A 115,343-nucleotide genomic window follows, 5' to 3' on the forward strand; every position below is an offset into this window, starting at 1 on the left:
CGTGTCGTGTCGTGTCGTGTCGTGTCGTGTCGTGTCGTGTCGTGTCGTGTCGTGTCGTGTCGTGTCGTGTCGTGTCGTGTCGTGTCGTGTCGTGTCGTGTCGTGTCGTCCAAGTCTAAGCATCGTCACCCCTCCTGTCAAGTCTTTTTAGAAATTAAATTAAAATTAATTTTAATAAACTAATTAAATTTTAATATAAAACTCATCAGAAAGCAACAAATATTAAGATGAAATCGGACGTGAATTTTGCATTCTGTCCGAGAAAGATTAGATTATCTGCAGCAATTCTAAGATATTTTGACGGTTTGCCCGTGCTTTCCGAGAAAGATTGGGTTATTCGCTTAAAAATAGCACCTTTCACGTGAATTTGGTATTGTTTCCCGGAAACAATACCGGTTTCGCAATAAATCAGCATCTAAATGGTGAATTTGGTATTGTTTCTCGGAAACAATACCGGTTTCGCAATAAATTAGCATCTAAATGGTGAATTTGGAATTGTTTCTCGGAAACAATACCGGTTTCACAATAAATCGACACCTAAATGGTGAATTTGGTATTGTTTCTCGGAAACAATACCGGTTTCACAATAAATCGACACCTAAATGGTGAATTTGGTATTGTTTCTCGGAAACAATACCGGTTTCACAATAAATCGACACCTAGATGGTGAATTTGGCATTGTTTCTCGGAAACAATACCGGTTTCGCAATAAATCAGCATCTAAATGGTGAATTTGGAATTGTTTCTCGGAAACAATACCGGTTTCACAATAAATCGACACCTAAATGGTGAATTTGGTATTGTTTCTCGGAAACAATACCGGTTTCGCAATAAATTAGCATCTAAATGGTGAATTTGGAATTGTTTCTCGGAAACAATACCAAATTCATAATAAAACTACAACATCCAAAGCAGTCTTGACCAACGCAAAAAATAGACAAAGTATACTTTTAGAGTATGCTTTGTCTACATTCTGAAACAATCAGGTAATTAAAATTACCTGATTGTTTTTTTAAAATGATTTATTGCAGCAGCCAGCCACCGTCAACGGCAATTAATTGACCTGTGATATAGCTCGCATCGTCACTCGCGAGAAAACAGACAAGCTTCGCAATGTCCTGACCTTTACCACGGCGCGACAACGGCAATCTCTCAACCAAGGCCTGATAAACGGCTGGATTACTATACTTTTCACGCGTCATATCTGTTTCAATACTACCAGGTAGAATTGCATTAACCCGAATACCGCTTTTTCCTAGATTTTTTGCTAAATTTTTAGTCAATTTATTGACGCCGGATTTACTAATGCCGTAAACTAAATTGGTCGCATCATCATAACGTGAAGCAATCGAACTGATATTAATGATACTGCCCAGCTCATTAGTCCGAGCTTGATACTGTTTAGCAAATGCCTGAGACAATAAGATTGGTGCTGTTAAATTCACTTGAAAGATGCGCTGAATTTCACTCAGTTCAATTTCTGCTAACGAGTGGTTCGCACCAATGCCTGCATTATTAATCAAAATATCAATAGATTGTCCAGCTAATATAACAGATGCAGTTTCAAATAGCGCTTCACCAGTCTTCAGCTCATTCAAATCTAATATTATGCCAAAGGCCTTTGGCAAGCCAGCCTCAGCTATGGCGCTTTCTGCTTTTGCCAAGCTATTTTCATTGGTCGCCGTAAAAACAACATTTGCACCAGATTTCAATAGCAACTTAGTAATTGCTAAGCCAATGCCTCTCGAACCACCTGTTACCAGTACATTTCTACCTTCAAATCGCTTATCTGCCATCCTTTAATTCCTCCTTTAGCTTATCATAAAGCAGCTCAACTCAAGCAATAGTCATAGTATGACATATTTATTGAAAACAATAAAAGATGAGCAGTCAGTATAACCTTTTTCCTGTTAAAAAAGTTACCTCAACTGCCCTTTAATCTAACTAAATTAAATAATTCGTGCCAAAAATTGCTGAGTTCGTTCTTCATTAGGCTGTTCAAAAATCTGCTCTGGCGTCCCTTTTTCGACCACTACACCACCATCCATAAAGACAACCTCACTGGCCACCTCCTTGGCAAAGCTCATTTCATGGGTTACAACAACCATCGTTTTTCCTTCTAAGGCAAGCTCCTTCATAATATTTAAAACATCACCAACCAATTCCGGATCTAAGGCCGAGGTTGGCTCATCAAATAACAAGACCTTTGGCTTGGCTGCAATTGCTCGAGCAATCCCAACACGCTGCTGCTGACCACCGGATAGCTGGCTCGGATAGTAGTCCTTAAACTGTGATAGACCAACCTTATCTAAAACCTCATCGGCAATTTGATTTGCTTCAGTTTTAGATAGCTTTTGACCATAAATTAAGCCTTCCGTAATATTTTCCCGTGCCGTTTTATTAGCAAAAAGATTGTAATTTTGAAAAACAAAGCCTGTCGCTTGGCGAATTTGATGAATTTGATTTTTAGTTGCCTTAGCCACATCAAGCTGTTGACCAGATAATTCAATTTCACCTTGATCGGCATGCTCCAGAAAATTAATGCTTCGGAGCAGGGTTGTCTTGCCAGAGCCACTAGGCCCTAAAATAACCACGACATCGCCCTGCTTAACTGATAAATCAACACCCTTTAAAACCTCTAAATCACCGAATTGCTTATGGAGTTTACGGATATTTAACATTTAGCCATCCCTTCCCTTTTCCTGAAACTGATTGAGCTGCAAGCTGACCCTCCTCGATTGAAGCCACTTTAATAGTCTGACGATTAATTGCTAAATGCTGCTCAATTTTCTTAAAGATAAATTGAATTAAACTGCAGATTATAATATAAATCACAAAAATAACAAGATAGCTTTCCGCATAATTATAACCATAGCTTGCTTGAATTTTAGCAATTGCCGTAATATCCTTTACAGTCATGACAAAAACTAAAGAAGTACCCTTAACCAAGGTAATCGCCAGATTACAAATATTAGGCAAAGCACTTACAAATACCTGTGGCAGAATAATCCGTCGATAGATATGAAAGCTAGATAGCCCTACGGCATAGCCTGCCTCAAACTGACCGCTATCAATTGCAGATAAGCCTGAGCGAAAAATTTCTGCCGCAGAAGCCGTGCTAACCAAAAGAAATACGATACAGGCGTAAAATAAAGGATTTACCTTAAAAATATCAATGCCGATACCATTTTCTTTGAAAAAGGCATTTAGAAAGCTTGGAAAAAAGCTGTAAAACATTAATATCAATAAGATTAACGGCGTTCCACGAATGATTAAGGTATATAGCCTCGCAAATTGACTTAATATCGGAATTTTTTTAAGACGAAATATTGCTAACAATAAACCAAGTGGCAAAGAAGCGAGTAATGCAAAAAAACTAATCAGTAGCGTGGTTGGCACGCCCTTTAATGCTTCAATAAAGGTTGCTAAAATATATTGAAAATTCACAAGATTACGCCCCCAATCTTCGAGCCTGATGCTTACTTAAAATGCGTTCAATTTGAAAACTGCCACCTTCAATTACCAAGGCAACTCCCCAATAAACGAGAGTCACGGCGACATAGGTTTCTAAGCCGTAATTACCTAAATTTCTTGAAATAATATTTTGTGCTTCACCCATAATATCAACATAACCAATCATGTATGCTAAGGTACCTTCTTTTAACAATACTAAAAGGTTATTCGCAATGTTTGGCAATGCGATCGTCGTTGCCTGTGGTAAAATAATTCTAATAAAAGTTCTGGTTTCTGTGAGCCCACTTGCTAGGCCTGCTTCTGTCTGCCCCTTTGGTACTGCTAGATAAGCGGCTTTGAAGGTGACCGCAATATTGGCAGAAAATAATAAGGTTAAAGCGGCAATCACAAAAATACCTTTATACCAGCCATTAATATTTACCAAAAGTAATATTTCTATCACTTTTGGCAACGTATAAAAAACTAAGAAAATCAGAACAATTGGCGGTGTGCACCGCATGATTTGAATATACTTATCAGCAATTAACTGGCGTAAAGTATCTTCCGCCAGACTCCAGCGGGCTAATAAAAAGCCAAGTGCAGAGCCCAATAAAAAAGTGAAAAAAACAATTTCGACCGTTTGAGGTAGTTTTGATATAATATTCGGCAAAGCTTCTATGACTTTTTGCGAATTGAATGGAATCATATTTATTCAACACCTCTTTTAATTATTATTCTTGAATATATGAGAAGACATCTTCACCAAAGTATTTAATTGAGAGCTTTTTCAAGGTGCCATCTTCAGCTAACTCTTTAACTGCCTGATCATATGCCTTAGCAAATTCCTCATTCGCTTCATCTTTATGAATAATCGGATAAGTTGGAATACCTTTGTAAGGTATATAACTCAAGTCATTAACATATTGATGATATGGACCAGCTTCAGCTAAAACTGAATTATCAAAGCTTAATTTAATATCGAAAAAGCCATCATAGCGATTCTCAAGTACCCAAGCATAAGCATCACTGATCGTAAATTGTTCTGAGGCCGCCAAATTAATTGGTGTTGCTGGATTTTTCTGATTAAATTCTTCAATGACCTGATATTGTGCATTTTGCGGGCTAATTGGCACTAAACGACCGCCTGCCTTAGCAAAAGCCTCTAAGCTGGTATATTTTGCCGCATCGGCCTTTCGGAAGGTTAAACCAATGACAGAAGCCGCTATTTTTTCTTCAGGAATAATGAATTTTTCTTCACGCTCCGCCGTTTTCCATGCGCCTTTCGTACCGATATCATACTTTCCTGACTCTAAACCAACCAATAAATCCTCATCGCTGGTTGGATTGTATTCAAATTTATAATTTTTCAGTTTTTTATCAACTGCCTTTAAAACTTGGACCTCAAAGCCATCAGATTCTCCAGCCTCATTCACATAATCATACGGTTTGTAATTTTGTGTATGGGCAACCTGCAAAATCGTTACCTTATTTGTTGTTTCTGCATCGGCCTTTTTATCCTGCTGCAAGCCACGAATCAAAACCACACCGCCAATGATTACGACAGCAGCGATAGCACCACCAATAATTTTATAATTTTTCCCCATTATAATTACTCCTTTTTTTTTAACATTTTTATTAATAATCTACTCTGAAATATATGAAAAAACATTTTCGCCAAAATATTTATTTGACAGCTTTTCTAAAGTACCATCATCTTCTAGTGCTTTAACTGCCTGATTATACGCCTTGGCAAATTTTTCATTCGTTTTATCTTTATGAATCAAAGGATACGTTGGAATCCCTTTATACGGTATATAGCTTAATTGATCAACATATTGATGGTATGGACCGTCTTTAGCTAAGACCGAATCGTCAAAGCTCAGTTTAATATCAAAAAAAGCATCATAGCGTTTTTCTAAAACCCAAGCATAAGCATCACTAATCGTAAATTGCTCTGCTGCTTCAAGTGCGATTGGTGTGTCAGGATGTGCCGTATTAAAATCCTCAATCACCTGATACTGTGCGCTTTGCGGACTAATTGGAATTAGCTTACCGCCTGCCTTGGCAAATGATGCCAAGCTACTATATTTGGTCTTATCCTCAGCTCTTATTGTAATACCAATCACTGAAGCTGAAATTTTTTCCTCTGGAATAATGAATTTTTCTTCACGTTCCGGCGTTTTCCATGCACCCTTTGTACCAATATCATACTTACCTGATTCTAAACCAACCAATAAATCCTCATCACTAGTTGGATGATATTCAAATTTATAATTTTTCAGTTTTTTATCTACTGCTTTTAAAACGTCTACCTCAAAGCCACTTGATTTACCATTCACGTCCACGTAATCATACGGCTTATAATTTTGCGTATGCGCAACCTGTAAAACAGTCACTTTTTCAGAGCTAGCTGCAGTGGCATTTTTTGAGGCTTGTAATGAACGAATCGCAATAATCCCACCAATTGCAATGATAGCAATCGTTCCCCCAATAATAATTCTTTTCTTTTGACTCATATAACGCTCCAGTTTCTAGCTTTTACTCAACAATAGCAGATTGATTAATTGCAGCTTGTCTTACCCACTCCAAATGCTCTAGCGGCGTTTCTCTAGGTACAGTACAATCCGCTCCAATTAATAACGAAGGACTAGCACTAAATGAATCGATTATTTTTTCCGTCTCATTTTGAATTGCCGCCTGAGTACCAGCAAAAATCAAATCTTCAGTCGTATTACCAAAGCCACCTAAAACAACCTTGTCGGGAAATAATTGATGTCCCTCAACCAGAGAAACCTTTTCAACAGCCGTCGCCCAATTGACAATCTGAGCTGGATAGGCAACAAAATCTGCCAAGCGATTCTTTGCACCTTCGTAGCCACAAATATGCAAGATATTAATACCACCTGCCTCATTAGCAGCATTTAAGACAATTAAATCATTAGGCTTAACAATATTTTCAAAAATCTCGGTTTCTATAATGCTTCTAATATTTTGGGTACTGAAATAAATACCATCAGCCCCTGCCTCTTGAATAACTCTAGCTGAAAGCACGGCAATATCATTCGCAACAATCGCTAGAACATGATTAATTGTTGCTGCTGAATATGAATTCACAAATTCAACAAACTGCGCATCACCACCTAAGAGAAATTTCAAATAGGTTACTGGTGAAAAAATATTATAAAATGAGTAAATATCCTCTTTAAATTGAGCCCTTTGACGTTTCACCAGCGTAATCTGTTCTTCAATCCAAGGGTGATTTGCTCCAATTGATTGAATCGCACCTAATTCATCTTCTGTTGCCGTTAATGAAATAATTGGATTGGGATAATTAAAATAGCCATCACTCATCAATTTAATAAAATCAGGATTGAAAGCCTCAATAAATGCCCGGTGTCCCTCAACATTCCTTGCAATCAAAGCTTCATTACTGGTAGCTTCTACTAACTCATCCTCAAAAAAATGAAACCAAAAACCAACTGGTACTCGCTCCGGTTTTTTCCCCTCTAAAACACTTCTAACAATTCTTCTTTTTTCTGACAAAATTGTACCCTCCTTACCCAATTTTTACTACGTATCTAACAAACTTATCTTTCGATGAACAATTGATTATGAAATTCAAAGTTAGCTGATAAAGGTGATTATATAAATGTTTGACTAGCACGTAAATTATAGAAAAACTATTGATTGATAAAGATAAACTATTTAAAGCTTAGATAATTATTAATGCTGTCAATTTTTGATAGCTAAAATTTTGATAATTAATCGTATTTTATCAGTATGATAGTTATTGCTTATCACCTCTGGATTGACCTAATTCAAACGAGAGATGCCCTTATCAGTTGTTATTTCAGATAAAAAATATTACACTAAGGGTGTAGTCAACAAAGAAAGAAGGGATTAAAATGACCACAATCAAAAATCAAGAGTATCAAAATATTTTAATCGCAATTGATGGTTCTGATGAAAGTGATGTCGCCTTTAACAAAGCAATGAATGTTGCAAAACGTAATAATACTGCTTTAATCATCGCTCATATCGTAGATACACGTGCCTTTCAATCTGTTAGCTCCTTTGACGGTACTTTAGCAGATGAAGCGACTCAAGCGGCTAATAAGATTCTTGACGAGCATATTGATCGTGCTAAAAGCTTTGGTGTGACCAATGTCAAAAAAATTATTGAATTTGGTTCACCAAAATCTTTAATTGCTACAAAAATTCCTGAAAAGGAAAATATTGGTTTGATTATGCTTGGCGCAACTGGTTTAAATACCATCGAACGCTTACTAATCGGCTCTGTTTCTGAATATGTCATCCGTCATGCACCTTGTGATGTCTTAATTGTTAGAAATAAGGACTAGTAGCTTATTTATCAGCAATGCCAAAAAGCACTTTTAGCCGTTAAGCTCAAAGTGCTTTTTATATGTCACTACTGTTTTAGAATTGTTAATTAATAACACGACTCAATATAATTTTTGAAATCAAGCTGATATCAATTCTTCAAGCCCCTATATTGAATCCACTTGGATGTTTCGTAAATGTCTACTTTAGCAAATCCGGCATTTCGAAGCAGCCTCTCCATTGCTTCACTTTCACTAAATTTTGTCAAATGATACTTAATCTTATCTTTTTCACAAATCAAATTAAGCTCGCCACCCTCAACCAGTGAAGGATAGACATTTAAAAGCACTTTTTCAATATTTTCCCAATAAATATGTGTTTGTATGGCAAAAATATGATTAAATTTATTTGACTCAAATTGCATACTTTCAGCAGAAATACACGACAGTTCAGCTATTTCTCTTGTTAAAAATTTTTCATTTAGCTTTTTTGTTTTTTCAATTGCACTTTCTGAAATATCAATACCATATACCTGATTCACTAGCCTTTCTTTAATGAGATAGTGGATAAATGCACCGCCACCACAGCCTATTTCTAAGATCGTATCACTTCGATTTAAGCTGGTGTTATTAAGCCCCCATCTAGCCATTGTCATAAAGGTACGATTCCAGATATCTAGCATTGAATTACCAATAAACCCGCTAGGATTTTTACATTGCTCTATTAAGTATTGCATTATTTTTGATTCAGCTTTTGCCGTCATTTTTTATACCTCAATTTATTTGACGTTAATATCTTAATCATACAATATTAGCTTATAATTATAATACGACTGAAGTATGAAATTATGATTTTTTAGCAGGCTAGCAGCACTAAATGCGTGATTTTGGTATTGTTTCCGAGAAACAATACCGTTTTAGCAATAAAACAGCACATAATGTGCGAATTCGGTATTGTTTCCGAGAAACAATACCGTTTTAGCAATAAAACAGCACATAATGTGCGAATTTGGAATTGTTTCCGAGAAACAATACCGTGTTAGCAATAAAACAGCACATAATGTGCGAATTTGGTATTGTTTCCGAGAAACAATACCGTTTTAGCAATAAAACAGCACATAATGTGCGAATTTGGTATTGTTTCCGAGAAACAATACCGTTTTAGCAATAAAACAGCACATAATGTGCGAATTCGGAATTGTTTCCGAGAAACAATACCGTTTTAGCAATAAAACAATACCTAATGTGCGAATTTGGAATTGTTTCCGAGAAACAACACCGTTTTAGCAATAAAACAATACCTAATGTGCGAATTTGGAATTGTTTCCGAGAAACAATACCAAAATCACAGCATAAATGCTGTCAGCATGACAAAAAAGCACTCTGAGCAATTAACCTCAAAGTGCTTTTTACATGTCACTACTGTTTTATAATTGTTAGTTGTTAATTAATAATTATTAATTGAAGGATTTCAATCCAATTTATTCTGCTTCCTCATCAATAAAGGCATTGAATACTTCTTCAATCATATCCCATTCAACAGTGCTTTCCTCTGGAATTGGCTGTAGGTCCCCTTCGGTGCCATCCTCATTTTCAGTATACGAATAGGCTTGAATTTCGACCTCTTCGTCATCACTGACATCAGTCGGTACTAATAAAACATACTTTTTACCATACTCCTCAATACCATCAATGGTTAATAAAATTTCAAATAACGATTCATTGCCCTCATCATCGACTAGAGTGATAAATTCACGTTCTTCATTTTCATGGTCATGATTGTGTTCAGTCATTATTGTCATCCTTTCACTTAAATACTTATTTTCATATTAACAACTAAAGGGTTGTCCGACCTTGTCTGTCCAAATAGTTCTGTAATATCATGACGGCTGCAAGCTTATCAATGACCTTTTTTCGCTTATCACGTCTAACATTACCCTCTTCAATCAGCATTCTTTCTGCTTCGACTGTTGTCAAGCGTTCATCTTGATACTCAACTGGAATCCCAAATTTTCGATTAATTCGCTCACCATAAGCTTTTGAAGCCTCTGCTCGAGGTCCAAGCGTATTATTCATATTTTTAGGCAGACCTAAGACAAAGCGTTCCACCTGATACTCTTCAACCAATTGAGTTAGACGCTTCATGCCAAAGTTCCCATTTTGTTCATCAATTTGAATGATTTCAATACCCTGTGCCGTATAGCCTAATAAATCACTAACTGCAACACCAACCGTCTTACTGCCGACATCTAAGCCCATGATACGCATCAGGCATCAATTCCATGGTTTTTTAAATAAAATTTAACCAGCTCTTCAACAATCTCATCTCGTTCATGACGGCGAATCAAGTTTCGGGCATCTTGATAACGAGGAATATATGCTGGATCACCAGAAAGAATATAACCAACAATTTGATTGATTGGGTTATAGCCTTTTTCATTTAGAGCAAAGTAAACTGTGGATAAGGTTTCACTAATTTGTTTTTTGTTATTATCGTCAAATTCAAATCTGACTGTTTCATCTGTAAATGACATCTTGTCGCCCCCTTTTCAGTCTTTCTTACTTATCCAGTATAATCAATTAAAACATAAAAGACAAATATTCCAACTACTATTTTGTGATATCTTAATCTATAATAATAAAATAATAAAAAATATAGTCATAAAATTCAGGAGAAGATAATTGAAATTAATACAGGCATTACCCAAGGATAGCGATAAAATCCTAGAGATTTTACAGGCTGCTTCAAAATTTTTAGCAGAACAAGGCATTAATCAATGGCAAAATAATTATCCGAATCAAATAATTGTTGAAAATGATATTAATGACGGTATTAGCTATATCTTAGTCAACGACCAGGACCAAATATTAAGTGTTGCTGTCCTTGATACCAAACCAGACCCAAATTATAATACAATTAAAGACGGGCACTGGCTGAGTGAACAGCCTTATGCAACAATTCACCGAATTGCAACCAATCCCGAGCATACAGGCAAGGGAGTTGCAAAGGCTACCTTTGCCAGTCTAATTGAGCAGGCGAAACAGCTCGGCTTTAAGGAAATACGAATCGATACGCATCCAAATAATCTCATCATGCAACATCTAATTAAAACAACTGGCTTTGTTTATTGTGGCATTGTTACCATAAGTGACCAATCAAAGAGATTTGCTTATCAATTATTCATTTGACCACTTAAAATAATCAATAAAAATAATTATATCATTATTTAAAATCAAACAATAAAACATTAATTACCAAATTGATTGATTAACTACCTATCATTTGATATAATCATTTCACTTTGGGGAGTAGCAACAGTCAATCGACTGGAATGAATCAACATTAACCCGTGAATTATCACTGGTTCATTCTTGAATTGCCAGACCAAGAAAATAAGTTTATTGCTAACTATTTTCTTGGTCTTTTTGTTAGCAATAATCATTTGGAGGAAAAAATGTCAAAAGAAACACTGCAATCAAAAGCAACGCTTGGCGGTATGCTTGTTGCAACTGGTATCGTTTATGGTGATATTGGTACAAGTCCACTTTATGTTATGAAATCCATTTTGGAAGGTCAAGGTGGCATCAATCATATTTCAGAAGCATTTTTAATTGGTGCTGTCTCCTTGGTGCTGTGGACCATGACTTTACTGACGACTTTTAAGTATGTTCTAATTGCTTTAAAAGCCGATAATCATGGTGAAGGTGGCATTTTTTCACTATTCACTTTAGTTAGAAAAAATGCAAAATGGTTAATTATTCCTGCAATGATAGGCGGTTCAGCTTTGCTGGCCGACGGGGTACTAACACCGGCAATGACTGTGACAACTGCAATGGAAGGGCTCAAGGATATACCAGCCTTTACCTCTGTTTTTGGGACAAGCCAAGACGTGATTATTGTATTGACGTTGATGATTATTACAGTTCTCTTTGTCATTCAACGCTTTGGAACCGAAAAAATTGGTAAGGCCTTTGGGCCGATTATGCTGGGCTGGTTCACCTTTATTGGTGTCATTGGCTTTTCAAATATGCTATCAGATTTAAGTGTTCTGCGCGCAATTAATCCATACTATGCAATTGAATTGCTATTTAGCCCAGAGAACAAAGCTGGTCTAATGATTTTAGGTAGCGTCTTTCTAGCGACAACTGGTGCAGAAGCATTATATTCTGATTTAGGTCATGTGGGAAAATATAATATTTACATGAGCTGGCCTTATATAAAAATAACATTACTATTAAGTTATTTTGGACAAGCTGCCTTTCTGCTGAGAGCAAAGGAGCTACCGCAGTATCAAGAAATTAATTCATTTAATCCATTTTTTAATATGATTCCAGATGCCTTAATGCTTTTTGGCGTTATCTTTGCTAGTGTCGCAGCCATTATTGCCTCTCAAGCGTTAATCACTGGTGCCTTTACACTGGTCTCAGAAGCGATGAAGCTTCGCTTATTACCAAGACTTAAAATTATGTATCCTGGTAACTCAAGAGGTCAAATGTACTTACCGATGGTTAACGGCTTACTCTGGATATTAACAATCGGGATTGTTATCGGCTTTAGAACAAGTCATAAAATGGAATCTGCCTATGGTTTAGCAATTACCGTAACAATGCTGATGACGACCATCCTCCTATATTATTTCTTAATAATGCGTGGCTGGTCTAAGCTGATCTCAATAATGACTATCCTGTTCTTTTTATCCATTGAAACGATATTCTTTATCTCGAGTCTTGCTAAATTTTTCCATGGCGGCTATGTAGCAGTCTTAATCGCAGTTGTCATTTTAGCAATTATGTCTATCTGGGAAAAAGGGAATCTAATTCAAGAAAATATGCTTAATACAGTCAATTTAAGGGATTATTTAGGACAAATCAATAGCTTAAGTAACGATCCAAGCTTTGATTTATATCAAACAAATTTAGTTTACTTAACCACGCATATGCAAGGTGATGAGGTTGAAGAGGGAATCGTTTATTCCATTTTAGATAAGCAGCCTAAAAAAGCTGTTGTCTATTGGTTTGTTAACATTGAGGTAACAGATGAGCCTTATACCAAAGCATATACGATTGATACAATGAATACAGACTATATTGTTAAGGTAAAGCTATTTCTCGGCTTTAGGGTTAAACAGGATATTAAAATTTGTTTATCAAGCGTCGTTAAAACCTTGATTGCTGATGGTCGTCTAAAGGCTCAGCATCAAAAATATTCAATCAAGCCTGGTCGAGAAATCGGTGATTTCCGCTATATTTTAATCCAAGAGGAGCTGGCTAATCATCAAAATATTTCTAAATTTAATCGTCAAATTATGCAGGCAAAGCTCTTTATCAAACGCTTTGCAACAACACCAGATAAATGGTTTGGTTTAGAATACAGCGATACAACTTACGAAACAATTCCTTTATTTATCAGTGATGAGCCGTCAATCAACTTAAGCTTAACTGAAATTAAGAAATAAAAAATGCCTAACTTGGATAGGGGTAGGACTTTTGTCTCAACCCCAGCCAAGTTAGGCGTTTTATTTTTTAATTAAACAATTGCATCAAAACAGCTGGGATTTCCATCAGTTGCTTTACTTCTCGTGTTGGCACAATTTCCGTATGATTTTCCAATTCTTCAGGATTATACCATATTGTTGGGATGCCGTATTGATTACCACCAAGAATATCACTTGTCAGTGTATCACCTATCATGATCACTTGCTCCTTTTGGTAATTTGGAATTTTACTCGCAATGTATTCAAAAAATTGTGGCTGTGGTTTCTGATAGCCCATGTCCTCTGATAAAAAAATACCATCAAAAAAATGACTTAGCTGTGCTTGATGTAGTCGACGGCGACCGGTTTTACCGTTGCTCACTCCATAAATTTTATAATCTGAAAAGAGTGCTTGAAGCAAGGCCTCTGCGTTTGGTAAAACACTATATGCATCAATATGGGTTTGTCGATAAAAATCATCAACCTCCCGAATATCATCAATTTCAAAGCCCAACTGTTCAAAAATTAAACCAAATCTTTGATTAAAAATTGCTTCTGAGTCTAGCTCTCCAAGCTCATAGGATTTCCAAAGCCTTTGATTTACCGCTTTAAAAACATCAATTGTTTCATTTGTCACAGGAATATGATATTGACGATAAACCTTGCCTAAGCCTTCAATTGAATCCTTTTTAAAATCTAAAATCGTGTCATCGATATCTATAAAAATTTTCTTCAATACATTTACTCCTCTATCGCTTTTTAATGAATAATATGCTCATCAAAAAGTTTCTGCCATTTTTAACATTATATAAGACTAAAAATAATATTGCGAATGTTTTATGTTAAATTTTAGCTCTAGGCTTAAAATACGGTTTTAGCTGGGCGCATTCCAACTGATTTAACTGTCTAAATTCGCCAGCACTTAGTGATGGATCCAAGGTTAATGGACCAAATTGAATGCGTTCTAGCTTAATCACCTGCTTACCAACTGACAAAAACATTTTCCGTATTTGTCGATATTTGCCTTCCGAAATCGTCACCTTTGCCAAGTGTGAGCCGAGCAATTCTAATCGTGCAGGCTGTGTTGGGGTATTGTGATCAATCAATACACCGCTGCGGAATCGGACGATATCTTCAAGCTCTAATTTTTCTCTAGTTGTGACTAAATAACTTTTTTTAACATGAAATTTAGGATGAAACATTGAAATCCCTAGCGGACCATTATCGGTAATTAATAATAGACCGCTCGTTAAAAAATCTAGCCGACCAATTGTGTAAAGCTTAGTCGTATCTAAATATTCTTTCAGCAAATCCATTACAACAGGGTATTGATTATCCCGATTCGCACAAAGGATTCTCAGAGGCTTATTCAGCATGATATAGCGATGTATTTCAGCCGTTAGCTGCTGATTGTCAAAAAAAATTTCTTGAATATTAGGATCCAAATTTTGACCAATGCTCATCAAGGCTTCACCATCAACCTGAATTCTCTTTTCTCGAATTAACGCTTTCAGCTCTTTTTTGTATTTTATGATATTTAATTGAAGCAATAATTGGTCTGCTCGCATTTTACTCTCACTTTTTGATCTATTATTTATATTAGCTAATGCCTAATATTTCCCGAATTTCTGCTTCGGTTAATGTCGATTTTTCAGCAGTACCACTTAAAACTTGATCAATCAAATCACGCTTTTGCGCCTGAAGCCGATAAATTTCCTCCTCAATGGTTCCTCTGGTAATTAAACGCAAAACCTCAACATTATTCTTCTGACCAAATCGATGCGCTCTGGCAGTTGCTTGATCTTCAACAGCAGGATTCCACCATAAATCAAGCAAAATAACCGTATCTGCACCAGTTAAATTTAGACCAGTCCCTCCAGCCTTCAGGGAAATCAAGAATACATCACGCGCGCCAGCATTAAAAGCATCAACCATTTCTAAGCGTTGTTTTGAAGGTACACTGCCATTAAGCTTAAACGAGCTGATATTTAGCTGCTTCAGCTCTGACTCCACCAAATCAAGCATTGTTGTAAATTGAGAGAAGATGAGTGGTCGGGAGCCATTCGCTTTAATTCTCAATAGTAGCTCCTTAAGCTGCTCTATTTTACCACTTTCGCCCGAAAAATCATCTAAATACAGTTTTGGTGAGTCACAAATTTGACGTAAACGGGTCAGACCGGTTAATATCTCAAGCTTATTTTTTACAAAGGTTGCTGAGGTCATTCCTTCTACCTTGATCTGCATCTGTTTAAGCTGTGCCAAATAAACAACCTTTTGTGCCTCAGAAAGCTCACTATATAGGTTTTTTTCAATTTTTTCAGGCAATTCAGCAAGCACCTTTGCCTTTTCTCGTCTTAAAATAAAAGGAGAGACCATCTGACTAACTGTCAACGCCGACAGCTTATTAAATTCACGCTTGGATGGAAATAAGCCGGGCATGACAATTGACATAATTGACCATAATTCATCCAAGCGATTTTCAATCGGTGTGCCGGATAACGCGAAAACATTATTGGGCTTTAAGGCCCTTAATGACTGGTTAATTTTTGTTTGACTATTTTTAACAAATTGAGCCTCATCTAATATTAAATAGTTTATTGTCTTTAAATGATAGCTTTCAATATCTAGCCGCATTGATTGATAGCTTGTAATATATACCTCTGCCGTATCTGAAATTGCTAAAAAGCGTTCATCTTTACTACCTTCAACGACAAGTACTTCAACACCTGGTGCAAAGCGCTTAAACTCCTCTAGCCAATTATAAACAAGACTAGCTGGACAAACAATGACTGTAGGCTGATCAAGACTGACCCTAGTCATCAGAAAGGCGATTGTTTGTAAGGTTTTTCCTAGTCCCATCTCATCTGCCAAAATACCACCAAAATGATAATAATCTAGCATACTTAAAAACTGAATACCCTTGATTTGATAGGGTCTGAGCTCAGCATTTAATTGGGGGGATAATTCCATTTTGAAGCTTTCAGGATGCGTTAAATCATAAGCCATTTCAGCAATTTGACGATCAAAACGAACAGCATCAAATTCATTTAGCAGCGCCTGAGCCAAGACAGTCTGGTGACGAGCTAATTCAAAAGAGCCATTTTTTAATTTCGCCTTTTGGCGTAAGCTCTTAAGTACACTTGCAACACGATTCATTTCATCGTCATCCAACGAAATAATTCTGCCATCTTGTGTTTCAAAATATTTTTCCTGAGCCTCTAGTTGATATAATAGACTATCTATCTCTGATTCATCAATACCATCAATTTCAAAATTAACCGAAAACAAGCCATCAGATTGTTTAATCAAAATATCATGCTTGAAATTTGAAATAGAGCTAAAGGCGGCCTCCAGTTCGTCTGATAGTATCACTTGACCTAATTGCCTAAGCTTAGGAATTTCTTTTTGAAAGAAGTCAAGTAATGCTTGGTTTTTTGGATATGACTTAAAGCCCTGAAAGCCAGTAATTTCGTAGTCAAGCTGGTGAAGCACCTTAATCACAAAATTTTCAGCCTTGAGTTGTCTTAAAAATTTCACCTTTTCTAGCGACTGATAGCTTTGAAATCGTTGCTCATCATAAATAAAAGCAAAATCAATTATGAGCCGCTGATTTGCTCTACTAATTTCAAAGTAAGGTTTAAAATCCGCCATTGTCAAAGAAGCTGGTAAAGTCAATTGACAAAGCGCTTTAAAGTTTTCAAAAATGGCCAATAGCTCTGCCCGCTCATCTTTGTAAAATTCAATTACGATAGAATTATCAATAGGAAATTCAACATTAAGCTGATAGCGTTTTTCGGATTTGTTTTTCTTCAATTGGTCAAGTCCCTTTTTTAGCTGTCGATAGCTAAAAGACTGTGCCTCAGATAACTGAAAAAAATGATGCCCTGAAATCAAAATATTGGAAGCCAATAATGTTTCTGTTACCTCATTTTCAATTGATAAAGAAAAGCTCTCTGGATTTTCAGTTAATACCATTTTAATCGGTGAGTTTTTAGTAGATAAATGCTCATAAGTTAAACGATGCTGGTCTGTTTTTCTGAAATCAAAAGCACTAGACTCCGAAAAATTATAGTGTCCTTGCTTTAGCAATAGCTTTAAAACAGCTCCAACATTCGCTGGGGGTACTAAAATATAACGCTCTAAGTTATTTTGAACATTTGAATGACTAGCTAACGATGAATAAGTATTAAAATTTAATAAAGTACGCAACACCTCTTGGGTAATTGAATCAAAGGAATCCCAACCCAAATTCAAACTGATTTTAGGTGTTACCCTATATGTTTGCCGCTGCTCGATTGCTATGAAAAGGTTTTGAAAATTCTTCACTAAATATCTTTTCTTTTCTGCAGCTTTTCCAATTTTCATAGAAATATACAGATTACTTTCGGAATTTTCCCATGATTGATAGGGGGCGCTTTGAATTACCAGCTCAAAGCTAGCAGCAACCTTCTCGCTTTCATAGAAAAATGATTCTAATTCAAAAAAACCAAGCTGCTGGTAAAACTGTTCCCCATCAGACGATGAGGCTGGTTTCGCTAGCTGAAAGACCGAGCTGCCCTTATGCTGACTGCTGCTATAATTTGCTGAGAGTAGCTTAATCGCTGGTGGATAAAGTGCTACAATTGCTCTTATCTCCTTTGACAATAAAGCAAAATCTAATTCTGTATCAGCACTATACTCTGAAACATCAAAAAGCTGATTGAGCGGTAGTTTTAATGTCCGAAAAAAGATTTCAACTGCGGCAATATGCTCACAATAGCCAAAACGATTAAATAAATCGCAACTACAATCATCATAAGAGGGATCAATTTCACTCAATTCAACTGTATATGGTGAAGCTGCTATAACCTTAGCAATCACTGACTTACTTCTTGGATTAATTGATTCAATTGTAATACTATCTTTTTGATCAACAATCTGCTGGCCTTTACTTCTAACAGAAGCTGGGATTTTTCTGACCAATTTTTCACCTTCGTTCTTACCTAATTAGTTAAATATCTTACGTTAACCTTACCATATTTCATCTGCTTTTTGTGCAAACTCAGTCGCCACAATCCAGCCCAAGGTTTCAGTCAGCGCGACAGCCGTACTAGCATTAACCACATTACCAATGCCCGGAATCCAGCCCACCAAAAATTGACTGGCCGTTCTACCCAGCAAGGTTGCCGTGGTTTCAGTCACGATAAGCTTAGCAACGCTCTCTTTTAAAGGAATTTGGTAAATTTTAGCGAGTGATAAAACCATAGCAACCTGAATTGGAACAATTACCGTAGCATCTGTCCCGGGAAGCTGAGCCAATCCTGCACCAACACTTCCTGTGGCAGCACTGGCTGTATGAATAATTTTTGCCGAACGCTTTCTTAATGCTTCAGGGATATTTTTAGTTTGTTTAAGGACTAATGAGCGTTTTGCAAAGCCCAACACCTCACCAGTCAAATTAAGCCGATTAAATAATTTCATCATTGCCTCCTTTTATTCTATTTTACATGATTCAACTAAAAAGAGATTGGGACAAAAGTCCTAATCCCTTTCATATTGTTCGCAATTTACAGGCTTCGCACGTTAGGAAATTTCGGCATAAGCTGAAAAAACAAACAGGCAACAATTAAACTAAGTTTTTATAGCTTCCTTTGGTCGCTTATAAAAACAAGTTCAAATGCATACCTTTGTCACTAACTGCCTCAATTTTTTGAAAATCGCAAAAATTTTCGTAGAGTAAGTGACAATGGCAAAGCAAACCTTTGTTATTTTTCAGACCTATGCTCATTTTCCTAAACAAGCGTGTTCAGCACCTTGTTTGTCTAGCACGTGTGATTTACCGAAACAATAAAATTTTTTTAACAACTCAACTAGAACACTAAAGCGTTAAGCTTCATATGTCTTAAAATTTATTGTTTACCGTTCGATTTTGGTAGGCAATCACACTAAGCTTTTATATTTACGAGGGACAATGCGACAATTTCAATACCACAGGAAAATAGACAAATTTCCTAATTTTCTTCATCGTTAAACGCTTTTGTCCCACCTCCTAGAAGGTTTGATCATGAATTAGCTTTTCAAAGCTTGTAAAATCTAATTTTGAGCCATCTAAATAACGGATTGCTTGATGATTTAGATAGCTTTTAAAAGAGCTATGGTCATGCTCCAAGTGACCTGCCATAGCATCTTTTATTGCATCGTTAATCATTTCTATAAGCTGATTAAATGACGGCTTATGAAATTTTGAAAATTCAAAATGAATCATAATCTGATCTAAGGGATTAATAATGTAAATATGCACACGATCCTGAATAATCTTATAAGTTATTTGGAAAAGCGTTTGAACAGGAATATCTCTAGGTAGGAGTGGCAGAGCCTCCTGCTGTTTAAAATAACGTAAGAGCTTACGCGAAAATACAAAATTAGTGACGTCTGTTCTAATATTTTCATGATGCTGTTTTAAAAATTTTTCTTTAAAGGATTTATGCAGACCGGTCAACCGTTGAATCGGATAATGATATTGATCTGGTATTTGAGATGAGGCTGGATAATTTTGTAGCTTAACAAATCTAAAATTTTCTGGACTCTTATCAAAAAACTTCATCAGTTCTTCAGACCAGCTCTGATTGAAGGCAATCCCGCCATTTTCATAAGCATCATATAGCAAATCCATTAATAAAGTTCCAAAATCCTGCTCACTCTGAATTTCACTAATTGAAATTGATTCAAATGGCAGCATCAGAAATTCACCTGTCCTTTCATTCATAATTGAAAAAACATAAAGTGAAAGTGCCTCGATAAATTCAAAATTGACTGCAAAAAATATTTGCTGCGTATCTAGAAGCTCACTTGATTCAGCTTTAGGCAGTGGGCTAATTTTCAGCTCTTTGCGTAATTTTTCAGTTATTGCAAATGTAACATTGATTGTCAAAGTGCTGCCTCCATTAAATTAAATTGTAGCTAGAATTATAAGCTAATATTTAGTCACTGCTTGAGCTTGTAGTGGTGCTACTCGAAGACGAGCTACCACCAATTATTTTAGTCCAAGCGCTTTGATAATCTGAATCCGAACCGCCGATGCCAAAACGGAAGGTCGTCATAGGTGCTCCACCAGAAACAGCATAGTAGGAAGTAGTTGTTTCACCGGAAAGCTTTACTGTACCCCGTCCAATTTTTGACAAATCAACGCCTTTATCATTATTTTTTTCTCCCGTTGATGTTAGAACTGTACTTTTTACGACGCTAGAATCATAATCCATTGGATCTGCAATATTAAAAATATCTGGATTTGCCTGATAAATTGCGTTGGTAAGATAAGACATATAAAGTGAATTATTTTCACCACTTGCACTTGACATCGCCGTGTTATCATCATAGCCTGACCAACCACCTAGCGTTACCCCTCTTGTTGATACAACCAGCCAGCTGTCCTTAAAATCATTGGAGGTTCCTGTTTTACCAGACCAATTTGCGTTTCCTAAGGTTGAATTAATAGACTGCAGATTAGATTTAAAATGTGTTGTAATATTAGAATTTAAAACACCCTTTAAAAGATTATTCATAATTGAAGCAGTAGCCTTTGAAAAAACCTGAACTGGATTTGACTGATGCTGATAAATAACATTACCAGACTTGTCAGTAATCTTTTCAATCATATAATTTTCATTATAAATACCATAGTTAGCAAAGGTCTGAAAACCATTCGTTTGCTGACGGACAGAAACTTCTACACCACCACCCATTGGTATGGACTCAATTGAATAGTCAGAAATTGAAAAATTCATTTTCTTCATGTAGCTTGAAGCATCCATACCTTTTTCCTGCATTATTTGGTAAGTCCAATAGGCAGGTATATTCCAAGACCAATTTAGAGCTGTTTGGAGTGTCATCATCTCATTGGTACCTTTATTACCGTCATGATAAATCGGTTCACCACTACTCTTAAAATTTGTAGGGTAATTGGATAGCAGTGATGCTGAGCCAATCAGACCCTGATCAATTGCTGGTCCATATACTAACAGTGGTTTAATTGAAGAGCCGGGATTTCTTTGTGTTTCTGAATGATTAACTTGACTCGTCTCAAAATTACGACCACCAACAAAGCCAAGAATCGCACCCGTTTGATTGTTGAGTAAAACATTCCCAACCTCAATCCCATCACCAACTAAATAACCATAATCAGAGACGGCATTTTGCATCGCTTCATAAATCCCTTGGTCAACTGTTGTCGTAATTTGATAGCCACTTTGACGAATTCGTTGTGAAGCAAGTGAATAATAATGTTCATAAAGCGTCTGATCTTCAAGCTGACTATCAGATACCTTTTCTTCAGTTGTAATTTGTTTCAAAACAATTTTTGTTGCTTCATCTAAAGCAGCATAATAGAGATAACCCTTAGTATCTGAGGATTGTGCCTCATGAGTTAAGAATTGAGACTTTAAATCAACAGACTTGGCCTCTTGGTATTCCGCCTCTGTAAGTAGCTTTTCTCGATACATATTAAAAAGGACTGCATCTTTTCTTTTTAAGCCTAAAGCCAAATCTTCATCGGATTTAAGGGCACCATTACCATCATAAGGCGAATAGGAAATAGGACTTTGTGGCAAACCAGCAATAAATGCAGCCTGCGCAACCGATAAATCCTTAGCAGAAACGCCAAAAATACCGATTGCGGCCTCTTGAACTCCTGCAATATTTTCACCCTTATTATTCCTGCCGAACGGTGAAACATTTAAATAAGTGGTTAATATTTCATCTTTTGTAAAATATTTTTCAATTTGCATTGCCAAAACAATCTCTTCTGCCTTACGCTTAAAGGTTGGCAAATCACCTATAATCTGCTGCTTAACTAATTGCTGGGTCAAGGTTGAACCCCCAGAAGAGCTGCCAACACCAAATGCTTCTGCCAAAACTGCACGAAGAACTGCCTTGGGCACATAGCCTTTATGGACTTTAAAATACTCGTCCTCGGTTGAAATCACCGCATTTTTAAGATTATCCGAAATCTGATCACTTGATACTTTGGTCCGAATTAAATCACTAGAAATCTTTGATACCGCTTGATTATTACTATAATTAAGCTGTGAAATTTCAGAAATATCATTAATTTTATCATATAGCTCGGTTTTTGAAAGTGAATCCGTCTTACTGACTAAAGAATTAAAGTAGCCAATACCAATGCCAGCTCCAAAAACAACGATAAAAAATAAGATAATAAAGCCAAAATAAATAACTGACTTCATAATACGAAAAATAATACTCTTAACTGAAACCTGATCCTTCCGCTGTCTTTTCAGTAGACTCAACTCCTTTAAGGATTTATCCCATAATTATAACGTATTTTTAAAAATCAAGCAAAATTATCAAAAAGTCAAAATTTTGATTAATAATCATCTTTTCGATATCCGAAATCTTGCAAATCAATTTTTTTATCACGCCAGTCTTTCTTGACCTTTACCCAAAGCTCGAGAAAAACCTTATCGCCCAGCATTAACTCGATATCCCGCCGTGCCATCGTTCCAATTTTTTTCATCATTGAGCCTTGCTTGCCAATAATTATCCCCTTTTGTGAAGGACGTTCAACGATTACCGTCGCCTGAATCAAAATCTTATCCGTATTTGAGTCACGGCTCATCTTATCAATCACAACAGCAACCGAATGCGGAATTTCCTCTCGTGTTAAAATCAAAATCTTTTCACGAATCATTTCCGAAACAATAAAACGCTCTGGATGGTCAGTTACCATATCCTCTGGAAAATATTGTGGACCCTCTGCAAGATATAGCGGTAAGAGTGACAATAGCTTCTCAGTATTATTACCCTGTAAAGAGGAAATTGGTATAACCTCCTTAAAATCAAAAACTGATTGATAATCTGAAATAATATCTAAGAGACGCTCTGGATGCACCTTATCTATTTTATTGATCACTAAAAAAATATTAGCCTCACTATTTTTAAGACGCTCTAAAATCATATCCTCGCCTTTGCCTCTTTTTTCATCAGCCGCAACCATAAATAAGACGATATCAACCTCATGTAAAGTCGAATAAGCCGCCTGTACCATGTAATCACCTAGTGCATTATGCGGTTTATGAATTCCAGGCGTATCAATAAAGACAATCTGTTCACTTTCTGTCGTATAAATACCTTGAATTTTATTACGAGTGGTTTGCGCCTTATCACTCATAATTGTAATCTTTTGTCCTAACACATGATTTAAAAAAGTTGATTTACCAACATTAGGACGTCCAATAATTGAAACAAAGCCTGATTTAAAGGTCATTTTTTCTCCATTCTTTTAAAAAAATTAATTAATCAACTGAACCAGCCAATGCCAAATATGTGGTACAAAAATAATCATACCAATTATTGCGGCAAGAATTGAAGCAAGTAACACGGCCCCCGCTGCCATATCTTTTGCACTTTTAGCCAAGGTATGAAAATGATAATTCGTAATCAAATCGACTGTATTTTCAATTGCTGTATTGACAACTTCTAAGATAATCACTAAAAAAACAGAAAACAGCACAAAGAGCCATTCTACTCGTGTAATTTGAAACACGAGCCCTCCAATAAAAACTAAAAGAGCGGAAATGGCGTGCTTTTTCATATTCCTTTCTTCCTTAAAAGCAGTAATTAAACCTGATTTAGCAAACTCAAAGGAAGATATAAAATTTCTATTTTTATATTTCTTATTCTCTTTTAAGCCCATAATGATTTAATATCTCTTTCTGTAGTCCAAACATTACCTCTTCATCCGATTGATTCATATGATCATAGCCATTAATATGTAAAAAGCCATGTAGCGCTAAAAAACCAAGCTCACGCTCATAGCTATGGCCATAGCTTTCCGCTTGCTCATGCGCCTTATCCACTGAAATGAAAAGCTCTCCTAAATAACTGTTTAGCTCGTCATCTAATGCTGAAAGCTCTGCTGCTTCAATTTCAAGGTCTGAAAAATCAAAAGCTTCTGGTTGGTATTCTAAACTAACGACATCCGTTGGCGCATCTTTTGCACGATATTCAAAATTAATTTTTTGAATTGTAGTGTTGTCGACAAAGGTGACACGCATTTCCTTGGATGGTGCTAGCTTCAAATAATTTGCTGCATACTGCAATAAATTATTAATCGATTTCTGATCCGTAGCCGAAACCTTACCCGTTTCGTCAATTAATTCAATTTCCATGAGCTTCTGACCTTTCATACGCATTAATTATTTTAGCAACAACTGGGTGGCGAACGACATCCTTAGAGCTGAAAGTCACAAAATTGATTTCATTAATATTTGTTAGTTTTTCTTTGGCATCAATTAAACCACTTTTGACATTTTTCCCAAGATCAATTTGCGAAATATCACCATTGACAATCATCTTAGAATTGAAGCCTAAACGAGTCAAAAACATTTTCATCTGTGGCACAGTCGTATTTTGCGCCTCATCTAAAATGACAAAGGCATCATCTAGTGTTCGCCCACGCATGTAAGCCAATGGTGCGATTTCAATCACACCACGATCCATCAACCGATTAGTATGCTCTGTGCCAAAAATTTGAAATAAAGCATCATAGACAGGTCTTAAATAAGGATCAACCTTTTCCTTTAAATCTCCGGGTAAAAAGCCCAAGCTTTCGCCTGCCTCGACCGCAGGCCTTGTCAAGATAATTCGTTTAACCCGACCAGTTCTTAGTGCCTCAACTGCGAGCACCACTGCTAAAAAGGTTTTTCCTGTCCCAGCTGGCCCAATCCCAAACGTGATTGCAGATTTGCTTACGGTTTCAATATATTTGGCCTGACCAAGATTTTTTGCTCGAATTGGCTTGCCTTGGTTATCACGAATTATTTCTTTTTCGTATAAGCCAATAAATTGACTTAGCTCATCATTAGCCGCCATTTCAATGGCAGTCACTATATCAGGAATATTAACCTTTTGCCCACGACGCACCAAAATTAAAAGTGCTTCGATGATTTGACGAGCTTCTTCAATCTTAGCTTGGTGTCCAATGATTTGGATTTTTTCGCCACGATTTAAAACACGAACCTTAAGCTCATTTTCAATTAGCTTTAAATTCTTATCTTGGCTGCCAAAAATCTCAATTAGTTCCTCTGGATTTTCAACCATAAAATCCAATTTTGCTTCTAAACTTTCTGTCAAAATAACTCCTATTCTTTTACATATTAGCAATGCTGTTTCTAGTCAACTCTTTCAGTCTAATAACGAGCCTATTTGTTTTGACACCTTATTATAAATTATAAACGAGAACAGCAAAAAAAGCACTTTTTAAATATAATTCGCTTCAAAAAGCCCAGATTATTGGCAATCGGCTCTTAAAAATAATATTTTTTAAATAAAAAAGCCAGAAATTGATTTTCAATTTCTAGCTATAATGATTTGGAGCGCCTAATTAATATTAGCTCCTCCATAAAATTCCCCCAATCAACTGGTCTAGGTGGACTAGCCCAAACAATAAAGGTACTCTTGATCGTTTCATCAAATAAAACATCAGTCAATATCATATCCATTTGATCATCAATTTTTGAATGATACTCAATATTTAATTCGCTGATTTTATCAATATTACGCCTAATCATTTCGTTATAATTTTTGCCTAAGGAGAAATCAACACATATTTTAATTGGCTTCAAAATGTCTTTTAGTGGCACAGTATTAACTAAAACTAAAACATATTCAAGAAATAAAAAGCTTTTAGCACGATTAATATATTTATTCTGTTTATTTAACTTAATATACTCTAAGCAAAAAGAAAAATACTCAGGATAATTTTCAGCAAAGTAAGTGATGTCAAAGTCCCTTTTATAATCCAAAGACTCAATTTCAACATAAATACTATTAAAATGAATTCGAGTTAATTCCGATCCTAGCGAATCAATTATTTCGGGACTTAAACTAAAGTTAGCAGCAGCAGCTTTTTGAAAATCCAAATTCATTTTTTGAACCGTTTCTGAATTTTTCTCAATCGTTTTGGGAGATAATCCTAATAAATTAATGCTGACAAAAAATATGACGATTCTTAAAATTTCATTTGGTAAATACTTAGCATTATAATGCTTTTCAAAAATTTTTTCAGTCGCTAACGGGGATAATATCGTTGTCAATTTTTCAATATGCTTTTCAATCTCAGGCGTTAATTTAAAATCCCTTAACGCCAAATCCTGCTTAATCATATTTCCCGAGGAAACCCTAATGATATTAACTGCGGTAAAATGAATAAAGCGGCTCCATTCATATTCAGTAAAGCTATTATCAGGGTAATTGTTCTCAATTACTGCTAATGATTTTTCAATTGTTTGCATAATTTCTATGGGATAAATAGTTGTATCTCGCTCATAAATTGATAAAAACAAAAAAGACATTAAATCTCGAATTGCAGTTTCATTACCAACTAATTGCAAATTCTTATTTACCTGAATCCCTATTTTTGACAATAGCTTTTTTAATTGACGAAACTCCTTATAGACAATTGTATGACTGATAAATTTCTGATCTGAAAACTCGGAAATGGAGACACAATTTCCCCAAAAAAAGCTTTCAATTAATAAAAACGAAATAGAATTCCGGATATAAATTGTTTCTATTACATTTGAAAAAAAGATTCGTTTTTCAATGAGCCAAACATTATTTTTATCACAAAAAACCTGAATATCATTTATTAATTCACTTTCAATAAAATCTTGATTCAATTCATCAATTGTTTTATTTAATAAAAAATCGGATAATTCCAAAGCTTCAACTAATTTTTCTTTACTTTCCAAAAATTGCGGTTGATTTTCTAAATATCTTAATAATGAAAGCTTTCTTTTACTTACCTTATCTAAGAATATCGTGAACATAAATTCTGTCCCCACTTCTTTCCTTTTTTCCAAATAAAATAACTCCGGATAATAAATAACAAACATCTGAGAGATAAAAAGATTTCGAGTTGGCTCCTCCGCCCGTAACGCCATTTTGAGAGGCTGAGTTAGCAATAGTTATTTTTTCATCTTCAAAAAGATGTTCATTTAAAGCATAGCGTTTGTTATATTTTATACTCCGTAGCCTAAACTTTTCATCTGGCTGAAAGGCATCTACTGGACTTTGTAAAATATAATTATCAAACTCTGCTTTTTGCTTAACGCTTACTTTTTTTTCAACTTTAGTTACTGGAAATTCAACAACTGCACTAGCTTCTTGATTAGTTGCCGTTGAATTTTCTGGAATTAAAGCAACGACCGACTCCTCAGGCTGAATTGGTTCAGCAGGATTCAAAGGATTATAAATTACTGTTTCCGCACTGGCTAAGTACTCTTTTATTAAAAAAAAACTTGATAAAAATGTAGCGTATAGTATTACATATTTATATCTTTTAGACATTGATTCTCCTCAATGAATTAAATTGTTTCTCAACTTTTTAATCAATGGAGAGACCTTAGGAATCACTTTGTTTAATAAAGCTTAAAATCAAAAAAAATTATAAATACGATAGACTATGTCCCAATGTTAAATCTATTGCAATAATTATTCAAATTTAAACTCTTAATTAATCAAAAAAGTTATTAATTATCGTTTATTTTATTAAACATAATCATTTAGAAATAAAGAATCTCATTATTGATTATTATAGCTGTCTAAAATTTAATTCAGTATTATTTTAGTTGTCTTCACCTCTGATTAATCATCGAAATTATGTCAAAAACAATTAATAAATCAGTTTCCAGTATTATTTTCTCTTTATTCATTTATTTCTGCCTTTGATTTTTTCTTTTTATTACGGAAAAATAAAAATATTATCACAATCACCAGTGCAATCAAAATAATAATTAAAAGATACAGCCAAGTAAAATCTCTCTCTATTGAAACATCGTTACTATTTAGTTCTTTTGCTTCGCTAGCTTCAATTTTAAAATCTTTCGTAAATTCCCATTTATATTGATATTTTTCAATATCGCCTTCGCTGTTTTTGACCTCGTATTGACCTGTGTCACTTTTACCACTATAGGCAACAGTATTTAATGTATAAACACCAGCCTCTAATTTTTCTCCATTCAACGAAATTGGGTAAGAAAAATTTGAGTTGGGGGCCATCTGTAGCTGCTCAGCCTCCGATGAAAATAATACTTTACGGCTGCCTTTTTTCGTAATCTTATTTTCTAATTTAAGCTGATTTAGATAGGCAGCCTTAGAATTTTGAAATTTGGCATTAATCACGTTTCTTGAATTAACCTGACCTGCTGAAGCATCGAGTAGCTTTAGCTCTGGAGCAAGCTGCTTTTCATTTTGACGCAATAAAACAGCGACAGCATAAGAATATTCATTTTTTATTGCTACACCCCGTCCATCCGAGGAGGCTGTAGTTGTTTCATCGGATGGTTTCTCCTTAAAAGTAATTCCTCCTGCGATAATACCATCAAACTTTTCATTTGGCATCATTAGCTTAATAGGTAATATAATGCTTGATTTCTTAGGAATTGTGACCTCTGATTCAACGGTTGCTAAATCCTTAAGATTATACTTTAAACTAGAATCGGTCTTAATATTATTATCACTATATTCGACAACACCATTTAAATTGGTGGTTGCACTATTTATTGAGTTTTCAATGACTAAATCATTTTCAGTATCATTCCGCAATTGAACTTCAACTGTTTGACTTTGCCCTGGCGACATCAATAAATCATAATAGGTTTTTGACTTATCAATTTGATTATCGGGAATGACAGGCGTAACAGAATAATTAAATTCGGAAGCTTTAACCTTAGTTAGTCCAATTAATAAACTGAAAAAGAGTACAAGACTCAATAAAATTGGTTTCCGGTACTTCATTTTAAAAATTTCTCCTTTTACTTAAAATCAAGCTATTAATAGCACTCAAGCTGAGACTGACTTACAAAATCATCAATAGTAAAATCTAATCGATTATTTTAATTCCCCGGTGCATCAGTTAATACCCATGTAAATGTGGTTGAATAACTTTTAGCAAATTTAGTTGTTGAGCCAGGTACCTCAAGCGCAATACTTTTTTTCGCTGTATCCACTGAATTGCCCCAATCCATTAAATAAGTACCTGCTCCTTCACTTACTCTAGCTGACATCACCAGTGCTTCAGCGCCGCTTGGATCTAAGGTTAATGTTTTAGAAAAATTTGATGGCTTAGCCGATTGTGAAGCTGTAACAATATTACCATTATAAAATGTTATTTTTGCCCCCGTTAATACTTGACCAACAGAGGTTTGAAATTGTCCATTTTGTTTTACCTTTAATGTCCAGCCAGATTCAGTTCCGCGATTATCAGATACTTGAACAAAATTTGGACCCTCTAGGATATTTGCAGCAGCATTCTTATACTTTTGTGCATTTGCATAGTAAGTCTCCGTTTTAGAAGAAATTTTTTGTTCACCAAAAGATAAGCTAGATGCATAATCAATTGATAATGGACCACTTGTACCAGGCTCAGGGCCATCTGGGTTCGTTGGATCAATTGGCGTAATTGGATTCGATGGCTCTAATGGATCAACTGGATCAATTGGATCTGTACTAGGGACAAAGGTGATTGCGCCATTTGAATCATAAGTTTTTACTTCTGCTGCTGAAGTTTGAGTACCAATAGCACTCAAAAATAATGTGGCTAAAAATATATAGCTTATCTTTTTCATTACTGTTCCTTCCCATTTATTCAGTCGGTACAAATTTCAAAGTTCAAGTCAAGGTTGTTGTATAGGCTTTAGCTTCTGATGGTTCAGTTGGTTTCACCGGTTTTTTCTGGCTTCGTTAGATCAACTGGTTCGTTTTTTGTATTATCTATTTCGAAAATAATCGAGCCTTTTAAAGTATTATTTTGAGAAATACTCTCGGCAGTCATTAGACTCACAAAAGCAAGAATGCGTAGTAGAAATAAATCTGTTGTTAATAAATAATATTTATTTTTAAGATAAGCAAGCTAGAAAGTTAGAGCCTTCAAAAATTTATCATTTTAAACAATCAGAGCTACTTTCGTTAAGCATTTTTTAATCAATCACTTGCTTGGACCGGTTAAACAAAAAATTAGAGCGTGTTTTTGATTTCATCAGAATATGCCAGCCTGATTTAATAATCAATGCCACTTGTAAAATCGAGCATTGATAACAAATCCATCGTAAAAACTTTTAGCAATCTTGCCATCTATTAACCTTTAATTGATTAAAAATCATGGATTATCTGGGGCTGATACCAACGTCCACGAAAGAGTACCTTGATAATTGCCTATCAACTGCTTCTCAACTGGAACAGTCAATTTAATACCCTTTTGATTAGCTGCGCCCCAATCTTTATTGACAATATATTCACCATTTTCAGTCAGCTCACGCTGGTCAATTACAACTGAGCTTTCTCCTAGAACGATTTCTGTTCCGTCTAAAACATAAGATAAACAACCATTTAGTACGCGTTTTCCAGCAGTTAATGGTTCGGCCTCTTTAACACTAAGTCTCCACGGGCTCCTTTCTGAGCCTCTTGTATCCTTTACTATTAAATTACCGCTAATTGTCGGCCAATAGGTCTGCGTCTTGCTGCTAATTTTTTGAGTCCCAAAATTAAAGCTATCTGGTACCTCTGAAAGCTTCAGTTCTCCAGAGATAGCAACATTTATTGTTTTGCTCAAGGAAATACCCTGATAGGAGTATGAATAGGTTGACGAAACGTTTTTTAATAGCTCGGATTCCTGTGCATTTTTAATACTATTAAAGGCTTCAGCCGACAAGGATGGGCTAGTCGACTGATCATCATTGGCAAAAACAGTCGTTGCCTGTGTGTACGCACTTAAATCTGAGGACTCGATCATCGCTTGAGCCTGTGCTAAAGTTAAGCGCACAGATTTGGCATAAATGGCAAAATCACGATTATCCGAAATAGCCGCGTCATCTTTAACGACAACAATATTGACCTTTAATTGTTTTTTATTAGCAGCTGTCGTGCCAGCTTGGTAAACAATAGAATACTTATGATAAAGCTCGTCAGTAGCAAGCGGCTGATTAATTGCTGTAATCAGCTCCGACGTAATTGCTGAATCATCAAAAAATGGACGTCCTTCACCAGCTGTTAAATCAATAATATCAGACTTATTTTTTAGCTTTGCAGCCTCAGCTTCATTAATAATGACATTTTTAGCTGATAATTCAACTTGATTTGAATATTTGACCTTTACTTGATAGCTGTAATTATTATCTGGAGAAGTCCAATCCACCTGATCAGAATTTGGTTTTTCCTCAATCACTGTTTTAGAAGCCCCAGCCTTTGTTGAGGAAATTTCACCACTATATAGCCACGAGCCAGTCTGCTCTGTTTCAGGCACAAAGCTAAGAGTGGGTGTAATACCTTTTGAAGCTGGAATCAATAGTCGCCCCTTCTTAACCTTTAAGCCGGCAGCATCAGTTCCCCACGCCTCTATTGTCAGTGGCAGATTATTAACCTTAATCTGTGATAAATTATGCGTAATATCTCCGGTGCCTGCTGCAACACCGGGTGTTTCCACTTCATAATCAATAATTGAACCTGGAATTGCTATACCGTAACCATTAGCACTGTGACTTTTAATATCATTATCGCCAATAAAGGTTTTTCCAGTGGCTTTTTCAATTCCTGAAAAATTAATCGGCGTAATATGAGTAGCATTACTAACGGTTGGATTAATGGTAAATACTTGATATGCCTTAACATTGCCAAACCAAGTTCCTTGACTATCAGCTTGAAGCTCCGTATCTTCAGCTGTATTTTTAATCCAAGTCAGGTGATCCTTTGAATCATCGGGTGCCTCATAATCTGAAATATTTATTTTTCCTGCTCCAGGTGGCGATTCTATCGTTGCTGCATCCTCAACGATTAATTTAGCACCTGAAATTAGATTAGCAGGAGACAAAATACCGATACCACTCCCCTTTGAAAGATGAATATTACCAAATTGATTATAGGCTGATGCATGAGTGACCGCAGTCGCTAAACGACCGTTATTGATATTGCCACCATTAGCCAGTAGCTTGATACCATTGGTGATATTGAGCTGAGTAAAATTTACAATACCTAAGCCAGTTGCACTTAAATCATCGGTTTGATAATTACCTGTACCATCAACATTCTGACCAAAATTAAAAATAACTTGATTACTACTGCTGCTTACAATAGCATTATTGAAATCATCCTTGGCTGAGCCACCTGAAAGACCATTAATACTTTGAGCGCCCTGGATATTCATCGTAACATTTCTTAAAATTTTATTATCAGACGAAATATTTGAATAATTTGTTGCATAAAGATTACCAATTTTAGAGCCAGTCGCTTGGATATTGACATTTATTGCACCGCTTTTAGTACTATTTGCAAAATAACCACCATCGCCATAAATATCTGCACCATTTAATACATCTGAACCGGGCTTGGTAAAAATATTTAGCGTAATCTTATTGGAGCTATTCGTACCAACTATATTAGCGCTACCATATGGATTCCCACCTGAAATATAAGTCCCAGCTGGTAATTTAAATTCACCGTCATAATTTCTTAAATCTATTGTCAGACTTGCATCACCCAGTAATGAGCCATTATTAGTAATGCCACCTGAAAAACCGTTAGAGCCAGTTCTTGGTGTCCCAGAAAAATTACCGCCGTAAATTCTATTGTCCGAATTTCCAGTCACAGTATGAGCGTCTGACACACCGTAAGAAGCGCCCAATGAGGCATTAATTACGCCATCATTGACAATAACGCCAACATCACCAATAATTTTAACGTCATCCCAGCCGCCGCCTGATAAAAACCAGTCGACCTGACCGTCGTTTACAGTGCTTTGACCGTTACCATAAACGCGTCTGCTTGTATAGCCTGTGCCCTCGAGTGTATCGACAATACCTGAATTTAGCGTATTGGCAGTATTACCCTCGACCACACCAGAGAAAGAGCCACCATAGGTCCAGCGAGCCACTGTATTATTTAGGATTGTTTTAGTATTGCCTTTAATATAGATATCCCATGCCGTTCCAGGAGAACCGCCACCGCCAACAATATCCCAATCACTATCTAAGCCTCGACTTTTACTGGTTGTAGAATAAGCAAGGTCAACTGGCTTACTTCCTCGAAAAGCCAAACCCGCTCCACCAGGACTACCATCAGTAGTTGACGTGCCCACCTCAATTGTTGTATTACCTTCAATATAGCCGCCACGTCCTGCCGCAGTCGTATAATTGGCACCATTCGAAAAGGAACCACTAATTAATTTAGAGGTAATATTGCCAAAAACTTTAAAAGCCGCCGAATTTCTCGCAATTTCACTACGCTGATCAGAGGTATAGGCATCATATACTGTTTGATTTGATGCGCCCATGCTGGATTGAGATAATTTACTGATATTATTGCCACCACCACCATTGAAATCGCCAATACCACCACTAGATGAGCTTGTGCCCGCTTTCACTGTGTTCACAATATTACCTGTAATTATTCCTGAGCTTCGGTTACCACCCTCAAAATCTGCATAGCCCCCTTTATATAGACTGGTATCCAAATTGGTTGTAATTGCATCCTTATTACGATCAGAACCGATATTACCCACCATTGAGCCACCAACAAATCGATTAGTATTAAAACGACCATAGCCTGAAATATTAGTCGTAATATGACCGCTAATATCACCGTAGTTGGTCCCACCATAAAAATTACCTAATTGAAATGCTGAGCTAGGATTTGTAATATTAATTACTGTCGTAACATCACCAGTAACACTAGCCCTGCTTGATGCATTAGAGCCAACACCACCACCATAAATATTATTAATCGATCCATTCGTATCAGAAATATTAATTTGAGTGCTGCCATTTACCGTTCCAATATTACAGCCGCCTACTAAGTTAGCAATTGCGCCTACGGTTTTGGTAATATTAATTGAAGTATTACCGGTTAATGTGCCACCATTTCGATTACCACCATAAATATTCCATGTCCCAGAGCCTGTTGCATTTACATTGATTGTTGGACTACCAGAGATATCCTCTGATTCAGCGCCACCATATATTGAAACACCATTCCCAACAGAGCCACCATTTAGATTTAAATCGTGCCCATACATATAAAAATTTGAAGCACTATAAGCCAGATTTCTAAGACTAATATTACTGCCAAAATAAGTATTAGTCCCAAAGTTTAATGCTTTGGCACCACCTGGTAAGACCGTACTATCAGAAATAGTGTCTGATGCTGCACCCGTAAATGTAATACTCCTAGCTTTTCCCTGTAGTGCATAAAGCGTAATATCTGTTGCGGAGGGCGCCATTGGAATTGACTTTGCTGTTGTCGCTGCTGAAAGTGAGATATTTGTCCCAATATAAATCACAAAATCCGCATTCTTACCATTTTGATATAAATCAAAAAGTGCCATTTTAAAGCCCGCTTCATTTGCATCATACTCTTGATAGGGCCCCCCATCCTCTGAAGGACTTGGTACAACAATGACTTTACTTTGATTTGCATTGCTAATCACATCTGCAATTGACCCTTTTGCGTTCATATTGATGCTGCTTATTATTTCAGAATTGCTAGAAATTTGCTTTTCATCAGTTACTGATGATTCTCCACCTACTTCTAGGGAGCCAGAAAAAATCATAGAAAACATGATTAGCGTGAAGACAATATTCAAAATCTTTTTCAATTAACTTTCAAGTCTCCTTCCGAAATAGAATATAATTCCCTGAGCTATTATATCAACTTATAAACAATTATTTTTAATTATTATTTCCTTATTTATAAAATAAAAATAAAAAAATACCAACTAAGCTATCACGCTCAATTATTATCAACATCAAAAAAAAACGACTCCTATTTAAAATCGTTTCAGAATATAGACAACGCATACTTTATCTTTTGGATTCTACAATAAATTGGACTGATAAATATTAAGGAGAATTTGGCATTGTTTTCCGGAAAAAATGCCAAATTCACAAAAAAACGACCATATTCACAGCAAACTTGAGCAACAAAAAAAGCAGCACAAGATGTGCTGCTACAAAACTAAAGCTGATTTTCTAATCAGCAAACCTGAAACTACAGTCAACCGCCTTACCAAAGTCCACGCCCGATAAAGCATATACTTACAGGAAGCAGGTTATTTTTTTATATTCTAGCTTTAAACAATTATCCTAATCAAATTAAAAAGCTGCTTTGGAGTTCAATAATCTTTACGTGCTCGTAAGGAAGAAAGTATTGAGACTAGGTCTATTACTTCCTGTAAAACTGCTCCTAATAAAGCCGGAATTAAGCCAGTACTCGCAATTAGCATTAGAATAACACAAATAAAAATACCTATTAAGACAGATTGTTTAGCAATACGCATCGTATCTTTAGAAATCGAAATCACTTGACTAACCTTCTGAAGATTATCCTTTAAAATAACTGCATCGGCCGACTCACTGGCAGCAGTCGCTCCATGTGCACCCATGGCGATACCAACCTCTGCACGAACTAATGATGGACTGTCATTTACACCATCACCAATCATAATAACTGGTCGTTTTGCCTTTGGAACATCTTCAATGATTTTCGTCTTATCCTGCGGTAAACAACCGGCATAGATTGTTTGAATACCAACTGCTTTACCAACCTCGTCAGCAACACTTTGATGATCACCCGTCAGCATCATAATCTCGTCAATTCCTAAGCGCTTAATTTGCGCAATCGTCATTTTTGCTTCGTCACGTATTTGGTCAGAAAAGGTAATATAGCCTATTAATTTTTGGTCTTCTGACACATAAATCGTTGTCTGCTGCATCGGTTTAACCTTCTCATCTGGACTTACATAAGAGGCCTTTCCTGCACTCACCCATTTTTGATTTATTCTACCAGTCACACCATGTCCAACAATTTCCTCAATATTGTCTGCCGGCTTCAAATCAATATATTTTTCCGCATAGCTAACTAAGGACTTCGCAAGAATATGAGTGGATTCCTGCTCGATGCTCGCCGCCAGCGCTAAAAGCTTTTCTCTGCTAATCCCACTAACTGGCACAACTGCCTCCACTGCGAGCATTCCCTTAGTAATCGTACCAGTCTTATCAAACGCAACAGTCTTAGCTACTGAAAGCTTTTCTAAGGTTGTTCCCGTCTTTACGATAATACCATTACGGCTCGAGCGACTCATACCAGAAATTAATGCAATTGGTGCCGCTAAAATTAAAGGACAGGGTGAAGCAACGACTAAAACCTCAGCAAATCGAATTGGTTCTTTTGAAATAAACCAAGCAAAAAAGGCAATTAAATAGGCTGTGATAGTAAAGGGGACAGCATAACGATCCGCCATTCTGACAAAATGTGCAGGTTGATTTTCAGATGCCCGAACCAAATTAATAATAGTTTGATACTGGCTGTCTGCTGCACTCTTATCAGCAACCATCGTAATCGATGACTCGCCATTTACCGACCCTGATAGCACCTCATCGCCTACCTGCTTTTCAATCGGCTTAGACTCTCCGGTTAGAGATGATTCGTCAACAGTTGACTGTCCCTTTATCAAATGACCATCGACTGGTATCACTTCACCTGGTCTAACAACCATCTGATCACCGACAGTCAGTTCTGTTACCTTGACAGTCACCATTTTACCAGCGATTAACTGGTTGGCATTCTGTGGTGAATTATCCAGCAGTGACTTTAACTCAGTGCTAGCCTTCCTAGTGGCATAATCCTCCAAAGAATCACCACCTGTTAGCATAATTAAAATCATTAAGCTTGCCCAATACTCTTTCAAGACGAGCGTTGCTATAATGGCTGTTACTGCTAGGATATCAACACCGTATCGACCGGCTCGAATTGTTTTAACCATTTCTATTAGCATCGAAATGGTTACTAATAAAGCAATTATTGCAATAATCAAAAATGCCAAGCGATTTTGTTTCATAATAAATTCTGTAATCAACGCTAACACACCTGCGATTAGTGTTATTTTAAATTTTAAAGAATGATTCATAAGGCCACCTTTTCTATTTTTTTAAGTATACTTTAATTTCTTGCACTAAACAACCACAAAAGCTTAAATGATAATGATTATCAAAATCAAAAGGAGCTGCCTAAATCATAATTTTCTAGAAAAAAAAACGACTATCTGGCAATAATCATTCTTCTTAAATATGTCTGTTATGTTATTTTATAAAATGAGATACAAGAATCAATAACCAAAATAGTAGTATAGCATTATAAAAAAATACCAATAAAATAAGTTAAAGCCTGAGCTACTGAACCAAGTGCTAAAATTTTGACTGCGCAGATAAAGGTTTCCCTTTTGACTTGTTTTTTTATAAATAGATTAATTTGTTTAATAATAATTGGTAAAATCAAAAAGGTCAGTAAAACAGTCAATGGCGCAAGCTCAAGCAGGGGGCTAGCTAAAATCGCTAAGAAGGCGAGGACATTGAAGGCAATAAATAATCTCAAACTATTTTTAAGCCCGATATAATGCACAAGGGTATAACGCTGATTCAGTTCATCCTCCTTTAAATCACAAATATTATTAGCTAACATTAAATTAGCAATCCAAACAGTATTTGGTAAAGAAATTAAAAAAATGCCTGAAATCGTCCCGAAATCCCAAGTAAAAGATGAATAAGTATTAATATAGACACAAATCAAGGAAATCATAAACCCCATCGTAATGCCTGAAAAAAACTCACCTAAAGGTAAACTCGACAATGGTTTAGGCCCACTCGAATAAAAAATACCGACTAAATAACAATAAATACCCATAAATAATAACGGCCAACCGACGATTGTAGCCAAACCAATTCCCAATAATGCTGAGATCGTAATCATGGCGATAATCAAGTTTTTTACTAATTTCAATGAGATATTTTCCCGACCAATAATATTCGTTTTCTCCCGATAATCATGTAAGTCAGTCGCATGATGATAATCATTATAATTATCCAGCATATCCACCGCCATATTAAAAATAAACATGGCGACAAAATAAATAAAAACATAACCCAAATGAACAGCTTGATAATGATACCAACTAAAGACAAGACCGATAAAGAATGGCAACACACTTGCCGTTTTTGCTTTAAATTCAACTAGTTCTAAAAACACTGAAAGACTCAATTAATCAACTCATTTCTTTATATTTATATTATATACAAATAATTAGTAAGATTTTTCAATAATAGGGTACAATAATAAATATGTACTTGAAAGGAATTTACAAATGGTTACTTATTGGGACAAATACCCTCAAATTCAAGAAAATTTAAGCGAAGTTAAACAATGTATCAATCAACAATTAAAAATCCAAAATCAACCCATTCGTGAGGCCTTAATTCGTTTTAGTGAATCCGGTGGCAAGCTTTTACGACCAGCATTCTTTTTATTATTTAGCTACCTTGGTACTCAAGAAAACCTTGAACACCAAAGACGAATAAAAATGGCTAGCTCTTTGGAAATCCTGCACATGGCTTCACTGATCCATGATGATATTATTGATGACTCCCCCTTAAGAAGAAATACAATTACAGTTCAAGCGCAGTTTGGCAAGGATATTGCCGTTTATACTGGTGATTTATTATTTACTGAATTTTTTAATTTATTAATTGAAACAATGACTGAAAAACGATTTTTAGAATTAAATGCTAAAACGATGAAAGCACTACTTTTAGGTGAACTGAATCAAATGCATTTTCGCTTTAACCAAAAAGCCGATATCAATGCCTATTTTAGAAGTATAAAAGGTAAAACAGCTGAGTTATTTTCGCTTGCCTGTCTTGAAGGCTGTGCATTTGCAAAAATGGATGCTGAAGCTCAATTTACAGCACAGCGTATCGGCAGAAATGTTGGCATGGCTTTTCAGATTTATGATGATATTCTCGACTATGTCGGTAATACAAAAATTATCAAAAAACCGATTCTAGAGGATTTAGCACAGGGAATCTACACGCTGCCCTTGCTCGTCGTTTTAAAAACACATCCCGAAGCTGTTAGTCCATTACTAAATAAGGGGCATCGACTAACAACTCAGGATGCTGAAAAAATTGCACAATCCGTCATTGAATTTGGGGGAATTGACAATGCAAAACAAATTGCCCGCGCACTGACCGATAATGCACTGAGACTGCTAGAGAAATTCCCAGAATCAAGTGCTAAATCAGACCTCAAGCAGCTAATTAATGATTTATTAATTAGGCCTTACTAACCTAACTTCCAATTAATTAATCTAATCCTAGATCAATTGCTCTAAGCTGTTGAAATTTAGGGTTAGATTTTTCTAATGCCTGAGGCGAATCATTCATTACTAAACGACCAGCCTCGATAAAAATGACACGATCCATCAATTCAATCCCTTGTAAGTGATGCGTAATCCAAATTATCGTTTTATCCCGCAGGACCTCAAAAAAAGTAGCCAATAGCGCTTGTTCAGTAATCGGATCAAGACCAACCGTCGGTTCATCTAAAATAATAATTGGAACATCCTTTAATAAAATCCGAGCTAAAGCCAAGCGATGACGTTCCCCACCTGAAAATCTCAAGCCCGCTTCATCAACCATGGTTTCAATCCCGTCTGGTAATGAATCAATTAATGAGCCTAGACCTACGCGTTGAAGTGCCGCAATAATTGCTTCATCCGAGGCCGTCTCTTGACCAATGCGGATATTATTCGCAATTGTTGTATGGAAAAGATATGGCTTTTGTTGGATAACACCAATATAATCAGCAATCGCTTCTCCAAACTGGGTTGTTGGCACGCCATTTAAACTAATTTGACCAGCAGTTGGTTGTAAATCGCCTCGTAAAAGAGTTGCTAATGTACTCTTACCTGCACCACTCTTGCCCAAAACACCGATTTTTTCACCTTGGTTAATCGTTAAGGAAAATTGATTAAGCACTAGCTTACTATTTACCGTATATTTAAAATTAACCTGATCAACAGCTAACTTAAACGGTGCTTTTAATTTAAATTGCTCCAATTTTCGAGCTGAAATCTCGGGCAAATCATTAAAACGTCGAATCGAATCAGAATAGCTATTGGTCTCCTGCGCTGCATTAGATAAGGGGGCAAAGGCATCAATCAAAGGAAATACAGTTAAAACAAACGCAGCAATCCAATTTGCTTTTCCACCTCGTACACCAATAAATTGACTACTCGTCCAATAAAGCAGCGAAATTGTAATCAAACCAAAAATCAATTGAATAATAAAATCACGAAAACGATTAAACGACTGAATTGCTTTATTTGTTTGACGAAGCTCAGTCTCTAAGCGCTCATGCATTTCTAGATAGCTTGCAGTACGTTGACTAAAAATCCAGTCCCCAATCCCTAAAACATTATCTGTTAATTGAGGATATAATTGATTTTTTAATTGCTTGAGTTGACTTTGTCGGGCGCCATTAATCAGCACGCTAACCATTGGTAATAAAATAACTACAATCCCTAATAATAACAGCATTACTAAGGCAAACCAAACTGAAAAGAAGCCCAGGCCGATAATAATAAACACATAAAGCAGCCATGCGATAATCGTTGGGAAAATTGTTCTTAAATATAAATTTTGGATATGATTAATATCTTCAGCTAATAAGCCCAAAATATCGCCCATCCGATAATGCCGTTGAAAAAAAATCGCATCCTGCTCCACAACTTGATACAATTTTAAACGCAATTTTGAAGTCATCTTTAAAACCCAATTATGACTGACTAATCTTTCGATATAACGAAAAACGGGGCGAGAAATACCAAAAGCACGAGTTAAAACAATCGGAATATAAATCATCAAAATGTTTTCTGGTAGAGAGGCTGCCCTACTAATCAAATAGCCTGAATTAAACATCAAAGCCCCAGCACTAAAAAACGTTAAGAAGCCTAGGAAAATTGCCAATAATAGTGTTTTTCTATACTGTTTAAGAAAAGGCTTAATCCAAGAATCACTCTCTAAAGCCCTGAATAGTTTAATTTTTTGCATGCTGATGTCCTCGCATTTCCTGTATTAATTGCGTAAATGCTCCTTGCTTAGCTCGCAATTCATCATAAGTGCCTGCTTCGACCAATCGACCCTGTGCCAGCACTAAAATATAATCCATCTCATGCATCCAATGTAACCGGTGAGTTGCAAAAAATACTAGCTTATTGGCCATTAGCGGTAGCATCTTTTCCTTCAAAGCAAGCTCAGTTTCAATATCTAAATGTGCAGTTGGTTCATCAAATAATAAAATTTTGCGCTCTGAATCTAATAATGCTCTAGCTAACGCAACTCTTTGTGCTTGACCACCACTTAAACTTCTTTTTCCATCACCAATCACTGTATCTAATCCAGCGGGCAATTCATCAAGCAAGCCTTGCAAATCAAGCTGATTAATCACAGCCATTAGCTGCTCATCAGTCGCTTCTGGATGATAAAAGGCTAAATTTTCTCGTAAGGTTTTATGAAAAATATATGGATTTTGTGGAATATAGGCCAATTGCCGTTGCCAATCCTTTTGTGATAAGTTTTTTAACGCTACTTGGTCGATTTTAAATTCACCCTGAGTTGGCTGAAAAAAACCACTGATTAAATTGATTAGAGTCGACTTACCAGAGCCGCTCATACCAACGATCCCAATTTTTTGAAAACCGGAAACCGAAAAGGAGACGTCACTTAAAGCCAGCTTTTGCTCATAGCGATAGCTCAATTGGTTAAATTGTGCATGACCTTGGGCTGACCACTTTTGCAAAGGCATTTGTTTAATTTCAGCTTCTTGTTCTGAAATAATTGTCCCCATCTCAGCCATCGCATTTTTACCATCAAGTGTTGCATGATAGTCGCTTGCAAAATCACGAATCGGTAAAAAATACTCAGGCGCCAAAATTAAAGTCGTTAAAGCTGGAAATAACAAAATATTGCCATCTAGCAAGCGTAAGCCTAGTAAAACAGCTACAATCGCTACCGATAGGGTTGTAAAAAAATCTAAAGCAAAGGTCGATAAAATAGCTACTTTCAGTGTACTAATCGTTGCTTTTCGGAAATTTTCACTCGTCTGATAAATACTTTTTTCATATTTTTTACTAATGCCAAATACTTGCAGAGTATCGATGCCTCGTAAAGAATCAATAAAATGATTCGATAAAATCTGAAAGGTACGATATTGTCGATCCGCCTTACTTTGTGCCGCATAGCCTAAAATAATCATAAAAATAATAATTAAAGGAAAAACTAAAAATAAAACAACACCTGATTCCCAGTCTAAAATAAAAATACCAACTAACAGGACAATCGGAATGACAGTCATATTAATAATTTTTACAAGGATTAGCTGCAAATAGTTTTCAACCTGATGAATACCCTCGATCAGCATTGTTGTCACATTACCAGTACCGTGCTTTTGAATCAAGGTAGGACCCATCCGGAATATTTTTTCAAGAAGCTCTGTCCTTAATAGCTTAGCCTGTTGACGCGCATAGGCATCTAAATAACGGTCCCGAAAAAAAGTTAACAAATGTCGGCATAAATAGCATAAAAAAAACAACAAGATATAATTAATTTGATTTTTAAATACTTGACCTGACCATAATCTTGAAATGACCAATGCAAGAAAATAAGCTTGTCCTAGAATAAAGAAGGCTTGTGAGATAGCTAATCCCACAAGCAAAACAAAAACTCGTTTGATACCATTCAGCTTGAAAATATTCTTATCAAACATGATTTACACCTTCTGCTAATCCTGGCTGCTTAATTCTTTTGCTAAAGATAAAATAAGTCCAGCCAGTATAGATTAAAACAAATGGTAAAATAGTAAGTGAAATAATCGACATTATCTTCAAAGTATACGGACTAGAAGAAGCATTTTTTATCAATAAATCAAAATCTGGATTAATTGAGCTAACTAAAACCCTTGGAAACAGGCCTGTGAATAGTAATGCTACAAGTGACACCAAGGTTAAGCCACTTAAAATAAAAGCCCTAAATTCATGGCGTTTAAGCACAGAAATATTAGCAAAAACAGTTAGTAAAACAATCAAGGCAGTCAAGACCAAGGATACAATTAAATGCTTGCTAAAGAAATCAGTCTGCATTAATAAAAGTAAAGCGAAGACTGCAAGACCGGCATATAAGACCAGATAGGCTCTTTTAGCATACTGATTGGCACGATATCGAATCACACCTTCAGTTTTCAATGAAATATAATTTAGACCATGCAGGTAGCATAGTAGCGTCAAGGCTACACCACCAACGATTGAAAATAGATTAAAATAGTCACCAAAGCTGGCACTCATATTACCATTTGCATCAATCGGCATACCATGGACCATACTCGTAAATAAGAGACCGAAGAAAAACGGTACAATAAAACTACCAATCGTTAAAGTCCAGTTCCAAAGCTGCTTTTGCGACTTTGGTACCTTATGGCGAAACTCAAACGATACACCTCTAATAATTAGACCAAATAAAATTGCAAATAAAATGAGGTAATAGCCACTAAATAAGGACGCATACCAAGCTGGAAACGAAGCAAACATCGCACCCCCAGCTGTTAATAGCCAAACCTCATTGCCATCCCAAACTGGTCCAATTGTTTGGACAATCTGATCTTTTTCATCCTCATTTTTAGCTAATGTCTGAACGGACATACCAACCCCAAAGTCAAAGCCTTCTAAAAAGAAGAAGCCTGAAAACAGAACGCCAATCAACGTGAACCAAAGTAATTGTAAACCACTCATTATTAATACGCCCCCTTATCAAATGGGTCACCTGAACCTGTTCCTTCGTGCGCCAGCTGTAATTCCTCATAATCTGGTCCCTTTTGTAGCTCCCGACGTACCAAATAAATCATCGTGCCTCCTAGACCAGAGAATAGCAAGAAATAAACAATATTCGTTATTAATAATGATGTCGCAGAAACATTAGGTGAGATACTATCTTCGATTGTAAATAAACCATAAACAGTCCAAGGATAGCGACCCAGCTCGGTGTTAAGCCAGCCTGCCGTATTGGCAATAAACGGTACAAATGTACATAAGCCTAAAATCCATAGCATCCATCGTTTTTCATACAAAATTGGATGCTTCTTACGAGTGAAAAACAAGCCTAAAATTGCGACCAGTAGCATTAGCATCCCAAAGGCCGCCATAATCCTAAAGCTATAAAATAACGTATTAACAGGTGGATAATAGTTTTTATCATCACCATATTGTTCAATCAGCTTCTGATTAACGGTATCCATACCTTCGACCGAACCAGATAGCTTATTATAGGATAGGATACTTAGCATATAAGGAATTTCAATGCCAAAAACCTGCTTGTGTTCTCGCTCATTCGCCCAAGCAATCAAGGTCCATGCTGCAGGATCACCGCTATCCTCATAGGCACCCTCCATCGCAGCAAACTTCATCGGTTGATCTTCAATCAAAGCCTTCATCTGAGCATCGCCGGCACCTAATACTGTAATTGAGCCTAAAAGTGTAATTACCAAGCCTATCCGAATAGAAGATTTGAAGATTTCACGATTAACATCCTTTTTCAGTAATTGAAATGCAGATAAGCCAGCGACTACCATGCCGCCTAAGGTTACCGCACCAGCGATTACATGAGTAAATTCATACCAGACCTGAGGATTGGCTAATAAAGCACCAAAATCAATCATCTCTGCTCGACCATTATTTAAACGGTAGCCTGAGGGATGCTGCATAAAGCTATTTGCCACTAAAATCCAAAAAGCAGACATGACAGAAGCAAAGGTTACTAGCCAAATAAAAATAACGTGCGTTACAGGCTTAACACGATCCCAAGTAAACATCCACAGGCCTAAAAAGGTTGACTCTAAAAAGAAAGCCAATAAGGCTTCAATTGCTAAGGGTGCACCAAAAATATCCCCGACAAAGCGAGAATAATCCGACCAGTTCATCCCAAATTGAAATTCCTGAATAATACCTGTAACGACACCAACTGCAAAACTAAGTAAGAAGATATTCCCCCAAAATTTTGCCATTTTTTTAAATTTTTCATCTTTTTTCACAACATAAATCGTCTCCATGACGGCAACAGATAAAGCGGTTCCAATTGAAAACGGTACAAAGAAATAATGAAAAATTGTTGTCATTGCAAACTGGATTCTACCAAGTGTTACAATATCCATAATAATTCCTCCAACTCAAATTACAAAAGTTATAATAACAAAAAAATATCCTGCTATTCCTCTGAATTAAAATAACAAATGTATATAATAAATAACCAACATTCATTATACTACTTGAGTTGATTTTCTCAAAGAAAATCGATTATTTTTGGCAAAATAAAAAGGCAGAAAGTATGACTGAACAGAGATAGGCGAGATGCTAACTCTCTTTTTCAGTCATATCATTCTGACTTGATAATTTATACTAAACCTTGGGCAAGCATTGCGCTAGCCACCTTGCTAAAGCCGGCAATATTGGCACCCGCAAGTAAATCAGCACCTTGACCATATTCAAGCGCTGTATCACGACAATTACGATAAATCGCATGCATGATATCATCCAATTGCTGATCAACGGTTTCAAAATCCCAACTTAATCGTTGACTATTCTGACTCATTTCAAGAGCCGATACAGCCACGCCACCTGCATTAGCTGCTTTACCAGGACAATAGGCAACCTGCGCCTCTTTTAAAATAGCAACAGCGGCCAAGGTCGTCGGCATATTGGCACCCTCACCAACAATTTTAACACCATTTTCAATTAATTGCTTCGCGTGCTCAACTTCAATTTCATTTTGTGTCGCACAAGGCAAGGCAATATCCGCTTGTCCTTTATAGCTCCAGACACTCTCGCCAGCAATATAAACTGAAGATGGTCGTGCATCGCGATAGGCAGTTAAGCGTAAACGTTTTTGCTCCTTGATTTCACGTAATAATTCAACATCAATACCGTCAGCATCATAAATATAACCTGACGAGTCAGAGCAAGTGATAACCTTCGCCCCCAAAGCCTGTGCCTTTTCAATTGCATAAATGGCCACATTACCACTACCAGAAACAAGAACTGTTTTATTTTCAAAAGAATCCTCTAAATCATTCAGCAAATGCTTGACAAAATAAACCAAGCCATAACCAGTCGCTTCTGTTCGTGCCAAGCTGCCACCAAAATCAAGGCCTTTTCCTGTTAGAACACCTTGCTTAGAACCAGCTAGACGCCGATACATGCCATATAAATAACCAATTTCACGACCACCAACACCAATATCTCCTGCAGGAACGTCTAAAGAAGGTCCGATGTGGCGATAAAGCTCTGTCATAAAGCTCTGACAAAAACGCATAATTTCACCATCGGTTTTGCCTTTCGGATTAAAATCGCTGCCACCCTTACCACCACCGATACCTTGATTAGTCAAGCTATTTTTAAAAATCTGTTCGAAGCCTAAAAATTTCAAAACACTCAGGTTGACTGTCGGGTGAAAGCGTAACCCACCTTTATAAGGACCTAGCACAGAATTGTATTGCACACGAAAACCACGGTTTACCTGCCAATTTCCTTCATCATCTTGCCAAGGCACACGGAACTGAATAATGCGTTCTGGTTCAGTAATCAAATCTACTATATTTTTTTCAATATACTCAGGATGCTTTTCTAAAAATGGTATAATTGTTGGTAAGAACTCATCAATAGCCTGTAAAAATTCCGGCTGATTACCGTCCTTACTATGGATTTTTTCTTTTAATTGAACTACGAATTGCTCAGCTGCTGTCATAAAATGATCCCTTCTCTTATTTAATAATAAAATATAAAATTATTTACTCACTCTTTTCATTATAACTGATAATATTTATTAACAAGTAAAATTAATTATTTAATTTAAAAATGATATTTATTTTGATCTTGCCTGCAACGCATCATGATGGCTTGACACCATACCATGAGACTCTGCTTGCGGATCAATATAGGTTTTTGCCGTATTCACCGCCACAAGCGCATCGTGTAAAGCCCCGCTGATTAAATTGATTTTCCCGTCATGCAATGAAATATCACCGGCAGCATAAATGCCTGAAATATTTGTAGCACAGCCCGCATCCGTCTTAAAATAGTGGTTATCAATTATTTCAATACCTGAAATTGGTTCTTCAATTAAAACATTTTCTCGATCATAGCCATGATTGACGATTAAAATATCCATATCCAGCTCTGTTACTGCGTTCAATTCATGATTTTTTAAAATAAGGGTTTTAATCCTTGCTGAGTCACTCGTCGGTACTAATTGGTCAATTGTATGATTAAAATAGCATTCAATACTACTATTTAGTAATTTAGTTACTTCTGCCTCGTGCCCTCTTAGTGCCTGACCACGATAAACCAAAGTTACTTTTGATGCAATTGATTCAAGCGTATTTGCCCAATCAATTGCTGAATTACTACCACCCGAAATAACAACATGCTTGCCATGAAATTGTTCCAGATTTTCAACTTTATAGCATAAATTTGTTGACTCATAGTCTTCAAAATCAGCTACTTCCAGCTTGGTTGGCTTTAAAATACCTGAACCGACAGCAATAATAATCGCTTTAGACAAGTGAATATTGCCACTCTCAGCTATTAATTTAAAAATATTATTTGCCTTTTGAATAGAGACAATTTTTTCGCCTAAAACGATTGCTGGATCAAAGGTTTTCGCTTGATTTACTAACTGAGTAATTACCTGACTACCTTTGGTAGGAGGCAGCCCGCCAATATCCCAAATTACCTTCTCTGAATAGACATTTAATTTACCACCTAAAAATGGATTATATTCAATCAGCTTGGTTTTCATTTCTCGTAAGCCACTATAAAAAGCGCTATACAAGCCCGCTGGTCCGCCGCCGATTATTGTAACATCATATACTTCGCTATTAACCATTTGCCCTCCTCAGAGTCCTGTTTTTATTGAGAATCATTCTCAATTACTAATTATAGCGAAAAATATTAAAATATACAAATTGGATGCAATAATGAAAAAATCATATGATAATTAAAGCGCTACCATATGATTGCATTGTACTGAACGCAATAAAATTAGAAAAAGCAGTCAGTAACCAATAAAGCTATTTAATATCAATTGTCTGACTTACGCTCTGCCGTAGCTACCGACTGCCGTTCAATCAGCTTTACAGGTAACGCAATATTACTCTTAGCTATTTTTTCGGCTCTAATAATTTTAAGTAGCATTTCAACAGCAGTTTGTCCTTTTTCTAAAATATTTTGAGACACCGTTGTTAATCGTGGACGGGATTGCTCTGATAAGATATTATTATCAAAGCCTGTAATTGAAATCTGCTCTGGCACTTTAATGCCTGCATCTAAAAACAAATTCATTGTATCAACCGCATAGTAATCTGATGCAAAAAATAAGGCGTCGTATTTGCTTAAATCATTATTGATAAATTGCTCAAGCATTTGATGACGAATTGTTTTTCGATAATCAATTGGAATAAAATAGTTCGGTTGACAAGTCAGCTTATGCTCTTGATAGGCCCGTTTAAAGCCCTTCAAGCGCTCAGCATCAACCCCATCTGGAACCACCATATCTGCCAAAAAGCCAATTCTTTTAAAGCCTGCATCGATTAAATAGCTTGTCATTAATCTAGCACCTTCAAAATCTGCTAAGCCAACATTATAATAATTTGGCAATTTAGGATTGGCATAGCTGTCAATAAAAACAACTGGAATATCAGTTGCCTGTAGAAACGCTTCTATTTCGTTAGCATTGCCACCTAAGACAATTAGCCCCTCTACATTCCATGCACAAGCCATACGAACACTTTCTTCATAATTCATCGATGTATGGAGCATCATGTAATAATTATTATTACGAATACTTTCCTCAAGAAAACCAATTAATTCACTGTGAAAAGGTGTTTGAGCGATACTTAATTCTAATCGACTACGATTATAATTAATAATCACACCAATAATTCTCGAACCATGATTGGCAAGTAAGCGGCCACCCATATTGGAAACATAGTTGGTTTCTTCAATTACGGCTTGAACCCTTGTTAATGTCTCATCGGACACCTTTTGAAATCGACCATTTAATACATTAGAAACCGTCGTTGGACTAACGCCAGCAATTTTAGCTAAATCCTTAATTGTAATCATGATTAGAACCGCCTTCCATGCATTAGTTTATTAATCGGATTTTGCGTATAATAATTATACTTATTTAAAAATTCTATACACTAATTATACTTTAATTATTCAAATTTAGAAATGTCGCTATAAATGTTTATAAAAAAATAATCCCAGCTAATCAACTAGGACTATTTTTTTATTAAAATTAGTTAGTGAATACCTGCCTCTTGAAATAATTGGTCAATCAAAGCAAGCACAGCTCTCACCTCATCATTTTTTATAATCGGTGTGGCACCCTTTCGAACAACCTCATAAAAATTTTGATAAAACGGTACAAAATTGGCTTCTACGGGCTTAATTGCTAGCTTTTCCGTTGCATCCTCAGAAGGCGGTGCCATCGTTTTCGTCAAGCCAACACCAGCTTGAATCGGTTTAGGTGAAAGGACATCCGTTCGACCAGTCGCTATCACAACTTCGCCAGATAAATCCCAATCATCAATCTTCGCAGTGCCTGTAGTCCCTTTCACATACCATCTTGGCAATTTTGTATAATTAGTTGTACCAACCTCGACAATCGCTCGAATCCCATTTTCAAAAGTAAAATAGCTGATAAAGCCATCATCCACTTCATCACCTAAAATATAGCTAAAATCAACGGATACCTTTTTGATTGGACTATTTACAAGCCACAATAACTGATCTAATAAATGAACGCCCCAATCTAGTAGCATACCACCGCCATGTGCCTTTAGATGTCGCCAATCACCTGGAATACCGTTCGCACCTTGAACACGTGATTCAATCTGGAAAACATCGCCAATCTTTTGCTTTTGATAAATATCTCGAATAACCAGAAAATCAGGATCCCAGCGTCGATTTTGATGCACCATGAAAACATTTCCAGTTGATTTGGCAACAGCTAGAATCTCATCTAGTTCAGCAGTATTCATTGCAACAGGTTTTTCACAAACTACTTGCTTACCCGCTTCTAGTGCTTGAATTGCGATTGCTTTATGATAATCATTCGGTGTGGCAATTAAAATGGCTTCAATCGTCTGATCCGCCAACACTGCTGCTAAGCTATCGTAGCTTTTTAAACCAGCCTCAACAGCTACAGTCTGCCTCTTTTCAGAAACATCATAAATCCCAACTAAGTTAATTCGCTCACCTTCAGTTGGCATAATGCCGTTTGCATGATAAGAACCCATGCCACCATAGCCTACAATAACAAAGTTAATTGCTTCCATATTATTTCTCCTACTTGTTAACTGTAAATTGCGACACGTTTCGAGTTCTGGCTGCGCCTAACGAATGCTTCGCAAACCTCAAATCATGTCGCAAAAAACACGCTCCACTGGAAAGTAAACTTTCCGATTCCGCTTGGTATTTTTACTAAACCCACCACATCGATGCAGGCTGTTCTTCAATCATAATACTGCGTAAATTAGTGATTGCTCTGTTTAGACCTTCATCAGTACTCATAATCGGATCCTCATGCTCAATACTCAAAACATAATCATAGCCATGAATTCTTAGCGCCGAAATAATGTCCGACCATACCTGTAAGCTATGACCACAGCCAACTGAACGGAATGTCCATGAGCGTGTCTTAACATCGCCATATGGCTGCATATCTGTCAAACCATGCATATTAATATTATCCTGATCTAAGTACGTATCTTTGGCATGGAAATGATGAATTGCCCCTGCATCACCTAAAATTTTAACAGCCGCTACCGGATCAATCCCTTGCCACCATAAATGACTCGGATCTAGATTACAACCAATTGCTTTACCCGTTGCTTCTCTCAGCTTCAACATTGTATATGGGGTATGCGCTAAGAATCCACCATGCAATTCGATACCAATTTTAATTCCTGCCGCTTCTGCTTCCTGATTAATACCCTTCCAATAAGGAATTAGCTTTTTCTCCCATTGATATTTATAGTTATCCTCATACTCAGTCGGCCACGGCAATACTGGCCAGTTGACTTGGGTATCAGTTGGATTACCACCTGAAACACCTGAAAAGCCATTAACAACTGGTACATTCATTAGACTTGCCAATTTAATTGTTTTACGCAATAATTCGTCTGCTTCCTTTTCAACCGCAGGTATTGGTGAAATCGGATTATGATGGCAGCTTAATGCTGATATTTCTAAGCCCTTATCATCTAATTTGGCAAGATACTCTCTTCTTTCATCACTGCTTGCCAATAATTTATCAATATCTAAATGCGCGTTACCCGGTGAACCCCCAGTTCCAATTTCTACCGCTTGCAGCCCCTTTTTTGAAACCGCATCAATCATCTCTTCAAAACTTAAGTTATTAAATAATGGTGTAAATACGCCTAATTTCATTCGATTCTCCTTTATTAATCTTTCACTGGATTAATCTAATCCATGATTTTCACTACTGCTTGATAATTCTTAGCAGAAGCCTCTATCGGCTGATATGCTTGAAAGGCTTCTTGCTCAACAATTAGCCATGGTAAAGCCATTTCTTGTGCCCAAGTGACATAATCCTTGATTGGCAAAATCCCATTACCAAGCTCTGTACTTTCCTTAGGATCAGCCTGCATATCCTTGATATGCAATAGACCAATTGCTGCCTGATGTATTTTAAGCCAAGACAGTACCTCCTTACCCGCAAAGGCCAACCAGTACAAATCAACCTCTAATTTGACCTCTGGGGCAACTTCAGTCCATAAATCTAACACATCAATGTCAGGTATTTCAACAAATTCGTGGGCATGATTATGGTAATATATCTCCAAGTCATATTTAGCAGCTTCAACTGCAAGCGTATTAATTTTTCTCATGAAATCTAGCCATTCGGCCTGCGTTTTAAACGAAGCATATGGCACTACAATACGTTGGTTACCTATTGTTTTTTCAAATAAGAAAATCTCAGTCGGCTTTTCAAGTAATTTTTCATAAGGAATGTGTGATGCTGCTACTGCTAAATCTAGCTGTTCTAAGGTACGTTTAATTTTTTCAGCTGAATACCCATAATAACCTGCAAATTCAACACCATCATAGCCCTGCACTTTAATATTGACTAATGTCTCAATAAAATCAGCCTCACAGGCCTCACGAACACTCCACAGCTGGAGCGCTATTCTTGGTTTCATTTCATTCTCCTATAATCAACAAATATTTGATTTATTTTATAAAAATACTGGTTCACCTGTTTTAGCTGATTGATAAATACCTTCCAAAATTTGTGTCACTACCAATGCCTGCTCTGGCTTGACTACAGGCTCTGTATCATCTGCAATTGCTCGATACCATGATTTAGCCTCTAATAATGCAGGATCATCAGCAGCACCATCATAAAAATCAACACCACCTGTTTCTAATTCGATCTGTTTATCGTAAAGCAAGCTATGATCTTCACCATTAATAGAAAGACCATTATTCATATCAGCGCCTGCCTTAGTACCGCAGAGGCTTGTTTTAGCCTCTTTGACATCTAGGCTATTTAATGCCCAGCTAGATTCCAAGAAAATTGTTGCCCCATTTTCCATCACAACAAAGCCAAAGGCTGAATCTTCAACAGTAAACTTCGATGGCTCCCAAGGTCCCCATGCATTCGCTGCATTTTTCGTTTGAGATAGTTTATGGTAGGTATTTCCAACCACATATTTTGGTTTGTAGTTATCCATCATCCAAAGTGTTAAATCCAAAGCGTGCGTACCAATATCAATTAGTGGCCCACCACCCTGCGCCTCTTCATCAAGGAAAACACCCCATGTTGGGACCGCACGGCGACGAATCGCATGCGCCTTCGCAAAATAAATCTCTCCTAGATCACCTGCCTCGCAAACCTGATGTAAATAATTAGAATCCGTACGGAAACGATTTTGATAGCCAATCGTTAATTTCTTTCCTGTTTTCTTCGCCGCAGCAATCATTGCTTTTGCTTCCTCTGATGTTTTCGCCATCGGCTTTTCACACATGACATGATTATCTGCTTCTAGAGCAGCAATTGTTAGCTCCGCATGAGAAGCATTTGGTGTGCAGACATGGACAACATCCAAATCAACACTTGCTAACATTTCCTTGTAATCTGAAAAGACCTGTGCATCGCTTGTACCAAAATCAGCTTTCGCTTTTTCAGCACGTTCGATTATCAAATCACAAAAACCAACTAATTCAACCTCTTCAACCTGAGCTAATGCAGGCAAATGTTTGCCATTCGCAATACCACCACAACCAATTACAGCAACTTTAAATGTCATTTACGCCTCCTGAAAACGCTTTATTTTTATTATGACTTTATTATAAGCATTTTTGATATCGCTTTCTTCCCTATTTCATTTCTAAAAATTCCCGAAAATTGACCTGATAAAATTTATTAAAAATTTCTAGAATTTAATATTTAATGATAAGCAAAAAAATCTATTGAAGGCACTCGGCACATCAATAGATTTTTTTATTTTAAATTCAATTTTTTTTGATATTGTAAAGGGGGGATACCGACTGCATCTTTAAAGACATGATGAAAGGTTTTCACACTGGCGAATCCTGATTTTTCAGCAACCTCTACCATTGGAATTTTTTCATTGCCTAGGATAAATTTTGCTCGATTAATTCGATACTCGGTCAAAAACTGGGTAAATGTTTTACCAGTATTTTTTTTAAATAATCGGGTAAAGTAATATGGACTGAACCCTACGGCCTTTGCCACATCATCAAGCGTAATGATATCCTGATAATGCATTTCAATATAATCAAAGATTTGATTAATTTGCTTGAGCGTTTCCTGATAATGCGTAATCGGATAATCAGCATGCTTTTTTCTAGAATTGGTCATTGGTAGCTCTTGATAAAACTGACCAATCAAGCGATAAAGGCTTGATAGAATTAAATAATTTGTCCCCGGCAAGCTACTATAAACAGTTTGATAAAGCGCTTCTAGAATAGCCTTGACTTCCCGATATAATTTATCTGACCAATTTCGACTATAGGGCTCTCCCTGATCAAATAGACTCATCAAGCCCTTTTTAGAATCACCTAAGTCTGCCTCATCAAAGATAGATAAATCAAATTGATAAACATAGCGTTCGCTTTCTGGTGAGGCTAGAAAATAGTGAATCACACCACTCGCAAAGTAAATAATTTCTCCCTCTGCCAGCTCGACCAGCTCATCTCCTAGACCAATACGGACCATCCCTCGCTTCGCATAAATAATTTCAATTTCCTTGTGAAAATGTGGATTGACAATCGTTAAGCCATCATTTAAAAAGGCACGAAATTTCAATGGGCCTTCAAATTCTGGTAATTCAAGATAACTACTCATCAAAATACCAACTTGTGTCACCAAGATTTCACTTAGCAACAGACATCCCTTTCTAAAAATTAAATAAGCTTAAAGCAATAGCTAGGTTACTTTGCTTAGACTATTTTATCATACCATGACTTCGATTAAAAAGTTATAATAATTCTTGATACCGTTTGACATAAAAATGCTTAACCAGTGTCACAAGTAAAAGATAAGCTAAAATAGTTAGAGCTAGCCATAACCAATAATCTGTTGGTAAGCCAATTAAGCCAAGTTCATATCCGAAATCAGTAAAGGGTAAAATCGTACCAAAAATAATACCAACTAAGGTAATCGTCGTCATCACAAATGAAGCATTACTTTGAATAAATGGTAGCTTTTCTGTTCTAAGCGCATGAAGCACAATCGTTTGAGACCAAAGAGACTCAACAAACCAACCAGCATGGAATAAGGCGATAAACAATACTTGCGCACCTGCATTTAAGGAATGAAAGGGGCCTCCAACAACTGCTGGACAAATAACAAAATACATCAATAAATAGGTTGTAATATCAAAAATAGAGCTTGTTGGACCAAACCAAATCATGAATTTACCTAAGCTAGAGGCATCCCACTTTTTAGGCTTTTCAAGATAGTTCTTATCCATCTTATCCCAAGGAATAGAGACACAAGAAATATCATAAATTAAATTTAAGAATAAAATTTGTAGAGGCAGCATTGGTAAAAATGGTAAAAATGTACTTGCAATTAAAACAGAGAACATATTGCCAAAATTGGAGCTTGCAGTCGACTTGATATACTTCATAATATTACCAAAAGTTTCCCGACCAGAAATAATCCCTTTTTCAAGAACCATTAAATCCTTTTTTAATAAAATGACATCTGCAGATTCCTTGGCAATATCAACTGCTGTATCTACAGAAATCCCAACGTCTGCATCCTTCATTGCTGGGGCATCATTAATACCATCTCCCATAAAGCCAACAGAGTGACCATTCGCCTTTAAGCCTTTAACAATTTGAGCCTTTTGCTTTGGACTCAATTTTACAAAAATATGATTATTTTCAATCAGCTCTTGAAATGCCGACTCAGAGGCGCGCTCAATCATTTCACCAGAAATCAAGGCCTCATTCTCCAAGCCAACCTGCTTACATACTGAACGTGTCACTAGCTCATTATCACCTGTTAGAACCTTAACGTCTACTCCACTTGCCTTTAAAGCATTTAATGCTTGCTTGGTTGTTTCCTTTGGAGGATCAAGAAAGGCTAGATAGCCAATTAAAACCATCTCCGACTCATCCTTAACCGAAAACTCTCCTACGACACTCGGATTCGTTTTTTGTGCGACACCAATTACTCTCAAACCATCTTCATTTAATTCTTCAACCTTCGCCAAAACCTTTGCTCTCTCCGTGTTATCAAGCTCGATTACCACACCTTGATAATCAACATAACTAGAAATTGCAAGCATTTCTTCAATTGCACCCTTCGTAATCATTTGCGTTTTACCATCACCATCTTGAACGACAACACTCATTCGTCTTCTTTCAAAATCAAATGGAATTTCATCGATTTTTTGATAGTTATCTGGCACCTCAGCAAGCTCACGATTAGCGGCTTCAATAATTGCAACATCTAATAAATTTTTTAAACCGGTTTGATAATGACTATTTAAAAAACCATGCTTTAAAACGCGGTTATCTTCATTACCATTGCAATCTAAGTGATATTCTAAAATGATTTTATCCTGTGTCAGAGTACCTGTTTTATCTGTGCATAGAACATCAATCGCTCCAAAATTTTGAATGGCATTCAAATTTTTAATGATTGTGCCCTCTTTAGACATTTTAGTAGCACCCTTAACTAAATTTGTCGTCACAATCATAGGTAGCATTTCTGGGGTCAAACCAACTGCAACTGATAAGCCGAAAAGGAAAGCCTCCATCCAATCACCCTTGGCAAAACCATTAATTACAATCACTGTCGGTGTCATAATAGCCATGAATTTTATTAATAGAATTGATGTCTTATGTATACCTAATTCAAAGCTGGTTTGAGCTGGTGCTTCTGATAAATCGTTAGCCACATCGCCGAAAAGTGTTTCGTTACCAACAGCGATAACAACTGCTTCAGCACTACCACTAATAACATTACTGCCCATAAAAACTAAATTTTCATAGTTTGTTGCATTGGTCTCAGCTTCAGAGGAAAGCATACTCCTTTTTTCAACTGGATAGCTTTCGCCAGTCAATGCTGCTTGCGAAATAAATAAATCTTTCGCGCTGATAACGCGTAAATCAGCTGGAATCATATCACCCGCTGACAATTGAACAATATCGCCACAAACAATTTCTGTCATCGGAATTTCATTATAAAGACCATCTCGTTTCACATTGGCAGTCACCTTAACTAAAGATTTTAATTTATCAGCTGCTTGATTCGACCGCACCGATTGAATTAAGGTCATTGTGCCACTAACAATAACCATTGTAAAAATAATAATAACTCCAAATAAATCACGATCTGCTGGCTTGGCAATCACATAATCAGTGATAAAGGAAATAAGACCAAGCGCAATTAAAACTAAGGTAAACGGTGTAATATATGCTTTTAAAACCTCAACAATAAACGGTGTTTTTTTACCATGTGAAATAACATTTTCACCAAAGCTTTCCCTAGCGCTTTCGACATTTTTTGTCCTGACACCATTCAGATCACCATTAAATTTTTCTATAATTGCTTGAATTGATAATTTTGCAAAGCTTGTATAATCTACTTTTTTATTTTTCATATTTTTCATTTTTCTATCTCCTTTTAAACCTGAATGAGCTAGAGCTAACAAAGACTACAAGGAAGCATCAATTTTAAACTATAATAAATTAACACCTTGTTATCAGAATTATTACAAAGGAATTGATGCTGCTTGAGCCATTGAATAAACAATTGATTGAAGGACAACCCTTTTTGTGATTGCTGGTCAATCTATCTAATTATTTGCAGGATAAGAGATAAAAATAATATGAAATTAGAAACTATAACCTATTAATGCGCGAGATAAACAGGCAATAGCCAATTCTTTTCACTATTTCAATCTCTCTTTCCTGTTTCGGATGACTGTCGTCCATTTACCTCACCTCTTTTCTAATATTAATAGCAACTTTTGCTATTCTACCAATTTGTTAGTCCAAGCTAAAACACTAAGCGAAGTCGAAAGGCTTGCCTTTCAGCTTTTGAAACAACTGCCTCCATTTTTTGAAAATCACAAAAAATGTCGGAGAGTAAGTGTTCTTTGAGCCTTTGAACTAGGTTTTTAAAGCGCCCTTTGGTTGCTTGTAAAAACAAGTTCAAATGCATACCTTTGCCACTAACCATCTCAAATTGCTAAGCAATTTGAGATGGTTAGTGGCAATGGCAAAAAACACCCTCCGTTAGCTCAACGAAAGGCGTTAAAATGCAAAGTAAAAAAGCAAGTTTCCGATCTAATCGTTGAGTTTTGACACTATACAACGTAAAATGATTAAGCAATTAATCATTTAGCTACCTTATGGAAAGCCTTGTTTTCGACAATCCCTGTTCTACCCATTGGCATCTCTCGATATTTTTGGGCAGTAGCCTGTGTTTGTATAGGAGCCTCACCTAACAAATCCTATTTAATTTTCCGTAATTGATAATAGCAACATTTTATTTAGAAGTCAAGTCATCAATTATCAATCCTTCAATTTAATAATAAATAAAATAAATTGTTGATTATCATGACTTACGAATATTTTTAAAAATTTTCATAGAAAATACAGAAATTGATAGCGTAATCAACGCTACTAAAATCACTAAAACGATAAGCATATTTTGCGGAAGATAATCTATTAAAAAGCCAAATAATACCTGTCCTAAAGGCATTGCAAGCGTTGCAACAATCATTACAAAGGACATAATTCTACCTAAAAGTAGTTGGTCTGAAATTAATTGAACATACACAATCAGCTGTACCGAGATAAGCGTCACCAAACTCATCATAATTGCAATAATAGCAGTCATCACCCAAAATGCCAGTTGCTGATTTTGAATCATTCCAAAAGGAATCACCAATAAGCTAAATATTAAGCTGGTTATTACTAAAATTTCACCAATATTTTTTTCACTTAATCTTTTTGAAAATAAACCATAAAATATCGTGCCAAATAAACTACCTAAAGCAAAGCAAGTATTCATCAAACCATATTGAGTATCACTTATTTCAAATTGAATCCGACTAATAAATGGTATGACAACTTGGATAAAAGCTGCCAACAAAAAATTAATTAAAAATGCAACTAAACAAATTTTAACAATCATGATATGATGCTTCAAATAGGCAAATAATTCTCTAAAATCCGCTGTTACTACCTGCCATAATTTATTACTAAGCTTTTTTTTATTAATTATTGGAATATTAATAAATATCTCACAGCAAATCGCTATTAAAAATAAGCAGCTACAAATTATAAACACCCAATAAATGCTATCAAAACGATAAACAAGCCCTGCAAAGACAGGCCCAATAATATTACCAAGCATGCCAACTGAACTAATAATGCCATTTGCTCTTGGCAAAGCATCTTGATTACATATCAAAGGAATCGTAGACTGCACCACGGGCGTTTCAAACGCCGACACGATCCCTATAATTACAGTCAAGATACCTGTCAAAACTACTGGCAAGCTTGAAAAACTGCCAAATAACAGACCTAGGGATAGGAGCATATATGAAGAATCCATCGCTAGCATCAATGAACGCTTCGGTAGACGGTCTGCCAAGATACCACAAAAGGGTAGGCTAATCAAACGGCCAATAACTGAAAGCGCCATAATGATACTAAACGTAACGCCCGAATGAGTTAAGTCTAAAATATAGAGCGCAACTGCAAATTGAATCACGGTCGTCCCTATTACCGAAAATAATTGGCTGCCAATTAGTAAGTAGAAATCCTTACTTTTAATCAATTTAAACCCTCATTTCTCAGTTTAATTTTGCTAAACCACTTGTCTATTCGACCATTATCGACTGACCTTATACCGCAAAAAATAAAAATAAAAATAACAATCACCTCAATCAAATTACTCACTATAAATTCAAACGCTATAATCGAGTGCTGCAAAGTAATCACGGTTAGTCCTTCAACTAAAATACTAAGTCCGCTAACCACAGCTAACCAGTACCAAAAAGGTAATTTTGTAAAGGTGAATATTAACAAAATAACCCAATAATAAATTAACCAAAAAGTACCAATTAAGCATAAATTAATGAAGCTCATTGACTGAGCAAACGAAATCGCAGCAAATAACAAAAATAATAAACCGCTAAGTGCAAGACTACATTTTATGATTTTAAATCTATGAGTGTTCTTGGCAATAATCAGAATACTAATTGCCATAAAGGCAGCTACTGCGACAATCAAAGACCAGCTCAACGCATGATTCATAATAAAATCAATTCCTAAGCATATGACAACAGCAATACCAATCACAAATAAGGCTATACCATATAATATATGATAACTTTCTTTTTTCTTTAAGCTTTCAACCACTTTAACATCCTCCTTTAATAATGAATCAATCGAAACTGAAAATAACTCACTTAACAAAATCAAATTTTCAATGTCTGGATAGCTTCTAGCCAGCTCCCAATTGGAAATTGTTTGTCTAGATACATATAATTTTTCAGCTAATTCCTGTTGGGTATAATTAAATTCTGCACGCTTTAATTTAATTTGTTCTCCTAAAATCATTTCGTCCTCCTTCTCGTCCAATATAAAATTCTAAGTCTTAGCTCTCAAGCATAGTTATTTTGCAATTAAGTTTTCCTGCGCAAAGAATTTAAGCATATGATTAATTAGGTAACACTCACAAGGAGGTAGGGCAAAAAACGTTTAACGACGTAGAAAAAGGTGCTAAATTGCCTCGTAAAAAAATCGTAAAACAAGGTGCTTTCTCTCTCTGATTAAAACTGTGAAAAATAGACGAGTCATTCGTTTATTTAGTCAGACGTTTTCTGTCTGACCGGATGACGTATCTATTTGAACAGGTTTGAGAGAGAAAGCCCGTCAAAACAAGCTAATTTCGCGTTTATTTACTCGGGTGTACTTCGCCCGAGCGGGAAATGTACTTGTTTGAGATTTTTTAGGCAATTTAGCCCGTGAAGTGACACTGTGAGCTAGCGCTCAAGTGTATCATGCTGGATGGGCTACTATCTTAAAATATTATCAGTAGCCCTACGCACTGACGTGCGTGCCATCATGACAAATTGATGGCATAATCTAGCTTCAACGGCTTGAAAGTATCGGCATAAGCTGAAAAAATAGATAGGCAAAGAGCGCCTTTTACTATTTTTCAGTCTTATGCTCAACTTTCAGAACGAGCCGTTTACGCTTTTTAGATAATGTTCAAAAATTTGTCTATTTTCCTATGGCATTGAAGTTGTCGCTTCAGCGACTTACGGAAAAGCTAGTGGCAACGTGCCTTAGCGGATTTTCCGCTTAGGCGTTGACTAGTCGTTGTCGCATTGTCCCCCGTAAACATAAAAGCTAAGTGTGATTACCTACCAAACTCGAACGATAAACAATAAATTTAAGACAAATGAAACTTAACGCTTTAGCGTTCTCGTTGAATTGTTGAAAAAAATTTATTGTTTCGGGAGAGTTTCGGTAAATCACACGTGCTAGATAAACAAGGTGCTTTCTCTCTCTGATTAAAACTGTGAAAAATAGACGAGTCATTCGTTTATTCAGTCAGACGTTTTCTGTCTGACCGGATGACGTATCTATTTGAACAGTTTTGAGAGAGAAAGCCCGTAAATTACGAAAAATATAAAGGGAGTTAGGACTTTTGTCCCAGTCCCAATACATACCGATAGTATGTATTACCTTAAAAAAAATAGCAGACCCTGCTATTTTTTTAAATAAGTAAAGAGCTTAAATGAAACCTCAAGAAGCTCATCAGTAATCAATGGCACACCTATACCGTCAAAGGTTTGTTTTATAAAACAAATTTTACGACGTAATTGCTGCTCTGTCAAAACAGAAATCTGGAAACCAAGCCATGTATTGAAAGTTAAAACAATTAAATCAGCAACCTCCTCTGGATACTCCGTTTCAATTGATCCATCAGTAATACCTTCCTCAATAACCTTTTTTAATTCAGGAACGGCATACTGAAACATGTCTAAATACTGTTCACCTAAAAGACGCGGGCTTCTCAAGGTAATACCGGCAGAATACCCTATTTTCTGTAGTGGAAAATTGTTAATGGCATCCATTAATGAATTCTGCAATTTTTCAAGTCCATTTTGACCACGCCAATTAGCTAAACTCGTTGGTTCATAAGAAGATTCAATCACTGTCTGTAAAATTTCAAATTTGGATTTAAAATGATGATAGATTACCCCTTTAGTTAACCCGCCAAGCCCATCAATAATATCTTGTATTGAGGTATTATCATAGCCCTTTTCCCAGAATAGCTCTCCCGCAACATCAAGAATCTTCTGGCGAGTTTGCTCTGGATTTGTACCACGTGCCAATTTATTCACCTCTTTTATACATACCATCGGTATATATGCTAGATTATACTAAAAATATTTATCTGTCAAACTAAAATTTAATGAGCGCTCTGATTAATCATCTAACTCTATTTCTAATACCTCACTCGTCTGATTATTAATTTTTACTGACGTTTCTGAACGACCGTTTTTCACGCTAACCTCCCATAGCATAACGCCGTTATCCTTATCTAAAGACCATTCAACTGCTTCTCCTGCACCGGCTGCTTTTACAGCTATCTCACTCACAGCCCCAATGCTTAATAAATTAGTTAAATCTAAACCATCTTTTGCCTTAGCAATACCGTTCGTTTCATCAGAATCCAAATTTTCTCGTTCAGATTGTGTAATCTTACCTGATTGCGCATCAATTTTCACTTCAAATTCCTCATTATCGCTGACACCATTAAATTTATACCGATAGCTACCATAAGATGTGTCCAGATCAATTGAAGTAATAGTTAAATCAGGATATTCTTTTTCAAATATTGCCAATGCTTCAGCCAAAGTAATTGCTTTTTCAGGCAATGAGGTTGATGCTAAAGTTGAGTCGGACTCCCCATTACTAGAGCTATTAGCCACTGACGCTTCACTTTTCAAGTTGCTACTCGTACTTGGCAAGGTATTCTGATTTGAAGTACACCCCACTAACAGAATACCAAATAAAATTAAAGTACCAAACCAAATTTTTTTCATCTAAATCTTCCTCTCAAATTAATTTACTAAGGCGACGTCGTATCAACGTTCCAACAAAATAATCATAGCAAGTTTAATTGTTTTAATAACCAAAAAAGGATAAAAATTAAATGAAAATTTTTTCATTTAAAACTATTTTGGTAGATGAACCGTAAAAATACTACCGCCTGTAAAGCTATCCTTGACTTCAATTTGACCACCATAATAAGCTACTAATCTCTTGACAATTGACAAGCCAATACCCGAGCCAGAAACTGCGCTCGATCGAGCCGGATCCACACGGTAAAATCGATCAAATATATTCGCTTTAAGTGCATCAGGTATTCCAATACCTTGATCCTCTACTGAAAAGCTGATATTGTTTCCCTGACTAACAAGTTGAATTTTGACCTCGCTATTACTTTTTGAATATTTGCAGGCATTTTCAATTAAATTTCGGAAAATTTGATAAAAATGGGCTGAAACGCCATTTAGATAAATCGTTTGCTGATGCTTAAATATTAAGGGCTGTGAATAGACGACTGCCATTTCGGAAATCACTTCTGATAGAATCAAATTTAAATCGCATTCTGCCATTTCTTGCAGTTTAATTTCTAATGATAATAGCTGTTCTACTAGCTCTGACATCCGCTTAGATTCTGAATCGATAAAGCGAATTGATTTTGGTATGACCTCAGGGTGCTTTTCACCTCTTCTTTTAATCAAATTAACATGACCACGAATTGCTGCAAGTGGTGTTCGCAATTCATGGGAGGCATCAGAAACAAATTGCTGTTCTCTTTTCAGAGCATTCCTTTGTAAACCTAGCTGATAATTAAAAGCCTTAGAAACTGAGGCAATTTCAGTAATGCCCACCTGCTCTTCTAAATACATATCAGAGGCAGCATGATGACCAATTTGAATAATATCTTGACTCATTTTTACTAAAGGTGCACTTAGTCGGCGTGAAAATTTCCTAATAACAAATATCCCCATGACAATCAGAATAATAATCATAAGCAAGCTAATCCAAATAATTTGCCTGATGACTTGATAGGTATCGCTCAGCTCCATCAGAATACTAATTTGAGCACCATTTTTTTCAAACGCTTGATAATACGCCGGCCCTTGATCAGATAACCAAAGTAAATTTTGATTAAAAATGAATTGCTGATAATCTGAAAAATTATTATAAATCGACTTTGCCGCTCGAGAATAAATCACTTCATTAGAATCCAAGACTACACGGATATAATATGGCGAATTATTACCCGAGGCATAGGTTGTGATTGTTTCTACCCACTGGGCCTGATCGGCAGTTTCTGTTGTTTCAAGCATTTCCTTGACGTAACTGGACTGCGCCCTTGCTGATTGATAAAATTGAAAAATAACCACCGCAATAATTGAAGTACTCAATAAAATAATCATCGAGCTAAGAATAATTGTAAATCGGACTGTCAATATTGACTCAAGCTTTTTGGATTTTTTTTTAATTGTCATCATCAGCCCTCAATGTATACCCAACACCTCGCACTGTTTGAATCAAATAATGCTCTGGTTGATAATCCATTTTATTTCTAAGGCTTCGGATATAGACATCAACATTATTGGTTTGACCAAAATAGTCAGAACCCCAAACTTCGTTTAGCAACTGATCACGCGTTAAAACCTTCTCGGGTCTTTTTAACAATGCTAATAAAAGTTGAAACTCCTTTTGCGTCAAGGCAATTTCTTTGTCAAATCGTTCAACAAGGTGCTTGGCAATATCTAATTTTAAATCTTGGTATTGATAAAATGGCGCTCTTTCACTTTTCTGTGTCAAACGTGCTTCACGGCGGATAGCAACACGAATTCTTGCTAATAATTCTTCAATTTCAAAGGGTTTAGTAATGTAATCATCTACACCCGAATCTAATCCTGTAATCTTATCATAAAGCTGGTTTTTAGCAGTCATCATAATTATCGGGACATCACTCAATTGACGAATCCTTCTAGCGACCGTAATACCATCATATACTGGCAGCATCCAATCTAATAAAATTATAGTAATAGCTGTTTGATTTTGTTTAAATAATTGGAGTGCTTCCTGACCATCCTTTGCTAATATAACCTGATAATTTTCAAATTCTAACTCTTTTGCTATGAAATTAGATAAGCTTAATTCGTCTTCAACTAAAAGAATTGTAATACTCACTTTGTCCTCCTCAACTAATATTATTAATAAATATTTTATATTAATTATAAAATAACTTTTCCTTAACTTTCCTAATTATTATTATATAATAATATGATAAAGCATTTTAAAGGAGTTTATAATGAAAAAATTTTTTATTTGGCTATTCGGTATTATTTTAGCAATTGTTCTTATCATTGTTATTGCCTTTCAAGTATCTGTCAAGCCAGGACTTTATATTTTTAGCTCAGTTTTTAACGGTGAAGTTGAAATTCAAAATAAAAATAAATTTGAAAAAGCAAATCAATCGGTAACTGCAATCAAAAATCTAAAATATTCTTCAAAATACCAAAGCAATACTTTTGATATTTATTATCCTAAAAATACAACTGAAAAGGTGCCAGTGGTTTTTTGGGCGCATGGTGGCGGTTATATCGGAGGAGACAAGGCTTCAATTGAAGAATTTGCCAATTATTTAGTCAGCGAAACCAATGTTGCTGTTATCGCCATGAATTATCAAGTTGCACCAGAATTAAAGTATCCTGGGCAGGTTGAACAGATGAATGAGCTCTATCAATTTATCGAAAAATCTACTAACAAGTACCCAATGCTAGACTTAAAACGCATCTTTTGGGGCGGAGATTCCGCGGGGGCACAAATTGCTGGGCAGTATGTCGCAATTCAAACTAATCCAGACTATGCAAAGGCAATGAATTTTCAACCCGAAATTAAAAGTGAGTATCTAAAAGGCTTTATTTCCTATTGTGGACCGCTCGATTTAAAACAGGTCACTCAAAAGCAAACAGACCAATTCATGATGAAGCTATTTATTCGGACAGTTGCTTGGTCATTAACAGGGACCAAAAATTGGCAGGACAGCCCCAAAATCGAAGAAATATCACTCGTTGATAAAGTAACTGCAGCATTTCCACCAACATATATCACGGATGGTAATAACTTCTCTTTTCAAGAACAGGGTATCGACTTTGCAAATCAGTTAGAAAAGCTAAATGTACCAGTGACCACACTCTTTTATAATCAAGAAAAAAAGGAAATCAATCATGAATATCAATTTAACTACGACACAAAAGAAGCTTTAAATTGCCTAAATCAGACGATTGAATTTATTCATAGCCAATTAAATTAGCATAACAAAAAAAAGACGTTTTAGTTTTTACAATTGTAAAGAGCTAAAACGTCTTTAAAGCTTATTTAGTCGCAATTGTCCAAAGCTGGCTAACCTCTTTTTTAGAAAGTGGTCGATATTGCCCCGAAGGGACACCAGATAAATCTAAATTGCCTACTCGAATCCGAGATAATTTTTGAACTGGCAATTTGCAACGCTCAAACATTTTTTTAACCTGATGATTCTTACCTTCATGAATTGTTAATTCAACAATGCTCGTTTGTTTAGCAGGATCAATCTTCAAAATCTGATATTGAGCTGGCGAAATTTTATAGCCATCTATTTTCATACCATGAACAAAGGGTTTTAAATTTTCTCTATTTGCGATGCCTTTAACCTTAGCAACATAAACCTTATCAATTTCATGCTTGGGATGGGTTAATAAATTGGCAAACTCACCATCATTAGTCAATATTAATAAACCAGACGTATCCCAATCCAAACGACCAACAGGATAAATCCGTTCCTTAACTGCTGGAAAAAAATCCAGGACAGTCTGACGTCCCTTTTCATCAGAAACACTACTAATCACCCCACGGGGCTTGTTAAATACAAAGTAGACCGGTTCTTCTTGATAAAGTCGAACACTATCAACTTCAACAATGTCTTTTTTTGAGACCTGATACGATAAATCAGTCATTACCTCACCATTGACCGTTACCTTACCGGCTTTTATGAGCTCATCTGCCTTCCGTCGCGATGCAACTCCTGCATGGGCAATGTGTTTATTTATTCTTTCCATATTTTCTTTCACTAATCCTTTTTTTATAACCAAAGCTATTTCAATACTTACAAGCAATTTGCTAATTAAATAGATTGGTTTCATCCTCTGCAAACTCTAATGATGCAATCGTCGGTAACTCATTTAAATCCTGTAAACCGAAAAAATTCAAGAAGAAATCGGTTGTTTGATATAGCTTAGGACGTCCCGGTGCATTTTTATAGCCGGCATCCTTGATTAAGCCATAAAGTAAAAGCTTGCTAATACTACCTGTTGACTGAACACTTCTGATTTCATCAATCTCAGCGCGTGTGATTGGCTGTTTATAAGCAATAATCGATAAGGTTTCCATCAATGCCTTAGACAGCTTCTGATTTTCGGGTGTCTTCGCATAAACCTTAATTACTTCATAATACTCACTTTTTGTCGATAGAATTAAACGACCAGCCACCTCTAATATCGTTAAGGCAGAATCCTGATCCGAAAGATATTTCTCTTTTAAGCACTGAATCGTCTCATTGACTGTAGATAAATCAACCCCAAGTATTTTAGCGATTTCCTTTATTGTTAAGCCTTCTTCACCAGCTACGAATAATAAGAGCTCTATTTTCCCAATCGCTGTCATAGAATCACTCTTTCTATCTCAATTTCTTCAAAATTTTCAGTTTGGCTAAAGCTCAAATAGCTTTCCTTAACTAGCTCTAATAGTGCAAGAAACGTTGTGACAAGTTCAGACATCGTAACATCAGCTTGGAATAATTGACTAAATAAGAGCCTCTGATGCTGATTAAAGCTTGCTTTTAAGCTCGCAATCTTATCCTCAACTGAAAAAAGTTCTTCATCAATTGTTGTCTTTTCACGCAAGGTTGTTTTCTGTTTAAGTAAAAGCTGATTAAAGGCAATAAATAAATCAATTTTTTCATAAGGATTAATTAATTCTAGCGTCTCTTCAATCATCAGCTCTTCTTTAGGACGTGATAAAAACTGAGCGCGCTCAAAATGCTTCTCAACTAAAATCTCTGACGCCTCTTTATAACGTCGATATTCTTCTATTTTATCCAGTAAATCACGCTCTGGCGTCTCCTCTTCATAAGCTTCGACTTCAACAGCAGGTAATAGCATTCGACTTTTAATCAATAAAAGATGACTCGCCATCACTAAATACTCACCAGCAACCTCTAATTCTAAGGTTTGCATACTATGAATGTAATCTAGATATTGCTCAATCACCTCTAGTAAGGGCACATCATAGATATCCACTTCAAATTTTGAGACTAAGTGCAGTAATAAATCTAATGGGCCCTCGAAGCCTTCAATTTTTATATTAATCATGCTTACCTCTAAAATATGGCTCTAAAGTAATCATTGTTGCCAAGCCTAACTGCTCTTTGATTTGATGAATCGTTTTTCCAAGCTTAACCTGTCTTAGTATATATTGCTCTCGTAATTTTGCTGGCGACAAATCCTGAAAGCCCTGTTCAAAAAGTGTCTTTTTAATCGTTAAATAGCCCCATTGTCGCGTAAAAGCATGCCCATGATTTTCAAATAAAAATACCTGACCAAAATGATAATTACGCAAGGCTTCAATCAAAAATGGCACGAGCTCAATCACTCGGTTTTGTCCCTTTATCTCAACCTGTAAAAAGCCGTAATCCAAATTAACGTCGCTACTCTTGATTTTTAAAATATCTTGAATGTTTAAGCCTGTCTCTAAAATAAAGACAACGAGCAGTTGAGAAAGTGATAAATCTGAGTGATAGAAGGCTTTAAAATCAATCAAGGCAGCCGGCTTAGTCGTTTCAATATTTAGAGGACTACCCTTAATTTGAATCAGCACTTTAATCATTTGATGCTGATATAAATAAAATAAAAATTGATTAATAATCGATGTTTTACGGTGAATTGTCCGATTACTTAAATTTAATTTCTGAAGCTTCAGCTGAAATAGCTCAACATTTTGTTGATTAATCAAATCAAGCCTATTTTGAAGTGATGAAGCAAACTGAATTAAATCATAACGATAATTATCATAGGAATTTTTGGACAATGATTTACTCTCTAAAAATTGATTAATAATTATTAACATTTTCACCCTGCTTTTGGCAATCCTCACATAATCCCTCAATATGTGTATGAATATTTTTAATGGCATACGGATAGGATGCAATGACTTTTTCTGCAAAATCATCTAACAGGTTACTTGGTAACTCAATCCATTTACCACATGATAAGCAGATAAACTCAACTTGGATGCCACGGCTTCCAGTATTGATGCTGTATCTCGCAATACCATCATCAGCAATAAAAACCTTCTCTAAAATAGAAAGATTGGCTAATATTTCTAAAGTTCGGTAAACTGTCGCCAAACCAATTTCAGGACTACCTTGCTTTACTTCAACAAAAATCTCTTCAGCTGAAAGTACCTTACCATTGCCATTTAATATTACCGAAACGACACTTCTTCTTTGTGGCGTAAGCTTATAACCTGACTTTTGTAATTTTTCTTGTATCTCCATTAAATCAGTCATATTGATTCACCTTGTTCAATTAATTTTGTGCCAAGCTCATTTTGAATAATTTTTTTATCCTTCAACAATGTACCTAGCGCTCGTTTAAACTGTGCTTTGCTAATTCCAAATTGTGCTTTAATTAATTCAGGACTACTTTTATCATTCAAGGTCATCTGCCCTTCTGGCTGACGCTTTAAAAATGCCAAAATCATTTCAGCATCATTATCAATCATTTGATGTGCTAAAGGCTTTAATGAAAGATTGAGCAAACCATGGCTGCCAATACCAATCACCCGACCTTCAATCACCTGTCCAAGCCTTGGCTCTGAAAACCGTTCGCTTGGATGAATAAAGCCTAAATAATTATCCTCAGTAATGACAAAGGTACCAACTAATTTTAATCGATACACTGTTGCTTTGACTTGCTTATTTTTAACATCACCCTTGGCAAAATGACCAATTGAACGAAAGACGGCTTCTGGCGCTAAATGTCCCCAAAAGCGATGCTTGTCATCTACTTCTAGGTTAACATATAATCGATCTCCGGCTTTAGGCCAAAGCGCTCTTAATTCAGACAATTCATCAATTGAAACAACAATATCCTTGTCCTTAATACCGACATCTACAAAAACACCAATATCTCTTCTGACACCAGTCACTGTGCCCCATACATATTCAGTTTCCGAAATTAATGGTAGCTCAGTTGTAAGTCGATTCTTGTGTCCTTTATCAATATATGCAAAACCAGTTACGGTTTCACCAATTTTAAACGAGCCTTCACTTTTATCCAAGCCAAAGGTAATTCCTGATTTCTGAGCAAAGACCTGTTTATCGTTTTCATCAATTACCAAAGCAGTAACAATCTGACCAAATAATTCTTCCATAATACCTCTACTAATATTTACTTGTTTAAGGAGTTGAGTGCAAAGCTTAGCCAAGCGCAAGCATTAATCATTGGGGTTGGGACAAAAATCCTAACTCTCTTTATATTGTTCGTAATTTACGGGCTTTCTCTCTCAAAACTGTTCAAATAGATACGTCATCCGGTCAGACAGAAAACGTCTGACTGAATAAACGAATGACTCGTCTATTTCTCACAGTTTTAATCAGAGAGAGAAAGCACCTTGTTTATCTAGCACGTGTGATTTACCGAAACTCTCCCGAAACAATAAAATTTTTTCAACAATTCAACTAGAACGCTAAAGCGTTAAGTTTCATTTGTCTTAAATTTATTGTTTACCGTTCGAGTTTGGTAGGCAATCACACTTAGCTTTTATGTTTACGGGGCAATTTAGCACCTTTTTCTACGTCGTCAAACGTCTTTTGTCCCACCTTCAATATGTCTAATAGTCCAAGTCATCACTATGTCCGGCACCATTACCAACAAAATAGCCAGTTTTACAATTAATAGAAACGAGATAGCGACCGTCAGCTGAAAATAAATTGTAGTAGCCATTACCATTAATAATGTTAACCTTTTCCAAGATATAATCATTACCGATGTAGCCACGACTTTGACAAAGCGCAATTACCTTCTCTTTAATCCCATCGCCCCACGTCCATGCTGAATTATTCGCATCGTTAATTTTCGATTGATCGTATGGCACACGTGATTTTTGTCGTTCACTCTCAGAAACCGCACTATTTGTATTAGCTGAGCTAGCAGCATTACCAGTGCTTGATGCAGCTGAAGTGCTTGGCGATGCACCTGATGCTTGATTATTAGCGCTTGCCTCTGCTGCCTTTTGCGCATCAGTTAATGCTTGAATTTGAGCTGTAATCTGATTAAAGGCTGCTTGATATTGACCTTGAATTGGCGCTGAAGTATGACTGTAAAGTGTCTGTGCTGTCTGCAGATCGCTTAGACTGGCCTGATCGATTCCTGTTTGATCAAGCTGATCAAGCTGATTAGAAAGCGCACTTATCTCTGATTGCTGAGCCTTACCTAAAGCAACTGCATGATTTAATAAGGCTTTTAATTTTTCATTATCAACCTCTGGCATTTGTAAATTCTGGTTTTCTTTTACAGTAACCGTGTTAATCAGCTTACCATCAACAATTGCTGGCTGATTAAAATACTGATTAACCTGTTCAATCGCTTGCACTTCTTGTGATAGCGTATTAACCTTTTTTTCTATGCTAGCATAATCCTGATAGTCCGTATAGCTCTTTAATTCCGATTTAATACTATCTAAATTCGCAAATGCTGAATTTTTTAGCTGTCCATTCTCCTGATCAATATAAAAGGCTTGGATTTTTGCATTAAATTTCTTAACATTTTCAGTTAATGAAGCTGTCTTGGTCGTCTGAGTTGTGCCATTGCTGTGTGAAAAATTCCAAGCATAAACAATTCCCGCAATCAAAGCGATTAGGATTAAGCCTAGACTCAGCCATTTATAAAGCTTATTATTCTTATTACTTACTTTTTCTTCGCTGATATCATCGGCCACAGATTTTTCCTCTAGCGCCGGAATATACGGTCTACTTTGTGATTGAGTTTCTAGAGCCTTAGCTTTAGCCGTTTTTTCTGGAGTAGATTGATGATTTTTGATGTAGTCTGACAAAATATTTGAATCAATTTTTGTCCCATCGTCAGAATTTTCAGCTTCCTCGGTTGAGGTCGTTTTTTCATAATTATCTTTTTGTTCGTTTAGCTCACCGATTGTCATTGTTTTCGCTTTTTCAAAGCCTAATGCCTGATTTTTATCAGCTTGACTATCATTATTTTCAGGTTGCTTTTGCTTATTTTTTTTGTTAATTCTCTTTTTTCTGCTCATAATCCTCACCATAATCAAATTGACTTTCTTGATATTATAGCATATTTTACATAATTATTGTTGACTAAACAAATTTATCAATCTTGAAGCTATCGTTTAGGTCGTTGCCCCCAATATTGATAAAGATCGACACGTAATGCGCCATTATACAATTTCCGTTTTTTAGTTGCCCGTGCACCATATTTTTTTTCAAAATCTAAGTCACTTGTTAAAATATATTTGCTCCATGTCGTCAACGGTCGATAAACTTCACCCATATCCTGATAAAGCCTTGTCACCTCAGCCTCAGTCAGCAAGCGATCACCATAAGGTGGATTAGAAACCAGTACACCAAACTCTTTTTCTGTTTTAAAATCCTGAAGTCGCATTTGTTTAAATTGAATTACATCTGGCAAGCCTGCTTCAGTTGCATTTGCTTTAGCCGCCTCAATCATCCGGCCATCAACATCACAACCCAAAATATCTAATTCAACATCATAATTAGCTTGAGCATCTGCTTCATCACGTACTTTTTCAAATACCTCCTGCTCAAACCAATCCCACCTTTCACAAGCAAAATCACGATTAAAGCCAGGCGCAATATTCATACCAATTAAGGCTGCTTCAATGCAAAACGTGCCAGAACCACAGGTTGGATCATAAAAGGGCTTATCTGGAAACCAATTAGTTAGCATAATAATCGCTGCCGCCATATTTTCTTTAATTGGTGCGCCACCCTTACTAATTCGATAACCACGTTTAAATAGGCTATCACCCGTTGTATCAAGCGTAATTGTTACCTTGTCCTTTAAAATAGAAACCTCTAATTGATATAAGGCACCTGTCTCTGGTAAGGGTACGCTCTCAGGACGATGATAAATGGCTTGCAGCTTTTTGGCAATCGCCTTTTTCGTAATTGCCTGAACATCAGATACAGCATAAAGGGTTGACCTAACCGATTTACCTGCAACCGGAAAATTAGCATCAATCGGTAAATAGTCCGCCCAATCCAATGCATAAATACCTTGAAATAATTCTTCAAAGGTTTTTGCCTGAAATTCTCCAACAATAATCTTAACGCGATCTGCTGTACGTAACCAAAGATTGGTCTGAGCAATTGTCCTTTGATCTCCCGAAAAATAAGCGCGACCATTTTCAACCTGACAATCAATTCCTAAATTTCTGAGTTCCTTGCCAACTAAAGCTTCAATGCCCGCAGCTGCTGTAGCAATTAATTTGAATTTATCCTTCATTTTTTCTCCGTTAATCTTATTCTCACACTGTCACAACAATTTTACATTCACTTAATTCCATTATAATATATTTATTAGATTAATAATAACAACTAATAATTAAGGCTGAAACAATTCTGTTCCAGCCTTAAAACCTATATGTGATTTTCTATAAGCCATGTTCTGTTCAATGTATACATTAGGTCCTGTATACAAATCAGTAATCATCTATCTGCTTTTCAGCCTGAATTGCCGTTCATTTCCATTCATTCAGTGCCCCTACCATAAGTTTGGGTTGCTCGCTCGAGGGGTTTACCGCGTTCCACTATTTTTTTTTCAAAAAATACTTCGTCACTGTGGCACTTTCAAGACTACTCAAGCATAGTCGAAACCTTAGCTCTTTTATCTGCCGTCGCTTCTGCGCCTAGACTTATTGTTTCATCTAGCACGAACACTACAAGCATCTCAGCTTGTGCGAGCATGGACTTTCCTCAGTAGAAAAAAATCTACCGCGATTACTCAAAAACCACAATTATCAATTATCTCAATCTTGTTGCTTCATCATCAACAGGAAGCTCTTCAAAACGGACGGTATTTTTTGGTGCTTCTGTTACTTCTGGTTTTGCCTCATTAATCTTTTTACCAAATACTTCACGCTCTAGATTAGACAGTCGTTTCAAAATATCAAAATTAGTAACTGTTGTGCTCTTTGGTGGCTCAACTGGTTTAACAGAAACTGATTGCTTGGCTAGCTTGTCAACCTGAGCTCTTAAATAATCATTTTCTTCTTGTAAATCAATTAATTCTTTTTGATATGATTCATAATCTCTAATAATATTATCTAAATATTCATCAACTTGCTCTGGATCGTAACCACGCATCTTTGTTTTGAATTGCTGCTGCAAAATATCTTGGGGCGTGTAGTTCAACTCTGCCATTATTGACACCTCTTTTTCTAGTATTCTTAATCATTTTAGCTGATTTTTATCATTTTGGCAATTTTCCTGAAAAATATTATAATACTTTTATAAACGTTATGGGGGTAGACATGAGAATAACTAAAGAAATCTTATACCAATTAATCCAAAAAAGACCGTTGCATTCACATAAGGGGACCTTTGGGCATGCATTGCTCATTGGTGGCGCACCGCAATATTCTGGTGCAATCATCATGGCAGCAACTGCCTGTCTATACAGTGGTGCAGGCTTGACAACGGTTGCTACCTCAGCTGAAACTCGATTGCCATTACTATCTCGCTCACCTGAAGCTATGGTAATTGATTGGACATCTCAAGACAGCCTGACTCTAGCGCTTCAAAAAGCAACGGTTATTTTAATCGGTCCAGGACTGGCTGAAGATCAATTTGCCTTAAGCTTACTTGAATTTGTCCTAAAGCAAATTAAACAACAGCGCCTTATCATAGATGCTTCGGCAATTAATCTAATTGCGGCAAACCGATACTTGTTCAAGCTGCTTCCCGAAAACACAATTTTTACACCTCAGCAAAAGGAGCTTGAGCGATTAACAAAAATACCAATCGCTAAGCAAAAGCCATCGAAAATCCAAGCATTTGCTGAGGACACTAATACAATCATCATCGCCAAATCCGAAAAGACGACCATTTACTCGGCTGGTAGGGCACCTCATTATATTGATATTGGTACACCTGCCATGGCAACCGGTGGGACTGGTGATACACTTGCAGGCATCCTTACCGGCCTGCTCGCACAGTTTTCAACCAATTGCTTTTCTACTGCTTGCGCTGCCGTCTATCTACATAGCGAGATTGCTAGTGATTTAGCGCAATCGCGCTACCTCGTGCTGCCAACACAAATCAGTGAACAACTACCCTTTTATTTGTATAAATACAGTCGTTAATTAATTACTAATTGTTAATTATTAATTGCTAATTCTCTTATTTGACAAACATGGCATCACCAAAGCTGAAAAATCGATATTGCTCATCAATTGCATGCTGGTAAGCTTCTAATACAAAACTTCGGCCAGCAAAGGCAGAGACCAGCATGACTAAAGTTGATTTTGGTAAATGAAAATTGGTTGAAAAGGCATCAACAATTTTAAACTCAAAGCCAGGTTTAATAAAAATATCCGTCCAGCCTGAATCTGCAGCCACCTTCCCATCAAACTTATGACCGATTGTTTCTAAGGTTCTAATGGTCGTTGTACCAACCGCTACCACTCGAGCACCACTCGCCTTGACCTGATTAATTGTATCGGCACCTGCCTTTGACAAGGCATAAAACTCAGAATGCATATGGTGGTTTGAAACATCATCCACGCTAACAGGCCTAAAGGTACCTAAGCCAACATGAAGCGTTAAATAAACAATATGAACGCCTTTATCGGCAATCTTATCTAATAGCTCTGGCGTGAAATGTAATCCCGCTGTTGGTGCCGCAGCCGAGCCATTCTCCTTAGCATAAACTGTTTGATAGCGCTCTTGGTCCTTAAGTTTTTCATGAATATAAGGCGGTAAAGGCATTTCTCCCAAACTCTCAAGCACCTCTAGAAAAATCCCTTGGTAGCTAAATTCAATTATCCTGCCACCGTGCTCCAATTCTTCAATTACAGTTGCTTTTAAGCGACCATCACCAAAAGTAATTTCTGTACCAATATGAACGCGCTTAGCTGGTTTAACCAAGGTTTCCCATTGGTCCTTAGAAGTATTCTTTAATAATAAAACTTCAATATGTCCACCTGTTGCAACTTTTTCACCATGTAGCCTCGCAGGCAGAACACGAGTGTTATTTAGCACCAAGGCATCCCCTGCTTGTAATTCATCAATTATATTATAAAAATGGGCATCCTTCATTTGCTGAGTTTTATGATTAATGATCAATAATCGTGACGCTTCCCGATTTTTTAATGGCGTCTGTGCAATAAGCGACTCTGGTAAATTAAAATCATAATCCGTTATCTTATTTGACATTTCTTTCTCGTTTCTCTCTAAATTCTTCAAATTACATTAAACTTTATTTATTATAACATGTCTAAATACTATCCTGTTATTATTTGCAAGTTTCAATAAAAAAGCGTATGAAACATTTTAAATTAAAAAACGTTTCATACCGCTAGAGTAATATTAAAGTCAAGGTATTAAAGATAACGCTAATACTTTGCTTATGTTAAGCTTTTAGCATTTGCCTGATCAGAGGACCAGCTAGCCGAGTTCACTTCCTTTAAAGAATTTGTCACACTATGCTGCCAGTCTTCTGGGTTTTGGTTAAATGTCGTAAAATCAATATCTTTAACAAACCATTTTTTATTTTGGCTATCAAACTGAAGGGAGACGACCGCATTTTTACTGTCATCCATCAAAATCTCATCCAGGCCAATCTCCTCTACCAACTCCATACTGGTAGTTAAATCAATATAAATATCAAAAGTTGCCTGTGGTTCACTCAGACCTTTTACCTTTATTGAATCAACATTCAAGTACATTGTTTGAAAGGATTGGCTATATCGCTTCAAATAGGGTTTGATTTCATCGAACTGTGCTTGAATCATTTTTCTTCTATCCGTAGAAACCGAAGATAATTTATCGAAGTTTAAATTATTATTAATTGCTTGATTCATCGTTAAATAATAATCACTTACAATTGATAATAATTTTTGATGAAATTGTTTTTCCGAAAGATAAATTTTTTGACTGTCCACATCAAACATCTGTGTTTTATTTGTCACATCTACCTTCTGCTTTTTATTGATAATACCATATGTTGGGTTATCAAGCAGTAAGTGAAACTGATATAAATATGGAATAAATGGGCCTAAATTCGTTTGATTTAAATTATCAAAGAAATTTCCCTGATTTTCAATTGTTACTTTAGTATTTTCAGCATTATCAAGCGTTAAAAATCTTTTATGAGGTAAAAAATACTTTTCTTTAAAATAGCTATTCTTATTTTTAAATTGAAAAGCAGACTCATTTAAAAATATTTTTGCCACCTTTTGCCGAGAGGGCGCCTTTGAAAATTCATTAAAAAATAAATCAATCGTAGCGTTAGATATTTTCGTTCCATCAGAAAAAGTTGGACAAATTGCCTGAAACCTTTTAGAATCCTTTTTCTGAATAGCTATCGTTAACTCATTAATAGCTACCTTAGAAGAACGCTGGTATGCGAATAATCCCAAAAAAACAATGCAGGCTGCCACAATTAGACCAGCCAGTAGCTTCAGCCTGTTTTTCTGAAAAAAATTAATCATTCAAATGCCCCATAAAAGCAGACTTAATATAGTCGAATTCATAATTTTTACTTGAATCAGAAGAATCAACTGACCACTTCTTATCATCCTTAGTTAAAATCATTTTATAGCCTTCGCCATCCATGTAATCTGGCGTACTGATATTAGTTTCCTCAATTTTAGTTGGAATTTGCTGTAAAAGATATTTTTCGGCATCTTGATAAATTTTATCATAGTCAGAGCCATCATATTTATCTTGATTTTCATCTACAAATTTATCCATAATACTTTCAGTATCTATATCAGAAATGTTGATTGTTTCAGGTTTAACATAAATAACCGCACGATTTGGGGTCAATTCGCTAACATTATACTCGACCTTCGCTTTTTTCTGATTGGCAGCAATGAATGAATCAACTAATGTGCCTAGCTCTGCCGTAGAAGGCTCATAATAATCAAAATCTTTTTTTACAGCCTTGGAGAATTGTTCTTTAAAGGTTGTTTTTTCACCTTCTAAATCATTTGATAATTCTACTTTATTTTTTGATGCATCATCACTAGCTTTACCCAAAAATACAGCATCAATATATTGTTGTGAAGCCGCCTTTAAATTATCGCTTTCATCCTTATACTTTGATGAATCAATTTTTAAAACAATTTCCTTTTCATCATCGCCGTCAACGCTATATGGTGCGAAGCGCAATTCATACTTTTCATTTTTATTAACTTCAAAAACGACATAACCACTCGCACTCTTATTAGCAGCGATTTTTGAAGTATTAAATAATTTAAACTTACTATCATCAGTATAAATATTCTCTGCATCTATTTTATTATCTTTTGAATCATAGAGTGCAATATCACTTGTTCCTAAAAAATTCATCGATTTCTTAGTTTTATTAGTAATTGAAACATTGAGTGCCAGCATCCCCTCATCATCACTGGAGCTACTATCCTCAGTCACAACATATGTACCTGAATTAACCTTAATACTTGCATCAGCTGAAGCGCTCTCTTCTTTCGTTTTTGAACTTGAACCACCGCAGGCAGCTAGCTGCAGCACCGCAAAACATGTAACTAATCCCAAAAATAATTTTTTCATAAATTCCTCCATAATATTCTTTTAATCAAATATTCAGTTATTTAAAAAATAATTTCTAAAAAAGCAATTACTTTTAATAACAAAATATTAGACACCCCAAATAGCTAATTAAACTAAAGCATTAAAAAACGATTAGCTTAAAAAGTTTTTAAACAACAATATTCTTAAAAAATGTCAAGTGGAATTTATTCCCTTTCCAAAAAACAATATAACAATATGCTTATAGAGTTAAATTGTTCACTTACAAAAATAATAACAAATATTGTTATTTATAAACTTTAGTATATTAAATAATAATAAATTAAGCAATACTGTTTTATTTTGTTAAAATTGATGCCACTATTAGTGATTGGTATCAACCTCACAACGAGATTATTTTGAATAAAAAAAAGGTTTAGTGTATTATCAAATTAGATACAGCTGTTTAAAACTGAATATACACTAAGTGAGGTGATTTGAATGCAGAGAATTGAAAAAATATATCAGTATGTTCAAAGCAAGGAATTTGCAACCACGCTAAATGTCGCAGAAGCTTTAGAAATTCAGCGTTCTAATGCCAGTAAGGATCTAAACGAGCTTGTTAAAGCAGGCAGGCTAAACAAAACGACTAACAGACCCGTCCAGTATTATGTCAATCCCGATTACCAAGATGCTAAAGCGCACGAAGTCCAAAAGCCAAGTGAGCGCGTTGACGTTTTTTCAAGAGTAATTGGTGCATCTGGTAGTATGAGAAATGCCGTAGAGCAAGCTAAGGCTGCCATTTTATATCCCCCACACGGCTTGAATTGTCTAATCACCGGTCCAACAGGTTCTGGGAAAACCTTCTTTGCGCATGCCATGTTTCAATTTGCGCAATCTCAAGGCATTATTGCGGATGATCAGGAGCTAATTACATTTAATTGTGCTGACTATGCGAATAACTCCGAATTATTAATGAGCCATCTTTTTGGTTATATCAAGGGGGCATTCACAGGAGCAGAGGCAGACACAGAGGGCTTAATTCAAAAAGCAGACGGTGGCATGCTCTTTCTTGATGAAATCCATCGGCTCCCGCCAGAAGGTCAAGAAATGATTTTTTACTTCATGGATTACGGTAGCTACAATCGATTAGGTGAAACAGGTAAGAATCACTTTGCAGACGTCAGAATTGTTGGGGCAACTACTGAAGATTTACATTCTTTTTTATTGGATACTTTTCTGAGAAGAATTCCAATCAATATTCAAATGCCACCCTTTGCCAATCGCCCCCCCTCTGAGCAAATTGATTTAGTCCGTGTTATGGTGGCAATTGAGTCCAATCGTATTCAACGCAAAATAACCTTGACTGAGGATGTTGTCAAGGCACTTCTTGGTAGCGTTTCCTACGGCAATATTGGGCAATTAAAGTCTAATGTTCAGCTCATCTGTGCACGCGGCTTTATGAATCATATGAATAAAAGGGAAATTAATATTACCCTAAATGACCTTTCAGATGGTATTAAATCTGGACTTGTTCAGCTGTCAGCAGATCGGCTTAAATCGACTGATATCTCACCGTATTTAGAACCAATTATGACTATTACACCAAACGTAATGGATCAGCTAATCCAAACAGATACCTATGAGCTGCCTTACAATCTTTATGATATTATTGGTGATAAGGCAACCATTCTAAAAAAAGAAGGACTCGATCAAGAAGCAATCAACCACTATATTTCAACCGATATTAATGTCCATTTAAAATCATTTTACAAGGATCATGGCTTTTCCTTCAATACCGAAACGCGCTTGGCAGAGCTTGTTGATAAGCATATCATTGAAATTAGCAATCAAATTATGGAAATTGCTGAAAAGGAACTGTCTAGTATTTTTCAGCCAAATTTTATTTATGCAATGAGCTTACACCTCTCCTCACTCCTAAAGAAAATTCAGATAGGTGAAATCAGACAAACCAATGATAATATTCGAGAAATGGCAACCAACTATCCTAAAGAATTTGCTGTAGCTCAAAAAATTAGAACACTTGCTGCTAATGAATTTGAAGTCGATATCTCTGAAAGTGAAGCATACTATCTCACCGTTTTACTCGTATCATTAAGAGAAGAAACGCCAATGGGTAAAATTGGGATCGTTGTTTCAGCACACGGTAATAGTACAGCAAGCTCGATGGCTCAGGTTGTGCGTGATTTGCTAGATATTCAAAATATTAAAGCGATTGATATGCCCTTAGATATGCATCCCAAGATTGCCTATGGCAAGCTAAAGGAGGCTGTTCTGCAGGCTGATGAGGGCAGTGGTGTCTTATTAATGGTAGATATGGGATCCTTAGCTACCTTCAATAATGAGCTTGAAAAGGAAACACAGGTTAAGGTGAGAACCTTGGATATGGTGACTACGTCTTTATTATTAGAAGCAGCAAGAAAATCAACTCTCCTAGGCTCAAATATCGACGAGCTGTATGAGCTTTTACAAACCTTTAAAGGATACAGCAATAGACAAGAAACTAAAGAAAGACTAGCGCCTCAATTAGAGAAGCAAGCTATTCTCGCAATATGTGCTTCTGGTGAGGGAACTGCGATGCGCCTCAAAGAAATTATCGAACGTCCCTTAAAAAGAAAAGCAATCAAAAATATCGAAGTCATTACACTCTCAGTAACTGAAATTAAAGAAAAAATACCATCATTAAAGCTGGAATATCAAATTATTGCAACGACAGGGATCATCGACCCTAAAATAGGTGTTCCGTATATTCCAATTGATAAATTTATCAACCAGAATCCTAATGAAATCATTGATCAGCTTCTCTTAAATGGTAATCTGGATAATCAATTAAGTGTTGAACTAACCCTTGATAAAGCAAGGTCACTTTGTATTGATTTTATGGAAAAAAATTTCACCTTTATCAATTCTCAAAAATTGATTGAACCATTATGGACAACTGTTAATCAGCTGGTCGTTGATGATCAAAAAGCAGACACTTATGCTAAAATGATGAATTTAACAATGCACTTGGCTGGTGCAGTTGAGCGTGCAGCATTAAAGCAGCCACTTCTACTCGACGCTCAAACACTAGATCATTTTAAAGCTTTTAAAGCACAAGATAACTTTGATGAAAAGCTTAATGCACTGGAGTCAGAGCTCAATCTGACTCTAAACGAGGCTGAGCGTTATTACATTTATAAAATAATCAATCCTATCGATACAGTAGGTCAGTAATAATACACTAAAAACAATACAGATACACTAAGGAAATTAGTGTATCTGTATTTTTCTATATTTTAAACGAAATCTGCTAGTGTATCTTGGCATGATTATTGCTTGTTTATCAATGAGTCCGTGTGTACTCAATTCATACTAATTTTTAAAAATTAGACAATTGAAAGCATTTTTGAAAAAAATTAGTTTTAAAAGGGAGCGTAAGAAATGGTCATGGACATCCAGTTAGCGAGAATTGATGATCGGTTAATTCACGGTCAGGTTGCAACTGCTTGGTCAAAATCAACAGGAATCGAACGTATCCTAGTTGTCAGCGATGAGGTTGCTAAAGATGATTTACAAAAATTTCTATTGAAGCAGGCAGCACCACCTAGTGTTAAATCACACGTTATCACTAAACAAAAGCTCATAGAGGTTTATCACGATCCACTTTTTGACCAAATGAAGGTCATGCTATTGTTCTCTATTCCTCAAGACGTACTTGAGATCGTTGATGCAGGTGTTGAATTAACATCTATAAATATCGGCGGCATGAGGTACTCAGGTGGCAAAAAAATGGTTACTAATTTTATTTCGGTTGATCAAGCCGATATTCAATGCTTCCTCCAGCTAGCAAGCTACGGCATCGAGCTGGAAACACGAAAGGTGCCCGCTGATCGCAAAAATGACTTAGTACAGCTTCTTCAAAAGGAGAAGATGATTTAGTTGCGCAGCAATTACAATTTTGGTTATTTGATAATCAAAATAATGTATTCGGTTACAGGTTTTAGTTTTCTAAAGCTTAATTATAATTTTTTATTGTCTGTAACAAAAAGAAAAAGGAGGTCTTACAATGGTAGGAATTATCATTGCAAGTCATGGCAATTTCGCAGATGGCATTAAACAGTCTGGTTCAATGATTTTCGGTGAGCAGGAAAAGGTTGAATCAGTCACATTTATGCCTAGTGAAGGTCCAGATGATTTGCAAGCAAAACTTCGTGCCGCTATCGAAAAGGTCGACACAGAAGAAATTCTTTTCCTCGTAGATTTATGGGGAGGCAGTCCGTTCAATCAGGCGAATATCCTGTTTGAAGCGGATACTGAAAAACGAGCAATTGTAGCTGGGTTAAATTTACCAATGCTAATTGAAGCTTATGCAAGTCGACTTTCAGCTCAAACTTCTCATGAGGTCGCAAAAGCAATTATTGGCACGGCAAAGGAAGGGGTTAAGGTTCGCCCTGAAGATTTAGAACCAGTTACTACTCAAGCGAACACTGGTAATGCCCCTAAAGGTAGCATTCCAGAGGGTACCGTTTTAGGTGATGGTCACATTAAATTTGTTTTAGCTCGAGTTGACTCTCGACTACTCCATGGTCAAGTTGCAACCGCTTGGACAAAGGAAGTTCGACCAGACCGTATTATTGTTGTTTCTGATGCCGTTGCTAAGGATGACTTACGTCGAAACTTGATTACCCAAGCAGCACCACCAGGTGTTAACGCTCACGTTATTCCATTAAAAAAGCTAGTTGAAATTTCTAAGGATCCTCGTTTTGGCGCTACTAAAGCAATGCTCTTATTTGAAAATCCCGAAGATGCATTAACAGTTGTTAAAGAGGGTGTTGATATCAAAGAAATTAACGTTGGTTCAATGGCGCATTCAACGGGGAAATTTATGGTTAATAACGTACTTTCTATGGATCAAAGAGATGTTGACGCATATAAAGAGCTGGCAAGCTCAGGAATTACCTTTGATGTTAGAAAAGTACCAAATGATTCTAAAAAGGATCTATTCTCATTAATCAAACAAACTCAAGGATTAAATGCTTAAGTCGGCATTTCTAAAAAGCCGAATACACTTTATATCAATCTAGCTTTTTCGGCTAGAAAAGGCTTCGCTGTGACTGCCAATGCTTTAAACTTCGTTTAAAGTTAATGAACATCGGCAATGCACTGCTCAGACGTTTTCTTAAAAAGCCGAATACACTTTATAATTTAGGAGGAAATCATGGATTTTAATATTTTATCAGTGATTCTGATCCTTATCGTTGCCTTCGTAGCCGGTATGGAAGGAATCCTAGACCAATTCCAATTCCACCAACCTATTATCGCTTGTTCCTTGGTAGGACTAGCAACAGGACATTTGAAAGAATGTATTATCTTAGGTGGTGCCTTGCAATTAATCGCAATGGGATGGGCGAATATCGGAGCGGCTGTTGCCCCTGATGCTGCACTTGCCTCAGTTGCTTCTGCAATTATTTTTGTTAAAGCTGGGGATTTTTCAGATGGTGGGCAAAAAGTGGCGATTGCTGCTGCTGTCACACTTGCAACAGTTGGTTTAGTATTAACAATGGTTGTTCGGACACTATCAGTAATCATCATTCACCAAGCTGATGCTGCTGCCGAAAAGGGGAGCTATCGCGGTGTTGAATTTTGGCACCTAGTTGCCCTTGCATGTCAAGGCTTGCGGATTGCCATTCCTGCTGGAATGCTACTTGCCGTACCAACTGAAACTGTACAAAATGCCTTAGGTGCTTTACCAGAATGGTTTACTTCAGGTATGGCCATCGGTGGTGGCTTTGTTGTTGCTGTAGGTTATGCAATGGTAATCAATATGATGGCAACCAAAGAGGTTTGGCCTTTCTTCTTCATTGGTTTTGCACTTGCTGCTGTTTCCGATTTAACCTTAATCGCAATGGGTACGCTTGGACTTTCTATTGCAATCGTTTATCTTAACCTTAGTAAAAATAAAGGTTCTGATAAGAGTGAAGCCTCTAATTCTGGTGATCCACTCGGCGATATTTTAGATGATTATTAAGAGGAGGAACTAGACATGGCTGATAAAAAAGTAACACTAACAAAAGCTGATCGCCGTAGTGTCATGCTTCGCTCTCAGTTCCTTCAAGGTTCATGGAACTACGAACGGATGCAAAACGGTGGCTGGGTCTATTCAATGATTCCAGCGCTCAAAAAACTTTATCCAGGTAAAGAAGAAGCGACTGCCGCCTTAAAGCGTCACCTAGAATTCTTCAATACTCACCCATACATTGCCGCACCGATTATGGGGGTAACATTAGCACTTGAAGAAGAGCGTGCAAATGGTGCACCAATTGATGATGCTGCCATCCAAGGAGTTAAGGTTGGGATGATGGGACCTTTGGCAGGTGTTGGTGATCCAGTATTCTGGTTCACAATTCGTCCGATTCTTGGTGCCATTGCTGCCTCATTAGCAACCAGTGGCTCAATCATTGCACCACTATTCTTCTTTATTGTTTGGAATGTGATTCGGATTGGCTTCCTATGGTTTACACAGGAATTCGGTTATAAGCAAGGCTCAGAAATTACCAAAGACCTTTCTGGCGGGCTCTTACAAACAGTTACAAAGGGCGCATCGATACTTGGGATGTTCGTAATGGGGGTATTAGTACCTCGTTGGACTTCAATTAATTTCCCTATTCAAATTTCAAAGGTTGAGCTTGCAGATGGCGCATATATTAATTTTCCTAAGGGCGAAATTTCAGGTAATAAGCTACAAGAAATATTAAGCCAACAAGCAGATGGTCTTGCATTAAGTAAAGATAAAATCACTACACTTCAAAATAACCTAGATCAATTAATTCCGGGCTTTGCGGCATTACTGCTAACTTTCTTATGTATGTGGTTACTTAAGAAAAAGGTTAATCCAATTATCATTATTTTCGGTTTATTTGCCGTTGGTATCGTTGGACACTATTTCAATATTTTATAAAAAAACCGATTAGGAGGCTGGGACAAATCGTCTCAGTCTTTCTTTTATGTTAGAATAAGTATGCATAGATTATTAGAATAGAGGTAAATTATGGCGATTTCACTTAATCAAAAGGTGCTCTTTACAACAAAAGCCAATTCCTTTAATAGCGGCATTGGTAATAAGCACGGCAATATTCTAATTGGTAATCGGGCATTTGAATTTTACAACGACCGAAATCCCGAAGACTTCATTCAAATTCCTTGGCAGGAAGTAACAAAGGTTCGAGCACAAATTTATTTTGGCAATCGTTATATTCGTGGTTTTTTTATTGATACAAGAGATGCTGGAACGTTTAATTTTGTCGTAAAGGATGCTGGAAAGGCTTTAAAAGCAATGCGAGATTTTATTGGCAGTGAAAAGCTTGTAAGAAATAAAGCGCCGATTAGTTTACAAAATCTTTTTAAACATAAAAAATAGTTATATTTAAATGATAATCAGCCGCAAAATTTGCATAATAGCTTATTTTTTGCTAGAATATTAAATGTTTTTGAAAAAAAGCATCATCATACAGCAAATTTTCAGCTTCAATGGAGGTTTTAACGTGGATTATCGTACCGATTGGCAAAAAGAAGCCCATAAGGCTGCCTTAAAGGAATTAGCCAAACGTGAAAAAAATACAAAATAAGCTAAGGCTGGGGTTGATATTCCAGCCTTGTTTTTGTCGCATTAAGTGACCAGCAATTTATTTTAAGGAGTCGAAACTTGATTAAGAATATTGTTTTTGATGTTGATGATACCCTTTATGAAATGGATCAGCCATTCTATACTGCCATTACCCAGCTGTTTCCAAAATTTCCAATAGAAAAATTGAGCAATGCCTATATCCGCTTTCGCTATTACAGTGACCTGACCTTTCCAAAGGTGGTTACTAAGGAGTGGACTTGGGACTATATGCGATTCTATCGATTAAATGAAACACTTAAAGATTATGGTCATAGCGCAATTGATGAACCAACAGCAATGGATTTTCAAGCAATTTATGAGCAGGCAATGGAAGCTATTACCTTACATCCTGCAATTTATCAAACACTCCAATACTTAACTCATGAAAAATATGAATTAGGTATTATTACAAATGGACCGACCGCTCATCAGCTAAAAAAGATTAAGAATTTAAGTGTCGGTCAATGGGTAAAAAATCGCATTGTAGTATCTCAGGAGGCTGGTTATTCTAAACCAGAGGTAGCAATTTTTAAAATTGCTGAAAAGCGCTTTAATTTTCTGCCAGAAGAAACACTCTATATTGGTGATAATTACGACAATGATATCGTTGGCGCAAACGACGCTGGCTGGCAGAGCATCTGGTTAAATCATCGCCATCGAAAGCTCCCCTCAGAAATTGTACCTAGGTATAATTATGCAACAGAAGCCTTTGAGGATTTATTAACAATCTTAAAAAAATTATAAAAATATCGCTTGAAATCCGTTTGATAAAACATAGATTTCAAGCGATTCTTTTTAATAATTAATTAAATAGCCGATATTCAACCTCAGTAATACTTTATATTTCAAACTGTCGGCCTGGTATCGCAAGCTCAACTGAAACTCCGCTCCCTGCAGCAGCCTTTGCCTCCTGTCGTAACTGCTCTAAATCACCATGCTGAGGCAAATGCGTCAGGACAAGCGACTTGGCATTTGCTAGCTTAGCTATTTTACCTGCTTCATAGCTTGTCAAATGAGCCTTATGATTTTCATTCCCCTTAAATAAATAGGTGTCCGCCAAAAATAAATCTGCGTCCTTAGCGAATGAATTAAAGGATTCTAAATAGCCTGAATCACCTGTAAATACAAAAACCTTCCCCGTCGCTTTTTCCTCAAAGCGCATCGCAAAGCACGGTACTGGATGAATCGTTCGCATAAAGGTCACATGCCATGGGCCGATATGCTTCTCATCTCCGACTTGATATGGTTTACCTGCTGAAACCCCTGATAATGTCAAATCATTAAAATGAAACTTATCCTCTTGATGTCCCCAAATTTTTAATATTTTACCATCCCACTCAGGATCATCCTTAGGCCATAGCTGCCGATAATACTGTAATACACCCAAATCAGCTATATGATCGTGATGATAATGGGATAAAATGACACTATCGACAAATAATGGACTGATAAAATGCTCAAGCTTTGAGACCGCCATTGAACCGCAATCAATTAGTAAATTATAGCCCTTTGCCTGCAATAAGTAACTTGTTGTACCCTCATCATGATGCGGATACGCACCTAAACAGCCTAAAATCGTTAATTTCACAGTCTACTTCCTTTCGTTTCATAATAACTGAAGTTCTGACAACAACTTCATTTTAAATAAAAATGATTATTATTTCAAATTTTAGATTTTTTGCTGTGCCTTAAAGCTATAATAATCAGAACGACCAATTATCAAATGATCAATCAGTTCAATACCAATAATTTGGCAGCTTTCTTTCATTTTTTGTGTGAATTTTTGGTCTGCATAACTCGGATTTACTATTCCAGAAGGATGATTATGGGCTAAAATAATTGCTGCCGCCATATATTTTACACTATAATGTAGTATTTCACGCGGATGGGCAATGGACTGATTTAAGGAACCAATAAAAATAGTTCGCCTCCGAATAATTTGATTTTTAGCATCTAAAAAAAAGGCAATCAAATGCTCCTGTTTTAATCTGCCTAACTCAGGCATTAATGTTTTTGCAAAGCTTTCACTGCCCAATACTTGATATGGCTTCGGATTAGCTGATTGATAAATTCTTTTCCCAAGTTCAACCATTGCTTTAATCTCAATTGCCTTCACTAAACCAATGCCTGATTGATTTAGTAAATCTTCAATGCTTGCTTCCTCAAACCTTGAGAGATTTTCATATTTTCCCAATAATTTGTCAGCTAATTGCGTTGCAGAGCTTTTTGAAGTCCCTGTTCGCAATAAAATTGCTAAAAGCTCAACATGTGATAATTGCTCTGGACCTAATAAGTAAAGCCGCTCTCTCGGTTTCATTGGTAAATGATTGCCTATAATTTGGTACAATGACTTTCCCCTTTTGCTACACACATTCAATTTAACAGCTAATATTTATTACGAAATAAACTGTAAAAAAGCATTTACAGAGCAAAATATTTTTTTTACCAGCTCAAAAAACTGAAGCAATACCTCAGATTTTAAATCAATTTATACATCCTTTAAAATAGATAATTAAGTAATTACAAAATCAGACTTCCAATATTAAGTAAAATAGCAGCAAATTAAAAAACCACCAAATATCGTATCGACGTTTAGTGGTCTATTTCAAGCTATTCCTTTTCTTCTTTTAGTTCAACAGAATTATTAATTATTTTTCTCTGACTAAAATTATCAACAATTTCAGGTACATCAATACCCATTGAATTTAAAATATCAAGCGAACGCTTCAAATTATCCTCTGAAATTCCTAGAATTTTATTTGCCCCATCACCACCGTAAAGATTAATTGAGTCAACCTTACCTAAGTTATCTGCTGTTGCACTGGCAATCTGTGGTAAGACATCTAAAATCATACTTAATTTACCAGCTTCATTTAATTTAGTCATCGCTTCGGCTTTCTTTTCAATCGCTTCAGCCTCGGCCAAGCCTTTGGCTTTCAATGCCTCTGCTTCAGACAGACCTTGAATTTTAATCGCTTCAGCATTCGCTTCGGCTTTAATTCGATTTGCCTCAGCCTCAGCCTTAGCGTGTAATTCAAGCTGCTTGGCACTTGCTTCAGCGAGTGCAACCTGAACTGCCTTATCCGCTAACGCTTTTTGCTCAGCGGCATAACGATCTGCATCTGCTTGCTTTCTCACAGTTGCATCATATTCACGCTCTTTACGAACAATTTCCTTTTCTTCAAGCTCAATATCTTTTTGACGCTGGATAATTTGAACCTGCATCTCTTCTTCTGTCGTTTGCTGTTTTGCCTTCGCCGATTGAATTGCATAGGCCTGGTCAGCATCCGCTTTTGCCACATCCTGTTCCTTTTTAAACTCGGCTAGGCGTAGCTCTTTATTTTTGGCAGATTCCGCAATCTCTGTTTGACGCTGGATTTCTGATTGCTGTGCTAATTGTTCCGCATCCGCACGCTTGATTCGCGTTTCCTTTGCCGCCTCAGCCTCTGCAATGTCAGCATCACGACGAACCTTCGCAATTTGTGGTCGTCCGAGTGAATCTAAATAGCCATTCGTATCTCTAATTTCTTTAACTGTAAACGAGACAATGGTGAGTCCCATTTTAGCCAAATCACTTGCAGCCATATCCTGAACTTTTTCTGAGAATTCATCACGATTTTGATACAAATCCTCAACCGTCATTGAACCGATAATCGCTCGAAGATGACCTTCTAATACTTCACGAGATTCAATTTCTAGATCAGCCCTTGGCTTACCTAAATACTGCTCAGCGGCAGTCGCAATCTCTTCAATCGATGAGCCTACCTTAACCATGACCGTACCATTTACAATAACTGGTACACCAGCCTTAGTATAGACCTCCTCAGTTGCAACCTCCAATTTGCTAGAGAGTAAGCTTAATTTTTTAGCCTGCTGCACAATTGGTAAAATGAAGGTACCACCACCACGTACAATTTTTACCTTATTACCATATTGGTCTGTATTCACATTACTCTTTCCAAGTAAGCTCCCTGAAACAATCAGTGCTTCATCTGGTAAGGCAGTGCGATAGCACCAGCGAATAAAACCAATCAAAACAATGAGTAAAACAATCACTAAGGCAACCGTGATCACCGTACTACCCAAATTTAATAATGTCTCCATAAAATATACTCCTTTTAATATGTTTAGTTGTTATTATTTATCATAACGAATTAGTAAAAAACTAGCAATTATTTAGTGGATAAAAAAATAACTTATTGTTTGTTTTTAACGACATAAGCAATACCATTTTTAACCTCTATGATTAAAACTTGCTCACCTTGTTTAATCGAATCATCAGGCTTACCTTGATAGATTTTCGCTGGCTTATTGGTTCTACCAAAACCAGTCCCATCAATCATTACCTCACCAAAGCTTGAACCATCTTTTATACCTAGTGTTAAAATACCAGTAACAAAGTCCTGCTCTGAATCAGTTTGCTTGCGATCCGTAAAAATATTATAAATCCACATAAACGGTGCTAAAATAATCATAAGGATATCTGGAATAAAAACACCAAAAATAACTAAAACGATAAGCCCTACTAAAATCCATTGTAATATTGTCATCATTTTCACCTCATCTACAATGTATATGCCTATCGTATCATAACTTTAGTCAATAATTTTAGTTTTATGGAAAAATCAGTCAAAGGATGGAGAATTCCAAATTTATTCATTAATAATCGGCTTGAATGTGCTAAAATCAAAATAATTAATTAAATCTAGGATTGAGAAGCATTTGCGTTTAGGATATCATTACTCTAAAACGTTTAATAGCTTTTCATCCATTTCATTCTAGGAGGCAAAATATGGCAGAAGTTGAAAGCTTTACATTAGATCATACAAAGGTATTGGCACCATACGTTCGTTTCATTACCGTCGAAAAAGGGCCTAAGGGAGACAAAATTAGTAACTTTGATGTTCGTTTAGTCCAACCAAATGTCCAAGAAATCCCAACCGCTGGCCTGCACACAATCGAACACTTAATAGCCGGTATATTAAGAGACCATCTTGATGGGGTCATTGACATTAGCCCCTTTGGCTGCCGGACTGGCTTTCATTTGATTGTCTGGGGCGAACCATCTGCACATTCAGTCGCGATTGCATTGAAAAAAACCTTCGAAACAATTATTAATGAAATCACTTGGGAGGATGTGCCTGCTACTGATATAAAGTCATGTGGCAACTATAAAGATCATTCCTTATTTTCTGCTAAGGAGTGGTTAAAATTAATTTTAGAAAAAGGAATCAGCGAGGACGCTTTTGAACGAAAAATTGTCTAGGGATGCTTTTTCTTCAAATTTCTGCTATAATAAATCGTAACGTAAATCGTAATGATTATGAATTTGAGGAGAGTGCGTATCATGACCTTATTTGAAGCATCAGTTGAGCAAGCAATGGAACAATTAAAAGCAAATGGCTATAAGTATACAACCAAAAGACAGCGTATTCTTAGCATTTTAGCTGAAAAAGGTCGATATGTTAGTGCCAAGGAGCTATTTAATAAGCTGAAAATAGACTTCAATGGCATAAGCTACGACACCATTTATCGAAATCTTGACACGCTAGTTTCGTTAAGCATTGTAGAAGCAACTGAATTTGGAAATGAAAAACGCTTCCTATTCCATCCTAAGCGTGTTCATCAAGCGCACCATCACCATTTTATCTGCACAATCTGTGGTAATACTAAAGAAATTGAGATTTGTCCAATTAGCGAAATGACTGCTGATCTTGATGATTGCGAAATTGAAGGTCATAAATTTGAAATATATGGCAAATGTCCAAAGTGTCTAAAAAAAATCAATAATTAAATCTAAATACAATTGATAGGGGTTGGGACAAAAGTCCTAACCCCTTTCGTAATATTTGTAAATTACGGGCTATCTCTCTCAAAACTGTTCAAATAGATATGCCATTCGGTCAGACAGAAAGCGCCTGACTGAATAAACGAATGACTCCTCTATTTTTCACAGTTTTAATCAGAGAGTAAGCATTTTGGTTTACGTTTTTTTAAGAAGCAATTTAGCACCTTTTTCTACGTCGACAAACATCTTTTGTCCCACCTCCTATCGACTGTATGCTTAAAAGGGCAAATCCTCCTGTTCTAATTCAATGTCAGCTTTAAACTGCTCATTACTCCTACCACGCATTGCTTTACTTTCTAGAAATGAAAATGAAGTACAGATAATTTCAGTCAGAAAATGACGCTTCCCATTTTGATCATCATAATTTCGACTGCGCATTTCACCCTCAATCGCCAGCAGGCTACCTTTACCCGCATAGCTAACCAAAGTTTCTGCTGGCTTTCCCCAAATGGAAAAGTCTAAGAAATCAGCCTGACGCTCACCCTCAGCATTTTTATATCGCCTTTCCACCGCCACTCTACAATGTGCAACATTTTTACCATTGGCAACTCGTCTTATTTCTGGATCCTTTGTTAATCTACCTGTTAATAATATACGATTAATCATTTAATTCCCCCCTACTAACTATTACGTAAAAATATTTAATAAATGACTAAAAAAAATGACTTTATTTGCACCATATAGTAAAATAAAATTTGCTAAGTAAAATATCATATTTTTCTAATCAAGCATGAAAGAGGTAAACATGAAAAAATTTATTAGGGATTGGTGGTCAGTCTTTGCTGTCCTTATCATAATGATCATTGCTCGTGTCTTTATTTTTGCACCAATCATTGTTGATGGACATTCTATGGATCCAACCTTAGAAGATGGCGAACGTATGATTATTATTAAAACAACTAAAATCAGTCGATTTGATATGGTCGTCAGTAATGAAATTACCGAAGCTGCTGATGGACAAAAAAGTAATAAAATGATTATCAAGCGAGTCATTGGTATGCCGGGTGATACCATTGAATATCAAAACGATGTCCTTTATGTTAACGGTAAAAAAACAGATGAACCCTATTTAAAAGAATATCAAGCACTTTTCAAAAAAGATCGACTTCAAAAAACCTATAGCTATAATGAATATTTTCAACAATTAGCTGAAAATTCTAGCGCCTTTACAACAGACTCAACTGGCAACGCCAACTTCAAAGTTGAAGTACCTGAAGGACAATACTATTTAATGGGAGATGATCGAATTGTCTCTAAGGATAGTCGAATGATTGGTACGGTTTCAAAATCTTCTATTACTGGTGAACCAAAGGTCGCATTTTGGCCACTCAATAAATTAAGAATTATTTTTAATTAAAAAAACAGCACATCTTATTCACTTCAAGCTCAGCTCTAACTTTTGAGATTGATTTAAATAGGATGTGTTGCTTTTTATTATTTTTCTATAAAGCTATACGGTGTTAAGCCCTCTAAACCAATGCTTGGGGGAATTTGACCATTATTAATACGTTCCACCGTTAAAATATAATCTTCAAATGAATTATTGGCTGCTGCTACTTCATTACTGGCATTCGATACTTCACTTATTTTATTTGTACCAAAATAAGCTAGTAGATTTGTTTTTCTTGTATTACCTTGGTGATGAATTGCTTGTTCAAAGGCAGTGACTTCTCCAATTAAAATCAATTTAGAACGACTTCTCGTAATCGCTGTATAAAGTAAATTCCTTTGGAGCATCCGATGATAAGCACTTACAAGTGGTAGCACAATTAGTTCAAATTCCGAGCCTTGAGCCTTATGAATACTCATCGCATAGCTTAGCGTGATTTTATGCCATTGGTTGCGCGGATAAATAACTTCATTGCCATCAAAATCCAAAACCAATTCATCCATTTTACTTTCTGCATGCTTAGCAGGAATTATACTTGAAATATAGCCAATATCACCATTAAAAACATTCTGCTCAGGCTCATTAACTAGATGCAATATTTTATCATTTCGACGAAAGCTCAGATCATTAAAAGCGACTTCCAGCATCCCCTCCTGCAAGGGATTAAAAATATTTTGTACCGCTTGATTTAAACGATTAATGCCAGCATTACCACGATACATTGGTGCTAATATTTGTATTTCATTAATCGAAATCCCTTTAGCCTTGGCTTTGATTAATATTTTTTCAATTAAAGGAACCACCATTTGACTATTCGCAGAGAAAAAGGATTTGTCCGCCTGATTTGCTGTAAAATCACTAGGTAATTCACCGTTTTTTATTGAATGCGCCAAGCTAATAACACTTGAGTTGGCACCTTGACGATAAATCTGTTCTAGTTCTATTTTGGGAATTTCAGATATTTGTAATAAATCCGCAAAAACTTGACCTGGTCCAACAGAAGGTAGCTGATCCTTATCACCGACAAAAATAATTTGTATATTTTGTGGAATTGCTTGAAAAAGTTGATTGGCGAGCCAAGTATCAACCATTGAAAATTCATCGACAATCAATAAATCACCTGACAAGTCATTAGTCTCTGCCTCATTATCATCATCAGCTGTTAAGCCCAGCTTTCGATGGATGGTACTAGCGGGTAAACCAGTTGTTTCATTCATCCGTTTGGCAGCACGCCCAGTAGGCGCAGCAAGTAAAAATGGATAAACCTGATCATGATAGTCGCTTTCTAACAAAGAAAGATTATTTAATTGTGCGAAAACTTGAAGAATACCGTTAATAATCGTTGTCTTACCCGTTCCTGGACCACCAGTCAGAATAAAAAAAGGTGATTGAATCGCTTCAGTAATCGCCTTACGCTGCATTGAGCCATAGGTAATTTTATTAGATTTCTCAACTTTAGCGATCGCAGCTTCGATTGATTGATCATCGTATTGAATATGCACCTTCCGCTTTAAAAGGCGTTTAATTTCTGTGACAATGCCACTTTCAGCAAAAAAAAGTGAATTTTCAAAAATTTTAGTCCCATCCTGCTGGACTTTTCCCTCTTCGACCAGCTCTAACAATGCCTGAGCAACTTTTTTGGGTTCTATTGGGTAAGGGCGTGATTCTTCTAAGGTTGTAACAGCAAGCACTAATAAATCCTTAGCTTCAATATATGTATCACCTGTTGTAACCGCAGATTGTAACACCTCATGAATGACAGCGGCTCTAAAGCGCTCATTAGCATTGTGATCAATGCCAAGCTGCTCAGCGATGTTATCCGCCCGCTTAAAGCCAATCCCCTTGATTGTTTCAACAAGCTGATAGGGATTTTCTTCAATAATCTGAATTGCTTCATCTTTATACAATTGATAAATTTGAAAATTAAGGTGATTACCCAAACCGTATTTTGCCAACCCTAAGAGGGCTTTTTCCATACCATAATTCGCCCTTAAACTATTCAAGATCGTTTCACGCTTTGTCTGATTTAAGCCAGCAATTTCATTAAGCCGATTAGGATGCGCTAAAATTTCATCAATAGCATCCTCTCCAAAAATTTCAATGATACGAGTCGCTGTTTTCAAGCCAATCCCCGGAAATTTATCACTCGAAAGATATTTAATCAAGCCTTCCTCCGAGGCGGGTGACACCTTCTCATAAGCGGTTAGCTGCAGCTGCTCACCATATTTCGGATGCTGCTTAAGAAAACCATTAAAGCGATAGCTTTCTCCCTCAGTAATATCACCAATTGTACCGGTTACCACAATTTCAGTGTCATCATACTCTGAATCAGTTTCTTCAACACTAACTAAAATAACCTTATAAAAATTTGCTGAATTTTGAAAAAAAATAGCCTCAACTGTGCCGACAATATAAACATCATTCATTTAAATAATATCCTTTGTTGATTGGCTCTGCTGCTTAAGAAAATGATCATCATTCCATCGCTTTAATTCAAATGGTAATTCAGGCTTAGTAGCAGTCAATATTGAGAGTGTGTTGTTATTTAAGCCACCGCGTGCTCTTAATTGACTCAAAGAAGCGCCCGTCAAATAATTAATAGTTGCGGTCAGGGCCGCGCCATGCGAAACAAACAAAATGTTTCCTTTAGTTTCAAGCATCGCAGTCTGAACTGTGCGTGACATTCGATCAAGCACCTGAGTAACGGTTTCACCACGAAAAGCCGATGGGTCAAATTTGGATAAGTCTTCTCTAAAAAAACGCATTTCATTAGGAAATTCAGATTTAGCTTGTTCAATTAAAACGCCTTCTAAATCTCCTAGACCCCATTCTCGCAAGCCCTCACTTAAAATAATCGGGCATTCATCAGTTCTTTTGTGATTGATTATTTCTGCTGTCCGTCGCGCACGAAGGCTAGGTGAGGTATAAATGCGCTTGAAATTAAACTGCTTTAAGTAAGCACCAAGTCGTTCGATTTCTTGCAGGCTTTCAGGTAGTAAAGGAGAATCGCCAGTTTTACCCTGTAGCCTTTTTTCAAGATTCCATTCTGTTTTGCCATGCCTAGTAAAAAATAGTTCCATATTCGCCTCAATCTATTTTATCATTCGTATAATGATGCGTTAATTCTAAATTCGGGAAGCCTTGTTGGCGCAATGCCTCATAAATAATTAAAGCCGCCGTATTAGATAAATTTAAACTACGTACGTGTTGGTCATTCATTGGAATACGAATTGCTTTTTCTGCATTATCTCGCATAAAAGCTTCTGGTAGCCCTGTCGTTTCTTTACCAAAGATAAAATAATGGTCGCCCTTTTCTTGATAATCAGCTTCTGAATAGATCTTATTAGCAAATTTTGAAACTAGGTAAAGGTGAGCCTCATCATCTAAAATACTCAAGAAGCTATTCAAATCCGCATGATAACAAATATCAACCTCATGCCAATAATCTAGTCCTGCACGTTTTAGATATTTGTCATCTGTTGAAAAACCTAACGGCTCAATTAAATGTAGCGGCGTATTCGTCGCCGCACAGGTTCGGGCGATATTTCCAGTATTTTGGGGAATTAATGGTTCAAATAAAACAATGTGATTCATCTTTTCCTTCTTCTTTTTATATATTTTTTTAGTATCGTTCTTCAATTAAGTCTATTTTACATGGGTTTGATGTAAAAAAAAAGCCAAAACGCTCGGAGTCAATCTCTGCAAGCATTCTAGCTAGTGACAGAAGTTCACTAACTTTTATCAAAACAGGAACTGATAAAAACAAGTGAAATTCAATAACAGAATATTAACATATTTTAAGCTTTAGTACAATCATTTTTTAAAAATTATTTTAAAATAATGTAAGAAAGCTTCTAAAATATAAATAAGCAGCCTATTATAATGCATAACTGTTTTAATATTGCGGATTTATTAATACAATAGTTTTTACAAATGTTATACTATTACTGAGGTGAGTGGAGTGATACAGTATCCAAATGGCATAAAGCGAGAAATAAGCAGTCATCAGCTGGCGAAAAAAACAAATTTTGCAAATCGAGGTATGAGTTTCGAGAACGCAATTAACGATAGTAACGATTACTATCTTTCACGACGAATTGCTGTAATTCACAAAAAACCAACCCCAGTTCAGGTTGTCAAGGTTGACTATCCTAAGAGAAGTCGCGCAAAAATAACAGAGGCTTATTATCGACATGCATCGACTACTGATTATTCTGGCGTTTACCAAGGTTACTATATTGATTTTGAAGCAAAGGAAACCAAGCAAAAAAAATCCTTTCCGCTTAAAAATTTTCACCCACACCAAATTGAACATATGGCAAGGGTGATAGAGCAGGATGGTATCTGTTTTGTTCTATTATATTTTGCAAGCTTGGATGATTGCTATCTACTGGAAGCAAAGCATTTAATTCCTTATTTTAATTCAAATCAGGAAACCAGAAAATCTATCCCACTAAGCTTTATTATTGAATTTGGCTTTCAAATTCAATTTGAAATCAATCCTAGGATTCCTTTTTTAAAGGTTGTCGATGGATTAATTAAAGGAGGAAAAGAAAATAGCTAAATCGAGCCAATTAAAACAGATGAGAGAGCAACACAAAAAGAAAAAAAGTGGTATTATCATTAAAATTTTGGCAATTTTCTCTTCTCTTGTCGTTCTTAGTCTTATTGCTGGCGGTTGTCTTTTTTTCTACTATGCTAAAGATGCACCAAAGCTGTCTGAAGCAAAATTAAGTAGTACTGCTTCAAGTACCTTTTATGATAAAAATAATGAATTATTCGCTGATTTAGGCTCTGAAAACCGAGAATTAGTTACACCACAGGAAATTCCACAAACCTTGGTCGATGCAATTGTATCTGTCGAGGATAAACGCTTTTACAAGCATATCGGAATTGATCCAATCCGAATTGTCGGCTCTGTTATTCACAATCTAACCCATTCAAGCACGCAGGGTGGTAGTACACTAACACAGCAATTAATCAAGCTTTCCTATTTTACAACTAACACAAGTGATCAGACTCTAAAGCGAAAAGCACAGGAGGCTTGGTTGGCCATACAGCTAGAAAGACGCAACAGTAAGGTTGAAATTCTAAGCTATTATATTAACAAAGTGTATATGGGCAATCGCTTTTATGGCATGCAAACAGCTGCTAAAAATTATTACGGAAAAGAGTTAACACAGCTTAGTCTCCCTCAGCTTGCGTTGCTCGCTGGCATTCCACAGGCCCCCAGCCAGTATGATCCATATACGCAACCAGAGGAAGCAAAAAAACGGCGTGATACTGTTTTATTAACAATGTACGAAAACGATAAAATTTCAAAAGCAGAGTATCAGGCTGCTTTAAATACACCAATCAATGACGGGCTAGTCAGCTTTTCTCAGGATAACTCTAAGCAAAAAATTGTTGATAACTATCTCAAGCAAGTCATAGAGGAGGTTGAGGAAAAAACTGGTAAAGATGTTGAAACTTCTGGAATGAAAATCTATACAAACTTAGATATGGATGCTCAAACACAGCTTTATCAAATTGCTAATACAACTGACTATGTTGCTTGGCCAAATGATGATATGCAGGTCGCTTCGACTGTTGTTGATGTAAATACCGGTAAGGTCGTTGCCCAGATTGGTGCTAGAAAGGTGCCTGAAAATACAACCTTCGGTAATAATCAAGCAGTTTTGACGGATCGTGATTTTGGCTCTACGATGAAGCCTTTAGTCGATTATGGACCTGCCTTTGATTCTGGAACGTATACCTCTACTGGTCAAATTGTTAGTGATTCACTTGCCTATTATCCAAATACTAATACTCAAATTTATAATTGGGATTTAAAATATATGGGTAATATGACTGTCCGAAATGCACTTGTCCTATCCAGAAATGTGCCGGCAATCAAAACCCTAGAAGCTGTCGGGTTGGATGTCAGCAAAAGCTATTTGGATAAGCTAAATCTTAATTTCCCAGAATTAGTCTATGCCAACGCAATTTCATCTAGTAATAGTGCACCTGCCGCAGATCAGACCTATGGGGCGTCTTCATTAAAAATGGCTGCTGCCTATGCGACGTTCTCTAACGGCGGGACTTATTATCAACCATACTATGTCAATAAGGTGACCTATAGTGATGGCACTTCTCAAGACTTTAGTTCAACTGGAAACCGAGTTTTTAAAGAAACTACAGCCTATATCATTACAGATATTCTCAAGGATGTTATTTCTCAAGGTATGAATACAGGTACTAACGCACAAATTTCTGGTTTAGAGCAGGCTGGGAAAACGGGAACTTCTAACTATACAGAAGAGGAACTAGCAGCAATGGGGTATTCGGGCAGTGAATCAATTGTTCCTGACGAAACTTTTGTCGGTTATTCTCGCACCTACGCTGTTTCTGTCTGGACCGGCTATCAAAATAAATTAACACCACTGTATACTGATGATTTAATATTAGCCAGTGATGTCTATCGCGAGATGATGACATATCTATCAGCTAATGATGATGGTGGTGACTGGGAAATGCCCAATGGTATATCCAAACGAGGCAATGAGCTTTATCTCAATATTAATGCCGTCAATCAAACATCAACTGACGGTACGACTTATACCGTAAAAAGTGGTGAGGGTATTGCTCAAATTAGTCAAAATACTGGTGTATCAATTGATAAACTACTAGAATTAAATGGCTTTAGCTCACAAAGTGAATGGTACGCCACACCGGGTCAAAAAATTAAAATTAAATAAAAAAATAGCAGCACGTTTTGTGCTGCTTTTTGCCATTGCCGCTTACCTCCCTCAAATTATACTATAAAAAATAGTCCAAAATATTTACCGTTTCAATTTATTGTAGAGTCAAAGAATAGAGGTGGGACAAAAGACGTTTAACGACGTAGAAAAAGGTACTAAATTGCCTAGTAAAACAAGGTGCTTTCTCTCTCTGATTAAAACTGTGAAAAATAGACGAGTCATTTTATGTAGTCAGACGCTTTCTGTCTGACCGGATGGCATATCTATTTGAACAGCTTTGAGAGAGAAAGCCCATCAAAACAAGCCGTTTACGCCTTTTTCCTAAATTTCTACAACAACAGGGTGTTAAATCAACTCTCTCAGAAAAGTGTGGACAAGCTAGTCTTGCATTCATGCACTTTGGCGATTTGTGCCAAAGTGCGTGACGTACTTGTATCGCTACTTTTCTAGTTGATTTAACCCATTCACGCTAAACGGTCATTTCAGCTTTTTAGACAATCCGGCTTCAACAACCAGCGTTTAGGAAATTAGAGAAAAAGTACGCACAAGCTAAAGCTTGTTTACGCCATTTTCCTAAATTTCTACAACAACAGGGTGTTAAATCAACTCTCTCAGAAAAGTGTGGACAAGCTAGTCTTGCATTCATGCACTTTGGCGATTTGTGCCAAAGTGCATGACGGACTTGTATCACTACTTTTCTAGTTGATTTAACCCATTCACGCTAAACGGTCATTTCAGCTTTTTAGATAATCCGGCTTCAGCGACCAGCGTTTAGGAAATTAGAGAAAAAGTACGCACAAGCTAAAGCTTGTTTACGCCTTTTTCCTAAATTTCTACAACGCTAAACGGTCATTTCAGCTTTTTAGATAATATTCGGCAATTTGTCTATTTTCCTATAGCATTGAAGTGTCGCATCAGGACTTACGGAAAAGCTAGTGGCAACGTGCCTTAGCGGATTTTCCGCTTAGGCGTTGACTAGTCGTTGTCGCATTGTCCCCCGTAAACATAAAAGCTAAGTGTGATTGCCTACCAAACTCGAACGGTAAACAATAAATTTAAGACAAATGAAACTTAACGCTTTAGCGTTCTAGTTGAATTGTTGAAAAAATTTTATTGTTTCGGGAGAGTTTCGGTAAATCACACGTGCTAGATAAATTACGAACAATACGAAAAGGGTAAGGCCTTTTGGCCCAACCCTATTTTTTGAAATTTATGACAACTATTTATTAATATTCACAACTGCATCAATAAAATGATTCAACTCATCTTGTTTGCCCTTATTTAGTGCTTGAACAATATGGCTACCGACAATTACACCGTCACAAACCTGATTAAATTTTTCTGCCTGTTCAAAAGTTGAAACACCGAAGCCAGCCAAGACTGGAATGGGACTAACCTTTGCCAAATAGGCTAAATGCTCAAATAATGCCTCTGAATATTTCGCATCCGTTCCTGTCACACCATTAATAGCCACACCATAAACAAAACCTGAGCCCTGCTCAGCCAATAGCTTCATTCGTTCACGACTGGTAGCTAATGATACTAATGGGATTAAACTGATATCTGCTTTTTCCAAATATGGTTCAATAAAATTACGATGCTCATAAGGCAGATCTGGAATAATCAAACCTTTTACAGGCGTTTCTTTTAAGGCATCAATAAAATTCTCAACACCATATTTATAGATTGGATTAAAATAACTCATAATTACCAAAGGTATTTTGACTTGACTCTTTTGCAGTATCTTGATTATCGCACTAAGCGTCGTTTGATTTTTCAATGACCTAATTCCAGCAGCCTGAATAACTGGACCATCTGCCACCGGATCAGAAAAGGGAATACCAATTTCAATCGTCGAAACACCTGAACGTTCAAGATTTAATAATGTTGCCTCTAGTCCCGCTAAGCCCTCTGGGTGATCACCAGCCATAATATAAGGTACGAAGAGACCCCTACCCGAGTTTTTAATTGCTGTTAAATGCTTTGTCAAGCTCCTCATCTTATTTTACCTCCTTTTCAAAGCGTTCTTTCAATTGAGCAACATCCTTATCACCACGACCAGATAGACAAACGATGATAATTTTATCTTTACCAAATTCCTTAGCTAGTTCTGGCAGCTTACTAATTGCATGGGCACTTTCTAGCGCTGGAATGATGCCCTCTGTTTGACATAGCATTTTGAAGCCCTCCAAAGCCTCGGCATCCGTTGCTGCTATATATTTGGCACGCCCCGTTTCATTCCAATGACAATGCTCAGGTCCTAATCCAGGGTAATCTAAGCCAGCCGAAATAGAATATGCCTCTTCAATCTGACCATTTTCATCTTGTAGTAATCGCATTAAATTACCATGTAAAACACCGTCCGAGCCACGATTAATACTGGCTGCCGTTTCGCCAGAGTCCAAGCCCTTGCCAGCCGCTTCAACACCGATTAATTGCACATTTTCATCGTTGACAAATGGATAGAATAAACCAGCCGCATTTGAGCCACCACCACAGCAGGCAACGACCGCGTCTGGCAATCGACCTTCTTTTTCTAGTATCTGCTTTTTAGCTTCTTTACCAATTATACTTTGAAAATCACGAACCATCTCAGGAAACGGATGGGGACCGGCTGCCGTTCCTAATACATAGTGCGTATCCTCAAATTCAGCAACCCAAGCTCGTAAAGCTTCATTGACAGCATCTTTTAAAACAGATGAGCCAGTCGTAACAGAAATTACCTGAGCCCCTAAAAGCTCCATTCTAAAAACATTCAGCGCTTGCCGTTTCACATCCTCAGCGCCCATATAAATTTTACATTCCATATCAAAGAGTGCAGCTGCAGTTGCAGTTGCCACCCCGTGCTGACCTGCACCTGTTTCAGCAATAATTTTTTTCTTACCCATTTTTTTAGCAAGCATAACTTGAGCTAGCGCATTATTAATTTTATGCGCACCTGTATGATTTAAATCCTCACGCTTAAAATAGATTTTGGCGCCGCCTAATTTTTCAGTTAAATTTTTCGCAAAATACAATGGATTTTCACGACCAACATAGTCTTTTAATAGATACGCTAATTCTTTTTGAAATCCTTCGTCCGTTTTAGACGCATCATAGGCAACTTTCAACTCTTTAACGGCATTCATCAAGGTTTCTGGTACAAATTGACCACCATATGTCCCAAAAAAGCCTGCTTGATTTGGTTCGTTATACATTTGTCTCCCTCGCTTTTCTGATAAATTCTTGAATTTTATTTAAGTCTTTTTTATTTTCTGTTTCGACACCACTTGAGACATCAACCCCTGTTGGTGATAGCATTTCAATTGCTAAGGTAACATTTTCAGGCGTTAAACCACCTGCCACAAAATATTGAAAATCGTTTAGCCTTAATAAATCAATGCTTTGCCAATCAAAGCTTTGCCCATTACCGCCTGCAAATTGAGTTGCCGGCGCGTCCAACAAAATAATATTTCCGAGATAATCCCGAAGGTTTTCAGGAAGCTTACCATTTTTTATTGGAATTGCCTTAATTACTGGCACCGAGAGCTGTTGAATATACGCTCTGGTTTCATCACCATGCAGCTGAACTAAATCTAAGCCAACTTGTCGAACAGTTTTTTCTACTTCCGATAAAGGTGCATTAACAAATAAACCAACCTTTTTAATAGATGATGGAACCAAATTTGCTAATTGAGTTGCCTCATCAATTGTGACCTGTCGCTTACTTGGAGCAAAGACAAAGCCAACATGGGTCGCTCCTGCTTTTACTGCTGCCTCAACAGCCGCTTTGGTAGATAGTCCACATATTTTAATCCACATCGCGTAAAACCTGTAATGCCTTGGCTGCTTTTTTTGGATTACCATCCTTCATTAAAGCCTCCCCAACCAAAACTGCCCGATAATGTTTTGCTACCAATGCGGCTTCAGTTGCCGATTTAATCCCTGATTCTGAAATATAAAAGCAATCAGCAAGCTGATTTGGCACTAAATCAAGACTGGTTTGCAAACTAACCTCAAAGGTTTTTAAATTACGATTATTAATGCCAATCAAATTCGCCTTAATTTCATGGGCAATTGCTAGCTCCGCTTGATTATGGACCTCAACTAATACCTCTAAGCCACAAGCCGTCGCATAATTAAACAATTCTCGTAATTGTTCAGGCTCAAGTGCTGCCACGATTAATAGAATAATTGTTGCACCAGCATTCACTGCTCGATTGATTTGCTTTTTATCAATAATAAAATCCTTGTTTAAGACTGGTAAATCGACATTTTTAGCAACCAGCTTCAAATCTTCAATATTGCCCTTAAAAAATACAGGATCTGTCAAAACAGATATAGCTGATACGCCTGCTATTTCATAGCTTTTAGCCTGCTGTAAAACATCAACTGCCATATTAATCGCACCAAGCGACGGTGAAGCACGCTTAACCTCCCCAATTACCTGTAAATACTCTGGATGCTCTTGTAATCTTCTTACAAATCCAGTCGTTTTTCTGACTTTACCGGGCATTTCAAGGGGCATTTCTGCTACTTCTTTTGCCTTTTCTGATAATATTTGCTCTAAAAAATTCATTCTTTATCCTCGCTGTGCTTTTTGTAATGCTTCTAATTTATCATAAGCTGCACCACTATCTATAATATCGCGTGCTAAAGTCATTCCCGCCTCTAAACTATTAGTCTTCTCTGCAGTATATAACCCCAAGCCTGCATTTAAAATTGTTGTTGTTTTAAATGGTGATTCCACACCACGCAGAACATCCTTTAATATCTCTGCATTTTCAGCAGCCTCACCACCACGAATTGCTTTAATCGGAATCGGCTCTATGCCCAAGGTTTCTGCAGTAAAGGTATGAATTGTAACTTTACCATCCGCCAAAAGCGCATATTGGTTCTCACCTGATAGGCTAGCCTCATCCATATTTTCTGGACCACTGATGACAACTGCTCTTTTACGCCCTAACTGTTTTAGGGTCTCAGCCGTTTGACCAATTAAATCACGTCTTGAGGTTCCCATTAGTTGATACTTTAAATTGACTGGATTAGTTAAAGGTCCAATTAAATTCATAATCGTCGGAATTTCTAACTCTCGGCGCACACCAGTAATAAACCGCATATTTGGATGCAAATTTTGAGCAAATAGGAATACTAGACCGACTTGATCTAACACCTCGCCAAGCACTTCGGCACCTAGATACAAATTAATACCCAAGCTTTCTAAAACATCCGCGCTACCAGACTTAGAGCTAATTGATCGATTACCATGCTTAGCCATATTAACACCACCAGCTGCCAAAACAAATGAAGCGGTGGTAGAGATATTAAAGCTGAAGCTTCGGTCGCCACCTGTACCACAGTTATCCATCGCATCCGTAACTTGCGTTGGAATTTTAATTGCATTTGTATGAATAACTTCAGCTAATCCAGCCATTTCAGTCGCCGTCTCACCCTTCATTTTTAAAGCAATTAAAAATGAAGCAATCTGAGCATCAGTTAATTCGCCTTGGAAAATTGAATTACCAACCTGCAGTATTTCATTACGATTCAAATCTTCAAATGCAACTACTTTTTCTAGTAAACCCTTCATTCTAACACCCTTCCATTCTTTTAAGCTTATTATTAACGTTCTAGTTTAATCCAACCTTATTCTTTTCAACAATTTTTACGAAATTTTCAATCATTTTCAGGCCATCGGGGGTCCCAATTGATTCTGGATGAAACTGCAAGCCATATATTGGTAAGCTTTCATGTTCAATTGACATAATTTCACTATCATCAAGCGCCCTACTAGTTACGACAAATTGTTCAGGAATATGCGTACCTTCAACAACAATTGAGTGATAACGCATGACCGTGAAAGCCTGTTCAACACCGTCAAGTATAGCTGTTTCAGTTATTTTTTCGGCGAAGCTTTCTTTACCATGCCTCGTTTCATGGGCTAATGTCAGCTGCCCACCAAATACCTCAGCAATTGCCTGATGACCCAAACAAATGCCTAACATTGGCTTCGTTTGATAAAACTGACCAATTAAAGCTTCCAGCTTGCCGGCATCTTTCGGCCAACCAGGTCCCGGTGAGAAAACGACTCCATCCGCTTTATCAATTTCTGCGGCTAAATTTTCAACATCATTACGGATTACCTTTAAATCAGTAAAGGTACCGATATATTGTGCTAAATTATAGGTAAATGAATCGTAATTATCGACTAATATAATCATCTATTTCCCCCCAACTTCAAGTAAAGCCTTCGCTTTTTGCAATGTTTCATAATATTCATTTTCAGCAACTGAATCAAAGACAATGCCTGCTCCTGCTTGAACATAGGCTTTCTGATTTTTGACAACCATTGTTCGAATCGCAATGGCAAAATCACAATTATCGTCCTGAGATAAATAGCCAACTGCGCCTGCATAGACCCCCCTTTTGACCTTTTCAAACTCATAGATTCGTTGCATCGCACGAATTTTCGGTGCACCTGAAACTGTTCCCGCAGGTAATAAAGCTCGCAAGGCATCCATTGAAGTCAAAGTCTTCTGCAATTTTCCCTGTACCAGCGAAACGATATGCATCACGTAACGATATTTTTCTAAGGTCAAATAGACTGGTACTGTGACACTACCAATTTCTGAAATTCGCCCAATATCATTTCGACCTAAATCGACTAGCATCTTATGCTCTGCTAACTCCTTAGGATCTGATAGTAAATCCTCTGCTAAGGCAATATCTTCAGCTTCATTACTACCACGTTTTCTTGTTCCGGCAATCGGATTCGTTGTTACAACATCACCTCTGACTGACACCAAGCTTTCTGGCGACGAACCAATAATTTGTGAATCACCAAAGTCAATAAAATAGAGATAGCTTGATGGATTACTAATTCGAAGCTTACGATAATACGCAAAAGGGTCATAAGGAAAATCAGCGGTTAAACGCTGGCTTGGCACCATTTGAAACATATCACCCTGTCGAATATATTCTTTGGCCTGCTCAACAATTGCTTCATACTCCGATTTTTGTAGATTACTGGTATAGTTTAGATTTTCAATTCGTAAATCTTCAAATTCTGAGCTTTGAAGTGTTTGTAATTGTTTTATCTTCTGTTCAATTGCCTGATCAATCGCTGCTTCTGTACGATTAGAATAAGTGTTTTCTTCAACAATCGTTATTTTTTCAGTCATATGATCAAAAATAACAAAGGATTCAAATAATAAAAAACGTAAATCTGGGATGCCAATTTCATCCCTGGGAATTTTACCAATGGCTTCATAACAAGCAAAAATATCATAACCAACATAACCAATTGCACCACCCTGAAAGGGTAAGGCTTCTAAAATATCATCTGATTTAACCACAATTTCTTGGAGTGCCCTTAAAGGATCGTCTGTTTTTTCTTTCTGACCATCAATTGAGAAGTAACCATCCTGATAATCACATTCATGAACCGGGTTAACTGCAATAATTGAAAAACGCGCCTGCTCCTTATCTCGTGGAATACTTTCCAAAATTGTTTTATTTTTTCCCTCTAATCTAAAAAAAATACTTGTCGGTGTTAAAAAATCTGCACTGATAACTTTCAACTTTCTCATTTTTCCCTCTTTTCCTTAATTCCTTCTATAAATACAAAAAACCTCAGACTAATAGCTAGTCTGAGGGCGCTGAAGCACGGTACCACCTCTATTAAACATCTATTTCAGTCGTACCAAAATTCAAGCAATAAAAAAACCTCAGACTAAGCGCGTTAGCCTGAGGGTGTCGAACACGGTACCACCTCGTATAATGTTTCTCTCAATCACTGTCAAAAAACAGCTTGCTCTATAGTGGGAGCCCCCGTTATTCCTTAATAGGTTTTTCACCGTTCGAAATATCTTAGAAAGTCCATTCACTAATCATTAAATACTGTCTCGCATCATCCGACAGCTTCCTGAAAAAATAAAAATTAGCTACTACTCTTTCAAATCTTCAAATATCAATTTAAATATATTTTACCTAGTTTCTGGAAATTGTCAATCTTTTTTAGAATAAATATCTACCCATCACTACAAAATTAGACAATAATAAGTAAAATACGAACATTAAAAAAAGCAAAATTATCAGTACCTCACTTATATTAATTGAAAGCTGATTATCATCATTTTTTGCTATTAAAGATTGACTTTTGACTTTTTTTTCAACTATACTAAGATAAAAATGCAACATAGAATGGAGCTAGACATGAAAAAGGGAATTATTGGGTTGGCTTTAGCAAGCCTTCTATTACTCGCTGCTTGTAGTTCAAGCAATAACGAGGCAAAGGACACTTCAAAAGAGGCAACAATAGGTGTTCTACAAATGATGAAGCACGCTTCATTAGACGCCGCTTATGAGGGCTTTAAAGAGGGGCTTAAAGAAGAAGGCTATGAAGAAGGAAAAAATTTAACCATCAATTACCAAGTTGGTACCGGTGCTCAAGACAGTCTAAAAAGTATGAGCGAAACCTTAGTTAAAAAGGACCCCGATTTATTATTAGGAATCGCCACACCTGCAGCAATATCACTGTTAAATGAGACAACCGATATTCCAATCGTAATCACCGCTGTGACTGATCCTGTTGAATCCAAGCTTGTCGCTAGCGAAAAGAAGCCTGGAGGCAATGTAACAGGAACAACTGATATGGTTCCGATTGAAAAACAGGTTAAGCTGCTATTATCAATTAAAGACAACATTAAAACCGTTGGGATTGCCTATAATGCAGGAGAGGGTAATTCAAAAATTCAAGCGGATTTAGCGATTGAGGCCCTGAAAAAAGAAGGCGTTGAAACAAAAGTTCTAACTGCCAATTCTACTAACGATGTTCAATCTGTAATGACTAGCTTGGCTAAAAATACAGATGCCATTTATATTCCTACCGATAATACCTTTGCAACTGCCGCTCCTGTCGTTGGAGAAGTTGCGAAGGAATATAAAATTCCAGTTGTCGCTGGATCAGCTGAACAAGTTGAAGCCGGAGGTCTAGCAACATTTGGTATTAATTATACTTCCTTAGGCAAACAAACTGGGGTCATGGCGGCTAAAATTCTTAAGGGCGAGGCTAAGCCTGAATCATTGCCAATTGAAAGTGCAAATGACTTAGAATTAATTGTTAACAAGGATATGGCGTCTGCATTGGGCATTAATCCTGATGACATCAAGGCACCTGAATAATAATTAAGACAAATACAAGAAAAGGGTGCTAAGTTAGCTTATAGATGCTAATTTAGCACCTTTCTAATATTTTCCATCACTCATGCTACAAACCACGATTACTAAATGTTATAATAAGCCTTATTGGAAAAAAATTATACAAGGCGGAAATTATGGATATTGGACAATTAATTAGCTCTTTACCAGATATTTTTATCTCATCAATTTCACAGGGTCTTTTATGGGCCTTACTATCAATTGGGGTATTTATCACTTTTAGAATTCTTGATATTGCAGATTTAACAACTGAAGGCACCTTCCCATTCGGAGGAGCAATTGCCGCTGTCGCAATTGTTGGCGGATTATCACCATTTATTGGCGTTCTATTTGCTTTTATTGGTGGTGCAGTCGCAGGCTTAGTTTCTGGCTTATTGCATACCAAATTAAAAATCCCCGCATTACTTGCCGGTATTATCACCATGACGGGCCTCTACTCGATCACTTCGAGAGTCATGAGTAATTCACCTCAGGTTAATCTACTTGGACAAAAATTATTCTTTTCATTTTTATTAGATTTAGGCATTGACAAGGTTTATGCAGTCATTATTGGCGGATTAATATTTGCCGCACTCATTATTATTCTGTTAATCATTTTCTTTAAAACTGAAATCGGTCTAGCGATGCGTGCAACAGGTGATAATCTTGAAATGAGTGCTGCTAATGGGGTCAATACTGACCGCATGAAAATTATTGGCTACATGGTTTCAAATGGCTGTATCGCATTATCCGGTGCCTTAGTTGCCCAAAATGTTGGCTTCTCTGATTTAAACTCAGGCGTTGGAACAATTGTTGTTGGCCTTGCCTCAGTCATTATTGCGGAAGTATTATTCCCAAATAAACCACTAGCCTTTCGATTAGTCACTGTCGCAATTGGTTCTATTATTTATCGGTTCCTTTTATCGGTAATTTTAGAATTCCCAATTCAAGCCCAAGATGTTAAGCTATTTTCAGCATTAATCTTAATTATTTGCTTGACAACACCGTTATTAAAGGACAAATTTGGGTTTAAAAAAGCGAAGGGCGGTCGTAAATCATGAAAAATATTCTAGAAATTAAAGAGCTACATCAATATTTTGAACGAGGCACCGTCAATGAAAATCATGTTTTACGTGGTATTAATTTAACATTAAATGATGGTGATTTCGTAACAGTCATTGGTGGTAACGGTGCGGGGAAATCTACACTACTCAATAGCATTGCAGGTACATTGCCAGTTCGCGAGGGTGAAATTTATCTAAATGGACAAAATATTACCCAGCAAAAAGTTCAGCAGCGCGCCAAAAATATCAGTCGCGTTTTCCAAGATCCCAAAATGGGTACTGCTGTGCGGCTAACAGTTGAAGAGAACCTTGCCCTAGCATTGAAGCGTGGGGAAAAGCGTGGATTATCTGCTGGCGTTAAGGCTAAAAATAAAGATTTCTTTAAAGCACAGCTGGCGACGCTCGGACTTGGCTTAGAGGAACGACTCTCTGCCGAAATTGGACTACTATCTGGTGGGCAACGGCAGGCAATCACTCTTTTAATGGCAACCCTGATTAAGCCACAGCTTATTCTTTTAGATGAACACACAGCTGCCTTAGATCCCAAAACTTCTGCCGTCGTGATGAATTTAACTGAAAAATTAATTGCTGAGCATCACCTAACTGCCTTCATGGTAACTCATAATATGGAGGATGCGATTCGCTATGGTAATCGCTTAATCATGTTGCACCAAGGTAAAATCGCAGTTGATATCGCTGGTGAGTCCAAAGCCAAATTAACAGTTCCTGATTTACTGGAGCTTTTCCAAAAAAATAGTGGTAATGAGCTTGCAGATGATAAGCTCTTGCTCGGATTATAATAAAAAACTGTTATTAATTTAATTATTAATAACAGTTTTTGCTTTTATGATGCAATAATTTCAACAATTGCATCAATCTTGATGTCAGGGAGGCTTTTAGCCTCAACATATAAGGTACCCGGTAGCTCAGCCACCTTGGAGCCATCAAATTTGATTGTAATATGACCAAGCGTATTTAAATTTTGATTAACGACTGAACCAACCGCTGTTATTTCAAATTCACTGCCAGCTACCAGTAATTGCATGCCCTCTTCAATCGGCTCTGTCGTCTGGTTAATTTCAATATTATAACAATATTCAGCCAAACCGTCTGGAGCAGCCTCACCAAATAGTATAATCATTTTCTCTTCTTTAAATAGGGCAGCTTCAGCCCCAATCCCCTTAATTTTTGTTTTAAAAATTGTCATCTAAATTCACTCCTCTATTACATAATCAATAATCATTATTTTTTAATGCTGATTAAATAAAGCATTTAATCTTTCAATTGTTAAACCATCGTATTCTCTGACGATAAAATTGGCTGCTGAGAGGTCCTGAGCAGGATAATCGGGATTTTCAAAACCGATTACATACATCGCAGCTTGACTGGCGGATAAGCTACCATTTTTAGTATCCTCAAAGGCTAGGCATGCATTCGGTTGTACAGCTAATTTTTCAGCTGCTCTGAGAAAAACATCAGGTGCTGGTTTTGAATGTTCAACTTCCTCTGCACTAACAATAGCTGAAAAATATTGTTGAAGATTCAAAGCTTTTAAAACCGCTTCTATTTCATTCCTTGGCGAAGATGAAGCAACCGCCAGCTTAATATCACTTTTCGCTAATCGTTTAACGAGCGCTGGTGAATTTTTTATTGCCTTAATACCGTCTCTAGCAATCATTTTTTTTCTTAGAAGCTCCATCTTATCAATATACGACTGAACTGGTAATGGCAGTCCTAATTCCTGCTTCATTTGCTGCCACATGAACTCAAAGGTCGTGCCCATAAATTGATATTGATAGCTGATTGGCATCGGAAAACCAGCCTCTTTCAAAATTTGCGTTTTAGATTCTAAAAAAGTATATTCTGAATCAACTAAAACACCATCCATATCAAAAATAATTGCTTTTAACATCTTTTTCTCCTATCAGCTTGACTCAGCCTTATAAATCAAGCAGCTTCATTTTTATAATTAGCTATATAAACCAAAACTAGCTAACCAAGCAACAATCACCCGAGGTAACCCATTTAGAAAGCGAGAGTATAAAACAGCTGGCACACCAACCTCAACTGTCTCGGCATCCGCATCCATTAAGCCTAGACTGACTGGAATAAAGTCACAGCCGTTTTGCGTATTAATGGCAAATAGAGCTGGCAGTGCAAGCTGCGGTGGAATATTGCCCTTGCCAATCTCAACACCAATCAAGGTACCAACAATTTGTGAAATGACTGCACCTGGACCAAGTAGAGGTGATAAAAAAGGTAATGAACAAACAAAACCAATAATCAACAATCCAAAGATATTTCCAGCCAAGGGTGCCAAGGCATTTGCAATTAAATCACCAATGCCACTGCCTTGGATAATCCCAATTAGAAGAGAAACAAACGCCATAAATGGAATGACCGTGTTGAGCATTGTTTGAACACTTTCTCTAGCAGCTTGATTGAAAATGGCAACTACTTTTCCTGCGCCCATTCCAATTTTGGCAATAAAGCTGCCCTTTGCTGCACGCTGTTCAGTAATTTTCTGCGTTGTATCATAGCTTGGACTAGCTTGCGCTGGTGAATTTTGAACTAACGATTCTTTAGTGTTATCCAGTACAACACCATCATACAGCTTAATCTGATTTTTACCAACAGCTGATACATAAATATCTTCCGTAATATATTGCGCTAATGGGCCGCTTTTTCCAGTTGCTACAATATTGATTGTTGGTATTCCTTTTTTAGGATAAATGCCACAGCGTAAAGTGCCGCCACAGTCAACAATCGCTAATGCAACCTCATCATCAGGAATTGATGTTTTGAAAGCATTAACAGAGGTCATCCCTGTTAATTGCTCAATCAAGTCAACAATTTCTGGACGTTCGCCACCACCAGTAATATAAATAAATTTGTTTTTAGTCTCTGTTGGTGTAATCACTAATGGGCCACCAAAACCGCCCTGACCTTTTGTAATAATAATACTTTGATAATCTGTCATTTCTATACCCTCCATTTAGCTATTCTTCAATTTTGATTTGCTTGCTCAAGGTGATACCTTGCTGCTTGCTAACATAAGCAGTCATCAAATCTGTTACCCAACCACCGATAAAGTTCATTACTAAACCAACTAACAAATAGCGAATGGCAAGCTCTGTCTGATTTAATCCGAGTGTTTTGATACCCTGTGCAATTCCCATCCAGACAAAAAGCTCTCCAGGATTAATATGAGGAAAAATACCGTTACTTGTATGACAAAACTGCATCACGGCAGCGCTATAGCCAGGCTTATAAAATTCGGGTAAAAAACGACCTGGTGTCATACTCATTGGATTACCTAGCATAAATGCCGAAAGAAAAGGTAAAATCATATAACGGGCGATTGGATTTTTAGTTGATTTTTGTGCGACCGCCGTAATCTTATCCTCGCCAATTAAGGCAATCAAAGCATTCATTGCGGTTAAAAGAATTAAAACAACTGGTACAATCCCTGTCATCCAGCTAATAAATGTATCTGCCCCTGTCTGAAACAGTCCAATAAAGCCTTCAGCAAATTTAACAATAATATCCATTATGTTTCTCCTTTATTTTTAAGTTGATAATAATAGCGCTTACAAAAATGAGACCTATTCCTTACTTCTTGACGAAGCCTTTAATTTGTTGACCGTAGCCAAGGAGCTGAATTTTAAGCATTGCAAATGGTGATACCGGTACTTTTTCTTGGTAGTCTTGTGCTCTCACTTTGACCAATAATGTCTTGGCATCAATAATCGCCTGCTGCACCAGTTTATTTTCCTTGACAACTAAGGCATGTTCCAAAGTAAGATTAGTCAGTTTCTCACCGATATAAGCAGGTTTTTCTTTAAACTTTGCAAAAACCGTTACGCCTTGCATTACCATTGCATCCTGTATTTCATCTTGCGAGTTAATCGCAAACATAAAGATGGTTCCTGATTGAATTTTCCCTGAGCGCCGACCAATTGCCACCTTACCTTTGCCTCTAAGTCGACCATAAGCAAGATTAAAATTTTTAAGCTGTTTTAAACTAAAAATGGTTTGCAAAATATAAGCAGTAACCACTATAATTCCTAGTAAGATATATGGATTCATTAAAATACGCCTCCTAATTGAAAATAACGCGATAATTCCTGTTCATTCTTGATTTGTAATAGCTTCTGTTTAATTAATGATTTCCCCATTATTCTAAAAATAAAATCATAAAGTGCTAATAGTTCTGTCTCAACTTCATCAGACATTGCCTCTGGTATTGCTAACAAAATAATAACTTGAATTTTCTCATTCCCTAAGCTAATCGGTTCCTGACTAGTAGCCACAGAAACAATAATTTTATCAGAATTAAGATTGACCGTATGTGGAAAGGCAACGCCATTTTGATAAAAACTATTAGTTAACATCTCCCGCTCAGCCATTCGCTGCTCAAAGTCTGGATCAACAAGCCCATTTAGCGCTAGCTGCTGAACCATCTGCTCTAGTATCTGCTTGTAGGTTAACGAATCATTGATTATCCTAAAATAGAATAATTGATTTGAAAAATTAACTGAGCTACTCTTAGAAAGCTTCATCCACTCACTTTTCAAAAAATTACCACTAAACAGGTTTGTTACACGAATCACAACCGTATGCTTAACATTATGCTCCAAAGGGATTGTTGAAAAAACAACATAATATTCATCAAAATTAGCTCTTCTAGCCTCCTCTTCAGTAAAATGCACAATCATAGCATCTGAGCCAATGATGTCTCTAACCTGCTGCTTAATTAATGTTCTAATGCCAACACTTGCACTGGAAACAATTGCAACATG

Annotated in this window: 101 protein-coding genes, 1 other RNA gene and 1 riboswitch (1 of these 103 running past the window's edge); of the genes, 21 read left to right on the forward strand and 81 right to left on the reverse strand. The window is 36.6% G+C overall.

The window, feature by feature from the left end:
• Positions 1-1,021: 1,021 nt before the first annotated feature.
• The 7 genes from HOY35_RS08150 to HOY35_RS08180 all read right to left on the reverse strand — a co-directional run bounded on the left by HOY35_RS08150 (position 1,022) and on the right by HOY35_RS08180 (position 6,995).
• Positions 1,022-1,795 (reverse strand): SDR family NAD(P)-dependent oxidoreductase, encoded by a 774-nt coding sequence (locus HOY35_RS08150; RefSeq protein ID WP_172212232.1) that lies wholly within the window; start codon positions 1,793-1,795, stop codon positions 1,022-1,024.
• 153 nt (positions 1,796-1,948) lie between these two features.
• Positions 1,949-2,680: an amino acid ABC transporter ATP-binding protein gene (locus HOY35_RS08155; protein WP_172212234.1), complete on the reverse strand. Its 732-nt coding sequence runs from the start codon at positions 2,678-2,680 to the stop codon at positions 1,949-1,951.
• Positions 2,664-3,446, reverse strand: a complete 783-nt coding sequence (locus HOY35_RS08160; protein WP_172212236.1) for an amino acid ABC transporter permease — start codon at positions 3,444-3,446, stop codon at positions 2,664-2,666. The genes HOY35_RS08155 and HOY35_RS08160 overlap by 17 nt, the downstream gene beginning before the upstream one ends.
• A 4-nt stretch (positions 3,447-3,450) precedes the next feature.
• The gene (locus HOY35_RS08165; protein WP_172212238.1) at positions 3,451-4,158 is read right to left on the reverse strand and encodes an amino acid ABC transporter permease; all 708 of its coding nucleotides are present in this window, start codon (positions 4,156-4,158) and stop codon (positions 3,451-3,453) included.
• A 25-nt stretch (positions 4,159-4,183) separates the two neighbouring features.
• A complete protein-coding gene (locus HOY35_RS08170; protein WP_172212240.1) occupies positions 4,184-5,056 on the reverse strand; it encodes a transporter substrate-binding domain-containing protein in 873 nt (290 codons plus the stop codon).
• A gap of 39 nt (positions 5,057-5,095) precedes the next feature.
• Positions 5,096-5,968 carry a transporter substrate-binding domain-containing protein gene (locus HOY35_RS08175; RefSeq protein ID WP_172212242.1) on the reverse strand — a complete coding sequence of 291 codons (873 nt, stop codon included), beginning with the start codon at positions 5,966-5,968 and terminating at the stop codon, positions 5,096-5,098.
• 22 nt (positions 5,969-5,990) lie between these two features.
• The gene (locus HOY35_RS08180; protein WP_172212244.1) at positions 5,991-6,995 is read right to left on the reverse strand and encodes a uroporphyrinogen decarboxylase family protein; all 1,005 of its coding nucleotides are present in this window, start codon (positions 6,993-6,995) and stop codon (positions 5,991-5,993) included.
• Positions 6,996-7,357: 362 nt separating this feature from the next.
• Here HOY35_RS08180 and HOY35_RS08185 point away from each other — a divergent pair, with 362 nt between their 5' ends.
• Positions 7,358-7,813, forward strand: coding sequence for a universal stress protein (locus HOY35_RS08185; protein WP_172212246.1), 456 nt, complete (start codon positions 7,358-7,360; stop codon positions 7,811-7,813).
• A 131-nt stretch (positions 7,814-7,944) separates the two neighbouring features.
• Here the strand turns inward: HOY35_RS08185 and HOY35_RS08190 are convergent, their stop codons facing one another.
• The 4 genes from HOY35_RS08190 to HOY35_RS08205 form a co-directional block, all read right to left on the reverse strand.
• Positions 7,945-8,556 carry a class I SAM-dependent methyltransferase gene (locus HOY35_RS08190; RefSeq protein ID WP_172212248.1) on the reverse strand — a complete coding sequence of 204 codons (612 nt, stop codon included), beginning with the start codon at positions 8,554-8,556 and terminating at the stop codon, positions 7,945-7,947.
• A 717-nt stretch (positions 8,557-9,273) separates the two neighbouring features.
• Positions 9,274-9,588 (reverse strand): DUF1292 domain-containing protein, encoded by a 315-nt coding sequence (locus tag HOY35_RS08195; RefSeq protein WP_349627499.1) that lies wholly within the window; start codon positions 9,586-9,588, stop codon positions 9,274-9,276.
• Positions 9,589-9,628: 40 nt separating this feature from the next.
• Positions 9,629-10,060 (reverse strand): Holliday junction resolvase RuvX, encoded by a 432-nt coding sequence (ruvX, locus tag HOY35_RS08200; protein ID WP_172212252.1) that lies wholly within the window; start codon positions 10,058-10,060, stop codon positions 9,629-9,631.
• Positions 10,060-10,326: an IreB family regulatory phosphoprotein gene (locus HOY35_RS08205; RefSeq protein WP_172212254.1), complete on the reverse strand. Its 267-nt coding sequence runs from the start codon at positions 10,324-10,326 to the stop codon at positions 10,060-10,062. The genes ruvX and HOY35_RS08205 overlap by 1 nt, the downstream gene beginning before the upstream one ends.
• Before the next feature lie 148 nt (positions 10,327-10,474).
• On the opposite strand from HOY35_RS08205, the gene HOY35_RS08210 reads away from it, so the two are divergent.
• Entirely contained in the window at positions 10,475-10,981 is a 507-nt protein-coding gene (locus tag HOY35_RS08210) for a GNAT family N-acetyltransferase (RefSeq protein WP_172212256.1), read from the forward strand.
• A 266-nt stretch (positions 10,982-11,247) separates the two neighbouring features.
• A complete protein-coding gene (locus HOY35_RS08215) occupies positions 11,248-13,248 on the forward strand; it encodes a KUP/HAK/KT family potassium transporter (protein ID WP_172212258.1) in 2,001 nt (666 codons plus the stop codon).
• 67 nt (positions 13,249-13,315) lie between these two features.
• Here the strand turns inward: HOY35_RS08215 and HOY35_RS08220 are convergent, their stop codons facing one another.
• The 17 genes from HOY35_RS08220 to HOY35_RS08295 all read right to left on the reverse strand — a co-directional run bounded on the left by HOY35_RS08220 (position 13,316) and on the right by HOY35_RS08295 (position 38,343).
• Positions 13,316-14,002, reverse strand: coding sequence for a YjjG family noncanonical pyrimidine nucleotidase (locus HOY35_RS08220; RefSeq protein ID WP_172212260.1), 687 nt, complete (start codon positions 14,000-14,002; stop codon positions 13,316-13,318).
• Positions 14,003-14,108: 106 nt separating this feature from the next.
• Positions 14,109-14,834, reverse strand: a complete 726-nt coding sequence (locus tag HOY35_RS08225) for a pseudouridine synthase (protein ID WP_172212262.1) — start codon at positions 14,832-14,834, stop codon at positions 14,109-14,111.
• Positions 14,835-14,865: 31 nt separating this feature from the next.
• Positions 14,866-18,228, reverse strand: a complete 3,363-nt coding sequence (locus tag HOY35_RS08230; RefSeq protein ID WP_172212264.1) for a DEAD/DEAH box helicase — start codon at positions 18,226-18,228, stop codon at positions 14,866-14,868.
• Between the two features lie 48 nt (positions 18,229-18,276).
• On the reverse strand, positions 18,277-18,726 hold the full coding sequence (locus HOY35_RS08235) for a hypothetical protein (protein ID WP_213173265.1): 450 nt from the start codon (positions 18,724-18,726) through the stop codon (positions 18,277-18,279).
• 568 nt (positions 18,727-19,294) lie between these two features.
• Complete coding sequence (locus HOY35_RS08240; RefSeq protein ID WP_172212266.1) at positions 19,295-20,176, reverse strand: hypothetical protein; 882 nt, start codon at positions 20,174-20,176, stop codon at positions 19,295-19,297.
• 49 nt (positions 20,177-20,225) lie between these two features.
• The gene (locus HOY35_RS08245; RefSeq protein ID WP_213173266.1) at positions 20,226-22,550 is read right to left on the reverse strand and encodes a transglycosylase domain-containing protein; all 2,325 of its coding nucleotides are present in this window, start codon (positions 22,548-22,550) and stop codon (positions 20,226-20,228) included.
• A gap of 77 nt (positions 22,551-22,627) precedes the next feature.
• On the reverse strand, positions 22,628-23,527 hold the full coding sequence (era, locus tag HOY35_RS08250) for a GTPase Era (protein ID WP_249641512.1): 900 nt from the start codon (positions 23,525-23,527) through the stop codon (positions 22,628-22,630).
• Positions 23,528-23,551: 24 nt separating this feature from the next.
• Positions 23,552-23,956: a diacylglycerol kinase family protein gene (locus tag HOY35_RS13490; RefSeq protein ID WP_249641513.1), complete on the reverse strand. Its 405-nt coding sequence runs from the start codon at positions 23,954-23,956 to the stop codon at positions 23,552-23,554.
• Entirely contained in the window at positions 23,937-24,431 is a 495-nt protein-coding gene (gene ybeY / locus HOY35_RS08255) for an rRNA maturation RNase YbeY (protein ID WP_172212268.1), read from the reverse strand. The genes HOY35_RS13490 and ybeY overlap by 20 nt, the downstream gene beginning before the upstream one ends.
• On the reverse strand, positions 24,421-25,362 hold the full coding sequence (locus HOY35_RS08260; protein WP_172212545.1) for a PhoH family protein: 942 nt from the start codon (positions 25,360-25,362) through the stop codon (positions 24,421-24,423). Before HOY35_RS08260 ends, ybeY begins: the two co-directional genes overlap by 11 nt.
• 260 nt (positions 25,363-25,622) lie before the next feature.
• Positions 25,623-27,125 carry a helix-turn-helix domain-containing protein gene (locus HOY35_RS08265; RefSeq protein ID WP_172212270.1) on the reverse strand — a complete coding sequence of 501 codons (1,503 nt, stop codon included), beginning with the start codon at positions 27,123-27,125 and terminating at the stop codon, positions 25,623-25,625.
• Positions 27,070-27,612 carry a hypothetical protein gene (locus HOY35_RS08270; RefSeq protein ID WP_172212272.1) on the reverse strand — a complete coding sequence of 181 codons (543 nt, stop codon included), beginning with the start codon at positions 27,610-27,612 and terminating at the stop codon, positions 27,070-27,072. The genes HOY35_RS08265 and HOY35_RS08270 overlap by 56 nt, the downstream gene beginning before the upstream one ends.
• A gap of 357 nt (positions 27,613-27,969) precedes the next feature.
• A complete protein-coding gene (locus HOY35_RS08275) occupies positions 27,970-29,061 on the reverse strand; it encodes a DUF916 and DUF3324 domain-containing protein (RefSeq protein ID WP_172212274.1) in 1,092 nt (363 codons plus the stop codon).
• A gap of 98 nt (positions 29,062-29,159) precedes the next feature.
• Positions 29,160-29,891: a WxL domain-containing protein gene (locus HOY35_RS08280; protein ID WP_172212276.1), complete on the reverse strand. Its 732-nt coding sequence runs from the start codon at positions 29,889-29,891 to the stop codon at positions 29,160-29,162.
• A gap of 530 nt (positions 29,892-30,421) precedes the next feature.
• The gene (locus HOY35_RS08285) at positions 30,422-34,906 is read right to left on the reverse strand and encodes a WxL domain-containing protein (protein WP_249641514.1); all 4,485 of its coding nucleotides are present in this window, start codon (positions 34,904-34,906) and stop codon (positions 30,422-30,424) included.
• A gap of 516 nt (positions 34,907-35,422) precedes the next feature.
• Positions 35,423-37,216 (reverse strand): heavy metal translocating P-type ATPase, encoded by a 1,794-nt coding sequence (locus tag HOY35_RS08290; RefSeq protein ID WP_172212278.1) that lies wholly within the window; start codon positions 37,214-37,216, stop codon positions 35,423-35,425.
• Between the two features lie 224 nt (positions 37,217-37,440).
• The gene (locus tag HOY35_RS08295; protein WP_172212280.1) at positions 37,441-38,343 is read right to left on the reverse strand and encodes a prenyltransferase; all 903 of its coding nucleotides are present in this window, start codon (positions 38,341-38,343) and stop codon (positions 37,441-37,443) included.
• A gap of 103 nt (positions 38,344-38,446) precedes the next feature.
• Here HOY35_RS08295 and HOY35_RS08300 point away from each other — a divergent pair, with 103 nt between their 5' ends.
• The gene (locus tag HOY35_RS08300) at positions 38,447-39,427 is read left to right on the forward strand and encodes a polyprenyl synthetase family protein (RefSeq protein WP_172212282.1); all 981 of its coding nucleotides are present in this window, start codon (positions 38,447-38,449) and stop codon (positions 39,425-39,427) included.
• 16 nt (positions 39,428-39,443) lie between these two features.
• On the opposite strand, the gene cydC is transcribed toward HOY35_RS08300, so the two are convergent.
• The 19 genes from cydC to HOY35_RS08395 form a co-directional block, all read right to left on the reverse strand.
• Positions 39,444-41,192, reverse strand: coding sequence for a thiol reductant ABC exporter subunit CydC (gene cydC / locus HOY35_RS08305; protein WP_172212284.1), 1,749 nt, complete (start codon positions 41,190-41,192; stop codon positions 39,444-39,446).
• The gene (gene cydD / locus HOY35_RS08310) at positions 41,179-42,906 is read right to left on the reverse strand and encodes a thiol reductant ABC exporter subunit CydD (RefSeq protein WP_172212286.1); all 1,728 of its coding nucleotides are present in this window, start codon (positions 42,904-42,906) and stop codon (positions 41,179-41,181) included. Before cydD ends, cydC begins: the two co-directional genes overlap by 14 nt.
• Positions 42,899-43,924, reverse strand: coding sequence for a cytochrome d ubiquinol oxidase subunit II (gene cydB / locus HOY35_RS08315; protein WP_172212288.1), 1,026 nt, complete (start codon positions 43,922-43,924; stop codon positions 42,899-42,901). The genes cydD and cydB overlap by 8 nt, the downstream gene beginning before the upstream one ends.
• Positions 43,925-43,926: 2 nt before the next feature.
• Positions 43,927-45,339, reverse strand: a complete 1,413-nt coding sequence (locus tag HOY35_RS08320; RefSeq protein ID WP_172212290.1) for a cytochrome ubiquinol oxidase subunit I — start codon at positions 45,337-45,339, stop codon at positions 43,927-43,929.
• A 239-nt stretch (positions 45,340-45,578) separates the two neighbouring features.
• Complete coding sequence (gdhA, locus tag HOY35_RS08325) at positions 45,579-46,928, reverse strand: NADP-specific glutamate dehydrogenase (protein WP_172212292.1); 1,350 nt, start codon at positions 46,926-46,928, stop codon at positions 45,579-45,581.
• A 117-nt stretch (positions 46,929-47,045) separates the two neighbouring features.
• A complete protein-coding gene (locus HOY35_RS08330; protein WP_172212294.1) occupies positions 47,046-48,068 on the reverse strand; it encodes an NAD(P)/FAD-dependent oxidoreductase in 1,023 nt (340 codons plus the stop codon).
• A gap of 194 nt (positions 48,069-48,262) precedes the next feature.
• Positions 48,263-49,306, reverse strand: coding sequence for a LacI family DNA-binding transcriptional regulator (locus tag HOY35_RS08335; protein ID WP_172212296.1), 1,044 nt, complete (start codon positions 49,304-49,306; stop codon positions 48,263-48,265).
• 182 nt (positions 49,307-49,488) lie between these two features.
• Entirely contained in the window at positions 49,489-50,526 is a 1,038-nt protein-coding gene (locus tag HOY35_RS08340; RefSeq protein WP_172212298.1) for a Gfo/Idh/MocA family protein, read from the reverse strand.
• 145 nt (positions 50,527-50,671) lie between these two features.
• A complete protein-coding gene (locus tag HOY35_RS08345; protein WP_172212300.1) occupies positions 50,672-51,640 on the reverse strand; it encodes a sugar phosphate isomerase/epimerase in 969 nt (322 codons plus the stop codon).
• Between the two features lie 35 nt (positions 51,641-51,675).
• A complete protein-coding gene (locus HOY35_RS08350; RefSeq protein ID WP_172212302.1) occupies positions 51,676-52,413 on the reverse strand; it encodes a sugar phosphate isomerase/epimerase in 738 nt (245 codons plus the stop codon).
• A 36-nt stretch (positions 52,414-52,449) separates the two neighbouring features.
• The gene (locus HOY35_RS08355; RefSeq protein ID WP_172212304.1) at positions 52,450-53,523 is read right to left on the reverse strand and encodes a Gfo/Idh/MocA family protein; all 1,074 of its coding nucleotides are present in this window, start codon (positions 53,521-53,523) and stop codon (positions 52,450-52,452) included.
• A 194-nt stretch (positions 53,524-53,717) separates the two neighbouring features.
• Complete coding sequence (locus HOY35_RS08360) at positions 53,718-54,584, reverse strand: AraC family transcriptional regulator (RefSeq protein WP_172212549.1); 867 nt, start codon at positions 54,582-54,584, stop codon at positions 53,718-53,720.
• A 133-nt stretch (positions 54,585-54,717) separates the two neighbouring features.
• Positions 54,718-57,366: a magnesium-translocating P-type ATPase gene (gene mgtA / locus HOY35_RS08365; RefSeq protein ID WP_172212306.1), complete on the reverse strand. Its 2,649-nt coding sequence runs from the start codon at positions 57,364-57,366 to the stop codon at positions 54,718-54,720.
• 671 nt (positions 57,367-58,037) lie between these two features.
• Positions 58,038-58,217, reverse strand: a riboswitch (M-box (ykoK) riboswitch).
• A gap of 99 nt (positions 58,218-58,316) precedes the next feature.
• Positions 58,317-59,546 carry an MFS transporter gene (locus tag HOY35_RS08370; RefSeq protein WP_172212308.1) on the reverse strand — a complete coding sequence of 410 codons (1,230 nt, stop codon included), beginning with the start codon at positions 59,544-59,546 and terminating at the stop codon, positions 58,317-58,319.
• On the reverse strand, positions 59,543-60,331 hold the full coding sequence (locus tag HOY35_RS08375) for a helix-turn-helix domain-containing protein (RefSeq protein ID WP_172212310.1): 789 nt from the start codon (positions 60,329-60,331) through the stop codon (positions 59,543-59,545). Before HOY35_RS08375 ends, HOY35_RS08370 begins: the two co-directional genes overlap by 4 nt.
• A 1,157-nt stretch (positions 60,332-61,488) precedes the next feature.
• Positions 61,489-62,118: a TetR/AcrR family transcriptional regulator gene (locus HOY35_RS08380; RefSeq protein ID WP_172212312.1), complete on the reverse strand. Its 630-nt coding sequence runs from the start codon at positions 62,116-62,118 to the stop codon at positions 61,489-61,491.
• Between the two features lie 93 nt (positions 62,119-62,211).
• A complete protein-coding gene (locus HOY35_RS08385; RefSeq protein WP_172212314.1) occupies positions 62,212-62,832 on the reverse strand; it encodes a PepSY domain-containing protein in 621 nt (206 codons plus the stop codon).
• Between the two features lie 132 nt (positions 62,833-62,964).
• Positions 62,965-64,314 carry a cell wall metabolism sensor histidine kinase WalK gene (locus HOY35_RS08390; RefSeq protein ID WP_172212316.1) on the reverse strand — a complete coding sequence of 450 codons (1,350 nt, stop codon included), beginning with the start codon at positions 64,312-64,314 and terminating at the stop codon, positions 62,965-62,967.
• Entirely contained in the window at positions 64,301-65,005 is a 705-nt protein-coding gene (locus HOY35_RS08395) for a response regulator transcription factor (RefSeq protein WP_172212318.1), read from the reverse strand. Before HOY35_RS08395 ends, HOY35_RS08390 begins: the two co-directional genes overlap by 14 nt.
• A 121-nt stretch (positions 65,006-65,126) precedes the next feature.
• Between HOY35_RS08395 and HOY35_RS08400 the strand changes: the two genes are divergently transcribed.
• Entirely contained in the window at positions 65,127-66,131 is a 1,005-nt protein-coding gene (locus tag HOY35_RS08400; RefSeq protein ID WP_172212320.1) for an alpha/beta hydrolase, read from the forward strand.
• 61 nt (positions 66,132-66,192) lie between these two features.
• Here HOY35_RS08400 and HOY35_RS08405 read toward each other — a convergent pair whose 3' ends face one another.
• The 10 genes from HOY35_RS08405 to gpsB all read right to left on the reverse strand — a co-directional run bounded on the left by HOY35_RS08405 (position 66,193) and on the right by gpsB (position 74,327).
• Positions 66,193-66,912, reverse strand: a complete 720-nt coding sequence (locus HOY35_RS08405) for a pseudouridine synthase (RefSeq protein WP_172212551.1) — start codon at positions 66,910-66,912, stop codon at positions 66,193-66,195.
• 61 nt (positions 66,913-66,973) lie between these two features.
• Complete coding sequence (gene scpB / locus HOY35_RS08410) at positions 66,974-67,516, reverse strand: SMC-Scp complex subunit ScpB (protein WP_172212322.1); 543 nt, start codon at positions 67,514-67,516, stop codon at positions 66,974-66,976.
• Positions 67,513-68,223: a segregation/condensation protein A gene (locus HOY35_RS08415; protein WP_172212324.1), complete on the reverse strand. Its 711-nt coding sequence runs from the start codon at positions 68,221-68,223 to the stop codon at positions 67,513-67,515. The genes scpB and HOY35_RS08415 overlap by 4 nt, the downstream gene beginning before the upstream one ends.
• On the reverse strand, positions 68,216-68,977 hold the full coding sequence (gene xerD, locus HOY35_RS08420; protein WP_172212326.1) for a site-specific tyrosine recombinase XerD: 762 nt from the start codon (positions 68,975-68,977) through the stop codon (positions 68,216-68,218). Before xerD ends, HOY35_RS08415 begins: the two co-directional genes overlap by 8 nt.
• Positions 68,961-69,419, reverse strand: coding sequence for a Fur family transcriptional regulator (locus tag HOY35_RS08425; RefSeq protein ID WP_172212328.1), 459 nt, complete (start codon positions 69,417-69,419; stop codon positions 68,961-68,963). The genes xerD and HOY35_RS08425 overlap by 17 nt, the downstream gene beginning before the upstream one ends.
• Positions 69,416-70,285 (reverse strand): S1 RNA-binding domain-containing protein, encoded by an 870-nt coding sequence (locus HOY35_RS08430; RefSeq protein WP_172212330.1) that lies wholly within the window; start codon positions 70,283-70,285, stop codon positions 69,416-69,418. The genes HOY35_RS08425 and HOY35_RS08430 overlap by 4 nt, the downstream gene beginning before the upstream one ends.
• Before the next feature lie 459 nt (positions 70,286-70,744).
• Complete coding sequence (locus HOY35_RS08435; RefSeq protein ID WP_172212332.1) at positions 70,745-72,178, reverse strand: cell division site-positioning protein MapZ family protein; 1,434 nt, start codon at positions 72,176-72,178, stop codon at positions 70,745-70,747.
• 89 nt (positions 72,179-72,267) lie between these two features.
• Positions 72,268-73,410 (reverse strand): class I SAM-dependent RNA methyltransferase, encoded by a 1,143-nt coding sequence (locus tag HOY35_RS08440; RefSeq protein ID WP_172212334.1) that lies wholly within the window; start codon positions 73,408-73,410, stop codon positions 72,268-72,270.
• 146 nt (positions 73,411-73,556) lie between these two features.
• An RNA gene (gene rnpB / locus HOY35_RS08445) (RNase P RNA component class B) lies at positions 73,557-73,916 on the reverse strand.
• Positions 73,917-73,928: 12 nt separating this feature from the next.
• Positions 73,929-74,327 (reverse strand): cell division regulator GpsB, encoded by a 399-nt coding sequence (gene gpsB / locus HOY35_RS08450; protein ID WP_172212336.1) that lies wholly within the window; start codon positions 74,325-74,327, stop codon positions 73,929-73,931.
• A 110-nt stretch (positions 74,328-74,437) separates the two neighbouring features.
• On the opposite strand from gpsB, the gene HOY35_RS08455 reads away from it, so the two are divergent.
• Positions 74,438-75,268, forward strand: coding sequence for an NAD(P)H-hydrate dehydratase (locus HOY35_RS08455; RefSeq protein WP_172212338.1), 831 nt, complete (start codon positions 74,438-74,440; stop codon positions 75,266-75,268).
• A gap of 37 nt (positions 75,269-75,305) precedes the next feature.
• Here the strand turns inward: HOY35_RS08455 and queA are convergent, their stop codons facing one another.
• From queA to HOY35_RS08470, 3 genes are all read right to left on the reverse strand, one after another.
• Positions 75,306-76,340: a tRNA preQ1(34) S-adenosylmethionine ribosyltransferase-isomerase QueA gene (queA, locus tag HOY35_RS08460; protein ID WP_172212340.1), complete on the reverse strand. Its 1,035-nt coding sequence runs from the start codon at positions 76,338-76,340 to the stop codon at positions 75,306-75,308.
• Between the two features lie 191 nt (positions 76,341-76,531).
• Entirely contained in the window at positions 76,532-77,617 is a 1,086-nt protein-coding gene (locus HOY35_RS08465; protein WP_172212342.1) for a hypothetical protein, read from the reverse strand.
• Entirely contained in the window at positions 77,610-78,698 is a 1,089-nt protein-coding gene (locus tag HOY35_RS08470) for a DUF5105 domain-containing protein (RefSeq protein ID WP_172212344.1), read from the reverse strand. The genes HOY35_RS08465 and HOY35_RS08470 overlap by 8 nt, the downstream gene beginning before the upstream one ends.
• A 459-nt stretch (positions 78,699-79,157) precedes the next feature.
• Between HOY35_RS08470 and HOY35_RS08475 the strand changes: the two genes are divergently transcribed.
• The 7 genes from HOY35_RS08475 (at position 79,158) to HOY35_RS08505 (ending at position 87,066) form a co-directional block, all read left to right on the forward strand.
• Positions 79,158-81,893: a sigma-54-dependent transcriptional regulator gene (locus tag HOY35_RS08475; protein ID WP_172212346.1), complete on the forward strand. Its 2,736-nt coding sequence runs from the start codon at positions 79,158-79,160 to the stop codon at positions 81,891-81,893.
• 213 nt (positions 81,894-82,106) lie between these two features.
• A complete protein-coding gene (locus HOY35_RS08480; RefSeq protein WP_213173267.1) occupies positions 82,107-82,598 on the forward strand; it encodes a mannose/fructose/sorbose PTS transporter subunit IIB in 492 nt (163 codons plus the stop codon).
• A gap of 127 nt (positions 82,599-82,725) precedes the next feature.
• The gene (locus tag HOY35_RS08485; protein WP_172212350.1) at positions 82,726-83,700 is read left to right on the forward strand and encodes a mannose/fructose/sorbose PTS transporter subunit IIA; all 975 of its coding nucleotides are present in this window, start codon (positions 82,726-82,728) and stop codon (positions 83,698-83,700) included.
• Between the two features lie 177 nt (positions 83,701-83,877).
• Positions 83,878-84,687: a PTS mannose/fructose/sorbose transporter subunit IIC gene (locus tag HOY35_RS08490; protein ID WP_172212352.1), complete on the forward strand. Its 810-nt coding sequence runs from the start codon at positions 83,878-83,880 to the stop codon at positions 84,685-84,687.
• A gap of 15 nt (positions 84,688-84,702) precedes the next feature.
• On the forward strand, positions 84,703-85,617 hold the full coding sequence (locus tag HOY35_RS08495; protein ID WP_172212354.1) for a PTS system mannose/fructose/sorbose family transporter subunit IID: 915 nt from the start codon (positions 84,703-84,705) through the stop codon (positions 85,615-85,617).
• A 90-nt stretch (positions 85,618-85,707) separates the two neighbouring features.
• Complete coding sequence (locus HOY35_RS08500) at positions 85,708-86,076, forward strand: DUF956 family protein (protein ID WP_172212356.1); 369 nt, start codon at positions 85,708-85,710, stop codon at positions 86,074-86,076.
• A gap of 285 nt (positions 86,077-86,361) precedes the next feature.
• Positions 86,362-87,066 carry an HAD family hydrolase gene (locus HOY35_RS08505; RefSeq protein WP_172212358.1) on the forward strand — a complete coding sequence of 235 codons (705 nt, stop codon included), beginning with the start codon at positions 86,362-86,364 and terminating at the stop codon, positions 87,064-87,066.
• Positions 87,067-87,160: 94 nt separating this feature from the next.
• On the opposite strand, the gene HOY35_RS08510 is transcribed toward HOY35_RS08505, so the two are convergent.
• The 4 genes from HOY35_RS08510 to HOY35_RS08525 all read right to left on the reverse strand — a co-directional run bounded on the left by HOY35_RS08510 (position 87,161) and on the right by HOY35_RS08525 (position 90,875).
• Positions 87,161-87,910, reverse strand: a complete 750-nt coding sequence (locus HOY35_RS08510; RefSeq protein WP_172212360.1) for an MBL fold metallo-hydrolase — start codon at positions 87,908-87,910, stop codon at positions 87,161-87,163.
• An 81-nt stretch (positions 87,911-87,991) separates the two neighbouring features.
• Complete coding sequence (gene radC / locus HOY35_RS08515; RefSeq protein WP_172212553.1) at positions 87,992-88,639, reverse strand: DNA repair protein RadC; 648 nt, start codon at positions 88,637-88,639, stop codon at positions 87,992-87,994.
• A gap of 293 nt (positions 88,640-88,932) precedes the next feature.
• Positions 88,933-90,426: an SPFH domain-containing protein gene (locus HOY35_RS08520; RefSeq protein ID WP_172212362.1), complete on the reverse strand. Its 1,494-nt coding sequence runs from the start codon at positions 90,424-90,426 to the stop codon at positions 88,933-88,935.
• 92 nt (positions 90,427-90,518) lie between these two features.
• Positions 90,519-90,875 (reverse strand): hypothetical protein, encoded by a 357-nt coding sequence (locus tag HOY35_RS08525; protein WP_172212364.1) that lies wholly within the window; start codon positions 90,873-90,875, stop codon positions 90,519-90,521.
• 239 nt (positions 90,876-91,114) lie between these two features.
• Between HOY35_RS08525 and HOY35_RS08530 the strand changes: the two genes are divergently transcribed.
• On the forward strand, positions 91,115-91,588 hold the full coding sequence (locus HOY35_RS08530; RefSeq protein ID WP_172212366.1) for an S-ribosylhomocysteine lyase: 474 nt from the start codon (positions 91,115-91,117) through the stop codon (positions 91,586-91,588).
• An 81-nt stretch (positions 91,589-91,669) separates the two neighbouring features.
• Positions 91,670-92,116 carry a Fur family transcriptional regulator gene (locus HOY35_RS08535; RefSeq protein ID WP_172212368.1) on the forward strand — a complete coding sequence of 149 codons (447 nt, stop codon included), beginning with the start codon at positions 91,670-91,672 and terminating at the stop codon, positions 92,114-92,116.
• A gap of 270 nt (positions 92,117-92,386) precedes the next feature.
• Here the strand turns inward: HOY35_RS08535 and ssb are convergent, their stop codons facing one another.
• Complete coding sequence (ssb, locus tag HOY35_RS08540; protein ID WP_172212370.1) at positions 92,387-92,776, reverse strand: single-stranded DNA-binding protein; 390 nt, start codon at positions 92,774-92,776, stop codon at positions 92,387-92,389.
• 139 nt (positions 92,777-92,915) lie between these two features.
• Between ssb and lepB the strand changes: the two genes are divergently transcribed.
• A complete protein-coding gene (lepB, locus tag HOY35_RS08545) occupies positions 92,916-93,527 on the forward strand; it encodes a signal peptidase I (RefSeq protein ID WP_172212372.1) in 612 nt (203 codons plus the stop codon).
• A gap of 77 nt (positions 93,528-93,604) precedes the next feature.
• Here lepB and HOY35_RS08550 read toward each other — a convergent pair whose 3' ends face one another.
• From HOY35_RS08550 to trmL, 3 genes are read right to left on the reverse strand one after another with little or no spacing between them, the layout of a single operon-like run.
• Positions 93,605-95,986 (reverse strand): ATP-dependent RecD-like DNA helicase, encoded by a 2,382-nt coding sequence (locus HOY35_RS08550; RefSeq protein ID WP_172212374.1) that lies wholly within the window; start codon positions 95,984-95,986, stop codon positions 93,605-93,607.
• Complete coding sequence (locus HOY35_RS08555) at positions 95,987-96,640, reverse strand: histidine phosphatase family protein (protein WP_172212376.1); 654 nt, start codon at positions 96,638-96,640, stop codon at positions 95,987-95,989.
• 7 nt (positions 96,641-96,647) lie between these two features.
• Positions 96,648-97,154 carry a tRNA (uridine(34)/cytosine(34)/5-carboxymethylaminomethyluridine(34)-2'-O)-methyltransferase TrmL gene (gene trmL / locus HOY35_RS08560; RefSeq protein ID WP_172212378.1) on the reverse strand — a complete coding sequence of 169 codons (507 nt, stop codon included), beginning with the start codon at positions 97,152-97,154 and terminating at the stop codon, positions 96,648-96,650.
• A 367-nt stretch (positions 97,155-97,521) separates the two neighbouring features.
• Here trmL and recU point away from each other — a divergent pair, with 367 nt between their 5' ends.
• Positions 97,522-98,124, forward strand: coding sequence for a Holliday junction resolvase RecU (gene recU / locus HOY35_RS08565; protein ID WP_172212380.1), 603 nt, complete (start codon positions 97,522-97,524; stop codon positions 98,122-98,124).
• Positions 98,125-98,143: 19 nt separating this feature from the next.
• Positions 98,144-100,297, forward strand: coding sequence for a PBP1A family penicillin-binding protein (locus HOY35_RS08570; RefSeq protein ID WP_172212399.1), 2,154 nt, complete (start codon positions 98,144-98,146; stop codon positions 100,295-100,297).
• Positions 100,298-101,519: 1,222 nt separating this feature from the next.
• Here the strand turns inward: HOY35_RS08570 and trpA are convergent.
• Genes trpA through trpE form a run of 7 tightly spaced genes read right to left on the reverse strand, consistent with a single transcriptional unit; the run spans position 101,520 to position 107,868 of the window.
• Positions 101,520-102,299 (reverse strand): tryptophan synthase subunit alpha, encoded by a 780-nt coding sequence (trpA, locus tag HOY35_RS08575; protein ID WP_172212401.1) that lies wholly within the window; start codon positions 102,297-102,299, stop codon positions 101,520-101,522.
• Between the two features lies 1 nt (position 102,300).
• Complete coding sequence (gene trpB, locus HOY35_RS08580; protein ID WP_172212403.1) at positions 102,301-103,497, reverse strand: tryptophan synthase subunit beta; 1,197 nt, start codon at positions 103,495-103,497, stop codon at positions 102,301-102,303.
• The gene (locus HOY35_RS08585; protein ID WP_172212405.1) at positions 103,490-104,101 is read right to left on the reverse strand and encodes a phosphoribosylanthranilate isomerase; all 612 of its coding nucleotides are present in this window, start codon (positions 104,099-104,101) and stop codon (positions 103,490-103,492) included. Before HOY35_RS08585 ends, trpB begins: the two co-directional genes overlap by 8 nt.
• On the reverse strand, positions 104,091-104,858 hold the full coding sequence (gene trpC / locus HOY35_RS08590; RefSeq protein ID WP_172212407.1) for an indole-3-glycerol phosphate synthase TrpC: 768 nt from the start codon (positions 104,856-104,858) through the stop codon (positions 104,091-104,093). Before trpC ends, HOY35_RS08585 begins: the two co-directional genes overlap by 11 nt.
• A 3-nt stretch (positions 104,859-104,861) precedes the next feature.
• A complete protein-coding gene (trpD, locus tag HOY35_RS08595) occupies positions 104,862-105,869 on the reverse strand; it encodes an anthranilate phosphoribosyltransferase (RefSeq protein WP_172212409.1) in 1,008 nt (335 codons plus the stop codon).
• A 40-nt stretch (positions 105,870-105,909) separates the two neighbouring features.
• Positions 105,910-106,500, reverse strand: a complete 591-nt coding sequence (locus HOY35_RS08600; RefSeq protein ID WP_172212412.1) for an aminodeoxychorismate/anthranilate synthase component II — start codon at positions 106,498-106,500, stop codon at positions 105,910-105,912.
• Positions 106,501-107,868, reverse strand: a complete 1,368-nt coding sequence (gene trpE, locus HOY35_RS08605) for an anthranilate synthase component I (RefSeq protein WP_172212414.1) — start codon at positions 107,866-107,868, stop codon at positions 106,501-106,503.
• Positions 107,869-108,493: 625 nt separating this feature from the next.
• Here trpE and HOY35_RS08610 point away from each other — a divergent pair.
• The 3 genes from HOY35_RS08610 (at position 108,494) to HOY35_RS08620 (ending at position 111,341) form a co-directional block, all read left to right on the forward strand.
• Positions 108,494-109,462 (forward strand): ABC transporter substrate-binding protein, encoded by a 969-nt coding sequence (locus tag HOY35_RS08610; RefSeq protein WP_172212416.1) that lies wholly within the window; start codon positions 108,494-108,496, stop codon positions 109,460-109,462.
• A gap of 152 nt (positions 109,463-109,614) precedes the next feature.
• A complete protein-coding gene (locus HOY35_RS08615; protein ID WP_172212418.1) occupies positions 109,615-110,538 on the forward strand; it encodes an ABC transporter permease in 924 nt (307 codons plus the stop codon).
• Positions 110,535-111,341 carry an ABC transporter ATP-binding protein gene (locus HOY35_RS08620; RefSeq protein WP_172212420.1) on the forward strand — a complete coding sequence of 269 codons (807 nt, stop codon included), beginning with the start codon at positions 110,535-110,537 and terminating at the stop codon, positions 111,339-111,341. Before HOY35_RS08615 ends, HOY35_RS08620 begins: the two co-directional genes overlap by 4 nt.
• A 44-nt stretch (positions 111,342-111,385) precedes the next feature.
• Here the strand turns inward: HOY35_RS08620 and HOY35_RS08625 are convergent, their stop codons facing one another.
• From HOY35_RS08625 to HOY35_RS08650, 6 genes are all read right to left on the reverse strand, one after another.
• On the reverse strand, positions 111,386-111,748 hold the full coding sequence (locus HOY35_RS08625) for a PTS glucitol/sorbitol transporter subunit IIA (protein WP_172212422.1): 363 nt from the start codon (positions 111,746-111,748) through the stop codon (positions 111,386-111,388).
• 42 nt (positions 111,749-111,790) lie between these two features.
• A complete protein-coding gene (locus HOY35_RS08630; RefSeq protein ID WP_172212424.1) occupies positions 111,791-112,453 on the reverse strand; it encodes an HAD family phosphatase in 663 nt (220 codons plus the stop codon).
• Positions 112,454-112,510: 57 nt separating this feature from the next.
• The gene (locus tag HOY35_RS08635; RefSeq protein WP_172212426.1) at positions 112,511-113,521 is read right to left on the reverse strand and encodes a PTS glucitol/sorbitol transporter subunit IIB; all 1,011 of its coding nucleotides are present in this window, start codon (positions 113,519-113,521) and stop codon (positions 112,511-112,513) included.
• 19 nt (positions 113,522-113,540) lie between these two features.
• The gene (locus HOY35_RS08640; protein WP_172212428.1) at positions 113,541-114,092 is read right to left on the reverse strand and encodes a PTS glucitol/sorbitol transporter subunit IIC; all 552 of its coding nucleotides are present in this window, start codon (positions 114,090-114,092) and stop codon (positions 113,541-113,543) included.
• Positions 114,093-114,153: 61 nt separating this feature from the next.
• A complete protein-coding gene (locus HOY35_RS08645; protein ID WP_172212430.1) occupies positions 114,154-114,630 on the reverse strand; it encodes a transcriptional regulator GutM in 477 nt (158 codons plus the stop codon).
• On the reverse strand, positions 114,630-115,343 hold the 3' portion of the coding sequence (locus tag HOY35_RS08650) for a PTS sugar transporter subunit IIA (protein ID WP_349627500.1). 1,185 nt of this gene lie beyond the right edge of the window; 714 of the gene's 1,899 nt are visible here — the last part of the coding sequence; the start codon falls outside the window, past its right edge; the stop codon is at positions 114,630-114,632. The genes HOY35_RS08645 and HOY35_RS08650 overlap by 1 nt, the downstream gene beginning before the upstream one ends.

Source organism: Enterococcus sp. MMGLQ5-1, from assembly GCF_013155265.1.
GTDB lineage: Bacteria > Bacillota > Bacilli > Lactobacillales > Streptococcaceae > MMGLQ5-1.

Coding starts and splice junctions, on each gene's coding strand:
- era (WP_249641512.1), bottom strand. CDS start 23,527: ATGACCTTTAAATCAGGCTTTGTTTCAATTATTGGACGTCCTAATGTT.
- HOY35_RS08185 (WP_172212246.1), top strand. CDS start 7,358: ATGACCACAATCAAAAATCAAGAGTATCAAAATATTTTAATCGCAATT.
- ruvX (WP_172212252.1), bottom strand. CDS start 10,060: ATGCGTATCATGGGCTTAGATGTCGGCAGTAAGACGGTTGGTGTTGCA.
- HOY35_RS08270 (WP_172212272.1), bottom strand. CDS start 27,612: ATGTCTAAAAGATATAAATATGTAATACTATACGCTACATTTTTATCA.
- HOY35_RS08225 (WP_172212262.1), bottom strand. CDS start 14,834: ATGCGAGCAGACCAATTATTGCTTCAATTAAATATCATAAAATACAAA.
- HOY35_RS08175 (WP_172212242.1), bottom strand. CDS start 5,968: ATGAGTCAAAAGAAAAGAATTATTATTGGGGGAACGATTGCTATCATT.
- HOY35_RS13490 (WP_249641513.1), bottom strand. CDS start 23,956: ATGGGCTTAAAAGAGAATAAGAAATATAAAAATAGAAATTTTATATCT.
- HOY35_RS08570 (WP_172212399.1), top strand. CDS start 98,144: ATGAGAGAGCAACACAAAAAGAAAAAAAGTGGTATTATCATTAAAATT.
- HOY35_RS08205 (WP_172212254.1), bottom strand. CDS start 10,326: ATGTCATTTACAGATGAAACAGTCAGATTTGAATTTGACGATAATAAC.
- HOY35_RS08455 (WP_172212338.1), top strand. CDS start 74,438: ATGAGAATAACTAAAGAAATCTTATACCAATTAATCCAAAAAAGACCG.
- HOY35_RS08280 (WP_172212276.1), bottom strand. CDS start 29,891: ATGAAAAAGATAAGCTATATATTTTTAGCCACATTATTTTTGAGTGCT.
- HOY35_RS08480 (WP_213173267.1), top strand. CDS start 82,107: ATGGACATCCAGTTAGCGAGAATTGATGATCGGTTAATTCACGGTCAG.
- HOY35_RS08150 (WP_172212232.1), bottom strand. CDS start 1,795: ATGGCAGATAAGCGATTTGAAGGTAGAAATGTACTGGTAACAGGTGGT.
- HOY35_RS08435 (WP_172212332.1), bottom strand. CDS start 72,178: ATGAGCAGAAAAAAGAGAATTAACAAAAAAAATAAGCAAAAGCAACCT.
- HOY35_RS08585 (WP_172212405.1), bottom strand. CDS start 104,101: ATGTGGATTAAAATATGTGGACTATCTACCAAAGCGGCTGTTGAGGCA.
- trmL (WP_172212378.1), bottom strand. CDS start 97,154: ATGAATCACATTGTTTTATTTGAACCATTAATTCCCCAAAATACTGGA.
- HOY35_RS08360 (WP_172212549.1), bottom strand. CDS start 54,584: ATGAGTAGTTATCTTGAATTACCAGAATTTGAAGGCCCATTGAAATTT.
- HOY35_RS08490 (WP_172212352.1), top strand. CDS start 83,878: ATGGATTTTAATATTTTATCAGTGATTCTGATCCTTATCGTTGCCTTC.
- HOY35_RS08640 (WP_172212428.1), bottom strand. CDS start 114,092: ATGGATATTATTGTTAAATTTGCTGAAGGCTTTATTGGACTGTTTCAG.
- gpsB (WP_172212336.1), bottom strand. CDS start 74,327: ATGGCAGAGTTGAACTACACGCCCCAAGATATTTTGCAGCAGCAATTC.
- HOY35_RS08430 (WP_172212330.1), bottom strand. CDS start 70,285: ATGGAAGAATTATTTGGTCAGATTGTTACTGCTTTGGTAATTGATGAA.
- HOY35_RS08385 (WP_172212314.1), bottom strand. CDS start 62,832: ATGAAAAAAATTTGGTTTGGTACTTTAATTTTATTTGGTATTCTGTTA.
- cydD (WP_172212286.1), bottom strand. CDS start 42,906: ATGTTTGATAAGAATATTTTCAAGCTGAATGGTATCAAACGAGTTTTT.
- lepB (WP_172212372.1), top strand. CDS start 92,916: ATGAAAAAATTTATTAGGGATTGGTGGTCAGTCTTTGCTGTCCTTATC.
- HOY35_RS08350 (WP_172212302.1), bottom strand. CDS start 52,413: ATGAAACCAAGAATAGCGCTCCAGCTGTGGAGTGTTCGTGAGGCCTGT.
- HOY35_RS08495 (WP_172212354.1), top strand. CDS start 84,703: ATGGCTGATAAAAAAGTAACACTAACAAAAGCTGATCGCCGTAGTGTC.
- trpB (WP_172212403.1), bottom strand. CDS start 103,497: ATGTATAACGAACCAAATCAAGCAGGCTTTTTTGGGACATATGGTGGT.
- ybeY (WP_172212268.1), bottom strand. CDS start 24,431: ATGGAAATTGAATTAATTGACGAAACGGGTAAGGTTTCGGCTACGGAT.
- HOY35_RS08635 (WP_172212426.1), bottom strand. CDS start 113,521: ATGACAGATTATCAAAGTATTATTATTACAAAAGGTCAGGGCGGTTTT.
- HOY35_RS08340 (WP_172212298.1), bottom strand. CDS start 50,526: ATGGAAGCAATTAACTTTGTTATTGTAGGCTATGGTGGCATGGGTTCT.
- HOY35_RS08300 (WP_172212282.1), top strand. CDS start 38,447: ATGGTTACTTATTGGGACAAATACCCTCAAATTCAAGAAAATTTAAGC.
- HOY35_RS08630 (WP_172212424.1), bottom strand. CDS start 112,453: ATGTTAAAAGCAATTATTTTTGATATGGATGGTGTTTTAGTTGATTCA.
- HOY35_RS08260 (WP_172212545.1), bottom strand. CDS start 25,362: ATGGTTGAAAATCCAGAGGAACTAATTGAGATTTTTGGCAGCCAAGAT.
- HOY35_RS08425 (WP_172212328.1), bottom strand. CDS start 69,419: ATGACTGATTTAATGGAGATACAAGAAAAATTACAAAAGTCAGGTTAT.
- HOY35_RS08620 (WP_172212420.1), top strand. CDS start 110,535: ATGAAAAATATTCTAGAAATTAAAGAGCTACATCAATATTTTGAACGA.
- HOY35_RS08345 (WP_172212300.1), bottom strand. CDS start 51,640: ATGAAATTAGGCGTATTTACACCATTATTTAATAACTTAAGTTTTGAA.
- trpD (WP_172212409.1), bottom strand. CDS start 105,869: ATGAAGGGTTTACTAGAAAAAGTAGTTGCATTTGAAGATTTGAATCGT.
- HOY35_RS08155 (WP_172212234.1), bottom strand. CDS start 2,680: ATGTTAAATATCCGTAAACTCCATAAGCAATTCGGTGATTTAGAGGTT.
- HOY35_RS08355 (WP_172212304.1), bottom strand. CDS start 53,523: ATGACATTTAAAGTTGCTGTAATTGGTTGTGGTGGTATTGCGAATGGC.
- HOY35_RS08400 (WP_172212320.1), top strand. CDS start 65,127: ATGAAAAAATTTTTTATTTGGCTATTCGGTATTATTTTAGCAATTGTT.
- HOY35_RS08470 (WP_172212344.1), bottom strand. CDS start 78,698: ATGAAAAAATTATTTTTGGGATTAGTTACATGTTTTGCGGTGCTGCAG.
- cydB (WP_172212288.1), bottom strand. CDS start 43,924: ATGAGTGGTTTACAATTACTTTGGTTCACGTTGATTGGCGTTCTGTTT.
- mgtA (WP_172212306.1), bottom strand. CDS start 57,366: ATGAAAAATATGAAAAATAAAAAAGTAGATTATACAAGCTTTGCAAAA.
- HOY35_RS08550 (WP_172212374.1), bottom strand. CDS start 95,986: ATGAATGATGTTTATATTGTCGGCACAGTTGAGGCTATTTTTTTTCAA.
- trpE (WP_172212414.1), bottom strand. CDS start 107,868: ATGAGAAAGTTGAAAGTTATCAGTGCAGATTTTTTAACACCGACAAGT.
- HOY35_RS08485 (WP_172212350.1), top strand. CDS start 82,726: ATGGTAGGAATTATCATTGCAAGTCATGGCAATTTCGCAGATGGCATT.
- scpB (WP_172212322.1), bottom strand. CDS start 67,516: ATGACAGCGATTGGGAAAATAGAGCTCTTATTATTCGTAGCTGGTGAA.
- HOY35_RS08290 (WP_172212278.1), bottom strand. CDS start 37,216: ATGAATCATTCTTTAAAATTTAAAATAACACTAATCGCAGGTGTGTTA.
- HOY35_RS08465 (WP_172212342.1), bottom strand. CDS start 77,617: ATGATTAATTTTTTTCAGAAAAACAGGCTGAAGCTACTGGCTGGTCTA.
- HOY35_RS08170 (WP_172212240.1), bottom strand. CDS start 5,056: ATGGGGAAAAATTATAAAATTATTGGTGGTGCTATCGCTGCTGTCGTA.
- xerD (WP_172212326.1), bottom strand. CDS start 68,977: ATGTTAATAATTATTAATCAATTTTTAGAGAGTAAATCATTGTCCAAA.
- radC (WP_172212553.1), bottom strand. CDS start 88,639: ATGAAACCGAGAGAGCGGCTTTACTTATTAGGTCCAGAGCAATTATCA.
- HOY35_RS08525 (WP_172212364.1), bottom strand. CDS start 90,875: ATGATGACAATATTACAATGGATTTTAGTAGGGCTTATCGTTTTAGTT.
- HOY35_RS08165 (WP_172212238.1), bottom strand. CDS start 4,158: ATGATTCCATTCAATTCGCAAAAAGTCATAGAAGCTTTGCCGAATATT.
- gdhA (WP_172212292.1), bottom strand. CDS start 46,928: ATGACAGCAGCTGAGCAATTCGTAGTTCAATTAAAAGAAAAAATCCAT.
- HOY35_RS08625 (WP_172212422.1), bottom strand. CDS start 111,748: ATGACAATTTTTAAAACAAAAATTAAGGGGATTGGGGCTGAAGCTGCC.
- HOY35_RS08215 (WP_172212258.1), top strand. CDS start 11,248: ATGTCAAAAGAAACACTGCAATCAAAAGCAACGCTTGGCGGTATGCTT.
- HOY35_RS08520 (WP_172212362.1), bottom strand. CDS start 90,426: ATGGAGACATTATTAAATTTGGGTAGTACGGTGATCACGGTTGCCTTA.
- HOY35_RS08415 (WP_172212324.1), bottom strand. CDS start 68,223: ATGATTAATATAAAAATTGAAGGCTTCGAGGGCCCATTAGATTTATTA.
- trpA (WP_172212401.1), bottom strand. CDS start 102,299: ATGAGGAGCTTGACAAAGCATTTAACAGCAATTAAAAACTCGGGTAGG.
- cydC (WP_172212284.1), bottom strand. CDS start 41,192: ATGCAAAAAATTAAACTATTCAGGGCTTTAGAGAGTGATTCTTGGATT.
- HOY35_RS08335 (WP_172212296.1), bottom strand. CDS start 49,306: ATGATTACAATTAAGGATTTAGCTAAAATTGCTGGCGTTAGTCCAACG.
- HOY35_RS08600 (WP_172212412.1), bottom strand. CDS start 106,500: ATGATTATATTAGTCGATAATTACGATTCATTTACCTATAATTTAGCA.
- HOY35_RS08330 (WP_172212294.1), bottom strand. CDS start 48,068: ATGGTTAATAGCGAAGTATATGATGTTACAATAATCGGCGGCGGACCA.
- HOY35_RS08615 (WP_172212418.1), top strand. CDS start 109,615: ATGGATATTGGACAATTAATTAGCTCTTTACCAGATATTTTTATCTCA.
- ssb (WP_172212370.1), bottom strand. CDS start 92,776: ATGATTAATCGTATATTATTAACAGGTAGATTAACAAAGGATCCAGAA.
- queA (WP_172212340.1), bottom strand. CDS start 76,340: ATGTCAAATAAGATAACGGATTATGATTTTAATTTACCAGAGTCGCTT.
- HOY35_RS08645 (WP_172212430.1), bottom strand. CDS start 114,630: ATGAATCCATATATCTTACTAGGAATTATAGTGGTTACTGCTTATATT.
- HOY35_RS08190 (WP_172212248.1), bottom strand. CDS start 8,556: ATGACGGCAAAAGCTGAATCAAAAATAATGCAATACTTAATAGAGCAA.
- HOY35_RS08535 (WP_172212368.1), top strand. CDS start 91,670: ATGACCTTATTTGAAGCATCAGTTGAGCAAGCAATGGAACAATTAAAA.
- HOY35_RS08555 (WP_172212376.1), bottom strand. CDS start 96,640: ATGGAACTATTTTTTACTAGGCATGGCAAAACAGAATGGAATCTTGAA.
- HOY35_RS08475 (WP_172212346.1), top strand. CDS start 79,158: ATGCAGAGAATTGAAAAAATATATCAGTATGTTCAAAGCAAGGAATTT.
- HOY35_RS08375 (WP_172212310.1), bottom strand. CDS start 60,331: ATGATTTTAGGAGAACAAATTAAATTAAAGCGTGCAGAATTTAATTAT.
- HOY35_RS08275 (WP_172212274.1), bottom strand. CDS start 29,061: ATGAAGTACCGGAAACCAATTTTATTGAGTCTTGTACTCTTTTTCAGT.
- HOY35_RS08405 (WP_172212551.1), bottom strand. CDS start 66,912: ATGGAAAGAATAAATAAACACATTGCCCATGCAGGAGTTGCATCGCGA.
- HOY35_RS08390 (WP_172212316.1), bottom strand. CDS start 64,314: ATGATGACAATTAAAAAAAAATCCAAAAAGCTTGAGTCAATATTGACA.
- HOY35_RS08530 (WP_172212366.1), top strand. CDS start 91,115: ATGGCAGAAGTTGAAAGCTTTACATTAGATCATACAAAGGTATTGGCA.
- HOY35_RS08320 (WP_172212290.1), bottom strand. CDS start 45,339: ATGGATATTGTAACACTTGGTAGAATCCAGTTTGCAATGACAACAATT.
- HOY35_RS08610 (WP_172212416.1), top strand. CDS start 108,494: ATGAAAAAGGGAATTATTGGGTTGGCTTTAGCAAGCCTTCTATTACTC.
- HOY35_RS08440 (WP_172212334.1), bottom strand. CDS start 73,410: ATGAAGGATAAATTCAAATTAATTGCTACAGCAGCTGCGGGCATTGAA.
- HOY35_RS08235 (WP_213173265.1), bottom strand. CDS start 18,726: ATGAAATTATTTAATCGGCTTAATTTGACTGGTGAGGTGTTGGGCTTT.
- HOY35_RS08500 (WP_172212356.1), top strand. CDS start 85,708: ATGGCGATTTCACTTAATCAAAAGGTGCTCTTTACAACAAAAGCCAAT.
- trpC (WP_172212407.1), bottom strand. CDS start 104,858: ATGAATTTTTTAGAGCAAATATTATCAGAAAAGGCAAAAGAAGTAGCA.